The sequence below is a fragment of the Anaerobacterium chartisolvens genome (assembly GCF_003337415.1).
In the GTDB taxonomy this organism is placed as follows: Bacteria; Bacillota; Clostridia; order Acetivibrionales; family DSM-27016; genus Anaerobacterium; species Anaerobacterium chartisolvens.
The window spans coordinates 173015-266417 of sequence record NZ_QPJT01000001.1 but is presented as its reverse complement, the minus strand read 5'-3'; the positions used below and the strand labels follow the sequence as shown (position 1 = coordinate 266417).

The window sequence follows — 93403 nt, the reverse complement described above, 5'->3', positions numbered from 1 at the left end:
GGGCCGGTGACGACGCGGCAGGGCTTGCAATATCCGAAAAGATGAGAGCGCAGATAAGGGGCTTGAATCAGGCATCCAGAAACTCACAGGACGGAGTATCGCTTATACAGACTGCAGAAGGTGCGTTAAACGAAACCCACAGCATACTGCAGAGAATGAGAGAGCTTGCAGTACAGGCTGCAAACGGAACCAATGATACCGAGGACACAGGCTATCTGCAGCAGGAAATTGTCCAATTAACGGCGCAGATAAACACGATAGCAGATGGTACTCAGTTCAACGGAAAGGCTTTGCTGAACGGAGGTTTGAATGCGGGGCTTACGATTCAGATTGGGGCAAACACCACCAGCGGAATTGACCAGATAACCATAAGCATAGCCACAATGGATTCGGATGCATTGGCATTGGATACTATAGACATAACTACAGATGCTACCACAGCAATAACGTCAATTGATGCTGCTCTGGCCTTGGTATCTGCCCAGAGATCAAGCCTTGGAGCATACCAGAACAGGCTTGAACACACAATAGCAAACACAGACAACGCATCCGAGAACCTTCAGGCGGCAGAATCGAGAATAAGAGATGTTGACATGGCGAAGGAAATGATGAACTACACCAAGAACAACATACTTATTCAGTCTGCTACCGCAATGCTGGCGCAGGCAAACCAGCAGCCTCAGTCGGTGCTTCAATTGCTGAGGTAACAGAGCGCTTTAAGAAAGAGTAAGGCTTAAATCCCAAATAAAAATGGCGGAAAAGGAATTCCGCCAAATAAAAATCACGGAGGTAATATTATGATAATTAATCACAATCTGGCGGCAATGAATTCGCACAGACAGTTGACAATCAACAACGGCTATCAGGGAAAGGCTTTGGAGAAGCTGTCCTCAGGCTACAGGATCAACAGAGCCGGTGACGACGCGGCAGGGCTTGCAATATCCGAAAAGATGAGAGCGCAGATAAGGGGCTTGAATCAGGCATCCAGAAACTCACAGGACGGAGTATCCCTTATACAGACTGCAGAAGGTGCGTTAAACGAAACCCACAGCATACTGCAGAGAATGAGAGAGCTTGCTGTGCAGGCTGCAAACGGAACCAATGACACAGAAGACACAGGCTATCTGCAGCAGGAAGTAGAACAGCTTCTTGCACAGATAGACACAATAGCCAACGGTACACAGTTCAACGGAAAGACCTTGCTGGCAGGCGGTCTTTCAACGGGGCTGACAATACAGATAGGTGCCAATACCCAGTCGGGAATCGACTTTATAACAATAGGGATAGACGGTATGACTACAGACGATCTTGGTATAAATTCGGTGGATATATCTGCCGCTGGAGGTGCTACCGCTGCAATAACGTCAATTGATGCTGCTTTGGCTGCCGTATCCGCGCAGAGGTCCGCCCTTGGAGCATACCAGAACAGGCTTGAGCACACAATAGCCAACACAGACAACGCATCCGAGAACCTGCAGGCGGCGGAGTCGAGAATAAGGGATGTTGACATGGCGAAGGAAATGATGAACTACACCAAGAACAACATACTTATTCAGTCTGCTACGGCAATGCTGGCGCAGGCCAACCAGCAGCCCCAGTCGGTGCTTCAATTGCTGAGGTAAGCTAAGCTTATATTTTTAAATGTGCGGGGGCGCCTTTTTTTAGGGTGCCCCCTGTGTTTTTATACGGGAGATGAAAATTATGAAAATAAGCCTTTGCATGATAGTAAAAGATGAGGAGCGGTATATAAGGCAGTGTCTGGAAAGCGCCCTGCCTTTAGTAGACGAGGCTGTAATAGTGGATACAGGTTCTACCGACGGAACTCTTGATATACTCGATAAAAGCTTTGGCGACAGGGTCAGAGTGATAAGGCATGAGTGGAAGGAGGATTTTTCAGAGGCCAGAAATAAAGCTCTGGAAAATGCGACGGGGGACTGGATTCTGGTTTTAGACGCCGATGAAAAGATATCCTTTGAGAGGAAGGAGCTTTTCGACATAATGGATAAGGAAGGTGACTCAGGCTTAAAAATTCCTTTTTATAATTTCTTCTCCAACGGTATGGTTGAATTTGCAATAGGGATGATAAGGCTTTTTAAAAGAAGGCCGGGAGTATGCTATGCCGGTGCTATACATGAGCAGCTTACCTTAAACGGGGAGCGCATGAAATTTAAAATACTGGATTCTAAGGTGTGCAGAATATTCCATTACGGATATCTCGGAAAGGTAATGGATGACAAGGACAAGATAGCCAGAAATTTGAGCATGATAGAGGAGGAGCTGAAGAAGGCTCCGGATAACCCTTTTAACTGGTACAACATGGGTATTATGGAGATGGTGCGGAAAAGATATGACCCTGCCATTGAATGCTTTTTGGAATCACATAAGCTGTGCAAGGGTGTGAGATATAACTTTGTGGAGAACATAGTGGTAAAGCTGGCTGAGTGTATGCTGGCCTTAAACCGCCACAGCGCTTGCCGTGAATATCTTGAAAATGTGCTTGAGGACAGTGTCATGAAGGGGATACCCGATCTGCACCTGTCCCTTGGACGGGCATATAAGGGTCTTAGAATGTATGAAAAGGCCATGCGGAGCTTTTCCAAATGTATTGAGCTTGGGGAGAATTCCCTTAGCACAGTATCAATGAAGGGAGCGGGAAGCTTTATACCGATGATTGAATGGGCAGGAGCACTTGTTGCCCAGAAAAAGATATCCGAGGCTGTTATCAAATATATGGAGGCTGTATTTAATAAGAATAATTATGCCAAGGCAGGCTTGCCGGAGCTGGTCAGCCTTTTAAAGCAGTATAATATGACTGATGTCTTAACCGAGCTGGGAACGTATGTGGATTTAAAGTCGGTGATGCCGGAGACGGGGACATAAATTGCTGTAGGGGCAGACCTGCGTGTCTGCCCTTAATTCCTAAAAACACAGCCTCCCTATGAATAAATAAGGGAGGCTGCGTTTTTATATATTACAAGGAGAAATTTAGGAAATAGGCTTAAACTCATATGTTACGGTACTGCCGTTGACTGTTACCAGGACATATTTGGCGGCGGAGGTATCTTTTGAAGTGATGCCTTCCGCACCATATCCTGCGGTGCTTATATATTTAATTCCGTTTTCCATGTAGCTTGTATTTTTATCGCCCTCAAAGAATACCCATATGTTTTTTTTGCTCTTCTTTTTATAGTCTGTTAGCGTATCCTTAAATAGCTTTGATTCCAAATTGTCACTAAAGGTTTCGGGGGAGCCGGCAAGAAAGATAAAGACGTTGCTTCCTTCTGCCTCATCCAATTGCCTTAAAAACCAGCCCCACTGGTTGGCTTCTGTTTTTCTAAGGCCGCCCTTTCCCATAGCGAGCTGTATAAACCTGCTGTTGACTACATCAAAGGCTTTATATTCCGAGAATGTGGCTGCAAAAGGCTTCTTTAAAGACTTAGCCGCGGCATGAGGACTGCCGCCCACGAATGCGCCGGCATCTAAGGCGCTGTTTATCTTGCTTGCCATCTTTGCGGCAAGAGATCTTTCAACATCAGTTTTAGGCTCATAGGACTGGCCAAAGACTCCAAACCTGAAGGAGGAGCTGTCCTTTTTAAAGGGGACGCTCTTGTTTGACTCATCCACAGGTACGGTATCCTTTGGTATTTTGGTGGTGTCTATGGCAGGATATGAAGACACAACGGCCTTAAGATCATCCACGTATATGCACCCGGAATCAGCTACAGGATTGGGCTGCACCATATATACCCTTGCCACGGAGGCCGGCGACGAAATATCTGAGAGAGAAGCCTCCATGTATTTCCATCCCGTCCAGTCAAGCCCTTTATTGAAATATACTATATGCTCGGCCCCTTTTGAGTCGGTTACTCTTGCCGCAAGCCAGCTTGGGCTTTCATTTTCGGTATAGACCCACATCCCTAATTTTTTTGCATTTGACGGAAGAGAGAGGCCCTTTTCGCCAAACACTATAAAGGCTGCGCGGCTTCCTGACTCAATATTTGAAAAATCATATGACAGCTTGCCGGAGGTATTCCCCGAATACTTCTGCTCCGATGACAGCTCATAGCCTCCCGGTACCTCAACAGGATAGGAAATGAAGCTGTTCTTTGAATCCTCAAAGCTGTCCAGCACGGTTGACGTTTCCTTTTCCACAGACAGGCCGCAATACGCGTTGGTGTTTCCAAGGTAAGCCTTAATATATCCTGAGCCTGCCTTTTTAGCAGTGAAGATGCCGTCCTTCATTGTACCCATTTCATCCCTTATATACCACTGTACATCATGCGGCATGATTTTTGCCGAGTACCCATTTTTGTTTATCCCTCTCAGTGAAAAGGTGTATGAGCCGTTAAGAGGCAGATTTAATGAGGTTTTGCTTAAGGTGATTTTTACAGGGGAGCTTAGGCAGGTTATATCCAGCTCACGGGATATGTCTCCTATAGAGGCTTTTACCTTTCCCGGCCCTACCGAGGAGGGGTAAAACACATTTCCTTTAAAGCTGCCCTCTATACCCGACACACTCCACTCTATATCGTCACTGTTTATTTCAACAGGGTTGAAATACTCATCATGGCCTCTTACAGTAAAGGTTCTGGAGGTATTTATAAACACATTGTCGTCTGGCGTTTCCACTATAAGCCCTGCAAGCTCCGATTGCGGGGCAGTGGAAAACACACCCACCGCATTTTCTATTCTTCTCTGTGAGCTTTCTGAGGGAGTGTTTACAACCTTGAGAGAATCGGTACCCGGTGCTCTGGCCACTGCCGTGGTTGAGCCTCCGCCGTCAAGGTTTATCGCGTCGGTCGCTCCAAGAGCCTGCATAAGCTGAGCGAGCTCCTTTATAGTCATGCCTATGCTGCCTGCCTGCCTTCCATCCACCGTAACAAGAAGCAGCTCTTTTCCGTCCTTTGTGCTTCCGATAGCAGTACGGGGCTGACGCGTACCCCCCAAAACCTGAGAGTAATGGGCAAAATAGGCGGGAATATTACCGTCTCTTATAAGAAGGGTTCCTCCGGTTACAGACATTTGCAGGTTATTTATATCAGGGCTGCTTGCTATGTTTAAGCTTACTTCATCCCCCACATTAAAATTATCCAGCAAACGCTGTGTTCCTTCATACCGGGTAACTACGGCGTACCCGTTTTCCGGCATGGAGGTCGCAGGCTGGTTTTGGCGTATTTCAGCCACCTTGCCGTCTACAACTATCATTTCGGTTAAATACTCATACTTTGCAGGAGAGTCTGTGCCTATAGTTTTCCTGCTCCATCTGCCGTCTATCACAGTGAGCTTGTTTGAGCCGTCATATGGCTTATTGAATTTATGTATGGGTATGGCATTGCCGTTAGGAGCAATAAGCTCCATGTTTATTTTCCAGTAATTATACAGAACCTCATTGAGGTTGTTTAACGAAAAGCTTGCCATGAGGCTGTCTGCTTGGTCATAAGTGCTTGAAGCCGAGGCTATGGTGCCTGACTCAACATATGTACCTATTGGGGTTTTATACGTCCAATCGAAGAAGCCTCCGTTAATGGCTGCCACTGCTCCCTTTGACTTTGCTATAGACTGTGTTGTAGCCAGGACCTGTATAGATTCGGGACTCATCATTGTGTCCACCTTTATATTCGGGTTTAAAGGGTCTACTCTGATGACGTTTATGCTCAGCCAGCCATCGGTAGTAAAACGGGTTATTTTTTCCAGGGTTGCACCCGATGTAATGTTTGTTCGCCCTGAGCTTGACTGCAAAATAGTGCTTGAGCCGGCGGCCCTTACCGCACTTAACGGCAAAAGGGAAATAAAGGCCACTACCACGGCCAGTGCGGCTATCAGACTTTTTCTTATGTACAACATTTTTACCTCCAAACTACATAACTTATTTTTTTTTAGAAAGCTCTTGCTGGTTTACATAATACGAATGACTTCCTTCTTTCATTATAAGACATATATATTAGACGTATCAAGTTACCGTTTTGTTACAAAAAAAAGGTTAATTTACGTAAAAAAATTTAAAATATTTTGAAGCTTCAGGCTGTGAAATACCAATTACCTTAAGATTCGATATGGCAATAAAACGAATTGCGGGGACGAATAGTTAAGATATGCGGATATAAATGCGTTTAAGCACAGCTTTTATCAATTGCATATACAGGGCTGTTATAGTAGAATAATCTTTGCGTTAAATTATCGGGGTGTGGCGAAGTTGGTATCGCGCGTGGTTTGGGACCATGAGGCCCAGAGTTCGAGTCTCTGCACTCCGACCAGTGAAACAACAATCGGATTTATTCCGGTTGTTGTATTTTTTTATATGCATAAGCTGCTTTTAAGCTTAAGGAATTAGAAGGTGAAGGCACCAAAATGACAAAGGAATATGAAAACGTTATTTACGGCCAAAACGGAATAAACACCGAAAAAGAAAGCTCTCTGCACAAGTCCGTAAAGGAAGGCTGCGGAGCCTATGGAGGGAAAGTTGAGGTTCGGATAGACGGCTTTATAGTTGATGCGGTAAAAAACGGCCTGTTAATAGAAGTACAGACAGGAAATTTTGCTTCAATAAAGGACAAGCTGAAAAGACTTGCACAGGAGCACAAGGTAAGGCTGGTATACCCTGTTGCGCAGGAAAAGCTTATAACACGCATATCTTCCGAGGGTGAGATAATAAATACGAGAAAATCACCGCGCAGGGGAAGGGTTACCGATATCTTTAATGAGCTTATAAGGTTTCCCGAGCTGGTAAATAACGATAATTTTACTATAGAGGTATTGCTGGCAAGGGTTGAAGAAATAAGATGCGATGACGGAAAGGGAAGCTGGAGGAGAAAGGGAGTAAGCATAAAGGACAAAAGACTTATAGAAATATTTGAGAGTATTGTTTTGGAGAATAAAAAAGATTTTTCAGGACTTTTGCCGAAGAGTATAGAGCAGCCGTTTTCCAGCAGAGATTTGGCAGCGGCGGGAGGATACCCTGTAAATACAGCGCGTAAAATAACCTATTGCCTTAAAAAAATGGGAGCATTGAGGGAATGCGGCAAAAAGGGAAATTTAATTCTTTATGAAATTATATAAGCTGTTAAAAGTATAAATATTCAGGGTGTTTTGATATAATAAACGAATACACGTTTAAAATGTCATACAGGAGCAGGTGGATGATGAAGCAAAATTATATAAACCTTTTGCTTGAAAGGCTTATAGACAAAAGAGACTACCTTCCCATAAGGGGACAGAACGGAGAGGTATCTGTCAGAGATGGAATGGCCATTGTAGAGAAAACCTATTTGGGCAATTACATGATTGTGGAGATAATAGACGGAGACCGGTTTAGCAAAGAGGAAATTGCGGTTCGGCTTGAGAAAAATAAGAATGTTTTGATGAATATAGACAGAACAGGCTGCTTCTTTTTTGATGTGATAATTTTTGATTCGCTGCCGGATGAGCAGAAGCTTTCTGCCATAAGAGAGGGTCAGTATATGGACGGCAGCCAAAAGAGAGCCCTTTCATGCATTACTGTTAATCTTTCCGAAGGAGCTGTGGAGAAACAGCACAAGTTTTCATCCCCGTCAAATGAGATTGACAAGCTGCTCAAGGCTTGTCTTAAGGAGGATTGGAAAGATACGGGAAACACAATAGATCTTGAGGGACTTATGCAGAAGAAGCAGGATGAGCTGTCTGTGACCTTCGTAGCCCGGAAGCCTTTTTTTACATATACGCTTATTATTATAAACATCGCGGTGTCGTTGCTGATATACTTATATCAAAGGCGTACCGGCACAGATTTCAATGAGCTTCTCAGCAGGTTTGGTGCCAAAAACAACATGCTTATACTTCAGGGCGAATACTGGAGGTTTATTACCCCGGTGTTTCTGCATGGGGGTCCGCTTCATCTGATTATCAACTGCTATTCTCTCTATGTAGTGGGTGTATTTGTAGAAAGACTCTTCGGACATGCTAAGTTTGCTTGTATTTATTTTGCGGGAGGCATACTTGGCAATATAGCAAGCTTTATGTTTTCAACAAGCATGGGTGTAGGGGCGTCAGGTGCTATTTTTGGATTGATGGGTGCAATGCTTTATTATGGAATGGAATATCCTGCGCATTTCAGGAGGTATTTCGGGCACAATATAATTATTACAATTGTTGTAAACATAGCTTACGGATTTTCTGCTCAGGGAATAGACAATTATGCTCACCTTGGGGGACTGGCAGGAGGATTTCTTGCTTCGGGAGTCGTTGGAATAAGCAAAAAAAGATCTGCCTCAAGGGTACCGGGAAGGCTTGTATTCTTTGTGGTTCTGGCGGCTATGGCAATTGGAGGGCTGTATTATGGGTTTAACAACACCCAGAATTCTTTTCTTAATAAGGTAACCCGGTTTGATTCTATGGCAAATGACGGCAGGTGGACTGATATAGAAGAGCTTGGAGAGGATATTCTGTCGACAGGCAGGGCGAATCAAAACATAAAGGTTAATGTCCTTATTTATGTTGTGCAGGCGGAGCTTAATTTGGGAAAATACGATGAGGCTGCTGTACATGCCAAAGAAATTTTACCTCTAAATGCGGCATGGGGGCATTATACTCTGGGGGTTATATACTTTAATACACAGCAGTACGAGCTTGCCGAGAAGGAGCTCATAGAGGCCAGAAGCTTGAACCCGTCAATAGGAAATATTGACGAAATATTAAATTTAATTAATAAAAATAAAACCGCAGAATAGAAGCATTTTAATCTGAAAATATTATTTTACAATACTTGACATTAAATTGCTTGCTTTGATATAATTCTTGTAATCGATCTGAGAAGTATATAAAAATTTGCAAATGATGAGGTAGCATTTATGAGAGAGTACGCAGCAGTTAATGATGAAATAAGATCGCTTCAGGAGGAAATGAATCTTCTTTTAGGACAAAAAGGATTTATGGAGTACGACAGGGTACTGTCTTTAAGTCAGAAGCTTGACGAAATTATAAATGAGTGGATTAGGATAAAAGGATTTGCACGTTCGGTAAAGCTTCCGGGATCTTAAAAATATCGTTTCTGAAACATTAAACTTTTTCTTGACTTTTCATCAGGCTATCGGCTATAATATAAAAGCGCGTTGGTTACGTGCATTATGGCGGCGTGGCTCAGCTGGCTAGAGCATGCGGTTCATACCCGCAGGGTCGTTGGTTCAAGTCCAACCGCCGCTACCATAATGGCCCATTGGTCAAGTGGTCAAGACACCGCCCTTTCACGGCGATAACAGGGGTTCGACTCCCCTATGGGTCACCAACTAGAGGTGAGATGTGAGAAGTTAGAGGTGAGAAGCTAATGCTGTTTTTTGTTAATGTCTGATTTCTCACATCTCATCTCTAATACGGGCGCTTAGCTCAGCTGGGGGAGCACCTGCCTTACAAGCAGGGGGTCATAGGTTCGAGCCCTATAGTGCCCACCATAAATAATAGCTTTAAGACTGTGGACAGTCTTAAAGCTATTATTTTCTTAACCCTGTGTCTGCTTATGTAAAATTTAACTTGTTTTTAACGCTAAATAAATAGAATTATGTCTACTTTCATACTATAATCAATATATAAATGGGGAGCTATACAAACGGATTTTAACGAAAGATAAAAGAGCTTAACAATAGCGGAAATATACGGGAGAAGATATGGAAAAACAGCTTGTAAATAACAGAAATATCTGTGTTGAAAGGCTTACACAGGCGTCTCTGTTATTCGTTGTATTTATTTCAGATGTGTTGTATAGCAGTAGACATAATAGGTTATACTATGATAGTATTATATATCAGATCAGATATTTATGTTTACGGAGAAATGCTATGAACAATTTTAATGATAAGATAAAAAGAGCTGAAATAAACATGCGCCTGTCTGAGTTCGAAATCCCGCCCATGCAGGATGCGTTGATTGTAGGAAAAAGAGCTCCCATAGGGCCTGAGGCTGCAAGAAGAATGGTTGACATACTTTCGCCCGAGCAGTATGAGATTGTTGAAATTGAGCACCCTGTTATTGAGGCTGTCGTTATCAGAAAATCCCTTACAAGCATGATAAGCAAGGACAGGCTGGTACAACTGATTCTTGATGAAGGAGGCAAGGTTGCTAATGAATCTACCATTATTAAGGCGCAGCTAAATATTGTACTTCATGTCAGCACCTCTATAGAGCTATGATATCGGATATTTCAAATATTATGACGAGAGATGTAGTAACAGTTAACGCAGAGGACGGATTGTGCAAGGCTCAGAGGCTTATGGACAAGTACTCAATAGGATGTCTTCCTGTGGTAGATGACAGCAGAATTGTCGGCATAGTAACCTCTAAGGACATACGAAATTCCCATCCCAACAGAATTGTTGCCGATGCCATGTCAAGGAAGGTTATTTTTGTTACACCTGATATATCGGTGTGGGATGCCAGACAGAAGATGGAAAAGCATAAAATTGAGAGACTGCTTGTGCTGAATAAGGAAAAGCTCGTGGGGGTTGTTACACGTGCCAAGCTTTACTATGAGCTGGGGAAGCATACCGATCTTCTGACGGGCCTTTATAAGGCGGAATATGTTTACCAGAAAGCTGTAGAGCTTTTAGAGGGCGGCGTTGAAATAAGCTTCATATTTATTGACATGGATAGGTTTGGATATATAAATAAGGAATACGGGCACACTACGGGAAACATGATCTTAAAAGAGATGGCGGGGATATTAAAGCGTGTTGTATCCCAAAAAGCATACCTCTGCAGATTTGGAGGGGATGAATTTGTTATACTGGATCCTAATGGAGCGGATCAAAGCAGAATTATTGCGGAGAACTTCTTAAAAGAGGTTTCAGGCACCAGATTTTATAAAGATATTAAAGTATCGGCCTCTGTGGGTATTGCAGGCAATGGCAATTATGAAAATAAGGAAGGCAGTCATATTAAAAGTGTGATGGAGATGATTAATACGGCAAGCCTTGCCTCTACCAAGGCTAAGAAGGAGAAACACCCTATAATTGTCGCGGAGGGCGCGGCTGTGTCCGAAATTGCATAGCAATGGGAAAATACAAAATAGTTTTCACAGCCCTGAGCGCGTTATCCCTTCCATAATTGCCTTAGCCAGATTTTCTCTGAATTGCTCCTGCTTTAGCAGGCTTCGTTCGCTGCTGTTTGTGACAAATGCAGTTTCTACCAGTACACCCGGTATATCGGAATGCTTTAAAACATAAAAATTTGCTGATTGTATGTCGTTCTGCCTTCTTTTTTTACCGTTTACATCTATGGCATTCAGCGCTTTTTGGATGCTGGAGGCCAGAGCTTTGGATTCTCTGCTCCGTGAGTTATAAAACACTATTGATCCGCTTATGCCGGGGTCTTCAGGAAGGCTGTTGATATGGACGCTCACAAAAAGCTTGGCCTTGCTGCTGTTTATAATGCTTACTCTTGCATCCAGGTCCTTCTTTTCACGGGGATAGTTTTTGCTGCACAGGCTGTCAAGGCTTTTGTCGGTTTCTCTAGTCATCACGACTTCATAGTTGCTCAAAAGCAAACGCTCCTGAAGCCTTTTTGATATATCAAGAGTAACCTCCTTTTCAACCACACCCCCTTTGGACGCTCCCTCGTCAATGCCGCCATGTCCGGGATCGATTACGATTTTAGCCAGAGGCTTGTTTTTCTTTTTGAGCTTTTCTATTTGTGACAGTGTTATAGGGCCTGCTTTTCCGGTAGTGATTATATTATATTTCTTCTGGAACTTGATTACCGAGGCTTCTGTTATATCGCCGAAATAGCCTGTGGGATCAACATCAAAAAAGCCCAGAAGCTTTAAATCCTTTTGAAGCTGAAGCACCTGTGCCCCGTCCATGCCCTTTTTCAGCACATCGGCGCGAGGGGAGGCCAGGGCAATTATGGCAGTTACAAGTATAAGAAAAATGCATATAAATATGCTTAAGGTAAAAACCCCTTTCTTCTTCAGCCTTATCGGCATAATTACAATCACCTCCTTACAGCATTTACTTATATATTTCAGGAATATTGTTAGGTGCCGCTATTCCAACCCGCTTACATTTTTAAAGATATCTTCCTTTGAGTAGCCGGCATTTTCTAAAGGCTCAAGTACATTTTTATTAAGATCGGGAACATATGATTTAAGCGCCTTCAGATTGCCTCGTATGTGGTAGCCTCCCATAAAGGCGGGAATAAGAACCGACTGACCCTGACTGACATACTCTGCTCCCCCTTGATATTCTATCCGGCCTTCCCCTTCAATAAATACATACAGGCAAAACCTGCTCCCGTCGGCATTTTCCTCTATAGTTCCATTTATATCATATAGCTCCACACAAAAATATTTATTCGCTATCTTGTATGTCTTATAACAGCTTTCGGCTATTTTTATGCTCAGGCCTTGGTATTTTTCTTTTCTGCCGGCTCCGTCGAAGTCTATGACATCCAGAGCCTTTTCTATGTGGAGAGTTCTTTTATTTCCGTTCTTATCCGTGCGGTTATAGTCATATAACCTATAGGTGGTGTTCGAGGTTTGCTGGATTTCCGCAAGGACAATTCCCTCACCTATTGCATGTACCAGCCCTGCCGGGATGTTTAAAAAATCTCCGGGAAAAACCTCAATGTATTTTAAGCAGGCTTCAATTTTATTTTTCCCGACAGCCTTTGCAAAGGAAGCCTTTGTTACGCCTGGAGCTATGTCGTATATAAGCTTTGCTCCCGGCTTGGCGGAAATTATATACCACATTTCGTTTTTGCCAAGCTCTCCATTTTCGTTGACTGCAGCGTATTGATCTTCGGGATGAACCTGCACAGACAGCTTGTCATTGGCGTCAATAAGCTTAACGAGTAAGGGGAATTTCTCAAGGGCACTGTCTGGAAGCTCACACCCTATCAGCTTCCTTCCTAGTTTTTTTACAAGCCCGGGAAGGGGCAAGCCCTCATATGATCCATTTGCCACTGTGCTTACCCCGTCGGGGTGACAGGAAATTTCCCAGCTCTCGGCTACTATTCCTTCAGGAAGACGCTTTCCTAGCTTTTGAAAGTTTCTCCCTCCCCATATGTAGTCTTTAAAAACAGCATTGAATTTTAACGGATATAACATGTTTAAGCCTCCAAAAAGCTGTGTGCGGGGAAAAATTTTAAAAATTCCCGAGTTAGTGTTTATAAGCCTGTTAAAACGGCAAAAATATTTATTGAAAAATAAATATAAAGTGACAGAAATCAACAAAGAACAAATCTATCATTGCTAAAAGTATACCATAAAATTATACCATAAAATTATACTTAGGGAAAGAATTTTATCATATTTTAGGTGTGTTCTAAAAATTTTTCTTGTGTAATTTGAAGCAGTGTGATAAAATACCTATTTGTGAATCCTTGCTCTGCAATTTTAAATGCGGAGCCGTTTAGTCCGGAAGGAGGTGAAGTCGAATGATGAACAAATATGAAACCATTTTCATCATTAGCTCTGAGATTGGGGAAGAGAATGTAAAGGCTCTTGTAGAGAAGTTTAAAAATTTGCTGGAGACCTCTGCCCAACTCGAGAATATTGATGAATGGGGCAAAAGAAGATTGGCATATCCTATAGATGACATTAACGACGGCTATTATGTTTTAGCTGATTTTAGTGCCGAGCCGTCTTTCCCCCAGGAGCTTGAAAGAATCTACAAAATAACCGAGGGAATCATTAAGTATATAGTTATTAAGAAGGAAAAATAGGGTGGTTTTATGAATAAAGCTATTTTAATGGGAAGACTTACTAAAGATCCTGAGCTGAGATACTCCTCCAGCAGCAATATTGCCGTCTGCAGGTTCACTGTCGCTATAGACAGAAGGTTTCAGAAGCAGGGGGAGGAGAAGCAGGCTGACTTTATACCCGTAGTTTCGTTTGGCAAGACAGGAGAATTCTGCTCAAAGTATTTTCAAAAGGGAAGCAGAATCGCTGTTATAGGCCCAATACAGACCAGATCCTGGGATGACAATGAGGGTAAAAAGCATTATGCCACAGAGGTTGTTGCTGAGGAGGCATATTTTGCAGACAGCAAAAGGAGTGATGCTCCGCCCTCAAGGAATACGGCGGTAGGTGAGCCCAGCCAGAATGATGGTTTTTATCCTTTGGATGACGATGATGAACTGCCGTTTTAACATGTATTTATTATTAGTGTAATTTAACGTGGCAGGCTGTACAGTATGCAGTGCCATTATGAAAGGAGGGTTTTTATCATGCCGGGAGGAAAGAGAGAACGAAGCGGTCCAAGAGACTCTTACGACAAGGGCGAGGGCAGAGGCGGAATGAAAATGAGAAGGGCGAAGAAAAAGGTTTGCTCCTTCTGTATAGATAAAGTTACCGATATAGACTACAAGGAAGTTGCAAAAATAAGGAAATATGTTTCCGAAAGAGGTAAAATACTTCCCAGAAGAATATCCGGTAATTGTGCAAAGCACCAGCGCCAGCTTACTATTGCAATAAAGAGAGCAAGACATATTGCCTTGCTTCCGTATACTTCGGAATAAATTAAAATATATTAATTTTATATATTTGCAAGGACTCAAAAAATCCCGGATTTTTTCTAAATTAAAATCCGGGATTTTATTTATATTAAGTCAGAAGATCTTAAAGGGTGTATTTAATTTAAGTAACGAAAATGCAGATTTTAACTCCCCTTCTATCTTCCCCTCACATTGAGGGGAAGAAAAAGAAGGGCGCTGGAGAAGAAAATGAGAAGAACAACGCAGGCACATGTAAAGCAGCTAGCGAAAGAAATGAGAAGACATCCTACAAGTCCTACATGGACCTTCTTTTCCTTCCCCTCGAAGTGAGGGGAAGATAGATAGGGAGCTTATTAAAAATCTGGATTTGGAATAAAACGCCATAATATATTGGCTCTTTTTAACCATTTTTTTGGATAATTATGCTGTTATGTGAAAAAGGTGCTTCAATTGTAATCCCTATGGCGATTTCCCGAAATGCTGTGTCAGATATAATTTATGCACCCGATCTTAAAATACCGGGTTGGAAAAATAAGAGATTAGTGTTATTATATTATTTAGCCCCTTAATGCTACTAAAGAGGGAGTTTGCTTCGGGTAAGAGGTATTTATGGTAAGAATAGGCTATCTGGGGCCTGAGGGAACATTTTCCCATGAGGCCCTGCTTAAGTATGCCGGGGGGAATTTATGTGCATATTCCATACATGGGTATGCATCTATACCTGACATATTATATGGGGTACATAACGGTGAAATAGATGAGGCTATAGTTCCTATAGAAAACTCTATTGAAGGAGCCGTAAGCGTTACGCTTGATATAATTGCGGCAGACGTAGATCTTAAAATCAAGGGCGAAGAGGTTATGAATATAAAGCAAAACCTCATGGCTAAAAAGGGAACTAAAATTGAGGATATAAAACAAATACTGTCGCATCCTCAGCCGATAGGACAGTGCAGGAAATATATAAATTCCTGTTTTCCGAATGCGGAGGTGAAATGTGTTTACAGCACTGCGGGCGCGGCAAATGAGGTTGCCATGCTTGGAGGGGGCTTAGCGGCTATAGGGTCGGCTGCGGCTGCCGAGGCCTATGGACTTGATATACTTGCACATAACATTCAGGATGGGGATAACAATTCCACGAGATTTATTGTTGTGTCAAGGGATGACCGCGAAAGGACAGGGCATGACAAGACATCAATTGTTTTTTCGACTGAGGACAGGCCGGGAAGCCTGTACAGGATACTTGACATATTCAACCTCTGGGATATAAATATGACCAGAATTGAGTCAAGGCCTGCTAAAAATCAGTTGGGGAGGTACATTTTTTTTGTTGACGTTGTGGGCCACAGAAGTGATGAGGATGTAAAGGACGCTCTTACAATGATTAAGAAAAAGACTTCCTTTTTTAAATTTTTGGGGTCATATCCTTACAGCCCGGGCTGACGGTTTAAAGAGGCATGGAGCTTTTATTTGGGAAATTCACAATTAAAGGTGCTTTCGATGGTATAATATTATGGCGGCGGCTGTATTAAAATCAAAGGCTAAAGTGATTTTGAGGTGAAAGCATGGCTATTTTTGACAGGGAAATAGATATTACAAGGAATATTAAAACCATAGAGTGGTTAAAGAGTGAGCTTCTTACCGATATAGCCAACCTTTTTAAGGTTCTGGTCAACGGTATGAAGGAGGAGGTTCGTGACTCTATCGCCGAAACGCTTTCGAACATTATTTTAATTTGTTACCTTTTGGGAAGGCGTCTGGGCCTAAGTTATAATGCTATTGAGCTTAAAATAGGGAATAAAATCAAGCTGGGGCTTATTGAAGAACATGATGTAGAGAAATATTATGGGGACTTATCGGAGTTATCCAAGCACTTAAACAGCTCAAGGCTGAAAGCTAAAAAATAGGGGAGTATAAGAAAACAAGGAGATGCTAATGGATAATAAGAAATTTTCCGGAATATTCGTACCGCGTGCAAGCTTTTATCTATGGGTTATATTTATTTTGGCGGTTGTAATAACAGTGCTTGATTGGAGGGTATCGGTGCCCTGCTATCTCCTGCTGGCAGCTCTTGTATATTATAATTTCAGATCCAATTATGTAAGGCAGAAGGAAATAACAAAATATATTGAAAACCTCACATTGAATATTGACACTGCCACAAAGGACACCCTGCTGAACTTCCCCATGCCTTTGGTAGTGATTGAGCTGGATGGGACAATAATATGGTATAATTCCTCCTTTAGAAAGATTTTTGAAGGGCAGCAGCTTTTTGAAAGAACGATAGGTTCTTTTGCGGAGGAGCTTCACCCTGAGAATCTGATTAGCGACAGAACCAATATATCAAAGGAGACGGTAATAAACGGAAGGCACTATTCGGTTTTGGGCAACATTGTAAAAATAGATGAAAAGAGCAGCTCCAATGAGTATATACTCCTGCTATATCTTATAGACAATACCGAGCTTGTTGAGGTAAGAAAGCTTTATAGGGATGAAAGGGCATCCATAGGAATAATTATTATTGATAATTATGATGACCTGATGCAGAGCCTGGAGGATTCAAACCGCCCTCAGATGCTGGCTGAAATTGAAAAGAAGGTGGCACATTGGGTAGGCTTTACCGGCGGAGTATTGAAGAAATTTGAAAGGGACAAGTACCTGCTTATATTTGAACACAAATACCTTAAAGAATTTGAGAATAAAAAATTTGACATATTAGACAGCGTAAAGGAAATTAATCTGGGAAATAGAATTCCTGTTACATTGAGTCTTGGCTTAGGAATAAATGGAAAGACTATGGCTGAGAACTTTCATTTTGCGGCGGCCTCAATAGATATCGCTTTGGGAAGGGGAGGAGATCAGGTTGTAATTAAGGACGGAGAAAGCTTTAGCTTCTTTGGAGGGAAAACCCGTGAGATGGAAAAGAGAACCAGAGTTAAGGCCAGAGTGATAGCTTATGCGCTGCGTGAGCTGATAGAGCAGTCGTCGGGTGTAATGATTATGGGGCATGAAAATGTAGACATAGATGTGCTGGGAGCGGCCATGGGTCTTTATAGAATAGCCTGCGGCAGAAAAAAGGATACCAATATCGTGTTGGAATATTCAAATCCTACTATAGATGCAATAATGACAAAGATACAGAACGATGGTGAATACGAAAACTTATTTATCGGAAGGGCTGAGGCTCTGAACAAGGTGAACACGAGGACTCTTTTGATCATCGTGGACACTCACAGGGCTGCCTTTACAGAATGCCCGCAGCTTTTAAACTATACAGACCAGATAGTGGTTATAGATCATCACCGTAAGGGCGCGGACTTTATACAGGATGCTGTGTTGACTTACCAGGAGACATATGCGTCTTCGACCTGTGAAATGGTAACGGAAATACTGCAGTACGTTGAAGAAAATCCCGGGCTTAGGCCTCTGGAGGTTGAGGCATTGTACGCCGGTATTGTGATAGACACCAAGAACTTTACCTTTAAGACGGGTGTAAGAACCTTTGAGGCTGCATCGTACTTAAGAAGGCAGGGAGTGGACACATTTACGGTAAAGCAGTTGTTTCAGAATGATCTTAAGACCTATACAAGCATATCAAACGTCGTTAGAGACGCTGAAATAATTAATGACAGGATTGCCTTATCAGTATGTGCTTCAAATGTAAAGAGTGCGCAGCTTATAGCCGCGCAGGCGGCTGATCAGCTTTTGAGCCTTTCGGGCATAGCTGCAGCATTTGTGCTGAGTACTGCGGGAGCCACGGTTTTTATCAGCGGAAGGTCGTTTGGGGATATAAACGTACAGGTAATTCTTGAAAAGCTTGGAGGGGGAGGTCATTTTACGGTAGCGGGCACTCAGATAGAGGGTATTTCTGTCGAGGAGGCGAAGGAAAAGCTTAAATATGCTATAATTAACTATATTGATAGTTTAAGCGGCAGTGAAAAGCAGTAAATTTTAATTTAATTACGGAGGTAAAAATGAAGGTTATTTTAAAGCAGGATGTTAAAGGACTTGGGAAAAAGGAAAGCATGGTGGAGGCCAGCGACGGATATGCAAGGAATTATCTGCTTCCGAGGGGTCTGGCGGTGGAAGCAAGCGCATCCAATATAAATGTTCTGAACTCCAAAAAGGACTCGGAAAGAACAAAAAAGGAGAGGGAGCTTGCGGCCGCCAAGCTTGTTGCTGAGAAAATCAAGGATATTGTCGTGGTTATCAAGAGCAAGGCAGGAGAAAACGGAAAGCTTTTTGGGTCCATAACAAGCATGGATATATCAAGCAGGCTTAAGAAGGATTTTGGACTGGATATTGACAAGAAAAAAATACAGCTTCATGATTCAATAAAAACATTGGGAACCGCAGAGGTAGAAGTGAAGATTTATTCTGAGGTCAGCGCCAAGCTTAAGGTTAAAATAGAGCAGGAATAGGAGCTTTTGGTATGGATATTGGAGCTTTGGGCAGGATTCCGCCTCAGAATATTCAGGCAGAGCAGTCTGTATTGGGAGCGATGCTGCTGGATAAGGAAGCTATACCCGTTATAACTGAAATACTTAGAAACGAAGATTTTTACAGGGAAGACCACAGGGAAATATTTGAGGCAATAATGGATCTCTTTGAAAGGGCGGAGCCTATAGATTTAATTACCGTATCCGAGCAGCTTAAGATAAGGGGAACCCTTGACAATGTAGGAGGACTTGAATATCTTACCAACATTGCCACTTCCGTACCTACAACCTCCAATGCCAGGCATTATGCCAAAATTGTTGAGGAGAAGGCGCTCTTGAGGACTCTTATAAAGGCCTCCTCAAGCATAGTGGATATGGGATATGAGGCATCTGAAGAGGTCACCTTTGTTTTGGACAGGGCTGAAAAAAGTATTTTTGATATCCTGCAAAAGAGAAATACTCAGGGCTTTTCTCCTATAAGGGATGTGCTTTTAAGTACGTTTAACCGGCTAGAGGAGCTTTATAATAACAACGGCAGTATTACAGGCATACCTACGGGCTTTAACGATCTTGATTATAAGACCTCCGGGCTGCAGAATTCCGACCTTATTTTGGTTGCTGCGCGTCCGGCTATGGGAAAGACTGCTTTTGTGCTTAATATAGCTCAATATGTGGCTGTGCGTTCAAAGATTCCCGTTGCCATATTCAGCCTTGAAATGTCAAAGGATCAGCTTGTCAACAGAATGCTCAGCAGTGAGGCTATGGTTGACAGCCAAAAGATGAGGACAGGAAAGCTGGAGGATGACGACTGGCAGAAAGTTGCAGGAGCATTGGCGCCTTTATCGGAGGCTCCCATTTATATAGATGACACCCCGGGAACCTCTATAATGGAAATACGTGCCAAGTGCAGAAGACTTAAGCTCGAGAAGGATTTGGGGCTTGTAATTATAGACTACCTTCAGCTTATGCAGGGAAGGGGAAGGAATGAAAGCAGGCAGCAGGAAATATCTGAAATATCCAGATCCCTAAAAATACTTGCAAAGGAGTTGAATGTCCCCGTGATAACGCTGTCCCAGTTAAGCCGCGGTCCGGAATCAAGAACCGATCACAGGCCGATGCTGAGTGACTTGAGAGAGTCGGGGGCTATAGAGCAGGATGCCGACATAGTTATGTTCCTTTACAGGGATGACTACTATAATCCCGATACTGAAAAGAAGAACATTGCAGAGGTTATACTGTCAAAGCACAGAAACGGTTCTACAGGAACAGTTGAGCTTGTGTGGCTGGGACAATATACTAAATTTGTGAATCTTGAAAAATTTAGGGGATAAATTCGGTAAGGGTATGAATATATTAAAAATGGTTGCCGATACAGTCCATAGGCATGATTTAATACAAAATGATGAGAGTATAGTAGTAGGAGTTTCAGGAGGTCCTGACTCTGTATGCCTTCTTCATGTGCTTTTTCAGCTTGCGGACGAGCTGCATATAAGAAGCATATATGCTGTGCATATAAATCATATGATAAGAGGCAGGGAGGCAGACGAGGATGAGGAGTATGTAGCAGAGCTGTGCAAGAGCATGGGAGTTCCGCTTTATAGTGTGTCTGTCGATGTTAAGCGCATTTCAGCACGAAAGGGAATATCAGTTGAAGAAGCGGGCAGGGAGGCACGGTATAGCGAATTTAAGTCTTTTGCGGAGAGGGTTGGCGCTGAAAAAATAGCTGTGGCACACAACAGAAATGATCAGGCTGAGACAGTTATTTTAAATATCATAAGAGGTACCGGCTTAGAAGGGCTAAAGGGCATGGAATATAAAAGAGATAATATAATAAGGCCTCTTATGGACATCGGGAGGGTACAAATTGAGGAGTACTGCACGGCTAATTTATTAAATCCAAGAACCGACAGCACAAACCTTAAAGCAATATATACGAGAAATAAAATACGCAAGGAGCTCATACCGTCTATTGATGAGCTTTTCAATACAGACATAACCTCCGGCATTGTGAAGATGGCCTCATTGATAAAGGATGACAATAATTATATTGAACAAATGGCTTTAAGTCTATATAATCAATGTGTTATAAAAAAAGATTTGCATGGGGTGGAGCTTAAAATATCAAAAACAATGCAGCAGCACACGGCTGTAAGAAGAAGAATTATAAGAAGGGCAATAGCCGACGTAAAGGGAGATTTGAAGGGTATTGAAAATGTACATGTGCAGCAGGTGGACAATCTTATTAACAATGGAAAAACCGGCTCCCGGCTTCATTTGCCGCATAAACTCCGCATTGAGAGATCTTATGATTCGGTAAGAGTATTCATAAATTGCGATGATTCTAAGATAGCCGAAGGTTTTAGCTATGAGCTGGTATTGCCTGGGAAAACCTCGGTAGACGCGCGCCACGAATATATTGATGCGTTTATTTTTCAAAGGGAGGATGCGAAGAAGGTTAATTTGGATACCGATCGCCGCCCGGCAGTTCAGTTTTTTGATTGGGACAGGATAGATGGAGGTATAAATATTAGAAACAGGAGAAAGGGTGATGTTTTCAAACCTTTAAAGTCAAATGGCACAAAAAAGCTTAAAGAGTATTTTATAGACAATAAAATACCCAGAGAATTAAGAGATGAAATACCTGTTATAGCAAAGGAAAGAGAAATTGTCTGGGTTATTGGATATAAAATAAGTGATAAATTTAAGGTAACTGAAAATACTAAAAGGATATTAAGGCTTGAGTATAAAAAAACTGACGGGGAGAATACATAATGGAAGGTATAAAAGGAGTTCTGATAGGAAGAGACATGCTGCTTAAAAAAGCAGAAGAGCTTGGCACGCAAATCTCGCGGGATTATAGAGAGAAGGAGCTTGTTCTGGTCGGAGTTTTGAAGGGAGGCTTTGTTTTTTTGGCTGATCTGATGCGGCATATAACCATCCCTGTGGACATGGATTTTATCTCGGTATCCAGCTATGGACATTCTACCAGATCCTCCGGTGTGGTAAGGATAATAAAGGATATTGACATCAATATCACCGGCAAGCATGTTCTCATTGTAGAGGATTTAGTGGATACAGGACTGACGCTTAAGCATTTAAAGGAGCTTTTAAATACAAGGGGACCTTTAAGCGTCAGAATATGCACTGCTCTGGATAAGCCCTCCAGAAGAAAGGTGGAGATTGAGGTTGAATACAAGGGAATTGTAATACCCGATGAATTCGTTGTGGGATATGGCCTTGATTATGGGGGAAAGTACAGGAACCTTCCCGATTTATGCACCTTAGACCCGAAAGCGTGTAAAAAGTAATTTTTAAAGAATGTTTTTAAATATGACGAAATTTTTTAATTGGCTTGTATTTATTGTGTTTTAATTACGGGTATGTTAATATTATATAAATCGCAGGCAGGAGATATATAAATAACGAACTGCGGAGAATGTCCACTGTAATTTGCTTGCAATTTTTAGTATTGGTTTGTAAGAAAATTACTTCCGTATTTGTGTTGCAACCTATGCAACAATTTGTATATAACTTAGAAACAAGGAGGGAGATATTTGAGATATTTCAAAGGATTAAGCTTTTATATAATACTTTTTGTAATAATCATATTTGTTTTATTATTGATTCAAGGAAGCGAGGGTCCTCAGGAAAAGAGTTATTCAGAGCTGATAACCCAAATTCAGAGCGGCAATGTTAAAAGCATAGTACTACAGGGCGAGAAAGCCACTGTGGAGTTTACCAGTCAGGGTGCGGAGGGAACCGGCAAGTATGTTGTAAATATACCATCTGTCGAGTCCTTTACAAATATAGCTACGGATGCGGTAAAGAATAAGCTTTTAAAAAGTGACGGCTTTAAGTTCCAGCCGCCTCCGACACCGCCGTGGTGGGTGGCAATTCTGCCTACGATAGGGCTGATAGTTATATTTGTTCTGTTTTGGGTGTTCTTCCTTCAGCAGTCTCAGGGCGGAGGAGGAAACAGGGTTATGTCCTTCGGCAAGAGCAGGGCAAAAATGAACACCGATGATAAAAAGAAGGTAACCTTTGATGATGTTGCGGGTGCTGATGAGGAAAAGGAAGAGCTGAAGGAAATAGTTGAATTTTTAAAGCAACCCAAGAAGTTTGTGGAGCTGGGTGCCAGAATACCAAAGGGAGTATTGCTTGTAGGACCTCCGGGTACGGGAAAAACCTTGCTGGCTAAGGCTGTTTCGGGCGAGGCTGGAGTTCCGTTTTTCAGCATAAGCGGCTCCGACTTTGTGGAAATGTTTGTGGGAGTAGGTGCGTCCCGTGTAAGAGATTTGTTTGAGCAGGCAAAGAAGAATGCTCCCTGTATAGTTTTTATTGATGAGATTGACGCCGTTGGAAGACACAGGGGAGCAGGACTTGGAGGCGGCCATGACGAACGCGAACAGACGCTCAACCAACTTCTGGTTGAAATGGATGGATTTGGTATAAACGAGGGAGTAATAATACTTGCTGCTACAAACAGGCCCGACATACTTGATCCCGCCCTTTTAAGGCCGGGAAGGTTTGACAGGCGCGTTGTAGTGGGACTGCCGGATATAAAGGGAAGAGAGCAGATCTTGAGGGTGCATTCAAGGGGCAAGCCTTTGGGTTCCGATATAAGGCTGGATGATCTGGCAAAAACAACCCCCGGCTTTACAGGAGCAGATCTTGAGAATCTTTTAAATGAGGCTGCGCTTTTGGCTGCAAGATCCAATAAGAAGCAGATAACAATGGAGGATGTCAAGGAGGCAATCTTCAAGGTTGTGATGGGGCCTGAGAAGAAGAGCAGGGTAATGAACGAAAAGGAAAAGAGGCTTACTGCCTACCATGAGGCAGGCCATGCAATAGCCGTAAGGGTGGTTTCAACCACCGATAAGGTTGACAGGATATCCATAATACCCGCGGGAATGGCAGGAGGATATACTGCTTACAAGCCCGAGGAGGATAAAACCTATCACACAAAATCGCAGCTCTTGGAGCGCATAGTTATTGCATTGGGAGGAAGGGCCGCAGAGCAAATTGTTCTTGGAGAGATAAGCACCGGTGCCGGGAGCGACCTTAAAACAGCAAACGGAGTGGCCAGGAGCATGATAACAAAGTACGGTATGAGCGAGCATCTTGGAAACCTTATATTCGGCAATGAAAATGATGAGGTTTTTATAGGCAGGGATTTTGCCCAGGCAAGGAACTACAGCGAAGAAGTTGCCGCTCAGATTGACAGAGAGGTTAAAAGCATAATCGACACATGCTATGATAAAACGATTAATATGCTCAAGGAAAATATAAACAAGCTGCATAAAGTTGCAGAGGTGCTTCTGGAAAAGGAAAAGCTGGAAGGCGGAGAATTTGAGGATATTTTTGCAAATGCATAGAAAATAAGGCTATGTAATATTTTAGTAATTACTTGAAAAATGATCTTGACTACAGCAAATATATGTGTTAAATTATTTATGGTAGCAGGAAAAGTTTGTAATATTATATCGGTATTTATTAAAGAATATAAACATTGTTTAGAAATATCCATATAAGTAGCATAAGAAACTTAATATTGTTGAACCTTATCAAGAGAGGTGGAGGGACTGGGCCCTGTGAAACCCGGCAACCGGCTAGAGCATCGGTGCCAATTCCTGCAGGATTTTTCTATCCTGGAAGATGAGGAGTTGTAGAATCGGCCTCTTCATCAAATGAAGAGGCCTTTTAGCGGTAATTATTTATTTATGATTGGAGGGGTTTTTAATGTCAAAAAAATTATTTACTTCAGAGTCTGTTACGGAAGGCCATCCTGATAAAATATGCGATCAAATATCCGATTCGGTTTTAGATGCAATTTTTGCACAGGATGCTATGGCCAGAGTCGCTTGTGAAACATCGGTCACTACAGGACTTGTTCTTGTTATGGGTGAGATTACAACGAATTGCTATGTTGATATACCTGCAATAGTGAGGAATACAATAAGAGAAATTGGATATGACAGGGCTAAATATGGGTTTGACTGCGATACCTGTGCCGTTTTAACCTCAATAGACGGTCAATCTCCCGATATAGCAATGGGAGTGGATAAAGCGCTTGAGGCTAAAACAGGGGAAATGTCCGATGCCGAAATTGAAGCTACAGGAGCTGGAGATCAGGGCATGATGTTCGGATTTGCGTGTGATGAGACTTCCGAGCTTATGCCTATGCCAATTTCTTTGGCCCACAAGCTTGCAAAAAAGCTGAGCGACATAAGAAAGGACGGCACGCTTACGTACCTGAGGCCCGACGGAAAATCTCAGGTTACTATAGAGTATGAGGACGATAAGCCGGTGAGAATAGATACCGTTGTTATATCCACACAGCATAGTGCCGATGTTGATCATGACACTATAGAAAAGGATATTATAGAGCATGTAATAAAGCCTATGCTTCCGGCGGATTTAGTTGATGAGAATACCAGGTATCTTGTAAATCCTACGGGAAGGTTTGTGGTCGGCGGCCCTCAGGGAGATTCGGGTCTGACGGGCAGAAAGATAATAGTGGATACTTACGGAGGATATGCAAGACATGGGGGAGGAGCTTTTTCAGGAAAGGACCCCACAAAGGTTGACCGTTCTGCTGCCTATGCAGCCCGCTATGTAGCTAAAAACATTGTGGCCGCGGGGCTGGCAGCAAAGTGCGAGGTGCAGCTTGCATATGCCATAGGGGTGGCAAAGCCCGTTTCTATATTGATAGATACCTATGGTACGGGCACACTCTCTGAAGAAAAGCTTGTCCAGCTTGTAAGCAGAAACTTTGATTTGAGGCCCGCGGGGATAATTAAAATGCTTGATTTAAGAAAGCCTATTTATAAGCAGACAGCGGCTTACGGGCACTTTGGCAGAACCGATATAGATCTTTCATGGGAAAGGACGGATAAGGCCGAAATACTTAAAAAGCAGGCAGGCGAGATATAGACAGACAAGGGACTGGAGTGGAAGGCTGCCGGAATATATAATGTGAAGGCAGCCTTCCGCTTACGAAATTTTTACTATATACTTATATATGTAGGGATAAAAATAAGACGTTTTTTAAGCCTGACTTATTTTATTAGCTTAATATGAGCTTAATATGTCTACAATAAAAGTATCGGGTGCTTTAAGCAGGTCAATTATGTAGGGATTTAATACAGGAGGTCCCTCCCTGCATGCTATTACCGATATTTTAGGTCTTTCCGGCATATGCCGGTATTCTTTTAGTACCTTTCCTACCTCCCCGGTATTCAGAACCACAACTGAGCCCTGGGGATATATTGATATGTTTTTTATAAATGCGTCGGAAATGTCAGGATCAAATAATATTGATGAGTTGCAGAGAATATAGCTGGATGCCTCGTGAGGAAGGTTTTTTCTTCTGTAAACCCTGTCCGAGGTCAGAGCATCGTATATATCTGCGGTAGTTACTATTCTTGAAAATATGTCGATTTGATACTCCTTAAGTCCCATAGGATATCCGCTTCCATCCCATTTTTCATGATGCCGGCAGGCAATAGAGGCGATAGTTTCATTTAATCCGGGGGAATTTTTTATTATATCATGTCCGTATACAGTATGCTGCTTCATTATATCAAACTCTTCCTCAGTGAGCTTTGAAGGCTTCATGAGTATTTCAAGAGGGACCTTGCATTTGCCTATATCATGCAGGATAGCACCCAGTCCCAGCTGGGTAAGGTCTTTGCGATGCATTCCCAGAGCCTTTCCGGTTATGACTGAGTATATGCATACGTCAAGAGAATGCAGGAAGGTATAGCTGTCTATGTCGCGAATACCTGTGAGCTGCATAAATGCCGACTCATTTTCCAGAACCTTTTTAACTATGGCATTTACAGTATCCTTTATCGCTGGGGTATCTATATCCTTGCCATCCCGTACACACTTAAGCACTCTTTCAATATTCCTTGAGGCTTCCCGGTAAACCTCTTCCTCACATACCTCAGACTCGGGAATGTCCTCTCCCTCACGTATATACACAAAAGGGACGTTAAATAATTTCAATTTTTTTATGTACATGGGCTTTATTATAAAACCTGATAAAAGGAGAAGTCTGCCGTCATCCAGATAAACGTCCTTAGCCAGTTTCATTCCCGGTTTTAAATGAGTTAGCAACATTTTAGTCACGCTTATTCACTCCTTTATATAATATATTATATAAATTTATAAATTTCGTCAATTTTTTTTATAAAATACTATTTTTCGACTATTTATTTAAAGGCTTTAGAAAATGGAATCAAATAACTTAAGTGTCACGGATATCACTTCAAGCTCATAAAATAGTAGTACAAATTATTCTTTCATAGGCGGGAAGTGATAATTTATGTTGAGAATTGCTTTTGAAGTCTTTGTAGGGCTGCTTGCAATTTATGGGATAATTTCTTTAGTATCGGGGCTTATAAGCCCCATAAGGCAACGCTTGGGAAGTGAAAGCTCCAGAGTAAAAATGGTTATTATTATGAAGAATCAGGAGCAGACAGCGGAGGGAATAATAAGAAATATTTTTACGGCCGACATATTAAGGAGGGTAATGTCAAATGAGAAGCTTACAGTGATTGATATGGGCTCAAGTGACAATACGCGCCGCATACTAGACACCTTAAAAAATGATTATGACTTTTTTGATGTGCTTAGTGAGAACGAAAAAGAGGATATTTTTAAGAAGTTTGATGCTGATGCATCCCCAAAAAAGGAACCAATTGGAAAAACAACAGGCATATAGCTTACAAGGTACATAAATGATATTATCCTTTAATTGGACACAGAATTGGTATATACTTAAAAAAGGTCGTATGAGAGAAATACAAGTCCGGCTATTCATACTGAGGGTGAAATAATTATATGGTAACGATAGAGGCTACTGTAGAGGAAATAATTTTTTCCAACGAGACGAACGGTTATACTGTCTGTGATGTTAAAAGCGAAAAGGATACGGTGACGGCCGTAGGCTATATGCCCTTTATAAATGTTGGTGAAATCTTAAGGCTTACGGGCAAATGGGTAACCCATCCCGATTATGGAGAGCAGCTTAAGGTAGAGACTTATGAGAAGGTGCTGCCCGACACTATCGATGCCATTGAAAAGTATCTTTCGTCGGGAGTTATAAAGGGAGTAGGGCCTCAAACAGCGAAAAAAATCATTGAAAAGTACGGTGAAGCTGCTCTGGAGGTTATACGGGATACTCCCGAAATACTCACTGAAATAAAGGGCATAAGCAGGGATAAGGCATTAAAAATAGGACAAGCCTTTGAGGAGCAAAAGGGGCTTAGAGAGGTTGTGATGTTTTTTCAGAAATACGGCATAAGCCCTGTCTATTCAGCCAAAATCTATAAGGCGTTCGGAGAGAGAACCATAGAAGAAATAAAAGCAAATCCCTATAAGCTGGCGGATGAGGTTTTTGGAATAGGCTTCAAAACTGCCGATAGAATAGCCCGAAGCATGGGTATTGATCCTGTCTCCAGATACAGGGTGTGCAGCGGAATAAAATATGTTCTTTCCCGAGCGGCTCTTAACGGGCATACATATATGCCGGAATTTGAATTAAATGAATATACGTCACAGCTTCTTGAGGTGAGGCTTGAGGATATTAATGCCGCGCTCATAGCGAGTGTGCTTGAAAGAGCCGTCTGGACCGAGAGATCGGGCGAGGATAAGGACGGTGAAAATGGCTATAATAAAGTATATTTAAATGCTTTTTATAATGCCGAGCTGGGAGTGTGCCGGAGGCTTCTTGAACTCTCGGAGGCAGCCTTTAGAGCAGAGCTTGGGGATTTTGAGCAAAAAATAGGGCAGGTGCAGAGAGAAGAAGGAGTGGTTCTTGCCGACATGCAGAAGGCTGCCGTAAGGGAGGCCTTAACGAACGGGGTGCTTATAATTACAGGGGGGCCGGGTACGGGAAAGACAACCATTATTAAAACCATAATCAGGCTTTTAAATAGTGAAGGCTATGAGGTGGTTCTTGCCGCGCCTACCGGAAGAGCGGCCAAAAGGATGTCCGATGCAACAGGCTTTGAGGCTAAAACCATTCATCGCCTTTTGGAAATAGGGTATTCGGGTACGGATGCCGACGCGTCCTTTCAAAAGGATGAGGCCAATCCGATAGCTGCGGATGTTGTAATAATAGATGAAATGTCAATGGTGGATATACTCCTTATGAACAACCTGCTTAAGGCTGTAAGCCCCGGTACAAGGCTTATACTTGTGGGAGATGTGGATCAGCTCCCGTCGGTAGGCCCGGGGAATGTTCTTAAGGATATAATTGAGAGTAAAATGATTATGTCTGTCAAGCTGACGGAAATATTCAGGCAGGCAGAGGAAAGCATGATAACTGTAAACGCGCATAAGATTAATAAAGGAGAGTATCCCTGCCTGAATAAAAAGGATAAGGACTTCTTTTTTCTGCACAGGAGCAATGGCAATGACTTGCTCGCAACAATTGTAGATCTCTGCAGCAGGCGGCTTCCTTCGACCTATGGGTATGACCCAATGAGGCATATACAGGTTCTCACGCCTACGAGGAAGGGCCTTGTGGGTGTAGCCAGACTTAATATAGAGCTGCAAAAGGCACTTAATCCCCAAGGGCCGCATAAAAATGAAAAGGTCTTCAGGGATTTTATATTCCGTGAGGGTGATCGTGTAATGCAGATTAAGAACAACTATAATCTTCGTTGGGAAAAAGAGGGAGATGTGCCGGCTGAGGGAATGGGTGTTTTTAACGGGGATACCGGAATAATTCATAAAATATGCAATGAGGAGCAAAAGCTTATCGTTTTATTTGAGGATGAAAAGAATGTCGTATATGATTTTGGAATACTAGATGAGCTGGAGCCTGCGTTTTCCATAACCATTCATAAGAGTCAGGGCTCTGAATTTCCTGTGGTGGTTATGCCTATGTTTCAGGGGCCTAAAATGCTTATGACCAGAAACCTTCTTTATACTGCCGTAACTCGTGCAAAAAAGCTTGTTGTACTTGTGGGAAGTGAAGAGGTGTTAGGTGAAATGATAGCAAATGAAAAGGAAACGTTGAGATATTCCGGCCTGTGTGAAAAAATGAGGAAATATGGGTCAGGAGTATTGTTCTAAAGGGGCGTTACAACCATTGATTTAGATACAATGGCAAATTGCGACAGAGGGCAAAAGTAAATAAGCCTAAATATGTATTATCCATAGTAACAAAGAAATATCTATCCTGACGAAATGTACGGATTCCCAATTCAGTGGTGCCCAGAGCCGGAATCGAACCAGCGACACGGGGATTTTCAGTCCCCTGCTCTACCGACTGAGCTATCTGGGCGCAAATTTAAACTGTTTTTAATATACTACTATAGTTATGGCAAGAAGTCAATGGCAAATATCACATTTATTTCCTTGAAATCTACTTTTATTACTGCTGTTTAAAGGGAGGTACTTAGCCCTTAATGTAATCGTTGATGTTATCAGTACTTTTTTAACTAAAGCTTATCAGAAGCAGACTATATTATTTTCATATAATTCTTGTATATTGCTTACATTTTCAACTAATTGAATTAATCTTGAGGGACCTAATCCAAAACATATACCTGATATGTCAGAATCGTAACCGCACTCATTTAAAATATTCCTGTCAATCATTCCGGCAGTGCAAATATTCACTAAATTGTTTCCTCGGCAGTAGGGACAATTTGTATCATAATTACATATGCAAGATACATCAATCTTAACACTTGGACATGTAAAAGCATGCCAATATGGCTGGAAGGTCATTTCCCTTTTACAGTTAAATATGTACTGTACAAATAGCTCCATAATACCCTTTAAGTCGGAAAAATGAATCCCTTTATCCAAAATAACACCTTCTGCTTGGTAGAACATGGGTCTGAACAGACTTCCCTTGCTGTCACACCGATACACCTTTCCTATTTCAATAAACGCCAGTGGGTATGATTTTTTAGACATCTGTCTGATCCAAATAGGGGAAAGATGGGATCTTAGTAATAAATCATCTTCTATATAGAAAGTAGCATCGTCCAAAGTAATAAAAGATTTGTCTTCTATATTTAATGCCGTAAAATTATTATAATAGGTTTCGATTTCTTTACCAAATACAATATTGAATCCCAAGCGTTTAAAGAAATCGTACATCATATTAATAACAGTATTTAAAGGATTCTTTTTGCCGTAAGAGCTATTCATTAATAATCAACCCTTTCCTCTTGAGCTTAATTAAAATTAATTTTAGAATTATACATAAATCGCATTACATATATTTACTTTTATTTATATATTTTATAGCAAGTAAATATTAATGTCAATATATAGCGCATATTACATATCTTAAAAAACATAGAAACATACATTGACATATGTCGCGTTTTATGCTAATATTTAATATAAAATTAACACAAATTTACTATTATTTAAAAATTTATAACAAATATAGTATATGTATATTATTAATCACAGTATGCTATAAAAAATATTATTATTAAGGAGTGATTTAAATGTGTGCTATTTTACAAAAGGAAAAAATTTACGATGACACCATTAAAAAAATTAGGCCTCCGAAAAGCTGGAAGAACATAGAAAATCATTATCAAAATGTTATAAATAATCCATGGTATCAAAAGCTGGTGGAAGTTGAAAATTTAATTACAGTAAATACCGTAAAATTTTATGAAAATAAAAATATTAAAACGTTGCACTTGCCAATTACCACAGGTTCAATCTCCAGTCCTATAGGTTTGGGCAGCGATTCATCTCCTGTAAAAGTAAATTTGTGTAATGTTGATACATATCTTGCAGATTCTATGCAATTTATGTTGGAATATGGTTGTCGGTTATTTAAGAATGGTTGTTATTATATTATGCCTTCCTTTAGAGGAGAATCGGCTGACGAAAGACATTTGTGCCAGTTTTATCATAGCGAAGCTGAAATACCTGGAACGCTCGAAAATGTAATCAATCTGGTTGAGGAATATTTGAAATATTTATGCAGTGCATTATTGGAAGAGTATGCAGATGAATTAAAAAAAGTAGCTGGAGATACGGATCATATAGAGAAATTAGCAAATTTAAGCACTAAAATTAACAGGGTGACATTAGATGAAGCCATTAAATTGTTAGATAACAATCCAGAATATGTAGAAACGCATGAAGCCGGCTTTAGATTATTAAATAAATACGGTGAACAGGCACTTATGTCAAAATTTGACGGCATAGTATGGCTAACACACTTTGACACTTTATCTGTGCCTTTCTATCAGGCTGTAGATAGCAGAAATTCTGGGAAGGCCTTGAATGCAGATTTGCTTTTTGGCATAGGAGAAGTTGTAGGCTCTGGTGAGCGTCATCAGAATAGTGATGAAGTCTTGCGAGCTTTAAAATTACATAATGTGGACAGCTCCGAATATGAATGGTATTTCAATATGAAAGAAAAATATCCAATGAAAACATCCGGATTTGGCCTTGGAGTTGAAAGATTTATATTATGGTTATTTAAACATAACGATATAAGAGATTGTCAAATAATTCCAAGGTTTAACGGTGTCAATATAGTACCATAAAATCGGATTAACAATTTGAGTGGGGCTAAGGTACACCTATGATATTGTGCATATAGGAAAGTTTTGATTTCTTATGGCGGTACTTATTTAATTATCAATCGTTAGGGGGATTAAGTTGGAATGTCGCAAGAGGAGCATTTTGATGATTGTTGGAAAGTAGAACTTCAGCTTTATAATGACTATAAGGCTAAAAATCCTAATTCCAAATTTTATGATATTTATATTGATAAATGGGCAACTTTACAGTCACTTGTTGAAAGGATTGCACCTATAATAGGATTAAATAATACTACGCGGTGTATGGAGCTTGGTGCTGGCGAAGCTACAATGCTTATATTGATGGCACTTGAAGGATGTATTTGTAAAGCTGTGGATAGTTCAAATTATGCAAAAATATTCGCTGAAAAAGTTTCGAAAGAAGTTGGAGTAAAAATCGAGTATGAAATAAATGATTTTTTTAATCAAGACTTTCTCGGCAATAATTCTTCAGTTTTTGACTTTGTTTGTAGTTCAGGTGTTATAGAACATTTTTCGCGTAATGAACAGCTAAAGTTTTTAAGCATAAGCAAAAAAATAAGCAACAAATGGGTCTTGGTTGCAATTCCGAACTCAAGTGGAGAAATTTATAAGTCATATATACGCTGGACAAAAAAAATGGGGAATTTCTATGATGTTTATCACGAAGAGTGTACTGTTGATGATCTCAAGGAGCTTATGATTGAAGCAGGATTAAAGCCTGTTCTCATTGACGGATTTTTTGTTTATTTTGCCAAAGAGGAGATGTATGGTGAAATAACCGATGAGATGAGGAGTATACATAACAAATTATACAGGCCAATAGTTGATGCAGGAGGTCATAAGTATTCAAGATACCCTCACATGGATTTTACATACGATGACATAAATGTTTTGAAGAAAGCCGAGTCGGCATTGTCTCCAGATGAGAGACTAAAAATAGGATTTATGAACTTTATATTGGCAGAAGTCATTTAAATAGTGATACTCAATATATCGGTAAAAAATATTGGAAATATCAAATAAAAATATAAAGAAAGGGATGTATAGATATATCTATTTGAGATATATCTCTATATAAATACTATGGATGGTATTATGAATTATAAAAAAACAGTTATTGACTATTTTAGAGATAAAGCTAAAGAGTATGATCTGGTAGATAATCAGGTTTATTGGAAGCTGTCGGATAAGCTTTTATGGGAATTTTTTTCTACCAATGTTCTGCAAAAATTGCCGGAGAATTTTAGCTTTATAGATGCGGGTGGCGGTACAGGTCGCTGGAGTATTAAAATACTTGAAGAATTTCCTTACTCTACAGGGTTAATTTATGACTTGTCAGAGGATATGCTGGAACAAGCCAGAGAGAAAATAAGAAAGTATGGCTTGGGAGATCGTCTGAATACCATGCAGGGAGATATCAAGGATATCTGTGCTGCTGATTCAAACAGCTTTAATCTGGCTTTTAATTTTCATAACGTATTGGGTTTTGTGGATAGTCCGACCGAGGTAATAAAGGAATTGGCAAGGGTAGTTAAACCGAATGGATATGTAGTATCATTAGTTCCGAATTGGTATCATAATATATTTTTTAATATATTTGTAAATAACTTCAGATTGGTAGATGAGGCCGTTAGCTCAGGAAGGGGGCGCTTTACCGAGGATATGCCCAGTATGAATTTATTCACACCTGATTCGATAAAAAAAGTATATAAGGATTGCGGCCTTGAAATTATAACAGTTTCAGGCTTTCCGGTTACTATATATCCAGGTATGCAAGAAACACAGCTTAGAGGATCCAGTAATCATATAATTAATATTCTGGATAATGAGGAAATGTTTAATAAGATTTTTGATCTTGAGAAGGCAATGTTCACAAATAGTGATCTTGCTGCAAGGGGAAATCAGATATTTATCATGGGAATAAAATACTAATCGTCTTTTTAATACTGCTAATGTAATGATAATAAAGAAAGATTGGTGTAGAAAATGCAAAATTATGATTATGATATTTTATTAATAAATCCGCCACTATTATATATAAAGGACAAGCTGGCACAGTTTGGAAGCCTTCACCTGACATCCGGAGTTCCGTACAAAACATTTAACCCAGGGATACTTTCTATTGGTACTTATTTAGACTGGAAGGGATATAAAGTTAAGATATGTGATATTACAAAATGTGAAGAGACAGAAGGACTACTTAAAGAGACATTAAATTTTGGAAAACCAATGGTGGTTGGAATTAGCTGCTCCTATGGTCAAAGTTATCTACCGACTCTTCAGATTGCTCAATTTATAAAAAATTGGTATCCTGATGTATTTATAGTCACGGGAGGGCAGCATAGTGGACTCATAGGAGGTATTGCACTGAAAGACTGTAATGCTATTGATGTCGTCTCAAGATATGAGGGAGAAATAACATTGTTACAGCTATTGGAATATAGGAAGGGACTACGGTCAATCAGTGAAATAAATGGCATAGTTTTTAGAAGATCAGAGTTGGAAAGGGAAAAGGTTAGTATAAATGATAATATTATACCTTTTAAATTTAATAATTTAGATTATGACTGTTCAATAAAAACTGTAGTGTATGACGAATATTTAGAAAATCCCAAAACACCAAATGTGGTTGACTTAAATGAAATGCCGTTTTTAAAATATGATCTATATCCTAATTATTTGTCCTATCCTCCTTATGTGGAAGAAAGCCGCGGATGTAGTTGGGGGTGCGAATATTGTGTAAGCTGTTTCATTAATTCCAGACGACTTAGAAAAAAAGAAAGTAAAAGGTTTATCAGTGAACTGAAACACTGTGTGAGTATTTACGGAAAAGATAATCAGTATCCGATATTGGCATCAAACTTTGGGGTTGATGATAACAACACAATAAATATTTGCGAAGGAATAAAGAATAACTTTGGTTCTTTAAAATGGGTTTCTGAATTCAGAACGGATTTGAAGTGGGAAAACTATATTGATGCTATGTATGAGTCAGGATGTAAGGCATTTGCCGTTGGAATTGAATCTGCAAATAATAGTATTTTAAGATTGATGAACAAAACTGTTAATCCTGTACATTATCTTGAAAAGGCGGAAAAGCTTATAACTTATTTAAAGAAATACAGTGATTCTATTATGCACATCAACTTAATGTTTTACATAGGAGAAAGTCCGGAAACAGTTAAGAATAATATAGCATTTATTATGAAGTGGATTAATGACATACATTCCATACATTACTCGCCGGTAATTGCATATCCCGGAACACGACTATGGAATAATATGGAGAGCTACAATGAAAAATATGGAACAACTATAATAAAAAATGATTTGTGGGATAGCATGCACTTTTATCCTGTAAACCCATCCAAATATTTTTCCTATGAGGATGCAGGACATTTTTCACGTATGATGGAGAAGTTAATTTTGAAGGAAGAGCAATTCTACATTATGCATGAAACGAGATTCTCAAAGGATAAGGATGGAAAAATTCCTGATGAATATAGAAATAAATTTATAGGAGATATTTTATATTCCGGCTAATAATGTTGAAAGAGGTTACTTTATGAAAGTGTATGATTATGATGTTCTATTTATCAATCCTCCGCTGGAAATTGTTTCGGACAAAACAGCACAGTTTGGAGTGCTTACAGATTTTTCATATCTGCCTGTAAAATTTTTCAATCCCGGGATTTTATCTATGGGAACCTTTTTGGATTGGAAAGGTTATACTGTTAAAGTTTGTGATATATCGCGTACCAAACAATTGGAAAAAGAATTAAAAGATTCATTGAATTGGGGTTGCCCTAGAGTAGTGGCAATAAGTGGGATTTATGGTTTGTCTTATAGAGCGGTTATTTACATAGCCAGTCTTGTTAAAATGAAATATCCCAATGTTTATGTAATAGTAGGAGGACATCATATGGGACTGCTTGGAGGAACCGTTCTGAAAGAAAGTAAGTATATAGATATTGTAATCAGATATGAAGGCGAGTATCCATTAATGGAGATTTTTGAATATATTGACGGAAAAAGAGCTATTACTGATATAGATGGAATAGTGTTTAGGTATTCGCTATTAGAAAAAGAAAATGAAAAGATGGCAGGAAAAAATATTATTCCTTTTACCGCAAAGCATTTTGTAAGTAGCGCTAATTGTATAGATATTACGTATGAAGATATTTTAGTAAATACAAATAGATCGAAACCCGCAGATATAAATGAAATGCCATTTATGAAGTTTGACCTTTATCCTAATTATATGGAATATTCTCCATATGTTGAAGAGAGCAGAGGTTGTTACGGTGAGTGTGAATATTGCACTAATTGCTCTATAAATGGAAGAAAATATAGAAAAAAGGAGAGTAAAAGATTCCTTGAGGAATTGAAATATGTGACTGATATCTATGGAAAAGATAGACATTATCCTTTTCTGGCAGCCATTTTTGGAGTGGATATTAAAAATACCATTGAAATTTGTGAAGGAATAAAAAGGGACTATGGAGAGATTAATTGGGTATCGGAAACGAGAGTTGATGTTCACTGGGAAGAGTATATAGACTTAATGTATGAATCTGGATGCAGACAGTATGAAGTGGGATTGGAGTCAGCAAGTAAGGAGACACTCCGGCAAATGAACAAAACAAAAAATCCGGATTATTATCTGCAAAAGGCGGAAAGCTTAATATTTAATATAAAGCGATTTAAGGATGCGCAAATTTCTTTAAATTTTATGTTTTATGCTGGAGAAACACCTGAAACGTTAAAGGATGATTTGCGATTTCTCACAAGACATATGGAGGATATTGGTGCGGTTGACTTTTTCCCTCTCATTGCATTTCCCGGTACCAGACTCTGGGATAGGTTTAATGAATTTAATGAAAAATATGGATCTACTATAATCAAAAATGATACATGGGACAGCTTCCATTTTTACCCTATAAACCCTTCGAAATATTTTTCTTATGAGGAGGCAGGACATTTTGCTCATGTAATTGAAAAAATGTTTGCAAAATGACTTCTTTTGAGGTGTTTGACTAAAAAACAATTAATAATATTTTATTTATGAGATATGTTAATGAATGGAGTGAATGGTTATGAAAAAGTATGATTATGATATTTTACTGATTGATCCCCCTCTAGAGTATATAGAGGACAAAACAGCACAGTTTGGGAATTTATTTATGCCTTCCGGTCTTACTTACAAGGTATTTAACCCTGGCTTATTGTCTATCGGTACATATTTAGATTGGAAGGGATACAGTGTTCGCATAGATCATATTCTCTCTATAAATGATATCGAAAAACAACTAAAGAAAACTTTACAATCAGGAAAACCAAGAATAATTGGAATAAGCGGAACATTTGGACTGGCGTACAGGGCTGTCCTTAAAATAGCTAAATTGGCAAAACAGGTATATCCCGATGTCTTGATTGAAGTTGGAGGGCATCACATAGGGCTAATGGGGGGCGTAGTTTTAGATGAGTGCAAAGAGATTGATGTAGTTGTCAGATATGAGGGTGAAATACCAATTATGGAATTGCTTGAGTATCAGGATGGAAAGAGATCAATCAGTGAAATAAGTGGTATTGTTTTTAGATGCTCGATGTTGGAGAAAGAGGGAGGACATATTAATAGTGAATACATAGCTCCTTTTAAAACTAAGGTATTTAAAAATAATAGTTTTTGTGAGGACGTTGTATATGACGATATAATTGAGAATACTCAGAGATCAGAAGTTATTGACATAAACGATATGCCGTTTGTGAAATATGATTTATATCCCAATTTCCTAACATATCCTCCATATGTAGAGGAAAGCCGAGGTTGTTATGGATCTTGCGAATATTGCACAAACTACTCCATAAATGGGAAAAAGTACAGGAAAAAGGAGAGCGAGAGATTTATTGAAGAATTAAAATATGCAATTGGTATTTATGGCAAGGATAGAGAATATCCATTGCTTGCTTCAATATTTGGGGTTGATGTAAAAAACACAATTAATATTTGTGAAGGGATAAAGAAAAACTTTAATTCTATTAAATGGTTCTCTGAAAGCAGAGTAGATGCTAATTGGGAAGAGTATATTGACTTGATGTATGAATCTGGATGTAATCTTTTTGGAATTGGAATGGAGACAGCTAGTCCTGAAATTTTAGGACTAATGGGCAAAACAAAAAAGCCCGAATATTATATTGAAAAAACCGAAAAATTTATATCTCATGTAAAAAAATATAACAATGCGATTTTACATTTGCATTTAATGTTCTATGCCGGAGAAACTCCCGAAACGGTTAAGAGTACCCTGAAATTTATCACAAAGTGGATAGACTACATAGATTCGGCGCATTATTCACCTTTGTTTGACTTTCCGGGAACAAAACTCTGGAATAATTTCAATTTCTATAACGAGAAATATGGATCTACCATTATCAAGAATAGCTTATGGGACAGCTTACACTTCTATCCCGTTAATCCTTCCAAATATTTTTCATATGAGGAAGCCGGGTATTATACCAGAGTAATAGAGAAATTGCTTATGAATAAGCAGGAGCAGGTATCTGTATTACTGGAGGCCAGGATTTCAAAGGATGAGAGAGAAAAAATTGATGGAGACTTTAAGCAGAAATTTTTAGATGAATACCTGTACTCAAAGTAAATTGACCTTATCATTAATTCTAAGAATTAATAAGCAATTATTGATAATAATTTTTAATTAATATCCTGTTGCAGATCGATTTGACTGTATGTAGGCAAAGAAAATTGTTTTGACAACTTGGAAGTATAATGTTATATTTTTTATAAAAGGAATAAATGGGTATAAAATCAAGAAAATATATATGATTCATTAAGAGTAATGTCAACTTGGTTTAAGTATATTTAATGGGGATAAGATATAAAAAGTGGATATAATAAAGATAAATATTGGTCTATATCTATTTCTTTGCAATTATGTCTATTATTTTGGTTATAAATGCACAGGTTATATTTAATGGTTATCATAGCTTTGATTTATTAGGAGGTAATGATTGTGGCTGAAATTTCAGAGAAGATTAAAGAAATTGAAGGCAATTATTTGGAAGAGAATAAGGAGGGCCTATCTAACGACGATATTTTAAAACTTCAGAAAAAGTACCTCAAGACGGAGATGAAAAATCTATATGATCTGTTAAAGTTAGTTACAGATTCAAAAATTAAAAAGGATTATGGAAGACAAATAAATGAATTAAAGAAGTTTATTGAAGATGGAATAAATGAAATAAAAGAAAATGTAGAAACATCAAAGAAGGAAAAAGATTCATATGACTATACTATTTTAAAAAGGAATATTAAGTTTGGGAAGATACATCCATTAATAAAGTTGGGCAGAGAAATAGAGAAGGTTTTTACAAACATGGGTTTTGCCATTGTTCAGGGACCTGAGATAGAGCTGGATAGAAATAATTTTGAGAAGCTTAACATGCCTGCCCATCATCCGGCACGTGATATGCAGGATACATTTTATATACACGATCCCGGAATACTGTTGAGATCTCATACTTCTTCCGTACAAATAAGAACCATGGAGAAGATAAAGCCACCATTTAAAATAGTATCGCCTGGAACTGTATATAGAGTTGATGATATTGATCCCCAGCATACGCCAATGTTCTACCAGATAGAAGGATTGGTGGTAGGAGAAAAAATATCTTTTTCAGATTTAAAAGGACTGTTGACACAGTTTATAAAGACTGTTTTTGGAGATTCTACTCAATTGAGGTTTCGCCCTTCATATTATCCTTACACAGAGCCGAGTGCGGCAATAGACATGTCTTGCATTATGTGCGGTTCTAAAGGATGCAGAACATGCAACTACTCAGGTTGGATTACCATGCTGGGAGCGGGTATGGTTCATCCAAATGTCCTTGAAGGGGTAGGCTACGACAGCGAAAAGTACTCTGGATTAGCATTTGGATTGGGTCTGAATAGGTTGGCTCTTATATATTATGGGCTGTCTGAAATAAGAAAATTATATGAAAATGATATTTCTTTATGGGAGCAATTATAACAATATAAATGAAGAGGGGGAGAAGTCATGTTTACGTTCTCGTTCAATTGGCTGCGAAGATTAAATGGTAAAAACTTAGATTTAGATAAAGTCATTAATATATTGAACTTGCAAGGGCTAGAGGTAAAAAAGGTAACTGATTTTGAAGAAGACAAAGTTGTTACGATAGAAGTTAAAGCCAACAGGCCGGACGCACTGTATCATACTGGAATATTAAGAGAAATAACTGCCTTTAATGGTGAATTGCCACCGCTGAAGATAGAGCCTAAACTTAGTTTGAAAAACGATAATACAAAATTTAAGATTGATATAGAAAATAGCGATATATGTAAAAGATTTTCTTCATTAATAATTCGTGGTATAAAAATAAAAACCGAGACTCCTGATTATATTAAAAAATCACTGGAGGCACTGTCTATTAACACAATAAATCCGGTTATAGATATAGTAAACTATGTAATGCTTGAACTGGGTCAGCCTATGCATGCATATGATGTTAATAAAATATCAGGCAATACCATAAGGGTAATGAAGAACAAGAAGCGGCAGAAGCTGATGACGTTGGACGGGTCGGAAACTGAAATACCAGAAGGCCCTATTGTTATTGTTGATAATGAGAAAATCCTTTCAATAGCAGGTATCATTGGTGGCATAGATTCGGCAATAACGGAAGACAGTTATGACATCTTGCTTGAGAGTGCCAATTTCAATGAGGTTGATGTTCGCTTGGCATCAAGGGCTTTAAAAATATCAACGCCGTCGTCTTTTAGATTTGAAAGAGGCATTGATGTGTCTGGTTCGCTATATGCGATGATGATCTGTGCCGACATGATAGTCGAAATCTGTGGAGGGGTAGTTGATGAGGTTTATTTTGATCAACATTCTGAATACAAAAAAAATATATTAAAATTAAGAAAGACAAAAACTAATGATATATTAGGAACAAATTTATCATTAGAAGAAATTATAGCTTGCTTGAATAAGTATTATTTTAAATGTGAAATTTATGACGATGAAACTATAAAAGTGGAAATCCCCAGTTACAGGTTGGATTTGTTAAGAGAAATAGATCTAATTGAGGAGGTTGCAAGAATTTATGGATATCACAATATTGAGCCTACCATGCCAGTGATAAAAGCAACCTATGTAAAAAACAGCATGTGGGAAAACATGGATAAGATAAGGGATATAATGTCCGGAATAGGGTTTTATGAAATGATTAATTATTCATTTATTCCTGCTAATAGTATGGAAATCTTAAACATAAGCGAGGATAGTCAGTTATATTCCGATATTATATTAAAAAATCCTATATCCCAATATTATGCATTGATGAGACCGACCTTGATTTATTCCTTGTTAGGAAATATAACTTACAATATCACTAAAGATAATAGAAATCTTGCCTTATATGAAATAGGCAGGACTTATTTCAGAGACGACAGTGCCGATACAGGATTTAAGGAAGAGGATGTAATAGGCATTATTTTTACCGGAGTGAGAATAGAAAAAGGCTGGGGCATATTGAATGATGTTAAATATTCTTTTTATGATATATCAAATTACTTAAATATTATATTTGATGAGTTTGGCATGAGTTATGAAGAGGGCAAAAATTCTATGCCTTTTTTCAAGGAGGATACGGGTGTAGACATAAAGGTGAATGGGAGAAATATAGGATTTTATGGCCAAATAGATCCCGAATTGATTAATAAGGTTCCAAATGGCAAGTTAATTCAAAATGATGTAATGTATATAGAAATTAATTTGAAATATGTTGAAAAGAAAAATAAATCAATAAAGTATGATTCTAAATATCAGGCTATAACAAGAGAGTATAATTTCCTTGTATCCAAAAACTTATTGGTAAGCAATATAATTGCTGAAATTAAATCAGTAAGTAATTTGATTCAAAAAGTTGTGGTAAGGGATTTATATGATGGAAAAGGTATACCTCAAGGCAGACATTCTATATTGCTTCAATTAAAGTACTTAAGTACTCAGAATACATTATCGGCTGAAGAAGTTACGGAAATAGAAAATAAATTTTTAGATATTTTAAAAACAAAGTGGGATGTTTCACTTAAAGATGCTTAAATGAGAAATAAATACAAAATACTGAATAAGACCTTATGGGGGGAGTTTTATGCTGAAAGTCTACTTTATTAATCCCAAATCAGGGTTGGAGAGTTTTTCATATGAATTGCCTCTTAATATTTGTCAGTTGATCTCCTGTATAAAAAATAAGGACTTTATAGAAAAAATTGGTGTGCTTGATTTGGAATTTGATGAAAACGACATAAACTTAATAGATTCCATTGAAAATAGTGATAATACTATTTTTTGTATACCTATTTACACCTATTATTCAGAAGAAACTATTAATTTGTGTAAAGCCATAAAGCGCACAAAGGATTTGGTTAAAATTGTTGTGGGCGGTCCTCATGCAACCTTAGTAGGAGAAAATTTATTAAGAGACAATACTGAAATTGATTTTGTTTTACAAGGAGAAGGAGATTATTCGTTGCCTGAATTGTTAAGGGCAATTAACTTTTCCGATGCGTATAATCAGGTCAACGGACTGATTTATAGAGATGAAAGCAATAATGTTTTAAAAACCGGAGAGTTTGACCGAATTGAGGATATAAGCTGTTTACCGTTACAGACAAAAGGATTTGAATATTTCAATCTTAAAAAAGTTAAAGATAAAATCGGCTTTCTGCCGTATATTTCAAGCAGAGGTTGTAGTTATAATTGTATTTTTTGTTCATCATCAAATATTTGGAAGAGAAAACTGAAATTAATTCCGGCTTCAACAGTAATTAAGGAAATAGAATATATCAAAAGTCTTGGATTCAATTATATCAACTTTAGGGATGATTTCTTTACCGCGAATAATAAATGGCTTGATAGCTTACTCTCTGGATTGAAGGATCTGGGCATTGTTTGGGGATGTGAAACTAGAATAGATGCGGTAAATGATGACCTGCTATTCAGGATGAAGGAAAGCGGATGTGAACTCTTAAGATTTGGAATAGAAACCTTTAATCAAAAAAGTCTGGATATCATAGGTAAAAAGTTTAAGGCTGACCTTGCTGTGGAAAATCTTAAAAAAGTAATAGATATGGGATTCTATGAGATTAGATGCAGCTTTATGGTTGGAATACCTGGAGAATCAGTAGATGATGTGAAAAATACCATTTCAATATGTAGGCAGTTAAAGTCTATGAAAAGTAGATTTTGGGCACTAGCACCTGTGATAGGAACAGAAATATATAACAATATGGAGAAATACGGAATAAAATTTATAAATCAAGTTTTCAACTCTACATATTCAAATATTGAAACTACCAGTATGACAAATACTGAAATAAATAATCTATTAGAATTCATCTATGACGAGTTTAAACATCCTCTAACATACTATCATAGAGACTTTTCGGATATTATTGTAAATTAATGTAAGTTTAAATTTCACTTCATAATCATAAAATTGGAGGACTGCAACTCATGGAAACCGAAATTTTGATAAATACATTAAACGATCAGTTTGATGTTGGATTAACCGATGTTTTTTCGAATATAATGCCTAGTACTGATTTATACTATAGAGACTACTGTACAAACAGTTTTTTTAAGACTTATCAAGGCTTAATGCTGTCAGGAAAAAGTTCAGTTAAAAAAGTAGCTGCAGCATGCTTTTTGAATGATTATATTGTAGAAAAAGCTATAAGTAGTGACGTGGATTTCCTTATTGTTAAGCACCCGCTTGACTGGCTTGAATTCCCCGGAAAGTTTGAATCATTACAACAGCACTCATACAAAAAATGTGTTAAATCAGGGCTGAATGTTTATGTAATTCATAGTGCATTAGATAGACACGAATATTTTTCTCCATCAATTAATCTGGTTAAAGTATTAGGATTGAAAACAAAAGCCAAGCTGTATGTTGAAAATGATGCATTTGGCTGTATCTGCGATATTGATTTAAGCTATGACTGTTTATACGCAAAGATAAAAAATTCACTTGGATTGTCAAAGCTTCAAGCTCTGCGTTTTAATGATAGATGTCAGCTTGTAGCCATAGTGTCTGGAGGAGGAGATTCTGAAGAATACCTGAGATATGCATCAAATCAGGGCTGTGATACATATGTTACAGGTATTGCTTTTTGCGAAGGCAATGAGTATTCGAGAGTTAATAATCTTAAATTCAGAAAACTTGCGGAGAGGCTAAAGATTAATATATTGGGCGGCTCACACTATGCAACTGAAAGGTTTGGAATGATGGCGGTCAGCGAATATTTGGAAAGCATCGGGTTGGTTTCAACTTTTATTGAAGAAGAACCCAAATATAAGGAATTAGCTGAAATGTGGGAATAAGCAATTTTGCCTTCCAACGGCTTGAGCTAGCTTTGGATGCACTTCGTACTCAGCAGCAATTTCAATTCAGTGATTTCTCTCCATTTTGTATCCATCATAGGCTTTTGAGCAAAAGGACGGGGTTCCTTTGAATGTAGCAGCATCAAAGCCGGGTGTTACTTATAGTCTGTGCAGCAATCCGCTCTCCAACTCCAGAAATTGAATCCAAACGCTTCACATAAAAATATTGACAAACAACCTTGTCATGTTATACTATTATATTAGTCGACTAACTATTATACGTTTAATTATAATTTTGTTCTTAGAAGGAAGGGAAACCCTTGAAAGCCACTCGTGCCAAATCTACACAAATTTCATGGAAAATAAGAGATGTTCACCACCTGCATATGAACCACCTGCAGAATATTCTTTCATGCTATGGGCTCTATTTCGGCCAGCCGCGCATTCTGCATACCATAAAGGAGCTTCACGGTGCTACTCAAAAGGAAATAGCCGATAAGCTCAATGTTACGCCTGCTTCGCTTGCAGTTTCTATCAAGCGTATGGAACGAGCCGGCCTGATTGAGAAAAAGATGAGCAAAACCGACTTGAGACGAAATTATATCACCCTTACGGAGCATGGAACAGGAATTCTCAATGACAGCTATTCGTCTTTGTTGAAAATGGACAACAAAATGGTTCAGGGGTTTTCGGATGAGGAACTGGAAAAGCTTGCCGGATATCTTGACAGGATATATGAGAATCTGATCGCTTACAAAACAACTTCAACTGGCAATGAGCCGCCGTCTACACAACAGGACTAAACTTCAGGAGGAGCATAAATGCTGAAAAAATTCATACCATATATAAAACCATACCGTCTGGCGGCGATAATTGGTCCGCTGCTCGTTTTTGCGGAGGTTGTCATCGATATTTTGATGCCGTTAATGATGGCTTCCATTGTTGATATAGGAATCAAGACCTCCAATATGGAGTATATATACAGGCACGGGACGATCATGATCGTGCTGGCGTTAATAGCCTTAGGCTGCGGTGCTTTCAGCAACCGCCTTGCGGCTATCGCATCTCAGGGCTTTGGATATCAGGTAAGACAAGGGCTTTTTGATAAGATACAGGATTTCTCTTTTGCAAATCTTGATCGGTTCAGCGTACCGTCATTGATTACACGTCTTACGAATGACGTTAACAATTTGCAGCAGTCCGTTATGATGGGACTCAGAATGCTGGTAAGGGCTCCCTTCATGATGATTCTGGCTCTCATTATGGTGCTGAGTATAAACAGACGTTTATCCATGATTTTCTTGGTTGCCATACCCTTGCTTGCATTTTCGTTATATTTCATTCTGACCAGCGCCCACCCAAGATTTCGTGTGCTGCAGAGTAAAATTGACCGGATGAATACGTCGGTACAGGAAACCCTGATAGGAATACGGGTAATAAAATCCTTTGTCCGGGCCGATCACGAAAAGGGACGTTTTAAAGAGTCTAACGATTCTCTGATGAAAAGTGCGGTTCACGCTGTCAGCCTGGTCGTATTGAATGGGCCGATAATGCAGCTGATCATGTATGCCTGCATCGTATCCATTCTATGGTTCGGCGGCAATATGGTGATTGGGGGGAGGCTGCTTACGGGGCAGCTAATCAGCTTTATCACATACGTAACACAAATTCTGATGTCATTGAACATGCTTTCCATGCTTTTCCTGATGTTTACTCGTGCAAAAGCTTCGGCCGATAGAATACTGGAGGTTTTTGATACCGATATCGATATTGTCGGAAAGAAAAACGGCATTACGGAAGCAGCAGACGGCTCGATAGAGTATAGGAATGTCAGCTTCAGGTATCCGGGAAATTCCATGGTGGACGACTTGAATCAAATCAACTTCCGTATCGGGTCAGGAGAAATCATAGGCATTATAGGCTCTACAGGATCCGGCAAAAGTACGCTTGTGCAGCTGCTTCCACGCCTATATGATGCTACGGAGGGGGAGGTCCTGCTAGGAGGCAGGGATGTGAAGGACTATGACCTTGAGGCGTTGAGGAATGCGGTAAGTATGGTCCTTCAGAAAAACACATTGTTTACGGGCACAATCCGTGAAAACCTTTTATGGGGTGATGAAAACGCAACGGAGGAAGAAATCCGGGAGGCTTGCGAGGCAGTGCAGGCATGGGAATTTATATCGCAGCTGCCGGAAGGATTGGATACAGTGCTCGGACAGGGAGGTGTCAATCTTTCAGGAGGGCAGAAACAGCGATTGTGCATAGCGCGGGCGCTTTTGAAGCGCCCGAAGGTCCTTATCCTGGATGACTCCACAAGTGCTGTTGACATGGCTACCGATGCAAAAATCCGTCATGCCTTCAAGACAGGACTAAAGGGTACTACGACAATTATAATTGCCCAGCGCATCTCATCAATTGAGCATGCCGACCGGATTATCGTAATGGATAACGGCTTTATGGACGGGATTGGCACCCATGAGCAAATGCTTGAAAGCAACAGCATTTACAGAGAGATTTATACCACGCAACTGGAAGGGAGTCTGACGGCATGAGTAATTCACATGCACCACAATCACAAAAAATATCAATGCCCGGGCCGGGCTTCAGGTCATTTGAAAAGCCCAAGAACGCGAGCAGGACCTTTACAAGGCTGATACGCTATATCGGAAGTAATCCGTTGAAGCTATTCATAGCCGTTACGCTGATAATCCTAAGCTCTCTCGCAGGAGTGCTTGCCACATGGTATTTGAAGCCGCTGATTAACGGGATAAAGGAGGGCGCCCAGTTATCGAGCCTTGCGACTTCTCTGCTCACCATGGCGGGAATTTATCTTGCATCAGTCATATTGGCATACGTGAGCAATCTAATGATAGTAAAAATCGCGGCAGGCACCTCAAATTGCATAAGGAAAGAGCTCTTTGAGCATATGATGGATCTGCCGGTAAACTACTTTGACAGCCGAAGCCACGGCGAAATTATGAGCCGCTTTACAAACGATGTTGACAATATCAACATGGCATTAGAGCAGGGGCTTTCCCAGCTAATTACCTCTTCCGTTACTGTTGCAGGTGTATTTGTAATGATGCTGCTTCTCAGTCCGTTTCTCACTTTGTTTGTCCTGCTCTTTCTTGTGGTGATGCTCTGGATTACCAAGACTGTAGGCAAAAAGAGCTCACTATATTTCCGTTCCCAGCAAAAATCGCTTGGAGAGCTTAATGGTATTATAGAAGAATTAATCGAGGGACAGAAGGTTATCAAGGTTTTCCAGCATGAGCAGCATGCCAGGGAGGCTTTCAGGAAGAAAAATGAGTCTCTCCGCCAGTCCGCTACGGAAGCCCAGACATTTGCGGGGATACTGATGCCTATCATGGGGAACCTTTCCTATGCGCATTATTCCGTTACTGTTATGGTGGGAGCCATACTGGCGATTAACGGGCGGATGGATATCGGAACAATCGCAGCATTTCTCCAATATACGCGATCCTTTTCCATGCCAATCACAATGATTGCCAACCAGTTTAATACACTGCTTGCGGCACTTGCAGGAGCAGAAAGAATTTTTGAGGTCATTGACAGTCCTGTTGAGGCGGATAACGGAACTATCAGGCTTATACAAAAAAAGGAAGGAGTGAATATGGTTGCGGGCAGGAATGATGAGTCGTCTGCTCTGCATCAATTGGCCTGGGAGATTGAAACAGACGGGGGTATAAAGTCATATGTGCCTCTGGCAGGGGATATTCGCTTTAATGATGTAACTTTCAGCTACCTTCCGGAAAAGAATGTTCTCAAATCAGTTTCATTTTATGCCAAACCCGGTCAGAAGGTTGCTTTTGTCGGTTCTACCGGGGCAGGTAAGACAACGATAACCAATCTCGTCAACCGGTTTTACAGTATCGATTCAGGGCGAATTGTCTTTGACGGCATAGACATAACCCATATAAACAAATCGGACCTGAGGCGCACACTCGGAGTAGTTTTGCAGGATGTTCACCTTTTTAATGGTACGGTGAAGGATAATATCCGGTATGGAAAGCTTGATGCTACTGATGAAGAGATAATCCGTGCAGCAAAGCTTGCAAACGCGCATAGCTTTATCATGAAGCTTCCGAATGGATATGATACAGTATTGTCGCATGACGGTACCAGCCTTTCTCAAGGTCAGCGCCAGCTTCTTTCCATTGCCCGTGCTGCCGTAGCGGACCCTCCGGTCCTGATTCTTGACGAGGCAACCAGCTCTGTGGATACCCATACTGAGAAGCTTATCGAGGCCGGCATGGATAAGCTCATGCAAGGCCGGACAACGCTGGTTATTGCACACAGGCTGTCTACGATACGCAATGCTAATGCCATAATGGTGCTTGAGCATGGAGAAATTATTGAAAGAGGCAGTCACTCCGAGCTTCTTGACATCTGCGGGCGTTATTACGAGCTGTATACGGGAGCAACAGAGCTTGCGTGACATTTAAGAAATGGAAAATTTCTTGCGATATTTGCGGTAAAATTGATCATATCTCATTTTATTAAAAACTTATTTTATACTGAGGAGGAATACTTATGGCTTTATTGCAGGTAAATTTTCATTCAAGGGCATTGAAGAGAATTACTGCTTTTAACGCTCTTATGCCGATTGACAGGCCCGATATACCGGATCAAGCGGAGGACCCAAGGGAGACGAGGAAGGTTGAGCAAATATTATATAATGACTCAACCTTTCTCTTTTTCAAGCAATGGGGCTATATAACAGGATTACCTTTTCAAATTTAGCTGTAGGGATATTTCTTCACAATGTCAATCGGTTGACATGAAATAAAAACAATGCTAAGATTAGTAATAAAATTAACTCCTGAAGCAATACAAAAATATTAGAAAAAGGATACTATTTATAGGCTTACTGATTTTTTATATTTATACAAAGAGGACGAAAACCTAATGGCATATAATTGCTTTTATTTTACTTAAACTTTATGGAGGTTATGCTATGCATGACGTATGTGCACTTGGAGAGCTGCTGATAGACTTCACACCTGCAGGACATTCTTCTGCTGGCAGGGAGATTTTTGAAAGGAATCCCGGAGGAGCGCCGGCAAATGTGCTGGCTGCTGTTACAAGACTTGGAGGAACTGCCGCGTTTATAGGAAAGGTTGGAAAGGATCGGTTCGGCGATTATCTCAAAAGTGTTCTGGAAGAAAACAGGATCGCTTCCGACGGGCTTGTTTTCAGCAAGGACGTTAATACTACGCTGGCATTTGTACATCTGAGCGAGGCAGGGGACAGAAGCTTCAGCTTTTATAGAAAGCCCGGAGCGGATATAACGCTTCTACCGGAGGAAGTGAACCTTGAAGCAATAGACAGAGCGAAAATATTCCATTTCGGTTCTCTGTCCATGACTGATGAACCGTCGAGAAGTGCTACGATTAAAGCTCTTGATTATGCTAAAGAAAGAGGCAGGCTCATTTCCTTCGATCCCAACTGGAGACCTGCGCTCTGGAAAAGCAGCGGGGAAGCCAGAGAAAATATGCTGCTGGGTCTTAGGTATGCGGATATTTTAAAAGTGTCTGAGGATGAATTGAGTTTTCTTTCAGGTGAGTCCGACATGCTCAGAGGTTGTGCCGTTATTGCAAAAAAGGGAGTAAAAACAGTTATCGTAACCTTGGGACCAAAAGGCTGCTTTTTCAGTTATGAAGGCGGCAATGGTTATGTTAATACCTATGACACAAAAATCGTAGATACAACGGGAGCGGGAGATGCTTTTCTTGGAGGTCTGCTTTACCGTATCAGCAATTCGGGGAGAAAGCCGGAGCATATAAGTATTGAAGAAATGAGAGATATGATGCTCTTTTCAAATGCGGTCGGAGCTGTGTGTGCGGCCGGCTTTGGAGCCATACCCTCAATGCCTGAGATGCAAGCGGTGCAAGAGTGCATGAGTAAGGTTCCGTTGCTGCTTTATTAGGATTATGGAAAGCAAAAAAGAAGCACCCTTGAATTTAAAACATCTCTTATTCTTTTTCAAGGGACAAGAGATGTTTTTTTACGGCTTAAGTGGTTTCCCTCTCTATAAGAGTAACAGGAAATGTTACTCTTGACGGTATGGCCTTGTTTTCCGCCTTGTGTATTATACTTTCAACGGCATATTCACATATATCATTTAAAGACTGGCGTATTGTCGTAATGGAAGGATTGTATATCGTGCATAAATCAATGTCATCATATCCGACAATCTTCATTTGCTCAGGTATTTTAATACCGCGTTTGCTGCATATCGTTATCACCTGCGCGGCAATAATATCATTCGATGTAAAAATGCCATCAATACCGGTGTGTTCATTGAGAAGAGCATTAATTACACTCTCGTAGCGCATGGATAGAAACTGCTCTTCACCAGCATCCGTAACAACGTGCGGAATCCCTCTTTTTTCGCAAACCTCCTTGAAGCCGTAATAACGCTTGTTTGCATCCATGTTAAGGAAGGTACTCCCACTTATGTGCGCAAGCTTTTTGCAGCCTTTGGCAATAAGGTGTTCGGCTGCCAGAACACCGCCCTGGTAATTATCCGAGCAAATGGAAGGAATCAACTGAGATATAACACGATCAATTGAAATTATGGGAGCATCGATGGATATATTTTTATCAATATCCTGGGTATGGCTTGCTATGATTACGCCGGCTACCTTATTGGCACTCAGCATATCAAAATATTCTATTTCCTTTTTAACCTCCAGGTTGGAGGTGCAAAGAAGCAGCTTGTAGCCATGATGTGATACATAGTGTTCAATTAAGTCAATCACCTTGCAGAAATATAAGTTGCTGGCTGAAGGAACAATCAAGCCGATGAAGCTGCTCTTTTTCAGGGAAAAGGCCCGGGCGAACTCATTAGGCCTGTAATTCAGCTCCTTCATAGCCTGTCTGATCTTTTTTTTCGTTTTTTCGCTTACATATCCACGGCCATTCAGCATTCTTGACACTGTAGTAACAGTTATTCCGCACTTTTCAGCTACGTCCTTCAATGTACTCATAAAAACTCCCTATCCACAATATACATACTATATATGTGGCGATAAAGATTTTACATAGAGGATATAACTTGCCGGAAGAAATTTTTATTTGACCCATAAGGAATACCTCTAAGAAAAATGCCGAGTGGCAAACCCAAGAGACTTTTCCCCGCAAGGCACTTTTTCGTTGCTATTAAAAATTTCTGCAGGCATTTGTATACTCTATGATTGTAAAATCTTTATCGCATCCTATTATAAATAATAAAATTTGCAACTGTCTTATAATATACGGTAACATAATTCATATGATGCGTCAATATGTAAAAATATATATGCATAATACACATTTATCCAACGGCGTGAACGTTGAAATTCTCCCATACGAAGCCTGTTTTAAGGAACAAAGAGATATAACTGTATATAATGGTAAGAGATATTGAACTAAAGAAAATATATTCATAATGTATTAATCGGATAACATACCTATGTGCATTATTTTATAAAGGACATTCAGCTTTCCCTCCTTTTTGCCGAAATAATAATAGAGTGTGATTTTTGGAGGAATATATATGATGCTTAAAAATAGAGAACCATTGATTAATATGCTTGTAAAGCTTATGCTTGCTTTTGTTTTGCTCCTTTCGAGCTTTCCGGCAATACCCGTTTCGGCTGATACCGATCTGAACATACTGACACTTTTGGTTGATACGGGTCCTTATCGCATAAAGCTGCAATGGACGGATAACTTAAATATTGAAAGCAGCTACTGCATTGATAAAAAAACCGATTCAGGAAGCTTTTCACAGGTAGCCACCGCGTATTCCCATTCCTATGGAAGCACCCTTCAATGGACTGATTCCAATGTAAGGGAAGGACATACATACACATACAGAATCAGATATTATGTCTCCTCCGACAAAAGCTATACCATTTATACAAATGAAGCCTCAGCTTCGGTAACGTCGGCAGTAAAGCCCAGCAGTCTTACTGTTACCACTGTTTCAACCTCCGAGATAGATTTAAAATGGGCTTATCCGGCAACCAGCAGCTATGACACTGTTGTTGAGCGAAAGGGGGCAGGCGCCGATTGGGCTGCCATAGCCACAGTGAGCGCAGGTACAAATACTTACAGCGACAGCGGGCTTATGACAAATACAACGTACTATTACAGGATACGGGCCTATGCAGGATCAAATATATATTCGGGAGCATATCCGGGAGAGTCGGGGAGATGGGCTGTTACAAAGGTGGGAGCGTCAGGTGGGCTTTACGGGTACGCTTCGTCCTCCAATGCCATAACACTGAAATGGGACGATAGCTCCAATAAAACCACCTATTTTGACATTCAAAGAAAAACCTCCGACGGGAGCTTTATTACCATAAAAACAGTAAGCCCCGGAGTAAGTACATATACCGACATCGGACTGGAGCAATATAAGAAGTATACCTACAGGATTGGGGCAAAGGCCTCATACAGCGGAAGTCCTGATACTGCAAACTATACTGATGAGGTTGAGGTTACCTGCTTCTATATAAGCCCGCCTACGGGATTAACCGTTAAGTCTGCTTTGGGCGCGGATATGGAGCTTGTCTGGACGGATAATTCCTCCAATGAAACGGGCTTTGAAATATGGCGGAAGGCCGGCGAGAACGGAGAATGGCAGCAGTACGGACAGACAGAGAGGAATGTTAACAGCTTCACAGACGACGATACCTTGTCCGACATCATGTATGCTTATAGAGTCAGAGCTCATATGCTGTATAATAATTCCTATTCCTCGTTTACAAACGAGGCCTCGGCATGGAGTATGTCGCTTGAGGCTGCCACCGACTTGCAGTATACAAGAATCTCAGACACCGAGATAAAGCTTGTATGGGCTGATAATTCCAGCAGAGAAAGCGGATTTGCTATAGAAAGAAAGACGGGTGTTGACGGCGAGTGGGTTCAGATCGCATCTCTGGCTGCAAATATAACGACGCATACCGACAAGAGTGTGCAGAAGGGTAAAAAGTATTTTTATAGAATTAAAACGTTTGATAATATATATTTTAAGTCCTATATTTACAGTGAGATAATTGAAATACGTGATAATGTAACGGGAACGCCCTCCGATTTATCTATAGAGGCGTTATCCTCCAGTCAGGTTAAGCTTACGTGGAAGGATAATTCCAATAATGAATCGGGCTTTAAGATTGAAAGGCTGAACCCGTCTTCTCTGTACTATGAGGAAATCGCAAGGGTTGATACCAATGTCACGGTATATTACGACAGCGGGCTTACGCCGGGAACCTATTACTACTATAGAATAAGGGCCTTTGACTTAAGCAGCAATACAGAATATACCCGTGAAATGAATATAAGGACTCCGCAGCATGTGTCCATAAAGGATGTGGCCGACAGCCACTGGGCATTTAAGGAGATTGAAAATCTTGTAAGCAGAGACATATTAAAGACCAATAACGGATACTTTAAGCCGTCCGACAAAATAACAAGGGGAGAGCTGGCCAGTATGCTCGTGACGGCCTTCGGAGTGGAGGGTACTTCTGTGGGCTCCTTTGCCGATGTCAACTCCCGCCATAAATACTATAAGCAAATAATGGTTGCGGATAAGATGGGCATTATAACGGTAAGTAAAAATAACTATTTTTATCCCGATTCTTATGTCGCAAGAGAGGAAATGGCAATATTTGTGGCAAGAACTCTGAAAACAACGGGAAAGCCCTTAAACGGGTATGAGGATTCCATACTTGACGAATTTTCAGATAAGGATGATGTGTCGAGAAGCGCGCTGTACAGTGTGGCAGCAATGCTTGGAGAGGGAATAATGTCTGCGCAGACCAAAAACGGAGAGCAGGTTATAGCACCAAGGGGAAGTGTGACAAGGGCGGATGCGGCAGTAGTTATTTTCAAGGCAATGAACAGGGATTAGGGATTTATTCCGTTTCAAAAAGTACGGCTCTTACGGGGGAACCGTCGGCGTCTTCTATAGAAAGAGGCAGGCACGAAAAAAAATATTCTCCCTCCTGTACATCTTTTAAGTACAGGCCCTCTATTATGCCTATTTCATTAGACAGAAGCAGGTGGTGTGCAGGGTGGCCGTCGGATAAATATCCGCTGGATGAATATCCGTCAATTGAAAGATAATCCACACCAAGGGTTTTTATTTTCTTTTCCGCAAGGTATGCCGCAGCCGATTCTTCAATATATATAAAATCCTTGCAGAAAGGCTCTGTCTGATGCAAGAGGCTGTTTCGGGTCTTTAAAAAAACCGTGTCGCCTTCAAAAATCGGAAGAGGGCTTATGCTGCTTTTGTCTATAAAGCCTTGAACCTTCAGATCAAAAACCTTAACAGTGCCTATGTAATGTGACAGATTAAGAGAGGAGATGCGTTTTCCTCCATTGATGAAATGAAAGGGAGCGTCTATATGCGTTCCTGTGTGAAGACCCATTTTTATGCTTGAAACATTGCAGGCATCTCCCTTCTCAATGGAAGAGTTTATTTCTATCTCTACGGGGCTGTCCCCCGGCCATACCGCCATACCGGGATAAATTCTTCTGGAAACATCAATAATCTTTTTTATTTTCATAGTATGGCAGACCTCCAAAGGATTTATAGGTGGTTTTATTATACCATAAATTTAAGACAAAGCCATTGAATTTAATAAGTCAAAAAATGAGCCGGGTTAAACTGAATGTAATGAAAAATAACAGTAAAAATTTAGCATTAATATATTGGTAAAACTTTAGACGTTAGGGTATAATATGGAAAGAGAATTTTATTCGATTGATATAAGCACATTCTTTGCTTTAGAGGGTTTCAATTATAATAGGAGTAGGAGGTAGTAAGATGCAGCAGACCAAGACCAACAAGCTTCCCAAAAGAGAGGAAATAGACGGGCAATACAAATGGAGGCTTGAGGATATTTATGACAGCATTGACAAGTGGGAGCAGGACTTTAAAACAGTTAAAAGACTTTCGGGTGAGATAGTTTCCTGTAAGGGGACTCTGGGAGAAACCACAGACAGGCTGCTTGCCTGCCTGACGCTCTGCGATGAGCTGACCTCACTCAATGACAGGCTGTTTGTGTATTCAAGGATGAAGAGGGATGAAAACAATGCGGATGCGGTATATCAGGCCCTGACGGAAAGAGCGTCGGCACTCTCCACTGAGGTATACGCGGCTATATCCTTTATAGTTCCCGAGATAATATCAATACCCGAGGATACGCTGAAGGAATTTATGGACAGCAATAAGGGACTGTGGGTATACAGGCACTATATTAATGAGCTTTTGAGACAAAAAAAGCACATACTGTCCGACGAGCAGGAGCAGCTTCTCGCGCTTGCTTCAGAGCCTCTTCATGCCTCCCACGACATATTTTCCATGTTTAATAACGCCGATATAAAATTTCCCTTTATAAAGGATGAAGAAGGAAACGAGGTGGAATTGACAAAGGGCAGGTATGTAAGGCTTTTAGAAAGCAAGGACAGAAGGGTAAGAGAGGATGCCTTCCATGCTATGTACAGCTCGTACAAAAAGAATATCAATACCCTTGCGGCATCCTTCAGCGGAAATGTAAAAAAGAACAGGTTTTATACCACCGTAAGAAAATACGGCTCGTCTCTTGAGGCATCTCTTGATTCTGATAATATAACCACCGACATATATGATAACCTGATCAAGACGGTGAATAGTAACCTTCACCTTCTACACAGATATTTAAGACTCAGGAAAAAGGCGTTAAAGCTTGAAGAGCTGCATATGTACGACCTGTATGTGCCTATTGTGGAGGAGCCCGAAAAAAGCATACCGTATAGTGATGCCTTAAGCATGGTGCAAAAAGGGCTTATGCCTCTGGGAGAAGAGTATGCAGGGTATTTGAAGCAGGGGTTTGACACAGGCTGGATAGATGTCTACGAAAATGAGGGGAAAACGGGGGGCGCATATTCATGGGGCACTTACGGAACGCACCCTTATGTGCTTCTCAATTATCAGGGGACTATAAACGACGTTTATACAGTAGCTCACGAAATGGGTCATGCTCTGCATTCCTTTTATACTAATAAAACCCAGCCCTATATTTATTCGGAATACAAAATATTTGTGGCGGAGGTTGCTTCCACGGTAAATGAATCCCTCCTTATGAGGCATATGCTGGCAAACACAAGGGACAACAGGGAAAAGGCATATCTTCTCAACCACTATCTGGAGGAATTCAGAGGGACTGTATTCAGGCAGGTAATGTTTGCGGAATTTGAAAAGCTTGTTCATGAAAAAGCGGAGCAGGGAGAGGCTCTCACAACTGAAATGCTTTCCGAAACATACAGGGGGCTTAATATGAAATATTTTGGCAATGAGGTTGTGGTGGATCAGGATATTGATATAGAATGGGCAAGAATTCCCCACTTCTATACAAGCTTCTATGTATATAAGTATGCTACGGGGTTTTCAGCGGCAACCTCTCTTTCGCGGCAGATTCTGGAAGAGGGCGGTCCGGCGGTAAGCAGGTACATAAGCTTCTTAGAAAGCGGAGGCTCGGACTATCCCATAGAGCTCCTCAAAAGGGCTGGGGTCGATCTTTCCACTCCCCAGCCTATACAGGATGCTTTAAATGTGTTTGAAGAAATATTAAATGAACTGGAGGGGATTATATGAAGGATTCCCGTATAGAAAAGCTTGCCGGGAACATTATAAATTATTCCGTAGGGCTTAAGCCGGGAGAGGAAATTCTTATAGAAGTGATAGGAAATGAGCCTGCTATTGTGCAGGCTATGATAAGAGCGGCATATAAGGCCGGAGGAGTGCCATTTGCTACAATTAAGGACCCTGAAATTACACGGGTGCTTTTAAGCGAATGCAGCCAGAAGCAGATAGAGGATATGGCGGCCTTTGAAGTGGCGAGGATGAAAAGCATGAAGGCCTATGTTGGAATAAGGGCGGGACAGAATGCAAGTGAAATGGGGGATGTGCCATCCGATAAAATGAAGCTGTATTCAGCGTATTATCAGAAGCCTCTGCACTCAGACCAGCGTGTTAAATTTACAAGGTGGTGTGTTATGAGGTACCCCAACAGCTCAATGGCCCAGCTTGCCGGTATGTCCACCGAAGCCTTTGAGGATTTTTACTTTAAGGTTTGCAATCTTGATTACTCCAAGATGTCAAAGGCGATGGACAGTCTTGTAAGAGTTATGGAAAGAACGGATAAGGTGAGGATAACGGGTAATGGCACCGATCTGACATTTTCAATAAAGGATCTGCCTGCAATTAAATGTGACGGCAAAATGAATATACCGGATGGAGAAGTATTTACGGCTCCCGTAAGGGAGTCTGTCAATGGCGTGATTACCTATAATACTCCTGCGGTGTATCAGGGAGTTATCTTTCAGGACATACGGCTGGAGTTTAAAAACGGGAAAATAGTAAAAGCAACCGCCAATAACAGCATAAGAATTAACGAAATATTTGATACCGATGAGGGAGCCAGACATGTAGGGGAGTTTGCAATAGGAGTCAACCCCTTTATTGAAGCACCAATGAAGGATACCCTGTTTGACGAAAAGATAAAGGGAAGCCTTCACTTTACCCCCGGTAGCTGCTATGATGAGTGTGATAATGGAAATAAATCCGCCATACATTGGGATCTTGTGCTTATACAGAGACCCGAGTATGGGGGAGGGGAAATATGGTTTGATGATACGCTTATACGCAGGGACGGAGTTTTTGTGCCGCAAGAGCTCCACTGCTTGAACCCTGAAGAGTTGATTTAAACATAGTAAAATCTTTATCGTTACATATTTAGCAATAAAGATTTTACATGGAGGATATAATTTGATGAAAGAAATTTTTTTGACCCGTAAGGAATACATCTAAGAAAAGCGCCTGATGACATACCCGTGAGACATTTCCCAGCAAGGCGTCTTTTCGTTGCTATTAAAAATTTCTGTAAGCAATTATATCCTCTATGTTTGTAAAATCTTTATTGCATCCTATATACATATATAAAATTATATCGCAGGATGCCGATATAAAAATTGATGCTGTGTTTATATTTCACGGTTTTTGTATAATATATTAAATGGCTTTAGAATCGGGGGTTATTGACATGTCTAAAAAATTCATGAAGTCGGTCTCAGTCGCGGTCATGCTGCTGTACCTTTTTTTAATAAGCGGGACGGCAGCCTACGCAAAGCCGTCGGATATATCTCGGCACTGGGCTGCCGCATCAATTGAAAATTGGCTTTCTAAAGGGGTTTTAAAGGAACAGCCCGCAGGAAAGTTCAGGCCTGACGACGCCATAAAAAGAATTGAGTTTATTGCAATGATAAACAGTATTTTCAATTATACCGACAAATCTGAGAACAAATTTGCAGATGTCATTGCAGGCTCGGACAATGGCGCGGAGGTTGCAAAGGCTATAGCGGCAGGTTATATAAAGGCGGATAGAAACAATAAGATATACCCGTCGCAGGCATTGACAAGAGTTGATGCAGTGGATATGCTTGCGAAGGTTTTTGAGCTGGAGGTCAAAAACACATCGGAGGTGAATAAATACTCCGACATGTCGAAAATTCCGTCGGCAAGCAGGGATGCTGTCAGCGCGTTTACTGAAAAGGGCTTTATTGCGGCGAGATCGGACGGAAGCTTCTCTCCGTACTCCAACGTGACAAGAGCGGAGACAGCCGTTATGCTTGACAAGATAATGAGCGGGCTTTTCAATTCATCCGGCACATATAAGCTTTATTGCACCAGTAATGCCGTGGTTAATACAAAGGATGTGACTCTTAAGGATACTACCGTTGACGGAGACCTGTATATCACGGAGGGAGTGGGGGATGGCGATGTCACCCTCGACAATGTGACTGTAAAGGGAAGGACAATAATACGCGGCGGAGGAAGAAACAGTATTATAATAAGAAATTCCAGGCTTGCCGGTAATGTAATAGTTTCAAAGAAGGACGGCAAAATAAGGCTTGTAGCGGAAGGGATGACAACCGTAAGCACAGTACGTCTCAATTCGGGCGCAATATTGGAGGAGTATGAGGTTAAGCTCAAGGGATTTGACAGCGTCGAGCTTTTGGATAAAATCCCTTACGGGCAGGAAATAAGGTTTGACGGTGAATTCGGTACGGTAAATGTATATTCGGGTGGGGCAAGGATCTTAACCGACGGTTCCATTGCAAGGCTTGATATAAAAAAGGAATCTGAAAGCATGAATATAAGGACGAGGAGCGGAATAGTAAAGGACTTGAATATTGACGGGCCAAAGACGGTGCTTACTGTGGACGGCGGACTTGTAAATAGTTTAAGGCTGGGCAATACTGCAAAGGGCTCTGCGGTAGGTATAGCTGCCGTCGCAAAGGTGTCTTCCATTTCAAACAGTGCAGGAGCGTCCGTTAAGGGAAGCTCATCTGTTTCGTCAAGCAGCTCGTCATCGCTGTCCTTGACGGCATACGATGTTTCGGTTGCAAAGGGAAGATCCAGAGCCTCAAACGTAAGTGTTACCTCCGGCTGCATACTAAGCTATGTTTCAATGAACCCCGAAATTGCATACGTTGACTCCGACACGGGACGCATATACGGCATTGAGGCAGGCCAGACACAGATACAGGTTACGGCGTCGAAGCAGGGTTATGCGTCTGTATATGACCTTTTTACGGTAACTGTTACGGGGGACACCATAGGAAGCACAGCTACAGGTTATCTTTCAATATCGCCTCAGAACAGTACTGAAGGTGCTGCCGATATAGACATAGCTTTAATTTACTATCCCGGTGAAGCACTTGCCAACGGGACAGTAGTATTCAGCCTGCCCTCAGGATTTAGAGCGCAAGCAGGGGATCAGGTAAAAACAAACATGGGAGATGTTGATCCAGGCCAGGTATCATACAGCGGAGACGGATCTAAGGTAACGGTAACGGGGCTTTATTTCTCCTATGGAGAGGCTGTGGCACTTATTTTGAAAGAAAGGACTATTCCGGCGGCAGGGAGCTATAGCTTTTATGCCACTGCCGATGCAGATGGGTTCGGCACGTTAAGAACTCCTTCGGCGGGCACGGGAAATGAGCGTGTATACTTCACATCCGGCGAAAGCTGAGTCACACCTGATTTAAGTTAGTGATGTTATGACCAGGGGAAGCTATTGGAAAGAACCCCGGAATAGGCTGTTTTAGAGCCTGCTCCGGGGTTTTAATATTTTTTAAAGTAAATAAATAATTTTATGAAAGGATATACTTAATAAAGATTAATAAGATAATTGACGAGTCAAGCATATTCCATATTTTTACTAGTGACAACTTAGAGAGGTTGACAAAGTTTTTACTGATTGATATTATTAGTTACATGGTATTTCTAATCCATTAGAGCAAAAAAAGACATCATTGCCCTATTTACGACGAAGCTTTTGTAGAAGAGGTGGTTTTTAATGGTAAAGCTGAAAAATGTGAGGAAGGTCTATAATAAAACAACGGTTATAGATGAAATGGATCTAGAGATAGACAAGGGAAAATTTGTTGTGCTGATAGGACCCAGCGGCTGCGGTAAAACAACAACTCTTAAAATGATTAACAGGCTTATAGAGCCTACATCCGGCTCTATATTTATTGATGGAGAGGAAATTACAAAGGTAAATCCTGTTCTTTTAAGGAGAAAAATAGGTTATGTAATACAGCAGATAGGCTTATTTCCCAATATGACAATCGCGCAGAATATAGAAGTGGTTCCAAGGCTTTTAAAATGGCCTTCGGAAAAAAGAAAGAAAAGAACCCGCGAGCTGCTTGAGCTGGTAGGCATGGACCCCGACGAGTATATAAACAGGTATCCGTCCGAGCTCAGCGGAGGACAGCAGCAGCGTATAGGAGTACTGAGGGCGTTAGCGGTAGAGCCTCCTCTTATCCTCATGGATGAACCTTTTGGAGCGTTGGATCCTATAACCAGAGAAACGCTTCAGGATGAGGTTAAAAAGATACAAAAAAAGCTTAATAAAACTGTCGTTTTTGTAACTCACGATATGGATGAAGCACTGAAAATGGCGGACATTATAGTAATAATGAAGGATGGAAAAATAATTCAGATGGACTCCCCCGAGGAACTGCTTGCAAATCCTGCTAATGATTTTGTTGCTGAATTTATAGGCAAGCACAGGCTAAAGACCGATACCGAGCTGCAGACCGTAGAGGATGTTATGAAGCCCAATGTTGTGACGGTTTTGAAAAGCAAGGGTACGGCGGAAAGCATATCACTTATGAGGCAGAAGAATGTTGACTCCCTTATTGTGACAGACGACAATGGGAGGCTGGAGGGAGTAGTCACCATTGACAAAATAAGGGAACTTGGTAAAACGGGAAAGGATATAAGCGGGCTTGTTGAGAGAGGGGTTCCTGTGGTTAAAACGGATGCTGAAGCAAAAACCGCTTTTGACATGCTCATTACAGGAAGGCTGGGCTTTGTTATAGCCGTGGACGATGAAGGCAGGGTTAAGGGAATTGTGACTAAAACAAGCATGGTTAAAGCTCTGGCAGACATCGTTTGGAAAGGAAATGAAAATGGTTGAATTAATAAAATTTATGGTTAATCAAAAGCAGATGATCTTGGATGCTACGCTGCAGCACATTTTCATATCGGTTCTGTCTGTCGTGATTGGAGCATTAATAGCAATTCCTTTAGGGATATGGCTTACCAGAAAGAAAAGAATTGCAAAGCCTGTAATGGCTGCCGTGGGCATTATTCAGACGATCCCCAGCCTTGTCCTGTTCGGGTTGGCAATGCCGCTTCTGGGAATCGGAATCCAGACGGGGTTGATTGTTATGGTGCTTTACTCAATACTTCCTATTTTACGCAACACCTACACCGGAATACAGGAGGTGGAGCAGAAATATGTTGAGGCATCGAGAGGCATGGGAATGAGCAATTTTCAAATTCTTACAAATGTAGAGCTGCCTCTTGCACTGCCTGTAATAATTGCCGGAATAAGAATATCCACAGTTTATATTATAAGCTGGGCTACAATTGCGGCTCTTATAAATGCGGGAGGGCTTGGAGACTTAATATTTACAGGGCTTCAAACCTATAATTACAATATGATACTCTCGGGCGCAATACCCGCATGTATACTTGCTGTTCTGATGGGGGCGGTTATAGGGGGCTTGCAGAAGGCTGTTACTCCAAAGGGACTTAGAAATTAGAGGGGGGTGGAAAGAATGTCGCAAATATTTATGTCGACGTATGAGCATCTGCGAATTACCTTTGAGGGAGTTGCCATTGCCATAATTGTAGGAATAGCTGTGGGCATTGTTATTTCACGGCATAAGGCTGTAGCGGGAGTAGTAATGTCTGTAGCCGATATTATACAGACCATTCCCTCGCTTGCTCTTCTGGCCGTATTGATGATGGTATTCGGGCTGGGGAATACGCCGGCCGTTGTCGCACTGTTCATGTATTCCTTTCTTCCCATAGTAAGAAATACCTATGTTGGAATTACAGGAGTGGACAAAAGCCTGACAGAAGCGGGTACAGGCATGGGAATGACAAGGCTTCAGCTACTGTTCAAGGTTAAAATACCTATAGCAATGCCGATAATTTTTTCAGGGATACGCGTGGCGGTGGTAACTGCTCTGGGAGTTGCGACAATAGGTGTGTTTATAGGCTCAGGCGGCCTGGGGAATTTTATATACAGAGGAGTTCAGATGGGGGATGTGAAAATGATACTTTGGGGGGCAATACCTTTGTCTATACTTGCAATAGGCTTTGATGTGCTCCTTGAGCAGGGAGAAAAAAGAATGGTTAAATCCAGAGCAAGGAGAATATAAAAAAAATTACGGAGGTTATGTAAATGAGGAAAATACTAAAAATCATATCTGTTTCATTAATTTTGGCAATATCACTGGCACTGCTTGCAGGATGCGGAGGATCTCAGGAGAAGAAAATAGTTATAGGCTCAAAAAATTTCACGGAAAATATGGTTCTCGGAGAAATATTTGCGCAGGTTATACAGGATAAGACAGACTTAAAGGTGGAATATAAAGAGAACCTTGGAGGCACAATGGTTTGCTTTGAGGCCATAAAAAAAGGAGACCTTGATATTTACCCCGAATATACAGGCACAGGGCTTACGGCTCATCTTAAAATGGATGTAATTAACGATGCCGACAGGGTGTATGATATAGTACAGGAGGAATTTAACAAGCAGTTTAAAATAAAATGGCTGAAGCCTCTAGGATTTAATAACACCTATGCTGTGGCTGTAAAAGAGGACTATGCAAAGGAGAATAATATTACAAAGGTAAGTGAGCTTGTACCTCTGGCAAAGGATTTGACGTTTGGGGGAGAGCATGAGTTTTTTGACAGGCAGGACGGATATGAGGGAATGATAGAGACGTATGGCTTAAATTTTAAGAGTGCTCCTGCAAAAATGGACGTGGCTTTAAAGTATCAGGCTATTTCTCAGGGGAAAATGGATGTCACCGATGCATTCGCTACCGATGGGCAGCTTATTACTTACAAGCTCACGATATTGGAGGATGACAAGAATTTCTTTCCCCCTTATTATGCCGCTCCTATTGTGAGAAATGATACTCTGGAAAAGTATCCTGAGCTGGAAGAGGTGCTTAATTCATTGGCGGGAAAGATAAGCGACGAGGAAATGCAGATGATGAACTATAAGGTGGAATCAGAAAAGAAGGCTATCCGGGATGTGGCAAGAGATTTTCTGACTGAAAAAGGATTGCTTTCAAAGTAAGCTATAAATAACAAGTCATAGACTGTATAAAAAAGCGGGTATTGCCCATGGGGCGAGACCCGCTTTTACTCCTTCATAAAGCTCTTTATTCTTTCCAGTACATCCATCTGGCCCACTACCAATATATGATCACCCTTCTCAAACCCAAGATAGGGCCCCGGTGACAGGATCAGCTTACCATTTCTTCGGATTCCTATTATGGTACCGCCTGTATTTTGCCAGAATTTAGAGTCTGTGACTGTCTTTCCTATAAGATGAGAGTCGTCATCCATTTCAATTTCCAGAGGCGATATAGGGTCTGCGTTTTTGAGCCTGTCCGAGTAGTCTATAATCTTGCTTACTATGGAATTAATTTCGTGCTCAATGCTTTGCTTCTGTGCAAGCAGGCTTTTAATATCCGATCTTAAGGAACTGATGGATTCCTTATTCTCAAAGCGCTGTATAAACTCAAAGGCATTCTGTTTTGAATTTATGCGTATGCCACTTCCCTGACTAACCTTTACAACCTTCATGTCCTCAAGAAGGGTAACTGCCCTTCGCACTGTTTCGGGAGAAACGTTATACTCTCCTGCCAGTGTAGATCTGCCGTATATTCTGTCCCCTTCCTTAAACTCTCCGCGGCATATCCTGCCTGCCATGTCAAGCGCTATTTTTCTGTACATGGGAACATCAATATTCAATTGCCGGTTCATACTTATCTCCATATATTTAATTTAAAATTTAAAAATGCTGTAATTATTTTACTACAGAAATATAGGAAATGCAAATGTCAAAGGCCAAAATAGATAGGATGCGATAAAGATTTTACAATCATAGAGGATACAAATGCCTGCAGAAATTTTTAATAGCAACGAAAAAGTGCCTTGCGGGGAAAAGTCCCCATAAAAATCTTTATTAATTTTAAAATTAATATTATAATAATAATGCACATAAATTATTGTCGGTGTTTTTTAAAACAATAAATTTCTGGCAGACAGAGTTTTAAAAGGCGACGGAAGCTGATTCTGGCGCACGACATCGGCTGATGGATAGAAAGCTTGTGCTGTATAGGAGGTATGTTATGTCGGGACATTCAAAATGGGCAAACATTAAACACAGAAAAGGAAAATCTGATGCTGCGAGGGGCAAGATATTTACCAAGCTGGGCAGGGAAATAGCCATGGTGGTAAAGCAGGGAGGCGCAGATCCTGAGTCCAATTCTAAGCTTAGGGATGTTATATCAAAGGCAAAGGCTGCAAATATGCCAAATGACAACATCACGAGAAGCATAAAAAAGGCCGCCGGGGATACCGACGGGGACAACTATGAGGAGATATCCTATGAGGGATACGGGCCCGGGGGAGTAGCTGTTATAGTAGAGGCTATGACAGACAACAGGAACAGGACGGCGGGCGATGTAAGGCATTATTTCGATAAATTCGGTGGAAATTTGGGCCAGACAGGCTGTGTATCATATATGTTCAATAAAAAGGGAGTAATACTTATTGAGAAGACCGATAAGACCGTTGAGGATGACTTGATGATGGAGGCTTTGGACGTCGGAGCGGAGGACTTCAGTGCGGAGGAGGATTATTTTGAGGTGCTGACGTTGCCGGAGGATTTCTCTGCAGTAAGAGAGGCATTGGAGAGCAAGGGCTATGAGTTTATAGAGGCGGGAGTAGAGATGGTGCCGGAAACCATGACGAAGCTCACCGAGCCCAAGCAGATTGAGTTCATGGACAAGCTGATAGACAACCTGGAGGACTTGGACGACGTTCAGAATGTGTACCACAACTGGGAGCGGGATGAGGAGCAGGACGAGGAGTAGGGCTTTATACTGTTTTTATACTCCTGACAGTTGTTGGATATCAGGAAATAGGCTATAATATTCTTATTAAGAATGAATGGGGGGAGGTATATGATTACACAGTCGAATATTAATGAAATAACTAATATACTTGCCCGCAAGGCCAAACTTTTATTTGGAGACAAATTAAAGGATGTAATACTTTTCGGTTCATGTGCCCGTGGAGAGTTTGCGGATGAGTCAGATGTAGATTTGATGTTTCTGGTAGACATGGATCGAATAAATTTAAGTAGGTATAAGAGTGACATATGCAAAATTAGCTCTGAACTTGGTATGGAATATAATGTATTAGTTTCGCCTATATTACAGGATATGGACGAGTTTAACAGGTTCAAAGGAGATTTGTCGTTTTTCAGGAATGTTGAGCTTGAGGGGGTCAGGATAAGTGTTCAATGATAATGTCATTTATCTTGCAAAACATAGGCTTAGCACTGCTGAGGAAGATTTGGAGACTGCGATAGATTTGCTGAATATGCAAAGATACAAAGGCGCGACAAACAGGGCGTACTATGCCATATTTCACTCAATGCGGGCTGTACTTGCGCTAGAAGGAGCCGACTTTAAGAAGCATTCAGGGGTCATCGCCTTTTTTAGGCAAAATTTTATTAAAACCGGCGAATTTGATATTGTTTTTTCTGAGATTATTCAAAAGGCCAGTTTTATAAGAAATGAAAGTGATTACAGCGATTTTTATATTGCGTCAAGGGAAGAAGCTGAGGAGCAGGTTGAAGGTGCAAAAAGGTTTTTTAAAGAGGTACTCCGGTATCTTAAAAGCAAACCTGAGTGGACAAAAGAAGCTGATAGCCTGTAAATATCTCCTTTCGTTCGCCGTCTAAGGTGTTTACAGGGCTTGGGGCATTCCTGTTGAATATATTAACACCTTCTTATTATGTGTGAAAAACATAAAGGAAGGTGCTTTTTATGCTTACAGTGTGTAATTAAATAGTAATTAAACCTTATTATGAATAATACTGTAATTACACCAATTTATGTGATATAATAACATAAACACTGCGTAAAGGGGAAAAATATGGATTTGGAACAATTTTTTAAGGGTAAGAGAATTGAAACTATTGTTTCAACTAAATCCTTCATGATCGCCCTTGTGGTTATAGGTACAGTATTTTATATACTTGTTCAAAATTACTTGGATTCTTCCAGTGCTAATAACATATCCATATCTACAGCATATAAAATATTTCTGGATATAGTCAGACTGTTTTCAGGCACATTTATTTCGACAGGATTAATATCATTGTTCTTAAGGATTACCTCTATGAAAAAAAATACTGAGGATACAGTTATCCAGACCTATACAAATTTATCGAAAAGTATTTTAACGGCCGGGTTTGATTTAAGTACTTATTCAAACAGCATATTGGAAAAGCTTCAAGAACGGATAATTATTCAAAAAAGCGGATTAAAGATAACATCTGATTTATTAAATGATTCCATATATTCTTTAGAAAAAAATTTAAACAGACTATTAGTAGGACTTTATTATGATTATCATAAATGTACCTACTGGATAACGCCTGACTCACAAAACGGGATTTTTAAAAAAAGGGTTAATTTAAAATATAATATTATAAATAACTATGAATTAGAAAATGTAATTCGTTTAAAATTGGCATTTTTAAACGAGGGGAAGAAAACTGATGAGGAAAAAAAGAAAAACTTAAAAATTTATAAGTTTGAAATTAATAACGTAGATCTGCTGCATGAAATACCTGGACTGTTAAAGGTCGAAGATATAACGGATAAATACCATACTGTTTATGATTATAGAATTACATTAGAGAGAAAATTGCAAGAAGGCAAAAGCCATATTATAGATATAGACTATGAATATGAAGTGCCAATAACTGACTCGTTGCAAATTTATAAAATATTATTGCCATGTAAAAAATTTGAGCATAAGATTTTTATTGACGGCAGAGATATCTGTAGCTGGGATTTATGTGTAAATGGTTTTGCTTCTCTCTTCTACTCCGGCTCTGAGCTGGGCAATAATTTCAAGGTCATAGAACATACTTCGCACTCTGCGGAGATTACATTTGATAATTGGATTTTGCCTGGTGCCGGATATGTTGTATCATTAAAAAATTATTTGAAGTAGAAGGATATACAAAATTTCATTGATTATAAAATTGATATTTGGACAAGCATATGCTAAAATAATAATATAATTTCAAATTTTTTGCAGACATTATTTTTATGTTTATTTTAGTATCGGGTTGGCTATTATAATATTGGATATACTTTTGCTCAAATTAACAAGTATATTCTTTATTTCATAAGATATTACTAAGAAAAAGATTATTTTTGAAATACGGCTTTAGGAGGGATAATCCATGTATAATAACGAAGAGACTCAAGGGTAACTATTGCTTATATAATTTTCATTACGATAAAAAGAATTTAATGGATACCATAGCTTTAAAAGGCGGACAAAAATATAAATTTTGTCTGCGAAAAGCTTGCTGAATATCCCCGTGCTGCTTGATTCTTAAGCAGCACGGGGATATTATTTATAGCTGTTTTTACGATCCCGTAATAATATCCCGTATTCTGAAAGCGTCGATCATTCCGCGGCGGTATGTAAACTCCTCCCGCAGTGAGGAGAATTCCAGACTCGCAGCCTGATATCCTGTAAATAGCCTTTGTTGAGAGCTTCAACAGCTTGGCAGCTTCTTCGACTGTCAGTATATCATTTTCCATCTATAGCCTCCTTTCTCTAAAAGCTTCCAATTAATAAAATATCATATTTTTATTGGGAGTAAAGTCAAAATGTTGATTATAGAGAGAAATAAAAAGACATTACTAGACAGACAGTAAAGGAATTGAGGGACAAAACTTGCATAAAATTAGAAAATGGGGACTAAATGAGACAGTAGGGGACACTGCAGAGCAAAATAAATAGAAGCTAGGGTACGGCAGAAGATGATGAGCAGGCTTGCTGTTTACAAGAATTATGACATATATAAAATAAGTTCAAAAACAAAAAGTAAAAGATAATATCGACAATAGAATAAATGTAATATATCATAAATGCATAACCGTGCCTCAATAAGCATCAGGTAATAATGCGGGGGCAAAAGCTATAGAAACGAGTTAGATAGCCCTATTGATTGGCATGAATTGTAATTAATTTGTTAGTATTGTATAATAGCTTATACTGAGGATAAGACTTTAGGTAAACCGAGCAGTAATGGATATCGTAAAGTAATCTAGGACAGGGAGTTAGTATTATGCAGATAAAATTTGTTAGAATAGAAAATTTTAAAGGTATAAGGAATTTGGAAATTGACTTTGTTGATAGGCAATCAGGTAAAATACGGCCTATAACATGCCTGTTTGGGGATAATGGTTCTGGAAAAACTACGGTTTTGCAGGCTTTAGCACTAGTTATTTCTTTAGCGACAAGAAAAATTAACAACCCTTACGAATTTCAGTGGTATGGGTTTCTTGGAGATAGGGTAAGCACTTTTGGTAAGACATATATAGAAGTGGATATTGTCTTAAGTGAGGATGAAATAAATGCAATTGATGAAATTTATAATAAGTGGAAGCAATACTTACCCGTTCAATTTAAAAAAGATAACCTTATAGCTCCTAAAAAGGATAGTTGCATTACTATTATTTATGAGTCGGGCAGAATCAGGGCAAAACAAGGCAGAGGTGCGTTAGTTGAGTTATTGGGAAGATATTATACAAAATCAAGCTTAATACAGAGAGACAAGCAAGACAAAAAATACTTTGACAGGGTAGGAGATGTTTTTTGGTTTGACCAGTATAGAAACCTTGGAAGAGGAAATTATCAAAACATTGAGGGCAATGATGTCGATTCGCAGAAAATTAGCTGGCAAGCGGGTATTGAGGTATTGCGCAAGCATCTGGTAGGGTGGGAGCATAAGCGAAGATACTCGACAAATATAATTCCCGAAGAAGACTATCTGGAAAAACTTCAAGGCTACCTATCAAGGATATTTATCGGATCAAAATTTGATGGCTTGGAAATTATGCCCTCGACTATTGACCAAAGTGAGCCTGAATTCTATTTCATGATAAAAAGGAACGACAGCAGATATGATATAAGTGAAATGTCTTCCGGGGAACAGGCTGTATTTTGTGTGCTATATGAATTTGTCAGGCTTAATATATCCCGTTCAATAGTTTTAATTGATGAGCTTGAGCTGCACTTGCATCCGCCGGAGCAACAGCTTTTATACAACTCCTTAAGAAAAATCGGTCCGGATTGCCAATATATCATTACAAGCCATTCTCCTTATCTAAGAGATATTATTCCGGAAGGACAGACTCTTAGACTGGAAGGAGGAAGTTTATGCCTATAGCAGAGCTTCTTGTAGAAGGTAAAATTGATGCGGAAATAATCAATGTTCTGATGTCTGAGTATGTGCTGCCTTTTGCTGTCCGGATAGGGGGAACAAAGGGTAGCTTGAATACAACAGTAAAAGAAAGACGAAAAGAATTAAAAAAGAATAGTATTTTTTATCTTAGGGATAGAGATTTTGATTATGATGTTGATGTCAATGTGAAAATTCCACAGCCTATCAAGTTTAATAATAACGGAATTGAAATTATTCTTGGATGGCATTGGTGCAGACATGAAATTGAAAATTATTTATTGCAGCCTGATATCGTAAGTGCCGCTTGCTGTGCTCCTGTTTCTGAGGTGATGAAAGAAATAAAAAAGGCGGCGGTTTGCATACGTTTTTATCAGGCAGCTAGATGGACTATTGGCAAATTAAAGAGAAAGGGAATTCTGCCGCCTCCATTTGATTTGCCAACCAAACCAAAGTCAATTGCACAAGAAAAGAAGGATTTTTTAATTGTTGATGATTGCAGTCAGGAAAACTGCTTGAAATTAATACGTAATGACGCTAATGAATTTCTTTCCAGAGTTCAATCTGTTTTAGATGATTCAGAGATAGTAAAGAGATATAATGAGAATGTATCTGATTTTTCATTAGAGAGATGTGAGGATATTGATTGGATCCTACAAGTGTTTTCCGGAAAGGATTTATTTACATCTCTTACTCCATGGATGAAGAAGCTTAAGATTAATCATCCAAGTGAGCTGCGAGACAAGATTGTCTCTTGGATTGGGGACAACCCACGAAAGGCATTGGAAGCTATACCTGAATGGCAGAAACTATTTGAACTATTGCAAAGTGTATAATGCAGCATAAAAATTACCCCCAAAAAAATCTAATGGGCTTACATGCCAGAAAGCAATGAAAGCCCGTTCTCAATCTGTATAAGAGGCAGGTTAAAAAACCATCTCCTATTGATACTTATTATTATACTATTTTTTTATGTATAGGCACTACCAAATAATGAATTTTTTCAATATTTCATAAAGAAATAACTCAGATGGAAACAGAGCCTCCATCCTGCACCTCTGCATTGGGCTCGGTGCAATTTATACAAAGGGCGTCAAACACCTTTATAAAAAGCTCGGCTGTATATCTCGCGTCGGTATATGCCCTGTGCAAATCCTCAGACGGCTTAATGCCCACCGCCGAAAGGGCGTTTATAAGGCTGAACCTCTGGCCGGGAGGGGAGTTGTGTATCTTTGAGAATTCCTTCTGTATGTCAAAGGATTTGCTCAGCCACTTTCCGCTCATGTTGTTTAAGCGGCAGTTTGATTTCAAATGGTGAATGTCGTCATTGCCCCACGTGCAAATAAGACAGCCTTCTCCCATCCAGTGCCGGAAGTCCGATAAAACCTCCCTGAAGCTTCTGGCATCATTTATTTCCTGTTGAGAAATATGTGTTTTTCTTTTAATCAGAGGGAAAAGCTTCTTGTGAAATTTGGGCTTTACAAATGACTGGAAGGAATCGTCTACCTCCAGCATTTGATTCAGCTTTACTGCCCCTATCTCAATTATTTCATTCGGAAGCCTTCCCTTATACGCTTTGCTGTTAAGCTCCAAATCAACTATTATATAATGCATTTTTGTTTTCTTTCTATAAATTTTGTAGGCTTTACTTATATATTATTATATTAAACTATAATAAAATGCAATAAGGACCTCAATTTTATATGAAGTCCTTAAAAAAATTTTTACTAGTGGGCGGAGTTTGATATTGTAACTACCATGCTTATTTCTCCTCCGCTGCCCTCGGCCTTTGAGAACATATCCGAAAGACTGCTGAAAACCTCCTCCTTAGAGCCTGTCAGTCTGGTGCTTAAGGAACTCACACTATAATCAACCCTTTTTTTCTTCAAGGTATCGATAGAGTCGGTGATTACTTCCGAGGCGCTGTTTGTTTTAAGAGGGTATATTGCAACATCTGCCGTAATCATTTATAAACCTCCCTTAATAATCTTTAATAATTTTGTTCAGTGTACTCGTACACCTAGTGTACGCGTACATTTAATGTACGAGTTCACTTTGCTCAATTACATCAACATAGCATTCCTTAAGCTTCTCTTCGGCCGAGCAGCTCTGCTGGTAAAACCAGAATTTTACCTTGTCCTCAATATCCTTGTCGCTGTCGTTCTCATCGGGAGTGTAGGGATAGATAGCTATTACCTTATTTGTTTCTTTTTCCCGCAAGCCTATAGTTACTGACCCATGCAAGTTTTTCATAAAAATCCTTTCCAAAAGTATATTTACATATGTCTGATTTTAGAGCCTATTATATATGGTTTCTGTTTTTAAATTATTTTATTCAGGTTAAAGCACCTTCCGTGTGTTAATCCATATGGTTCTTCAGAGGCGGCTTATCCTTTTCGAGACTGACATGCAGGCTTACACTTTTTTTAATCCTTTCTAAACGTTTAAATTCGCTAAGGCTGTATATGCCGTATTTCATACAGCATTTTTTGCACACCGACTTGTTTGAAGAATATCCGGGGATAGGGCTTAGAGGCTTATGAATTTTAAAGGCTGTCCTTGGCTTTATTCTCTTGCAGCTCGAACAGAAGGGAAAAATATCGGGAAGAAACACCAGTATAATAATCAATGCCAGTACAGCCAGCATCAGTACGTTTATGCTCATTTGCATCACCATAAAAATATCTTTGCTAATTATTATTTTCACAGTCGCTTTTTTATTCTCCAATATTAAAAAAAGGAGCAGCCTTTTTATCGGCTGCTCCTTTTCAGGGCATTTACTTATTATAATTATTTCCAGTGTAGGATTGAAAAACCTTCTTAACAATGTTTCCACCGATTTTTCCCGCATCCCTAGATGACAGGTCTCCGTTATAGCCCTGCTTTAAATTTACGCCAACCTCAGAAGCTATTTCATATTTCATTTGTTCAAACTGTGTTTTACTGTTGTAAGCCATCGCTATAGCCTCCACATAGTTTATTCACCAGCGGATATATGACCCTAAATCCATTGGTGTACCCTTATGATTTGCATTTTAATTAATTTTATAACGGAAATAAATGTGTTTTTCATTAATGTGATCCTTCTCCCGCGCGTACATTCTGCCTGAATAGGAGGCTAATGCTGTATAAACCTGCAATACCTACAAGGGTGTATATTGTTCTGCTTACAAATGAAGTGTTTCCTCCGAAAATTGCCGCTACCAAATCGTATTGGAATAATCCGACAAGCAGCCAGTTTAAAGCTCCTATTATAACAAGAATTAATGCCAGTCTGTCTAATGGAGTCCTATTCATTATTATGTCAGCTCCTTTTTCCTTATTTTTAATTTATTATTTCCTGCTTACAATTAAATAATTCATACAGCAAAAATTTATTAGGCATATAAATATATATTTATGGTATAATGAATTTTAGCTTATAAAAAATGTGGAGGGGAGACTATGGCGGATTTTTGGGATAGCGAGGAATTGGTTGGCAAGATTGTTAAAAACAGCCGGGAAGAGATACATATAAAGACAGTGGAAAAAAACAAAAAAAAGTATGTAGACATACGGGTTTTTTGGTATGACAGCAATTCTGATACGTTTAAGCCCAGCCAGAAGGGTGTGACTATGGCTTATGACAACTATAATGAATTTAAGGAAATCATTGCAGGGATACAAATATAAAAACACCTGATTATTTTTGAATATGCGTTTTCTTTGCTTTCCTTGGCTGAAAATACACGCAGTCTGAGGATATTGATACCAGATTGGTTGCGGTATTTTCCATAGTGCATTTTCCGTCCACCTGATGAATGCAATTTGAAGAACAGTTAATTGTGGTCATAACAGCACCTCCCGTACGAAAGTGAAGATAATTACAGTCAACTATAAGCTATTTTTATAATATAACCGTAAAGCATTAAATTTATTAAATAAATTATATTTATTAATAGCAATATAAAAAATTAGCCGCGCCTGATTTCAGGCGCGGTTTATTTAAATAACTGTCCATTTCCGCGGTAACAGACAGTTAGTTCTGGTATATATTTATGGGCCTGATTTTTATTTATGTCAATTATTAAGAAATATTTGACGATATCTATCGTGCATTAAAAATTCCTTCATAATTGAAAATATTATATATATGGATAACGAACCGTAAAACTAAATGTTTGTTCTATTCTAAGGGTTGGTTATCTCAAAATATATTTTATACTCATTGTTCACTTTAGTATATTATGAACACAGAGGTCAAAGTGTGAAATTATTCTATCGGTGCGGGCAGGCAAATAAATTCATGAATACTTGTGAGAGGCTTTTAAACAAAGGGTATATATATAGTATATATATAGGATGCAATAAAGATTTTACAAACATGGAGGATATAATTGCTTACAGAAATTTTTAACTACAACGAAAAGACGCCTTGCGGGGAAATGTCTCACGGGTATGTCATCAGGCGCTTTTCGTCAGATGTATTCCTTACGGGTCAAAAAAATTTCTTCCATCAAGTTATATCCTCCATGTAAAATCTTTATTGCTAAATATATAGCATAGAAATGGAGAATTTAGTGTGAATTTTATTGAAATACCAGGCCTTCCCCGCTCTAAGGCATGTCTTGCAATTGTTGACGGGAGAATAGAGGCTAGGATTGAAGAGGCTATGGCTAAGCAGGGCATTGCGTTGATTAAGACAGAGAAGCATCAAGGGGTGCATGACGCAATTTCGTATCATCCCGATGTAATGCTGCATCACTTGGGAGGCAGGTACATGGTTTATGCTCCCGAAACTCCCTGCTCTACTCTGGACAGGCTTAGAGATTTCGGATTGATTCTTATAAAAGGAGAAACCGCTTTAACGCACGATTATCCGGGAGACTCGGCATACAATGTTGCAAGAGTAGGAGGACATGCCTTTCATAATACCAGATATACTGACCCCGTTTTAAGGCGGGAGCTGGAAAAGAGGGGAGTGGATCTTATCCATATAAATCAAGGCTATTCTAAATGCTCTATATGCATTGTCGATCAAAAAAGTATAATTACCGGAGATAAGGGAATTTTAAAAGCTACCGGGAAAAAAGAAATAGAAGTGCTGCATGTGGAGCAGGAGGACAATATTGTGCTTACAGGCTTTAAATATGGCTTTATAGGTGGGAGTACAGGACTTTTGGACACAACCAGACTGGCTTTTTCGGGTAATGCCGGAAGTCTTAAGTCATACGCTGCAATTAATGAATTTATTAAAAGCAGGGGAATGGAAATATTTTCTCTTTGTGACGGGCCTGTTAAAGATATAGGATCTATTATCCCGCTTGCCGTCTCGCGGTAATTTACCTTAAAGTGTACAATTTTCAATGAATTTTGTTTTTGTACTTTAAGTAACTTAACAATTTAAAATACATATAATGTATCAGAAATAAAAGATAAAAATTTCTTAAGACTTTTATAGGGTAATCTATAAATTTCTAATATAAGAAATTATTATAAAACATGGAAAATAAATGGCAAAAATTGCAAGTGCTCTTTGCTGCATACAACAATTTGCGTAGACATATACTACACTTGAAGGGATGTGAAGTTGATGCGGTTTCTGTGCGTTGGAGTTAACGAATGCGCCGATGAAGTATTTAAGCACATAAACACTGAATTAAAGCAGCTAAAAGGTGATAATATAGATTATACTATTAGTAAAGTTAATTCCGATGGTTCGACTTCCATAATCTGTAGCATAAGTGAGGACAGATTTGCAGGCGAAAAATCAGGCCAATACTATAATACTTTTATAGTATATTTATCTAACGCACTGGCTGACTATATAATAAGAAAGTACGAAGAAAAGCTTGTATCAAGGATAATAAACAGTAATTATTGTTATTTCAACACAACCGAAAAAAAGCAAATATTAAATATTGCTTTAAATGTAATAAGGGATGACGACAAAAATTTTTTAAACAGCCTTTTTCGCATGAGGAGACGAAATGTAATAATACGGAAGCTTATGGATTATTTTGAAAGCTGTGACAGCTTAATACTGGACGGGTTTGTGAATTTCAGACTCAAGGATTATATGAAGGATCTGGAAGAAATTGTTGATAAGGCAGTGGATGAGTTTCTTATGGAAAGGGAATACAGGGAATTTATAAGGCTGCTTAAGTATTTTGTGGAAATACAGGATCCTAAATTTGACGTAATTCATGTTATTGTAGGATATGATAATAGGTATATATTACTTGATCAAAATAAAATAGAAATAACCAATGAATGTATTCAGGAGTTTGTTAATGAAATATCAGAGGGAGAGATAAATTACGATGATCTTCTGGTGAGCTCACTAATAACGCTTGCTCCTAAAAATATAATAATTCACAGCACGGATCAATTTAAAAACAAAGAGCTTCTGGAAACAATAAAAAACGTATTTTCAGGAAAAGTGAGGATATGCGGCGGGTGTGAAATTTGTATGATTAATATGGTTAAAAGTGAAAATAAGAAATAAAAAGCAAGGGGCTGGTTGCAATTATAGCTGGCTCCTTTTTTTTTGCCCTTGCAGACAAGAATTTACACCAAACAGCAAGTAATTGCAAAATAGTACTAATTACCTATACACAAATTTTTACATATATATTGACAATGAAAATTCTAGTGATAAAATATAGAGTATAAGATGAATTAAAATATTACATAAAATTATAGCTTTCCTTTTCTAATATAGCTATAGGCTGTTATACAGGGGTATGAATTTTTAAGTTATATAAAAATTTCCATAAGAAAAAACCTTAGCTGCAGTATGGCTGAAGTTTACATACAAAAGATAAAGAGCAAAAATTTACAAAAGACGCAAGAGCAAAAATTTACAAAAGAAAAATTGTCCGGGTAAAAAGGGAGTCTGAGACTCTCTTTTTTCCACTTTTCGTCAGATGTATTCCTGACGGGTCAAAAAAATTTCTTCCATCAAGTTATATCCTCCATGTAAAATATTTATCGCTAAATATATAGATGCAATAAAGCATGGAAATATGATAAAATATCAATACTGACTACACTTAAATTTATAGAGGTATATACAGATGAAGGTTATAGGGTTTATCGGCCCCAGCGGAACAGGGAAAAGCCACAGGTCGTCATGGGTTGCGCGAGAGAGAGGAATTGAATTTATAATAGATGACGGCTTGCTTATAAGGGGAAGCCGTATTATTGCAGGAAAAACAGCTAAAAGGGAAAAGACAAAAATAGGCTCTATAAAATGTGCGTTATTTAATGAGGACAGACATGCAGAGGATGTAAAAAAGGCTATAAGGCTTTATGAGCCTGAGCAGATACTTATACTGGGTACATCCGACAATATGGTTGATAACATTGCAAGAAGGCTTGGGTTCCCTCCTGTAAGCGGGAGGATTTATATACATGAGGTGGCAAGCGATTTTGAGATTAAGCAGGCTCTTTCTACCAGAAAGGAGCAGGGAAAGCATGTTATACCTGTGCCGACATTTGAGATAAAAAAGGATTTCTCAGGATATTTTTTAGATCCTCTTCAGATTTTCAAAAGAAAGGGAAAGGGAAGCTACCAGCTTATAGGAGAAAAATCTGTAGTAAGGCCAACCTTCAGCTATATGGGTAATTATACCATATCGGATTATACCGTTTATCAGATTATTGAGTACGTTACGTCCAATATTGAGGGAGTTAGCAGAATATCACGCTTCAGAGCCGAAAATCATCCCGATGGGATATATATAGAAATGGATCTTGTGCTGATATACGGGTATATAATAAAACCTCTGCTCAGAAAAATTCAGGATAAGGTAACAGAAGAGGTTGAGCATTTAACAGCCTTGAACATTAAAGCGATGAATATTATGGCGAAAAGCCTTGTGATGGATTCTAAGAAGGGCGCGGGGGCAGCAGCCTTAAGCAGAGAATAAAACAAAAATTTAAAAGCACAAATAAAACGGGAGCTTTGGATAAAATTTCAAAGCTCCCGTTTTATTTGTGCTTTTATACGAAAAGGGAAGGCAAATGGGCAATAATGGCTAAATGCCTTTAATAAAAGGAATACTAAAAAATGTATTCAAAAATAAAAAATTAACATACGTTCTCTTGTTATAACAAATATGTTATAATGATAAAAACAAAGGTTCAATTTATGTATGACTGATGGTTTGTTTATTTACTAAATTTACTAAATAGCAGAGCGACTTGCTGAATATACGAATATATTTAAAGGATAGATAAATAATGATTTTAAAAATTAATTTTGATGCGAGCTTTATGCCTAACAGTAAAATATCGGGAATTTCTGTCATTATTAAAAATGAGGGAGACAAGCTTATACTAAAATCCTCAAAAAGGGTTTTATGCAAAAACAGTAATGAAGCCGAGCTAAGGGCTTTAAACAAGGCAATAGGGTATATAAACGACAGACAGTTAAAAAATTTGCTGCCCAAGAAATGCCACATAAAAATATACGGCGATAGTCAGGCTGTCATAGAAATTTCGAAAAAACAGAAAAAAATGAAGGGTGTGGAGATAAGCTTGATGAGGTCCTTCATAAACGGACTTAAAGTGCTTAATAAGAATAATGATGTTCTTTTTTCGTGGATTGGAAGAAAAAATAATGCGGAGGCCGATCGTGAGGCGCGGGCGGCCTTAAGCAAATGAGATATTTATAGGGCAGGGGAAAATATAAATTAAGCTGTTCATGTGTAATATTTGCTTTTTTGGTTTAAAATAAGTGGATAAAACTAAAGCCAAGGAGCGAATATGTTTAGATATATCCTCAGAAAAGTAGCTTTCTTAAGCACCTGCGGGAAAAATTCAAATGAGAAATATAAATATAAAGAAGTGGAAGAAAACAGGCTATGTACCGATATTGATCAAAATTTGGAAGCTTTAAAAAATATTTTGGGCTCAAGCAACGATATTATTACCCGTGAATTCGTTTTTGCGGGTGAAGGACGGGTTAAGGGGCTTCTTGTATTTATAGAGGACCTGGTAGATAATAAGATAATTAATGAAAGCATAATAAAGCCATTAATAAGTGGAACACCTTTAATTTACAAAAAGGAGAATGCGGACAATGTAAATGTTGTGAAATCGGAAATGCTTTCTGTGGGAGACGTAAAACAGGAGAACAGCATGGATGAAATTGTATATTCCTGCCTGTCGGGAGATACTGTCCTGTTAATAGACGGGAGTGCCGAGGCTTTGATTATTGCAAGCCAAGGAGGAGAGAACCGCGGCGTAGAGGAGTCCAAGACAGAGTCTGTTGTGCGAGGGCCTAGAGAATCCTTCTCTGAGGATCTGAGGACAAACACCTCTCTGCTAAGAAGAAAAATCAAAAATCCCGACCTTACTCTGGAAAAAATGAAAATAGGCAGACGCACCGGGACAATGGTGTGCATTTCATACATTAAAAATCTGGCAGCCCCTGAGCTTATAGAGGAGGTAAGGAGACGCCTGAAAGCGATAGATACGGATGCAATCCTCGAATCGGGATATATTGAACAATTTATAGAGGATGCTCCTTTCTCTATTTTTCCGACAGTTTCCCACAGTGAGAAGCCGGATGTTATCGCGGCAAAAATTTTGGAGGGCCGTGCCGCTATAATGATTGACCGCACACCATTTGCGCTTACCGTACCAATGCTTTTTATAGAGGACTTTCAAAGTCCCGAGGATTACTATTCCCGCCCGTATTTTTCAAGCTTTATAAGGATAATAAGATTCCTGTCGTTTTTAATAAGCATTCTGGCTCCCGCAACCTATGTGGCCTTAACCACATTTCATCAGGAACTCATTCCCACCAATTTGCTTTTAACTATGGCGGCTGCAAGAGAGGGAACACCTTTTCCATCCGTACTGGAGGCCGGTATTATGGTGATAACCTTTGAGATCTTAAAAGAAGCCGGCATAAGGCTTCCACGGCCTGTCGGACAGGCCATAAGCATTGTCGGTGCCCTGGTTGTGGGAGAGTCTGCCGTTTCGGCAGGGCTTATAGGGGCTCCTATGGTAATCGTGGTGGCAATAACTGCGGTGTCAAGCTTTGTAGTGCCTTTCCAGTCGGATACCGGTTCAATTTTGCGTATTATACTCCTTGGTCTGGCGGGATTTATGGGAGCAGTGGGGATTATGATGGGATTGTTGGTGCTTATTGTGCATCTTGCGTCCTTAAGATCCTTTGGAGCTCCATATTTTTCGCCTCTGGCTCCGCACAATGCAAGCGGCATGAAGGATACTGCCATAAGAGCGCCTATATGGTTAATGGACACCCGCCCATCATCTATTGACAGGGATAAGCGGCGGAGGCAGGCGGCACACTCCAAGCCTGAGCCTCCCAAGAAACAGTGACAATGTGGGACAACATATTTATTGTGCGAGGTATAGCCTATGGGATCAAGCTTTAAGACGATATTAAAACAAATAGCCTGTTTTTTTCTTATACTGACTCTGTCCGGGTGTTGGAACAGCCGTGAGCTGAATACTATCTCCATTGTTATGGGAACCGGCTTGGATAAGCCTGAGGATGGTGAGGGGGTGCTTATTACGGCCCAGGTTGTAAAGCCCGGGGAAATAAAAGCTTCTGAAAAGGAAGGAACAACGGGCACGGACAGTAACGCATACTGGAATTTGGAAAGGGAAGGAATGAGCACTTTTGCAACGGTGAGGGGATTTACCCATCAGGCCAGCCGGAGATTGTTTTTTCCGCATAATCAGGTACTGATATTAGGAGAAGACTTTGCCGAAGAAAATGTACGAAAAAAGATTGACATTTTTGTCAGAGATCCTGAAAATAGACTAACTGTATGGGTTCTGGTGTCAAAGGGTAAGGCGAAGGATATATTTTATGTCAAGCCTGAGCTGGAGAAAATAACGGCTTTAAGCATTTCAAATATGGTAGATGCCTACGCCGCCACATCTCAAAGTATTTCGGTTAATTTAAAGGATTTTTTAACCAGAATCATGAGTGATTCTACCGCGCCTGTAGCTCCTTTTATCAAAATAGCAGAGAAGGGAGGAAAAGAGGTACTGGTCATGGAGGGAACGGCGGTTTTTAAAAAGGACGGGCTGGCGGGTGAGCTGGACAGTAAGGAAACCCGCGGGCTGATGTGGGTGCTTGGCAGGGTGAAGAGCGGCATTATTGAGAGCCATTTTTCTGAAGGGGGAGAGTACGTAGCATTTGAAATAGTCCGGGCCAGCAGTAAAATATCTCCCGAGATAAAAAACGGAAAGCCTTGTGTCAAAATAACTATTAATGAAGAGGGAAATGTGGGAGAAGAAAATTTTCGAGATGGGCTAGACCTTGCCTCAATGGTCAAAGAGCTGGAGGGAAAAAAGTCTGAGGTTATTAAAGGGGAAGTAATGGCGGCACTTAAAAAGGCCAAGGAACTCAATGCCGATATTTTCGGGTTTGGGGAGAAAATACATAAAAGCTATCCCAAGCAATGGGCAAAGCTAAAGGATAACTGGGACACGGTGTTTAATGATCTGGAGGTAGAGGTGCTTGTAAATGCCAAGCTTCTTCTGACGGGAGAAATTAAAACTATAGAGCAGGGAAAATAGGAGTGCATAGCTTATGAAAACTGAAAAGTACAAGATTTCCAATTCTCAGATGATGTTCATGTCAATAAGCTTTATACAGGGTGCCCACCTGACCATAGGCTTTATGTCGGACATCACGGGGCGTGATATTTGGGCGGCAGTTATAGCGGCCTTTTTAGTCAGTCTGATTTTTATATCCATTTATATAAAGCTGGCACAAAAATTTTCCGGAAAAAGCCTTATACAGATTAATGATATTTTGTATCCCGGAGTTATCGCAAAATTCATTTCCTTGGTTTATATTCTATTCTTTTTTATGATTGGTGTTGAAAATCTGGTGTTTACCGGACGGTTTATATTAAGTTATGTACTTCCCGAAACCCCGCTGTGGGTAGTTGTGACCATGGTTAATTTTGTTTGCGGATGGGCTGTGCTAAGGGGAATAGAGGTAATAGCCAGATGCTGCTTCCTTTTTTCACTGATATCTGCTTCGGCTGTGCTTGTGGTAACTCTTCTGGTGGCAAAGGATATGGATTTCAGCAATTTGCAGCCTTTTTTTGAGACTTCGTTAAAAAGATTTATACAGGGAGCTCATGTTATAGCCACAATACCCTTTTGCGAAATTTTAGTTTTCCTTATGCTGGCTCCGAACATTGGTGATATAAAGGGTATGAAGAAGTCTATACTTCTTGGGGTGTCTTTAAGCTTCATCCAGTTACTGGTAATAGCAATCAGAGATGTTGCGGTTCTGGGCCCATTGATTTCTATTATAGTTTCGCCTTCCTTTGAGACTACCAGAGTCATAAATATATACCAAATTATAACGAGATTGGATATACTTATTGCCATTGTGCTTATAATTTCAATGTTTGTGAAGATCTCCATTTTCTATTATGCCGTAACAAAGGGCTTGGCAGAGCTGTTTAAGCTCAATTCCTATACCTATGTTATAGTGCCTGTGGGGATTGTCATGATAAACCTCTCCATTATGACATTCGGCTCCAGTGCGCAGTCTGATTACGCCGCAGCCCATATATGGCCGTCTTTTGCTCTTTTATTTGAGTTTATAATTCCCCCCGTCTCTTTGATAATAGCTCAAATAAAGGGAATGAATAAAAAAAGGGAGGAAGTCGGATGATATTTATACTGGTTGCTATTTTAGCGGTTACAGGTTTTTTCGGAGTGCGGGAGCTGGTGTTGAAAAGGTACTGGCGGGAGCTTGTTCTATATTCATTTCTTTTTTTATGCGGATCGGCATTAAGCATCCTGCAGGCTATGAGGATCGACCTGCCCGATCCCAATATAGCTTTACAGTATGTGTTTAAGGATATACTGAATTTATATTATAAATAACAAAAGTCTTAAATAGCGGTCACTTCTTAAAAGAGTGGCCGCTTTTTTAATTATAATTCTCTTGACATTAATATGCTACAGGTATTAGAATAGATATTAAATATTTCGCATACGAAATATTTGCACACGAAATATTTTTACATGGTATTTACATGAGGGGAGGTGCAGGTGTTGGATACATCGAGCAAGGACAGGAGCACACAGGTGCTGCAATTATTTAAAGAGGTTGCATGTATTTTCCATAATAAAAAGGCTAAAACATTTGAGGCTTTTGGCATTACTCCACCTCAGGGAATGGTTGTAGGTATATTGGGCAGAAAAAAGGAAATGAAGCTAAGTGATTTAAGCAACGAGCTGGGCTTGTCCAACAGCACCGTATCGGGCATTATAGACAGGCTTGAAAAGCAGGAATCAGTTGAAAGAATAAGAAGCAAGGAGGATAAAAGGGTTGTATATGTAAGGCTTACCGATGGATTTAAGAAAATGAACAAAGGCTTTCATGAAAAGCTGGATCAGCTCGCACAAAGCACAATGAGCGAATGCAGCGAGGAAGATTTTGAAAAAATAATCGACGGATTGGAAACCTTAAAGAAAATACTGAGTAAATGAAGTTATTTTTACACATATGCTTTTGACAGGAGATGAATGTTTTATGATTAAGCTGTATAGGTTTTTAAAGCCCTATGCCGCATTTATAGCCAGCGTGCTGCTGCTTGTATTTTTGCAGACGCTTGCCGATTTGTATTTGCCTACTTTAATGTCGGATATAGTTAACAACGGTATTATGAACGGCGATACGGGCTATATTTTAAGGGTGGGCGGAATTATGCTGGCTGTCGCCGCCGCAGGCACCACTTGTGCAGTCATAGCCAGCCTGCTGTCTTCAAAGACCGCGATGGGGTTGGGGACAATTTTAAGGAATAAGCTGTTCAACAGGGTAGAAAGCTATTCTCTTCATGAGTTCGACCGGTTTGGAACGGCTACGCTTGTTACAAGGACAACAAATGACATTATACAGGTTCAGATGGTTACAATTATGATCATGAGAATGATGATAAGCGCTCCCATCACTGCCATAGGGGGAGTTATTATGGCCTTCTCCCAGGATAGAATGCTGACCTGGGTGCTGGTTATTGCGGTGCCGTTGCTTACGCTGGTAATTCTTCTGCTTGCGAAGAGGGGAATGCCCTTCTTTAAATCAATGCAGGTTAAAATTGATAAGATTAATCTGGTGCTGCGGGAAAACCTCACAGGTATGAGAGTTATAAGGGCATTTAACAGGGATGAGCATGAAAAGGCGCGCTTTGAGGACGCAAATAAAGACCTGACCGACAACTATATTAAGGTAAACCGCATTATGGCATTTATGATGCCTTCCATGATGCTGATTATGAATATTACCTCTATAGCCATTTTGTGGTTCGGAAGCATGCGTATTGACAATGGGGACATGAACCTAGGGGCGCTTATTGCTTTTATGCAGTATGCAATGCAGATATTGTTTTCAATGCTTATGCTTTCCATTATGTTTATTATGGTTCCCCGTGCTCAGGCGGCCGCCGAAAGGATTAACGAGGTTATTGAGATTGTCCCCGGAATTGTTGACCCTGAGGATGTCAAAAAAGTGGCACAGGGGAAAGGCTTTGTGGAGTTTAAGAATGTTACCTTCAGTTATCAGGGTGCGGAGCAGCCCGCGCTTTCGGGCATATCCTTCAGTGCCAGTCCCGGAGAGGTCACCGCTGTCATAGGAGGCACCGGCTCGGGCAAATCGACTCTTATAAATCTTATACCGCGCTTTTATGATGTTGACGAGGGGAGTGTGCTTGTTGACGGCGTTGATGTAAGAGAGATGTCACAGAAGGAGCTGAGAGCAAAAATAGGGTTTGTACCCCAGAAGTCAATTTTGTTTTCGGGCACAATCCGGGAGAATATAGGCTATGGCAAGGATGATGCGGATGAAGAGGAGATCAGGTATGCTGCCGGGGTAGCTCAGGCAAGCGAATTTATTTCAAATATGAGTGACGGCTTTGATACTATGATTTCACAGGGGGGAACCAATGTGTCCGGCGGACAGAAGCAGAGGCTCTCAATAGCCCGCGCACTGGTGAGAAGGCCCGAGATATATATTTTTGACGACAGCTTCTCTGCGTTGGACTTTAAAACAGATGCCAGACTGCGTGCGGCATTGAAAAAAGAAATAGATAATGCCACGGTGATTATTGTAGCACAGAGGGTGGGAACCGTTATGGATGCAGACAGGATTATTGTAATGGATGAGGGACGGATTGCGGGTATGGGGACACACAGGGAGCTGATGAGCACCTGCGATGTATACCGCGAAATTGTATCTTCGCAGTTGTCGGAGGAGGAATTGGCATGAGCGGACAAAATAACGAGAAAGCTGCCCGGGCACAACAAAAGAGAGAGCCGGTTCACGGAGGCCCCGGAGGAGCTATAGGAAGACCTGTCGAGAAGGCAAAGAATTTTAAGAGGACTCTAAAGAGGCTTATAGGCTATTTGAAGCCCCAGAGAATAAATTTAACAGTGGTTTTGATTTTTGCCGTAATAGGCATGACCTTTACAATAGTTGCTCCCAAAATAAGCGGAGATGCAATGAACAAGCTAAAGGACGGAGTCGTAGCCAAAATGGCTGTACAGCAGTTGACGGATGTGCAGAAGAAGCTTCGGGAAGGCGCACAGAAGCCGGAGGGTGACCCGGCACAGGATTTTCCTTTGGAGCAGTACGATTCCAAAGCTCTTGAGGCAATTAAGGAGGTAATGAATTTACCTCTTATAGGAGAGATTTCAGATGCAGATGAAAAGGCAGATGCGGCAGAAAAAATCATAAATCTTCAAAAGAGCATTCCTTCCGGAGAAGGGCAAAAAATGAGCATGTCCGATGAGCAGATACAGGATGCTTTAAGGTGCATAAGAGAAACGGGAGGAAGGGTTGATTTTGATGCTATAGCACAGATCCTCATCATGCTTCTCGGCTTTTATGTTCTAAGCTCCTCGTTTACCTTTATAATGCAGTTTGTTATGGCGGGGGTGGCTCACAAAACAGTCTACAGGATGAGAAAGGATGTCGACGACAAGCTCCCTAAATTGCCTCTGAAATATTTTGATTCCCGGACCCACGGAGAAATACTGAGCCGGATGACAAACGACATTGACACAATATCTCAAACCCTTCAGCAGAGCCTTACACAGCTAATCACTTCAATAGTGCAGATTGCGGGGTACATCGTGATGATGCTTACAATAAGCCCTGTGCTGACGCTTATTGTTATGGCTACGCTTCCGCTTTACATTTTTGCAACCGCCTTTGTGGCAAAGAAATCCCAAAAGCACTTCGCGGCGCAGCAAAAGGAGCTGGGAGAGCTCAGCGGGCATGTTGAGGAGATGTATGGCGGGCATAAGGTAGTAAAGGTATTCGGGCATGAGGAGAAATCCATAGAAAAATTCAGCGCGATCAATGACAAGCTGTATGATTCGGGCTGGAAGGCGCAGTTTATATCTGGGGTCATGTTTCCCCTTATGAATTTTGTAAGCAATGTGGGTTATGTGCTCATAAGCATAGTGGGAGGCATATGGGTTACCAAAAACAGGCTTAACCTAGGTGACATTACTGCATTCATTCAGTATTCAAGATCCTTTACAATGCCTATTGTGCAGACCGCAAACATAGCAAATATCATTCAGTCTACAGTTGCATGTGCAGAGCGTGTTTTTGAAATACTTGACGAGCAGGAGGAGGCGCCCGACAATTCTGATGCCAGAGTGCTGGAATTCCCCAAAGGAGAGGTGGTAATCCAGAATCTGGACTTCCGCTATAAGGAGGATGTGCCCCTTATTGAAAACATGAATCTTCATGTAAGATCAGGAGAGACTATTGCAATAGTAGGGCCCACAGGGGCAGGGAAAACTACTCTTGTAAACCTGCTTATGCGTTTTTATGAGATAAGAGGAGGAAGAATTTCAATTGACGGAATTGATATAGTTGACATAAAACGCAATGCTTTAAGAAAGATATTCGGAATGGTGCTGCAGGATACATGGCTGTTTAATGGGACTATAAGGGAGAATATTGCATATGGACGCGAAGGGGCATCGGAGCAGGAAATCTTTCAGGCTGCTAAAGCTGCTCACGCCGACCACTTTATAAGGACCCTTCCTGATGGATATGATACAATATTAAATGAAGAGGGAACTAATATATCACAGGGACAAAAGCAGCTTTTGACTATTGCCCGTGCGATACTGGCAAACCCCGCAATACTCATTTTAGATGAAGCGACAAGCAGTGTGGACACAAGGACAGAGCTTCTGATACAGAAGGCCATGGCAAACCTTATGAAAGGAAGAACTAGCTTCGTTATCGCTCACAGGCTGTCCACCATACGCGATGCTGAGGTAATTCTTGTAATGAATAACGGAAAAATTATAGAGCAGGGAAGCCATAAGGATTTGCTTTCAAAGGGAGGCTTTTATTCGGATCTCTATAACAGCCAGTTTACAGGAGCTAATCTGGCATAAAAGGGGTATCGGGGGGATGCCCCACTTGCCTGTGATGCTTTTGCCACAGGCGGGGCATCTCCTGGACATATCCTGCTATACCCAGGTTAAATGTCCTTTAGTGTTAACTCCCCCGATTCCCTTCTCTCCCGATACCGTAAGCCTTATTACATCTTTTGGAAGTATGATTTTACGGGAGTCGGTGAGGGCTATCTTTTTTGCTATTATCGAAGGATCAAGCGCATTGATCAGTATCCTGCCGGGAGAGCTGGCAAAATTTGCACCCGCATCTATTATGGCTTCATAATATGATTGACAGGCTCCCGCAAAAATGCTCAGACGATCCTTATCGGGCTGATATTTTCTGGCTATATTTACACACTGTATAAAATACTTTGAGGTTCTGTAGCTTTCTACCGAATCTCTTTTTTCATTTCCCTTCTTTATACCGTCATGGCCTGTGACTACCAGTATATCAGGACGGTTTTGCTCAAGAAGATTTCTTACAATCCCGGGCTGCTGGCTTTCCGGGGCAAGTATTCCCACAGGCTCCAGTCTTGCTTCCTTGTATTGCTTCATGCACATATCCAGAAAATCCCTGCTGGAATCTATGTGAAGTATTTTTCCGGGCTTGGCATTAAACCTGCTCAGTAATAAAAGGTTATTGAGATTACTCTTTTTGTTTACTAATTGACTGACATTGGAAAAATATCTTTGAGCGCTTAAATATGCGTTTCTGGAATTTTTCTTTACAAGGTCGTCTTCCGCCGAATCCGCTTCAATTCTGTGAAGCAGTCCTCTCAGTACAAAAACAGGCTTTGCTCTGCTTGTGCTTATTATATCGGTTACTGCAAAATAAACATCGGAGCCATAGGATTTCCTTGTTACAACGTCACCTATCTGAAAATCGGACATATATTTATCCCCCCAAAAAAGTGTGGTTAGTAAAGCTGCATCCCAAAAGCTTAACTTACCTGTATGACAGAAGCTTTTTAGGAAATACTCTTAATACGGGTATGAAAATGCGGCAGGGCACAGCGAATTTCATATTACATAATATGCAGAGAACCTTAATTGGGGACTTATGTTAAGTCACAATAGTTATAAACAGCATAAATATTATATTTAAAACATGAGAGGGTTGGATTAAATGCAGCTTTACCACGGCATACTTATAGGAGCGGCTATAATTTCATTGTTTGCATTTATATTTTGGATATCGGTTTACAGAAGAAAGGACACAGCGTTATTAAAAATTCATGATGCTTCACTTACATGCGAGGAACTGGAAGAACATGCAAAGGAAATAGCTTTCCAGCATATTGTCTCTAAAAAGCCCGGTATAATAAAGCGGCCTGTTATCAGAATGAATGAAAATTATGCTTTTATTTTGAATTCATATAAGACATTAAATGAGGATGTTCGTAAAAAATGCAGCATTCCCCCTGCGGCGGAATGGCTTCTTGATAACTTCTACATAATAGAGGAGCAGACTCAGAATATACGGAGAGATTATTTTTCAGCACAGAGCTACGCCGGACTTCCTGTATTAAAATGCGGTGAGCTAAGAGGGTATGCCAGAGTCTACGCGATAGCTACGGAGCTGGTTTCCCATACCAACGGGCAGCTTGATGAAAGGATAATTCTTAACTATATAAAGGCCTATCAATCACATAATATACTTTTGGATAGAGAGTTAAACGCCATACCGATAATGATAAGACTTTCCCTTATCGAAAACATCAGATATATTTGTGAAAAAATAATTGATACCCATGTGGAATGGAGAAGGGCCGACGAGCTTATGGAAAGCCTTGCAGGCGATAAGGAAAAGGATGGGCAGGGACTTGCGGGAATAATGGGCAGCCAGTCCGAGGCATTTAAAAATGCCAGTCCCTCATTTATTGAGCACCTGTCATATCGCTTGAGAAAGGCTGGAGGAAATTATGCCAGAGTGCTTGGATATATAGACGAGAATATGCTGAAATACGGTGAAAGCCTGGATTCCATAACACAAAAGGAGCATAACTCTCAGGCTGTCAACACGGTAGCCATAGGGAACTGCATTATGAGCCTCAAATTCATGTCTTCTCTTGACTGGGTTGAAATGTTTGAGGCGTTAAGCCATGTTCAGGAAACTTTGGCACGCGACCCCGACGGCACGTACCCTCTGATGGATTTGACGTCAAGGGAGCAGTACCGAAAAAAGGTTGAGGAGCTTTCAGAAAGGTTCAATGTGCCGGAGGTGCATGTGGCAAATGAGGCAATTGAGCTGGCGCGCTTAGCGTGCTCACGCTGCAGCACGCAAAATGGGGGAGGAGAGGAGCATGACGGCTCTTTTAAAGCTTATATTGAATCAAACCGGTGCAATCGGTTTTGTCATGTGGGATATTACCTTATAGGAAAGGGAGAGGCAAAGCTTAAGGAAAGGATAGGACATAAGTCTTCAGGGGGAGGGGAAACAACGGCAGGCGTTAAGAGCAGAAGAACCTTTTGGTATATGGCCTCTGTTGCGGCAGTGGCTCTTGCCGCAGGAGCGCTTTGCATAGTATACGCGCTTCAAAGGATGAATACCCCAAGCATAGCCTTGCTTTTGCTCACGGCTGCCGCCGTGCTTATACCTGTACTGGATATTGCAGTAAATGTAGTGAATTGGGCTGTTTGCAAGATTTTTAAGCCTTCAGTATTCCCAAGACTTGAGTTTAAGGAAGGTATTCCAAAGGACTGTGCCGCTGTTGTGGTTATACCTGCTCTTCTGCCTGATGAAAGGCGTGTTGGGGAGCTGCTTGAAAATTTAGAGAGGCATTTCCTCTGCAACAAGGAGGAAAACCTGTATTTTGCGCTGGCAGGAGACTTTAAGGATGCTCCCAGCAAGGAAATGCCGGGAGACGCAAAAATAATAGAGGAAGGAATAAAGGGAGTAAGAGAGCTCAACGACAAATACAGAAAAAACGCAGAGCATGATATTTTTTATTTTTTCCATAGGGAAAGGCAGTTTAACGACAGGCAGGAAAAATGGATGGGATGGGAAAGAAAGAGAGGAGCTCTGGTTGAGTTTAACGACATGCTTGCAGGTGAAGGGAGAGGAAGCTATTTATATTCCTCCGGCAGCTCGCTTCCCTTAAAGGTAAGGTATGTAATAACACTTGATGCCGATACAATACTTCCTATTGATGGAGCGAAAAAGCTTATAGGGACTATTGCCCATCCTTTAAACACACCTTTAACGGATCGTGACGGAGGAATAGTTACTGAAGGATACGGCCTCATACAGCCAAGGATTTCCTTTGACGTTGAGAGTGCCAACAAATCTGTGTTTTCGCGTATTTTTACCGGGCAGGAGGGAATAGACCCATATTCATGTGCAGTATCCGATGTCTATCAGGACCTTTTTGAGGAAGGCATATTTACGGGTAAAGGAATTTATGATGTGGCTGTGTTCCGAAATGTGCTAAAAACCGCCATACCTGAAAACACTGTTTTGAGTCACGACATTCTGGAGGGCTCCTATGTCCGGGTTGGGCTTTCATCAGACCTTGAGCTTATAGACTCATACCCTTCAAGGTACAATTCCTATTCCGCCAGAATGCACAGGTGGGTAAGGGGAGACTGGCAGCTTATACCATGGCTGTGTGCAAAAGTAAGGGATAAGGACGGAAACAGTATAAGGAATCCTCTGTCTGTCATATCAAGATGGAAAATAGCGGATAATATCAGAAGGAGCCTTTCGGCTCCGGGACTTGTTGCTGTCATTGCCGCGGGGCTGACCTTGCTTCCCGGCTCCCCGCTGTTCTGGCTTGGACTGGCGGCTTTGGCAATTGTGCTTCCTCTCATAATCTATATTGCGGATTCTCTTGCTTCGAAGCCTTTTGGCCTTTACAGAATTAAAAGGCATGTCCCCGTTATATCAGGGCTTAGGTCCATGCTTTTGCAAGAGGCGCTTTTATTTATGCTTTTGCCTTATCAGGCATGTTTAATGATCCATGCCATAGCAACCAGCCTTATAAGGGTTTTTATAACACGGAGGAACATGCTTGAGTGGGTAACGGCGGCAGATGTGGAAAGAGGGCAGAAAAACTCTTTGGAAAGCTATTATTTTAAAATGAAAAGCTCTTTCGTCATACCTGTAATTATATTGATTTTAAGCATACTTCTTAAGCCGGCTTCATTGGCGCTGCCATTGCTTCTGCTTGTCCTTTGGGGAGCGGGGCCCTTTTTTGCCTACATCATCAGCAGGGAAAGCAGGGAGGAGCCTGTAAGGATTGAAGAGGAGGACATACTTGAGCTGAGAAGAATTTCAAGAAAGATATGGAGGTATTTTGAGGAATTTGTCAATTCCGATAACCACTTTTTGCCTCCCGACAATTATCAGGAGGACCCGCCCAACGGAGTGGCGAGAAGAACCTCTCCAACCAATATAGGGCTGGGTATGCTGGCTTCTTTGGCAGCCAGAGATTTAGGCTATATAGGCACGCATGAAATGATGGGGGCAATCTTAAATACTGTATCTACAATTGAAAAGCTGGAAAAGTGGAACGGGCATCTTTACAACTGGTATGATACAAGCACTATTGAGCCTTTAAGGCCCAGATACATTTCCACCGTTGACAGCGGAAACCTTGTGTGTTATTTAATAACGCTGGTTCAAGGCTTGCAGCAGTATTTAAATATGCCTCTTGCCGACCCGGTTTTTATTAAGGGCATAAGAGATACCGCCGAGCTTGTAAATGCAGAGAGCGGAAGGGATGTGTTTGATTGGAGGGAGTTTGGTGACATAGCTCCGGGAGGAAGGGTTGATCTCATTCTTTGGAGCAGGGCATTGGAAAGGTCGGTTAAGCCCTTGCCTCAGCAAGACAACGTCATCCCCATGCCTCAGGAAAGGACAGCGGGCAGAAGCAGATGGAAGACTAAATTTGAATATATGATAGCGGGCTTTAAAAGGGAGCTGTCGGAGTACATGCCTTGGCTGAAAATGCTGGACAGCATTCCCGGGCAGGATAAAAGGGTAAGGGAAGCAATAAATCCGCTTTTGGACAATGTGGCGTTAAAGGATATGCCTGAGGCAGGCAGAAAAGCCATAGACAACATTTCCGTACTGCTTAAAGAATGGGATGACAGCGGAGACGAAAGCGGGGAAATTCCGGCATGGCTTGGGGAAATGAAGACGCTAATCGAAAAGG

General features: G+C 40.3%; 83 protein-coding genes, 5 tRNA genes and 1 riboswitch (1 of these 89 only partly in view). Of the genes, 70 read left to right on the top strand and 18 right to left on the bottom strand.

Annotated elements, in window-relative coordinates:
* The 3 genes from DFR58_RS01255 to DFR58_RS01245 form a co-directional block, all read left to right on the top strand.
* The coding region (locus DFR58_RS01255; protein ID WP_114295988.1) for a flagellin N-terminal helical domain-containing protein at positions 1-707 on the top strand (707 nt) is incomplete at its 5' end.
* Positions 708-797: 90 nt separating this feature from the next.
* Positions 798-1622: a flagellin N-terminal helical domain-containing protein gene (locus DFR58_RS01250; protein ID WP_114295987.1), complete on the top strand. Its 825-nt coding sequence runs from the start codon at positions 798-800 to the stop codon at positions 1620-1622.
* A 79-nt stretch (positions 1623-1701) separates the two neighbouring features.
* Positions 1702-2880, top strand: a complete 1179-nt coding sequence (locus DFR58_RS01245) for a glycosyltransferase (protein ID WP_170137988.1) — start codon at positions 1702-1704, stop codon at positions 2878-2880.
* Between the two features lie 105 nt (positions 2881-2985).
* On the opposite strand, the gene DFR58_RS01240 is transcribed toward DFR58_RS01245, so the two are convergent.
* The gene (locus DFR58_RS01240; protein ID WP_114295985.1) at positions 2986-5844 is read right to left on the bottom strand and encodes a phosphodiester glycosidase family protein; all 2859 of its coding nucleotides are present in this window, start codon (positions 5842-5844) and stop codon (positions 2986-2988) included.
* 334 nt (positions 5845-6178) lie between these two features.
* On the opposite strand from DFR58_RS01240, the gene DFR58_RS01235 reads away from it, so the two are divergent.
* The 9 genes from DFR58_RS01235 (at position 6179) to DFR58_RS01195 (ending at position 11011) form a co-directional block, all read left to right on the top strand.
* A tRNA-Pro gene (locus DFR58_RS01235) sits at positions 6179-6254 on the top strand.
* 94 nt (positions 6255-6348) lie between these two features.
* Positions 6349-7056 carry a DUF8091 domain-containing protein gene (locus DFR58_RS01230; protein ID WP_114295984.1) on the top strand — a complete coding sequence of 236 codons (708 nt, stop codon included), beginning with the start codon at positions 6349-6351 and terminating at the stop codon, positions 7054-7056.
* Between the two features lie 80 nt (positions 7057-7136).
* Positions 7137-8702, top strand: coding sequence for a rhomboid family protein (locus tag DFR58_RS01225; RefSeq protein ID WP_170137987.1), 1566 nt, complete (start codon positions 7137-7139; stop codon positions 8700-8702).
* A gap of 120 nt (positions 8703-8822) precedes the next feature.
* Positions 8823-9011, top strand: coding sequence for an aspartyl-phosphate phosphatase Spo0E family protein (locus DFR58_RS01220; RefSeq protein ID WP_114295982.1), 189 nt, complete (start codon positions 8823-8825; stop codon positions 9009-9011).
* An 89-nt stretch (positions 9012-9100) separates the two neighbouring features.
* Positions 9101-9177 (top strand) — tRNA-Met (locus DFR58_RS01215).
* Positions 9178-9181: 4 nt separating this feature from the next.
* Positions 9182-9256: transfer RNA gene (locus tag DFR58_RS01210), tRNA-Glu, on the top strand.
* 87 nt (positions 9257-9343) lie between these two features.
* Positions 9344-9419, top strand: a tRNA-Val gene (locus DFR58_RS01205).
* A 384-nt stretch (positions 9420-9803) separates the two neighbouring features.
* Entirely contained in the window at positions 9804-10154 is a 351-nt protein-coding gene (locus DFR58_RS01200) for a hypothetical protein (protein WP_114296058.1), read from the top strand.
* Between the two features lie 20 nt (positions 10155-10174).
* On the top strand, positions 10175-11011 hold the full coding sequence (locus DFR58_RS01195) for a GGDEF domain-containing protein (RefSeq protein WP_170137986.1): 837 nt from the start codon (positions 10175-10177) through the stop codon (positions 11009-11011).
* Between the two features lie 24 nt (positions 11012-11035).
* Here DFR58_RS01195 and DFR58_RS01190 read toward each other — a convergent pair whose 3' ends face one another.
* Positions 11036-11944, bottom strand: coding sequence for an N-acetylmuramoyl-L-alanine amidase (locus DFR58_RS01190; RefSeq protein WP_114295980.1), 909 nt, complete (start codon positions 11942-11944; stop codon positions 11036-11038).
* A gap of 60 nt (positions 11945-12004) precedes the next feature.
* A complete protein-coding gene (gene manA / locus DFR58_RS01185; RefSeq protein WP_114295979.1) occupies positions 12005-13066 on the bottom strand; it encodes a mannose-6-phosphate isomerase, class I in 1062 nt (353 codons plus the stop codon).
* Between the two features lie 329 nt (positions 13067-13395).
* Here manA and rpsF point away from each other — a divergent pair, with 329 nt between their 5' ends.
* The 13 genes from rpsF to metK all read left to right on the top strand — a co-directional run bounded on the left by rpsF (position 13396) and on the right by metK (position 25826).
* On the top strand, positions 13396-13683 hold the full coding sequence (gene rpsF, locus DFR58_RS01180) for a 30S ribosomal protein S6 (RefSeq protein ID WP_114295978.1): 288 nt from the start codon (positions 13396-13398) through the stop codon (positions 13681-13683).
* Between the two features lie 9 nt (positions 13684-13692).
* Positions 13693-14109, top strand: coding sequence for a single-stranded DNA-binding protein (locus DFR58_RS01175; RefSeq protein ID WP_114295977.1), 417 nt, complete (start codon positions 13693-13695; stop codon positions 14107-14109).
* A gap of 147 nt (positions 14110-14256) precedes the next feature.
* Positions 14257-14478, top strand: a complete 222-nt coding sequence (gene rpsR / locus DFR58_RS01170; RefSeq protein WP_423230823.1) for a 30S ribosomal protein S18 — start codon at positions 14257-14259, stop codon at positions 14476-14478.
* 131 nt (positions 14479-14609) lie between these two features.
* Complete coding sequence (locus tag DFR58_RS01165; RefSeq protein ID WP_114295975.1) at positions 14610-14795, top strand: hypothetical protein; 186 nt, start codon at positions 14610-14612, stop codon at positions 14793-14795.
* Positions 14796-15063: 268 nt separating this feature from the next.
* On the top strand, positions 15064-15897 hold the full coding sequence (gene pheA / locus DFR58_RS01160; protein WP_114295974.1) for a prephenate dehydratase: 834 nt from the start codon (positions 15064-15066) through the stop codon (positions 15895-15897).
* A 122-nt stretch (positions 15898-16019) separates the two neighbouring features.
* Entirely contained in the window at positions 16020-16361 is a 342-nt protein-coding gene (locus tag DFR58_RS01155) for a MazG-like family protein (RefSeq protein WP_114295973.1), read from the top strand.
* A 28-nt stretch (positions 16362-16389) separates the two neighbouring features.
* Complete coding sequence (locus tag DFR58_RS01150; RefSeq protein WP_114295972.1) at positions 16390-18402, top strand: DHH family phosphoesterase; 2013 nt, start codon at positions 16390-16392, stop codon at positions 18400-18402.
* Between the two features lie 26 nt (positions 18403-18428).
* Positions 18429-18875, top strand: coding sequence for a 50S ribosomal protein L9 (gene rplI / locus DFR58_RS01145; protein WP_114295971.1), 447 nt, complete (start codon positions 18429-18431; stop codon positions 18873-18875).
* A gap of 11 nt (positions 18876-18886) precedes the next feature.
* A complete protein-coding gene (gene dnaB, locus DFR58_RS01140; protein WP_114295970.1) occupies positions 18887-20224 on the top strand; it encodes a replicative DNA helicase in 1338 nt (445 codons plus the stop codon).
* Positions 20205-21665 (top strand): tRNA lysidine(34) synthetase TilS, encoded by a 1461-nt coding sequence (tilS, locus tag DFR58_RS01135; protein ID WP_242987348.1) that lies wholly within the window; start codon positions 20205-20207, stop codon positions 21663-21665. The genes dnaB and tilS overlap by 20 nt, the downstream gene beginning before the upstream one ends.
* Positions 21665-22201: a hypoxanthine phosphoribosyltransferase gene (gene hpt / locus DFR58_RS01130; RefSeq protein WP_114295969.1), complete on the top strand. Its 537-nt coding sequence runs from the start codon at positions 21665-21667 to the stop codon at positions 22199-22201. The genes tilS and hpt overlap by 1 nt, the downstream gene beginning before the upstream one ends.
* A 246-nt stretch (positions 22202-22447) precedes the next feature.
* Positions 22448-24268, top strand: coding sequence for an ATP-dependent zinc metalloprotease FtsH (ftsH, locus tag DFR58_RS01125; protein WP_114295968.1), 1821 nt, complete (start codon positions 22448-22450; stop codon positions 24266-24268).
* A gap of 183 nt (positions 24269-24451) precedes the next feature.
* A riboswitch (SAM riboswitch) is annotated at positions 24452-24555 on the top strand.
* Between the two features lie 77 nt (positions 24556-24632).
* Positions 24633-25826, top strand: a complete 1194-nt coding sequence (gene metK / locus DFR58_RS01120; protein ID WP_114295967.1) for a methionine adenosyltransferase — start codon at positions 24633-24635, stop codon at positions 25824-25826.
* 138 nt (positions 25827-25964) lie between these two features.
* Here metK and DFR58_RS01115 read toward each other — a convergent pair whose 3' ends face one another.
* Positions 25965-27017: an HD-GYP domain-containing protein gene (locus DFR58_RS01115; RefSeq protein ID WP_242987353.1), complete on the bottom strand. Its 1053-nt coding sequence runs from the start codon at positions 27015-27017 to the stop codon at positions 25965-25967.
* A 205-nt stretch (positions 27018-27222) separates the two neighbouring features.
* Between DFR58_RS01115 and DFR58_RS01110 the strand changes: the two genes are divergently transcribed.
* Both DFR58_RS01110 and recD2 read left to right on the top strand, forming a co-directional pair.
* Positions 27223-27621, top strand: a complete 399-nt coding sequence (locus DFR58_RS01110) for a glycosyltransferase family 2 protein (protein WP_114295965.1) — start codon at positions 27223-27225, stop codon at positions 27619-27621.
* Between the two features lie 119 nt (positions 27622-27740).
* Positions 27741-29981, top strand: coding sequence for an SF1B family DNA helicase RecD2 (gene recD2, locus DFR58_RS01105; RefSeq protein WP_114295964.1), 2241 nt, complete (start codon positions 27741-27743; stop codon positions 29979-29981).
* Between the two features lie 135 nt (positions 29982-30116).
* On the opposite strand, the gene DFR58_RS01100 is transcribed toward recD2, so the two are convergent.
* Positions 30117-30192 (bottom strand) — tRNA-Phe (locus tag DFR58_RS01100).
* A gap of 167 nt (positions 30193-30359) precedes the next feature.
* Positions 30360-31070 (bottom strand): tRNA ligase subunit PheS family protein, encoded by a 711-nt coding sequence (locus tag DFR58_RS01095; protein ID WP_114295963.1) that lies wholly within the window; start codon positions 31068-31070, stop codon positions 30360-30362.
* A 308-nt stretch (positions 31071-31378) separates the two neighbouring features.
* On the opposite strand from DFR58_RS01095, the gene DFR58_RS01090 reads away from it, so the two are divergent.
* From DFR58_RS01090 to DFR58_RS01020, 15 genes are all read left to right on the top strand, one after another.
* Positions 31379-32440 carry an asparagine synthetase A gene (locus DFR58_RS01090; protein WP_207659088.1) on the top strand — a complete coding sequence of 354 codons (1062 nt, stop codon included), beginning with the start codon at positions 31379-31381 and terminating at the stop codon, positions 32438-32440.
* Between the two features lie 120 nt (positions 32441-32560).
* Positions 32561-33433, top strand: a complete 873-nt coding sequence (locus DFR58_RS01085) for a methyltransferase domain-containing protein (RefSeq protein WP_114295962.1) — start codon at positions 32561-32563, stop codon at positions 33431-33433.
* A 120-nt stretch (positions 33434-33553) separates the two neighbouring features.
* Positions 33554-34390, top strand: a complete 837-nt coding sequence (locus DFR58_RS01080) for a class I SAM-dependent methyltransferase (protein ID WP_170137985.1) — start codon at positions 33554-33556, stop codon at positions 34388-34390.
* Positions 34391-34444: 54 nt separating this feature from the next.
* Positions 34445-36001 carry a B12-binding domain-containing radical SAM protein gene (locus DFR58_RS01075; protein WP_114295960.1) on the top strand — a complete coding sequence of 519 codons (1557 nt, stop codon included), beginning with the start codon at positions 34445-34447 and terminating at the stop codon, positions 35999-36001.
* A 22-nt stretch (positions 36002-36023) separates the two neighbouring features.
* A complete protein-coding gene (locus DFR58_RS01070; protein WP_114295959.1) occupies positions 36024-37475 on the top strand; it encodes a B12-binding domain-containing radical SAM protein in 1452 nt (483 codons plus the stop codon).
* A 79-nt stretch (positions 37476-37554) separates the two neighbouring features.
* Complete coding sequence (locus DFR58_RS01065; RefSeq protein ID WP_170137984.1) at positions 37555-39117, top strand: B12-binding domain-containing radical SAM protein; 1563 nt, start codon at positions 37555-37557, stop codon at positions 39115-39117.
* Positions 39118-39489: 372 nt separating this feature from the next.
* On the top strand, positions 39490-40506 hold the full coding sequence (gene pheS / locus DFR58_RS01060; RefSeq protein WP_207659087.1) for a phenylalanine--tRNA ligase subunit alpha: 1017 nt from the start codon (positions 39490-39492) through the stop codon (positions 40504-40506).
* A 27-nt stretch (positions 40507-40533) separates the two neighbouring features.
* The gene (pheT, locus tag DFR58_RS01055) at positions 40534-42603 is read left to right on the top strand and encodes a phenylalanine--tRNA ligase subunit beta (protein ID WP_114295957.1); all 2070 of its coding nucleotides are present in this window, start codon (positions 40534-40536) and stop codon (positions 42601-42603) included.
* Between the two features lie 49 nt (positions 42604-42652).
* Complete coding sequence (locus DFR58_RS01050) at positions 42653-43966, top strand: B12-binding domain-containing radical SAM protein (protein ID WP_114295956.1); 1314 nt, start codon at positions 42653-42655, stop codon at positions 43964-43966.
* A gap of 50 nt (positions 43967-44016) precedes the next feature.
* Positions 44017-44886 (top strand): Nif3-like dinuclear metal center hexameric protein, encoded by an 870-nt coding sequence (locus DFR58_RS01045; protein WP_114295955.1) that lies wholly within the window; start codon positions 44017-44019, stop codon positions 44884-44886.
* 320 nt (positions 44887-45206) lie between these two features.
* Positions 45207-45689 carry a MarR family winged helix-turn-helix transcriptional regulator gene (locus tag DFR58_RS01040; protein WP_114295954.1) on the top strand — a complete coding sequence of 161 codons (483 nt, stop codon included), beginning with the start codon at positions 45207-45209 and terminating at the stop codon, positions 45687-45689.
* An 18-nt stretch (positions 45690-45707) separates the two neighbouring features.
* Positions 45708-47438, top strand: coding sequence for an ABC transporter ATP-binding protein (locus tag DFR58_RS01035; RefSeq protein ID WP_114295953.1), 1731 nt, complete (start codon positions 45708-45710; stop codon positions 47436-47438).
* The gene (locus tag DFR58_RS01030) at positions 47435-49345 is read left to right on the top strand and encodes an ABC transporter ATP-binding protein (protein WP_423230822.1); all 1911 of its coding nucleotides are present in this window, start codon (positions 47435-47437) and stop codon (positions 49343-49345) included. Before DFR58_RS01035 ends, DFR58_RS01030 begins: the two co-directional genes overlap by 4 nt.
* Positions 49346-49440: 95 nt before the next feature.
* The gene (locus DFR58_RS01025; RefSeq protein ID WP_114295952.1) at positions 49441-49650 is read left to right on the top strand and encodes a hypothetical protein; all 210 of its coding nucleotides are present in this window, start codon (positions 49441-49443) and stop codon (positions 49648-49650) included.
* A 214-nt stretch (positions 49651-49864) separates the two neighbouring features.
* Positions 49865-50836, top strand: a complete 972-nt coding sequence (locus DFR58_RS01020) for a carbohydrate kinase family protein (protein WP_114295951.1) — start codon at positions 49865-49867, stop codon at positions 50834-50836.
* 85 nt (positions 50837-50921) lie between these two features.
* Here DFR58_RS01020 and DFR58_RS01015 read toward each other — a convergent pair whose 3' ends face one another.
* Positions 50922-51899, bottom strand: coding sequence for a LacI family DNA-binding transcriptional regulator (locus DFR58_RS01015; RefSeq protein WP_114295950.1), 978 nt, complete (start codon positions 51897-51899; stop codon positions 50922-50924).
* Between the two features lie 548 nt (positions 51900-52447).
* On the opposite strand from DFR58_RS01015, the gene DFR58_RS01010 reads away from it, so the two are divergent.
* Entirely contained in the window at positions 52448-54808 is a 2361-nt protein-coding gene (locus tag DFR58_RS01010) for a fibronectin type III domain-containing protein (protein WP_114295949.1), read from the top strand.
* A gap of 4 nt (positions 54809-54812) precedes the next feature.
* Here DFR58_RS01010 and DFR58_RS01005 read toward each other — a convergent pair whose 3' ends face one another.
* Entirely contained in the window at positions 54813-55466 is a 654-nt protein-coding gene (locus DFR58_RS01005) for a cyclase family protein (RefSeq protein WP_114295948.1), read from the bottom strand.
* A gap of 260 nt (positions 55467-55726) precedes the next feature.
* Here DFR58_RS01005 and pepF point away from each other — a divergent pair, with 260 nt between their 5' ends.
* From pepF to DFR58_RS00970, 7 genes are all read left to right on the top strand, one after another.
* A complete protein-coding gene (gene pepF / locus DFR58_RS01000; protein WP_114295947.1) occupies positions 55727-57535 on the top strand; it encodes an oligoendopeptidase F in 1809 nt (602 codons plus the stop codon).
* The gene (locus tag DFR58_RS00995; RefSeq protein WP_114295946.1) at positions 57532-58647 is read left to right on the top strand and encodes an aminopeptidase; all 1116 of its coding nucleotides are present in this window, start codon (positions 57532-57534) and stop codon (positions 58645-58647) included. The genes pepF and DFR58_RS00995 overlap by 4 nt, the downstream gene beginning before the upstream one ends.
* 335 nt (positions 58648-58982) lie before the next feature.
* Positions 58983-60974: a BslA/BslB family hydrophobin gene (locus DFR58_RS00990; protein ID WP_170137983.1), complete on the top strand. Its 1992-nt coding sequence runs from the start codon at positions 58983-58985 to the stop codon at positions 60972-60974.
* Between the two features lie 327 nt (positions 60975-61301).
* Positions 61302-62429 (top strand): ABC transporter ATP-binding protein, encoded by a 1128-nt coding sequence (locus DFR58_RS00985; RefSeq protein ID WP_114295944.1) that lies wholly within the window; start codon positions 61302-61304, stop codon positions 62427-62429.
* A complete protein-coding gene (locus DFR58_RS00980) occupies positions 62422-63060 on the top strand; it encodes an ABC transporter permease (RefSeq protein WP_170137982.1) in 639 nt (212 codons plus the stop codon). Before DFR58_RS00985 ends, DFR58_RS00980 begins: the two co-directional genes overlap by 8 nt.
* Positions 63061-63075: 15 nt before the next feature.
* Positions 63076-63684, top strand: coding sequence for an ABC transporter permease (locus DFR58_RS00975; protein ID WP_114295942.1), 609 nt, complete (start codon positions 63076-63078; stop codon positions 63682-63684).
* Positions 63685-63707: 23 nt separating this feature from the next.
* Complete coding sequence (locus DFR58_RS00970; protein WP_114295941.1) at positions 63708-64613, top strand: glycine betaine ABC transporter substrate-binding protein; 906 nt, start codon at positions 63708-63710, stop codon at positions 64611-64613.
* 65 nt (positions 64614-64678) lie between these two features.
* Here the strand turns inward: DFR58_RS00970 and DFR58_RS00965 are convergent, their stop codons facing one another.
* Positions 64679-65305, bottom strand: coding sequence for a GntR family transcriptional regulator (locus DFR58_RS00965; protein ID WP_114295940.1), 627 nt, complete (start codon positions 65303-65305; stop codon positions 64679-64681).
* A gap of 368 nt (positions 65306-65673) precedes the next feature.
* On the opposite strand from DFR58_RS00965, the gene DFR58_RS00960 reads away from it, so the two are divergent.
* The 4 genes from DFR58_RS00960 to DFR58_RS00945 all read left to right on the top strand — a co-directional run bounded on the left by DFR58_RS00960 (position 65674) and on the right by DFR58_RS00945 (position 68578).
* Complete coding sequence (locus tag DFR58_RS00960; RefSeq protein WP_114295939.1) at positions 65674-66420, top strand: YebC/PmpR family DNA-binding transcriptional regulator; 747 nt, start codon at positions 65674-65676, stop codon at positions 66418-66420.
* A gap of 90 nt (positions 66421-66510) precedes the next feature.
* Complete coding sequence (locus DFR58_RS00955; RefSeq protein WP_170137981.1) at positions 66511-66855, top strand: nucleotidyltransferase domain-containing protein; 345 nt, start codon at positions 66511-66513, stop codon at positions 66853-66855.
* Positions 66845-67270 carry a HEPN domain-containing protein gene (locus DFR58_RS00950; protein WP_114295937.1) on the top strand — a complete coding sequence of 142 codons (426 nt, stop codon included), beginning with the start codon at positions 66845-66847 and terminating at the stop codon, positions 67268-67270. Before DFR58_RS00955 ends, DFR58_RS00950 begins: the two co-directional genes overlap by 11 nt.
* Before the next feature lie 219 nt (positions 67271-67489).
* Positions 67490-68578, top strand: coding sequence for a hypothetical protein (locus tag DFR58_RS00945; RefSeq protein WP_114295936.1), 1089 nt, complete (start codon positions 67490-67492; stop codon positions 68576-68578).
* A gap of 320 nt (positions 68579-68898) precedes the next feature.
* Here the strand turns inward: DFR58_RS00945 and DFR58_RS00940 are convergent, their stop codons facing one another.
* On the bottom strand, positions 68899-69180 hold the full coding sequence (locus tag DFR58_RS00940; protein ID WP_114295935.1) for a MerR family transcriptional regulator: 282 nt from the start codon (positions 69178-69180) through the stop codon (positions 68899-68901).
* Positions 69181-69710: 530 nt separating this feature from the next.
* Here DFR58_RS00940 and DFR58_RS00935 point away from each other — a divergent pair.
* Positions 69711-70814, top strand: a complete 1104-nt coding sequence (locus DFR58_RS00935; RefSeq protein ID WP_114295934.1) for an AAA family ATPase — start codon at positions 69711-69713, stop codon at positions 70812-70814.
* Entirely contained in the window at positions 70805-71662 is an 858-nt protein-coding gene (locus tag DFR58_RS00930; RefSeq protein WP_114295933.1) for a hypothetical protein, read from the top strand. The genes DFR58_RS00935 and DFR58_RS00930 overlap by 10 nt, the downstream gene beginning before the upstream one ends.
* A 190-nt stretch (positions 71663-71852) precedes the next feature.
* Here DFR58_RS00930 and DFR58_RS00925 read toward each other — a convergent pair whose 3' ends face one another.
* The 6 genes from DFR58_RS00925 to DFR58_RS00900 all read right to left on the bottom strand — a co-directional run bounded on the left by DFR58_RS00925 (position 71853) and on the right by DFR58_RS00900 (position 74123).
* Positions 71853-72440 (bottom strand): 3'-5' exonuclease, encoded by a 588-nt coding sequence (locus DFR58_RS00925; protein ID WP_114295932.1) that lies wholly within the window; start codon positions 72438-72440, stop codon positions 71853-71855.
* 113 nt (positions 72441-72553) lie between these two features.
* Entirely contained in the window at positions 72554-72793 is a 240-nt protein-coding gene (locus tag DFR58_RS00920; RefSeq protein ID WP_114295931.1) for a YkoF family thiamine/hydroxymethylpyrimidine-binding protein, read from the bottom strand.
* Positions 72794-72863: 70 nt separating this feature from the next.
* Complete coding sequence (locus tag DFR58_RS00915) at positions 72864-73079, bottom strand: hypothetical protein (RefSeq protein ID WP_114295930.1); 216 nt, start codon at positions 73077-73079, stop codon at positions 72864-72866.
* A gap of 106 nt (positions 73080-73185) precedes the next feature.
* Positions 73186-73533: a hypothetical protein gene (locus DFR58_RS00910; RefSeq protein ID WP_170137980.1), complete on the bottom strand. Its 348-nt coding sequence runs from the start codon at positions 73531-73533 to the stop codon at positions 73186-73188.
* Positions 73534-73603: 70 nt separating this feature from the next.
* Complete coding sequence (locus tag DFR58_RS00905; RefSeq protein WP_114295928.1) at positions 73604-73783, bottom strand: alpha/beta-type small acid-soluble spore protein; 180 nt, start codon at positions 73781-73783, stop codon at positions 73604-73606.
* Positions 73784-73898: 115 nt separating this feature from the next.
* Positions 73899-74123, bottom strand: a complete 225-nt coding sequence (locus DFR58_RS00900) for a DUF378 domain-containing protein (RefSeq protein WP_114295927.1) — start codon at positions 74121-74123, stop codon at positions 73899-73901.
* Between the two features lie 147 nt (positions 74124-74270).
* On the opposite strand from DFR58_RS00900, the gene DFR58_RS00895 reads away from it, so the two are divergent.
* Positions 74271-74498 (top strand): transcriptional coactivator p15/PC4 family protein, encoded by a 228-nt coding sequence (locus tag DFR58_RS00895; RefSeq protein WP_114295926.1) that lies wholly within the window; start codon positions 74271-74273, stop codon positions 74496-74498.
* A gap of 10 nt (positions 74499-74508) precedes the next feature.
* Here DFR58_RS00895 and DFR58_RS00890 read toward each other — a convergent pair whose 3' ends face one another.
* On the bottom strand, positions 74509-74658 hold the full coding sequence (locus tag DFR58_RS00890; RefSeq protein ID WP_114295925.1) for a hydroxymyristoyl-ACP dehydratase: 150 nt from the start codon (positions 74656-74658) through the stop codon (positions 74509-74511).
* A gap of 544 nt (positions 74659-75202) precedes the next feature.
* Here DFR58_RS00890 and DFR58_RS21715 point away from each other — a divergent pair.
* From DFR58_RS21715 to DFR58_RS00835, 12 genes are all read left to right on the top strand, one after another.
* Positions 75203-75343: a hypothetical protein gene (locus DFR58_RS21715; RefSeq protein WP_170137979.1), complete on the top strand. Its 141-nt coding sequence runs from the start codon at positions 75203-75205 to the stop codon at positions 75341-75343.
* 44 nt (positions 75344-75387) lie between these two features.
* On the top strand, positions 75388-76146 hold the full coding sequence (locus DFR58_RS00885; protein ID WP_114295924.1) for a DUF6873 family GME fold protein: 759 nt from the start codon (positions 75388-75390) through the stop codon (positions 76144-76146).
* Positions 76147-76398: 252 nt separating this feature from the next.
* Positions 76399-77313 carry a putative sporulation protein YtxC gene (ytxC, locus tag DFR58_RS00880; RefSeq protein ID WP_114295923.1) on the top strand — a complete coding sequence of 305 codons (915 nt, stop codon included), beginning with the start codon at positions 76399-76401 and terminating at the stop codon, positions 77311-77313.
* A gap of 571 nt (positions 77314-77884) precedes the next feature.
* Positions 77885-78739: an Asp23/Gls24 family envelope stress response protein gene (locus DFR58_RS00875; RefSeq protein ID WP_114295922.1), complete on the top strand. Its 855-nt coding sequence runs from the start codon at positions 77885-77887 to the stop codon at positions 78737-78739.
* Positions 78740-79052: 313 nt separating this feature from the next.
* A complete protein-coding gene (locus DFR58_RS00870; protein WP_114295921.1) occupies positions 79053-79475 on the top strand; it encodes a reverse transcriptase-like protein in 423 nt (140 codons plus the stop codon).
* A 102-nt stretch (positions 79476-79577) separates the two neighbouring features.
* Positions 79578-81164, top strand: a complete 1587-nt coding sequence (locus tag DFR58_RS00865; protein WP_114295920.1) for a spore germination protein — start codon at positions 79578-79580, stop codon at positions 81162-81164.
* A gap of 39 nt (positions 81165-81203) precedes the next feature.
* Positions 81204-82376 (top strand): Ger(x)C family spore germination protein, encoded by a 1173-nt coding sequence (locus DFR58_RS00860; RefSeq protein ID WP_114295919.1) that lies wholly within the window; start codon positions 81204-81206, stop codon positions 82374-82376.
* 13 nt (positions 82377-82389) lie between these two features.
* On the top strand, positions 82390-83493 hold the full coding sequence (locus DFR58_RS00855; RefSeq protein WP_114295918.1) for a GerAB/ArcD/ProY family transporter: 1104 nt from the start codon (positions 82390-82392) through the stop codon (positions 83491-83493).
* Positions 83490-83708 (top strand): hypothetical protein, encoded by a 219-nt coding sequence (locus DFR58_RS00850; RefSeq protein WP_114295917.1) that lies wholly within the window; start codon positions 83490-83492, stop codon positions 83706-83708. Before DFR58_RS00855 ends, DFR58_RS00850 begins: the two co-directional genes overlap by 4 nt.
* A gap of 168 nt (positions 83709-83876) precedes the next feature.
* Complete coding sequence (locus tag DFR58_RS00845; protein WP_242987347.1) at positions 83877-84317, top strand: MarR family winged helix-turn-helix transcriptional regulator; 441 nt, start codon at positions 83877-83879, stop codon at positions 84315-84317.
* A 43-nt stretch (positions 84318-84360) separates the two neighbouring features.
* On the top strand, positions 84361-86088 hold the full coding sequence (locus tag DFR58_RS00840; protein ID WP_114295915.1) for an ABC transporter ATP-binding protein: 1728 nt from the start codon (positions 84361-84363) through the stop codon (positions 86086-86088).
* Positions 86085-88244, top strand: a complete 2160-nt coding sequence (locus tag DFR58_RS00835) for an ABC transporter ATP-binding protein (protein ID WP_114295914.1) — start codon at positions 86085-86087, stop codon at positions 88242-88244. Before DFR58_RS00840 ends, DFR58_RS00835 begins: the two co-directional genes overlap by 4 nt.
* A gap of 75 nt (positions 88245-88319) precedes the next feature.
* On the opposite strand, the gene DFR58_RS00830 is transcribed toward DFR58_RS00835, so the two are convergent.
* On the bottom strand, positions 88320-89138 hold the full coding sequence (locus DFR58_RS00830) for a sporulation peptidase YabG (protein WP_114295913.1): 819 nt from the start codon (positions 89136-89138) through the stop codon (positions 88320-88322).
* Between the two features lie 235 nt (positions 89139-89373).
* On the opposite strand from DFR58_RS00830, the gene DFR58_RS00825 reads away from it, so the two are divergent.
* Positions 89374-93403: the 5' portion of a glycoside hydrolase family 94 protein gene (locus DFR58_RS00825; protein ID WP_114295912.1), read on the top strand. 4772 nt of this gene lie beyond the right edge of the window; the window shows 4030 of its 8802 coding nt (coding positions 1-4030); the start codon lies at positions 89374-89376; its stop codon lies off the right edge, out of view.

Excerpts from the sequence above, each read along its gene's own strand:
- DFR58_RS01250 (WP_114295987.1), top strand. The coding sequence starts at position 798 with ATGATAATTAATCACAATCTGGCGGCAATGAATTCGCACAGACAGTTG.
- DFR58_RS01245 (WP_170137988.1), top strand. The coding sequence starts at position 1,702 with ATGAAAATAAGCCTTTGCATGATAGTAAAAGATGAGGAGCGGTATATA.
- DFR58_RS01240 (WP_114295985.1), bottom strand. The coding sequence starts at position 5,844 with ATGTTGTACATAAGAAAAAGTCTGATAGCCGCACTGGCCGTGGTAGTG.
- DFR58_RS01230 (WP_114295984.1), top strand. The coding sequence starts at position 6,349 with ATGACAAAGGAATATGAAAACGTTATTTACGGCCAAAACGGAATAAAC.
- DFR58_RS01225 (WP_170137987.1), top strand. The coding sequence starts at position 7,137 with ATGATGAAGCAAAATTATATAAACCTTTTGCTTGAAAGGCTTATAGAC.
- DFR58_RS01220 (WP_114295982.1), top strand. The coding sequence starts at position 8,823 with ATGAGAGAGTACGCAGCAGTTAATGATGAAATAAGATCGCTTCAGGAG.
- DFR58_RS01200 (WP_114296058.1), top strand. The coding sequence starts at position 9,804 with ATGAACAATTTTAATGATAAGATAAAAAGAGCTGAAATAAACATGCGC.
- DFR58_RS01195 (WP_170137986.1), top strand. The coding sequence starts at position 10,175 with ATGACGAGAGATGTAGTAACAGTTAACGCAGAGGACGGATTGTGCAAG.
- DFR58_RS01190 (WP_114295980.1), bottom strand. The coding sequence starts at position 11,944 with ATGCCGATAAGGCTGAAGAAGAAAGGGGTTTTTACCTTAAGCATATTT.
- manA (WP_114295979.1), bottom strand. The coding sequence starts at position 13,066 with ATGTTATATCCGTTAAAATTCAATGCTGTTTTTAAAGACTACATATGG.
- rpsF (WP_114295978.1), top strand. The coding sequence starts at position 13,396 with ATGATGAACAAATATGAAACCATTTTCATCATTAGCTCTGAGATTGGG.
- DFR58_RS01175 (WP_114295977.1), top strand. The coding sequence starts at position 13,693 with ATGAATAAAGCTATTTTAATGGGAAGACTTACTAAAGATCCTGAGCTG.
- rpsR (WP_423230823.1), top strand. The coding sequence starts at position 14,257 with ATGAAAATGAGAAGGGCGAAGAAAAAGGTTTGCTCCTTCTGTATAGAT.
- DFR58_RS01165 (WP_114295975.1), top strand. The coding sequence starts at position 14,610 with ATGCAGATTTTAACTCCCCTTCTATCTTCCCCTCACATTGAGGGGAAG.
- pheA (WP_114295974.1), top strand. The coding sequence starts at position 15,064 with ATGGTAAGAATAGGCTATCTGGGGCCTGAGGGAACATTTTCCCATGAG.
- DFR58_RS01155 (WP_114295973.1), top strand. The coding sequence starts at position 16,020 with ATGGCTATTTTTGACAGGGAAATAGATATTACAAGGAATATTAAAACC.
- DFR58_RS01150 (WP_114295972.1), top strand. The coding sequence starts at position 16,390 with ATGGATAATAAGAAATTTTCCGGAATATTCGTACCGCGTGCAAGCTTT.
- rplI (WP_114295971.1), top strand. The coding sequence starts at position 18,429 with ATGAAGGTTATTTTAAAGCAGGATGTTAAAGGACTTGGGAAAAAGGAA.
- dnaB (WP_114295970.1), top strand. The coding sequence starts at position 18,887 with ATGGATATTGGAGCTTTGGGCAGGATTCCGCCTCAGAATATTCAGGCA.
- hpt (WP_114295969.1), top strand. The coding sequence starts at position 21,665 with ATGGAAGGTATAAAAGGAGTTCTGATAGGAAGAGACATGCTGCTTAAA.
- metK (WP_114295967.1), top strand. The coding sequence starts at position 24,633 with ATGTCAAAAAAATTATTTACTTCAGAGTCTGTTACGGAAGGCCATCCT.
- DFR58_RS01115 (WP_242987353.1), bottom strand. The coding sequence starts at position 27,017 with ATGTTGCTAACTCATTTAAAACCGGGAATGAAACTGGCTAAGGACGTT.
- DFR58_RS01110 (WP_114295965.1), top strand. The coding sequence starts at position 27,223 with ATGTTGAGAATTGCTTTTGAAGTCTTTGTAGGGCTGCTTGCAATTTAT.
- recD2 (WP_114295964.1), top strand. The coding sequence starts at position 27,741 with ATGGTAACGATAGAGGCTACTGTAGAGGAAATAATTTTTTCCAACGAG.
- DFR58_RS01095 (WP_114295963.1), bottom strand. The coding sequence starts at position 31,070 with ATGAATAGCTCTTACGGCAAAAAGAATCCTTTAAATACTGTTATTAAT.
- DFR58_RS01090 (WP_207659088.1), top strand. The coding sequence starts at position 31,379 with ATGTGTGCTATTTTACAAAAGGAAAAAATTTACGATGACACCATTAAA.
- DFR58_RS01085 (WP_114295962.1), top strand. The coding sequence starts at position 32,561 with ATGTCGCAAGAGGAGCATTTTGATGATTGTTGGAAAGTAGAACTTCAG.
- DFR58_RS01080 (WP_170137985.1), top strand. The coding sequence starts at position 33,554 with ATGAATTATAAAAAAACAGTTATTGACTATTTTAGAGATAAAGCTAAA.
- DFR58_RS01075 (WP_114295960.1), top strand. The coding sequence starts at position 34,445 with ATGCAAAATTATGATTATGATATTTTATTAATAAATCCGCCACTATTA.
- DFR58_RS01070 (WP_114295959.1), top strand. The coding sequence starts at position 36,024 with ATGAAAGTGTATGATTATGATGTTCTATTTATCAATCCTCCGCTGGAA.
- DFR58_RS01065 (WP_170137984.1), top strand. The coding sequence starts at position 37,555 with ATGAAAAAGTATGATTATGATATTTTACTGATTGATCCCCCTCTAGAG.
- pheT (WP_114295957.1), top strand. The coding sequence starts at position 40,534 with ATGTTTACGTTCTCGTTCAATTGGCTGCGAAGATTAAATGGTAAAAAC.
- DFR58_RS01050 (WP_114295956.1), top strand. The coding sequence starts at position 42,653 with ATGCTGAAAGTCTACTTTATTAATCCCAAATCAGGGTTGGAGAGTTTT.
- DFR58_RS01045 (WP_114295955.1), top strand. The coding sequence starts at position 44,017 with ATGGAAACCGAAATTTTGATAAATACATTAAACGATCAGTTTGATGTT.
- DFR58_RS01035 (WP_114295953.1), top strand. The coding sequence starts at position 45,708 with ATGCTGAAAAAATTCATACCATATATAAAACCATACCGTCTGGCGGCG.
- DFR58_RS01030 (WP_423230822.1), top strand. The coding sequence starts at position 47,435 with ATGAGTAATTCACATGCACCACAATCACAAAAAATATCAATGCCCGGG.
- DFR58_RS01025 (WP_114295952.1), top strand. The coding sequence starts at position 49,441 with ATGGCTTTATTGCAGGTAAATTTTCATTCAAGGGCATTGAAGAGAATT.
- DFR58_RS01020 (WP_114295951.1), top strand. The coding sequence starts at position 49,865 with ATGCATGACGTATGTGCACTTGGAGAGCTGCTGATAGACTTCACACCT.
- DFR58_RS01015 (WP_114295950.1), bottom strand. The coding sequence starts at position 51,899 with ATGAGTACATTGAAGGACGTAGCTGAAAAGTGCGGAATAACTGTTACT.
- DFR58_RS01010 (WP_114295949.1), top strand. The coding sequence starts at position 52,448 with ATGATGCTTAAAAATAGAGAACCATTGATTAATATGCTTGTAAAGCTT.
- DFR58_RS01005 (WP_114295948.1), bottom strand. The coding sequence starts at position 55,466 with ATGAAAATAAAAAAGATTATTGATGTTTCCAGAAGAATTTATCCCGGT.
- pepF (WP_114295947.1), top strand. The coding sequence starts at position 55,727 with ATGCAGCAGACCAAGACCAACAAGCTTCCCAAAAGAGAGGAAATAGAC.
- DFR58_RS00995 (WP_114295946.1), top strand. The coding sequence starts at position 57,532 with ATGAAGGATTCCCGTATAGAAAAGCTTGCCGGGAACATTATAAATTAT.
- DFR58_RS00990 (WP_170137983.1), top strand. The coding sequence starts at position 58,983 with ATGTCTAAAAAATTCATGAAGTCGGTCTCAGTCGCGGTCATGCTGCTG.
- DFR58_RS00985 (WP_114295944.1), top strand. The coding sequence starts at position 61,302 with ATGGTAAAGCTGAAAAATGTGAGGAAGGTCTATAATAAAACAACGGTT.
- DFR58_RS00980 (WP_170137982.1), top strand. The coding sequence starts at position 62,422 with ATGGTTGAATTAATAAAATTTATGGTTAATCAAAAGCAGATGATCTTG.
- DFR58_RS00975 (WP_114295942.1), top strand. The coding sequence starts at position 63,076 with ATGTCGCAAATATTTATGTCGACGTATGAGCATCTGCGAATTACCTTT.
- DFR58_RS00970 (WP_114295941.1), top strand. The coding sequence starts at position 63,708 with ATGAGGAAAATACTAAAAATCATATCTGTTTCATTAATTTTGGCAATA.
- DFR58_RS00965 (WP_114295940.1), bottom strand. The coding sequence starts at position 65,305 with ATGAACCGGCAATTGAATATTGATGTTCCCATGTACAGAAAAATAGCG.
- DFR58_RS00960 (WP_114295939.1), top strand. The coding sequence starts at position 65,674 with ATGTCGGGACATTCAAAATGGGCAAACATTAAACACAGAAAAGGAAAA.
- DFR58_RS00955 (WP_170137981.1), top strand. The coding sequence starts at position 66,511 with ATGATTACACAGTCGAATATTAATGAAATAACTAATATACTTGCCCGC.
- DFR58_RS00945 (WP_114295936.1), top strand. The coding sequence starts at position 67,490 with ATGGATTTGGAACAATTTTTTAAGGGTAAGAGAATTGAAACTATTGTT.
- DFR58_RS00940 (WP_114295935.1), bottom strand. The coding sequence starts at position 69,180 with ATGGAAAATGATATACTGACAGTCGAAGAAGCTGCCAAGCTGTTGAAG.
- DFR58_RS00935 (WP_114295934.1), top strand. The coding sequence starts at position 69,711 with ATGCAGATAAAATTTGTTAGAATAGAAAATTTTAAAGGTATAAGGAAT.
- DFR58_RS00930 (WP_114295933.1), top strand. The coding sequence starts at position 70,805 with ATGCCTATAGCAGAGCTTCTTGTAGAAGGTAAAATTGATGCGGAAATA.
- DFR58_RS00925 (WP_114295932.1), bottom strand. The coding sequence starts at position 72,440 with ATGCATTATATAATAGTTGATTTGGAGCTTAACAGCAAAGCGTATAAG.
- DFR58_RS00920 (WP_114295931.1), bottom strand. The coding sequence starts at position 72,793 with ATGATTACGGCAGATGTTGCAATATACCCTCTTAAAACAAACAGCGCC.
- DFR58_RS00915 (WP_114295930.1), bottom strand. The coding sequence starts at position 73,079 with ATGAAAAACTTGCATGGGTCAGTAACTATAGGCTTGCGGGAAAAAGAA.
- DFR58_RS00905 (WP_114295928.1), bottom strand. The coding sequence starts at position 73,783 with ATGGCTTACAACAGTAAAACACAGTTTGAACAAATGAAATATGAAATA.
- DFR58_RS00900 (WP_114295927.1), bottom strand. The coding sequence starts at position 74,123 with ATGAATAGGACTCCATTAGACAGACTGGCATTAATTCTTGTTATAATA.
- DFR58_RS00895 (WP_114295926.1), top strand. The coding sequence starts at position 74,271 with ATGGCGGATTTTTGGGATAGCGAGGAATTGGTTGGCAAGATTGTTAAA.
- DFR58_RS00890 (WP_114295925.1), bottom strand. The coding sequence starts at position 74,658 with ATGACCACAATTAACTGTTCTTCAAATTGCATTCATCAGGTGGACGGA.
- ytxC (WP_114295923.1), top strand. The coding sequence starts at position 76,399 with ATGCGGTTTCTGTGCGTTGGAGTTAACGAATGCGCCGATGAAGTATTT.
- DFR58_RS00875 (WP_114295922.1), top strand. The coding sequence starts at position 77,885 with ATGAAGGTTATAGGGTTTATCGGCCCCAGCGGAACAGGGAAAAGCCAC.
- DFR58_RS00870 (WP_114295921.1), top strand. The coding sequence starts at position 79,053 with ATGATTTTAAAAATTAATTTTGATGCGAGCTTTATGCCTAACAGTAAA.
- DFR58_RS00865 (WP_114295920.1), top strand. The coding sequence starts at position 79,578 with ATGTTTAGATATATCCTCAGAAAAGTAGCTTTCTTAAGCACCTGCGGG.
- DFR58_RS00860 (WP_114295919.1), top strand. The coding sequence starts at position 81,204 with ATGGGATCAAGCTTTAAGACGATATTAAAACAAATAGCCTGTTTTTTT.
- DFR58_RS00855 (WP_114295918.1), top strand. The coding sequence starts at position 82,390 with ATGAAAACTGAAAAGTACAAGATTTCCAATTCTCAGATGATGTTCATG.
- DFR58_RS00850 (WP_114295917.1), top strand. The coding sequence starts at position 83,490 with ATGATATTTATACTGGTTGCTATTTTAGCGGTTACAGGTTTTTTCGGA.
- DFR58_RS00840 (WP_114295915.1), top strand. The coding sequence starts at position 84,361 with ATGATTAAGCTGTATAGGTTTTTAAAGCCCTATGCCGCATTTATAGCC.
- DFR58_RS00835 (WP_114295914.1), top strand. The coding sequence starts at position 86,085 with ATGAGCGGACAAAATAACGAGAAAGCTGCCCGGGCACAACAAAAGAGA.
- DFR58_RS00830 (WP_114295913.1), bottom strand. The coding sequence starts at position 89,138 with ATGTCCGATTTTCAGATAGGTGACGTTGTAACAAGGAAATCCTATGGC.